Origin of the sequence: Myroides sp. 1354, assembly GCF_030324495.1 — a bacterium.
Taxonomy (GTDB): Bacteria; Bacteroidota; Bacteroidia; order Flavobacteriales; family Flavobacteriaceae; genus Flavobacterium.
On the sequence record NZ_JACAGN010000005.1, the window covers coordinates 1 to 115,343 of the forward strand.

General features: G+C 35.4%; 108 protein-coding genes, 1 tRNA gene and 1 pseudogene (1 of these 110 running past the window's edge). 67 read left to right on the top strand and 43 right to left on the bottom strand.

Going from position 1 to position 115,343, the window contains the following annotated elements; all coding sequences use genetic code 11:
- Positions 1 to 389 precede the first annotated feature (389 nt).
- The 8 genes from HX004_RS06830 to nagB all read left to right on the top strand — a co-directional run bounded on the left by HX004_RS06830 (position 390) and on the right by nagB (position 15,033).
- Positions 390 to 3,413: a tetratricopeptide repeat protein gene (locus HX004_RS06830; RefSeq protein ID WP_286441597.1), complete on the top strand. Its 3,024-nt coding sequence runs from the start codon at positions 390 to 392 to the stop codon at positions 3,411 to 3,413.
- Between the two features lie 25 nt (positions 3,414 to 3,438).
- Entirely contained in the window at positions 3,439 to 5,241 is a 1,803-nt protein-coding gene (locus HX004_RS06835) for a TonB-dependent receptor (RefSeq protein WP_286441598.1), read from the top strand.
- Positions 5,242 to 5,393: 152 nt separating this feature from the next.
- The gene (locus tag HX004_RS06840) at positions 5,394 to 5,843 is read left to right on the top strand and encodes a hypothetical protein (RefSeq protein WP_286441599.1); all 450 of its coding nucleotides are present in this window, start codon (positions 5,394 to 5,396) and stop codon (positions 5,841 to 5,843) included.
- 244 nt (positions 5,844 to 6,087) lie between these two features.
- Positions 6,088 to 8,028: a DNA topoisomerase (ATP-hydrolyzing) subunit B gene (gene gyrB / locus HX004_RS06845; protein WP_286441600.1), complete on the top strand. Its 1,941-nt coding sequence runs from the start codon at positions 6,088 to 6,090 to the stop codon at positions 8,026 to 8,028.
- 80 nt (positions 8,029 to 8,108) lie between these two features.
- Positions 8,109 to 9,044, top strand: a complete 936-nt coding sequence (locus HX004_RS06850) for a malate dehydrogenase (RefSeq protein WP_286441601.1) — start codon at positions 8,109 to 8,111, stop codon at positions 9,042 to 9,044.
- 140 nt (positions 9,045 to 9,184) lie between these two features.
- Positions 9,185 to 12,181, top strand: a complete 2,997-nt coding sequence (secDF, locus tag HX004_RS06855) for a protein translocase subunit SecDF (protein ID WP_286441602.1) — start codon at positions 9,185 to 9,187, stop codon at positions 12,179 to 12,181.
- Positions 12,182 to 12,319: 138 nt separating this feature from the next.
- Positions 12,320 to 13,996 (top strand): gamma-glutamyltransferase, encoded by a 1,677-nt coding sequence (gene ggt, locus HX004_RS06860; protein ID WP_286441603.1) that lies wholly within the window; start codon positions 12,320 to 12,322, stop codon positions 13,994 to 13,996.
- Between the two features lie 272 nt (positions 13,997 to 14,268).
- Positions 14,269 to 15,033 (top strand): glucosamine-6-phosphate deaminase, encoded by a 765-nt coding sequence (gene nagB, locus HX004_RS06865; RefSeq protein WP_286441605.1) that lies wholly within the window; start codon positions 14,269 to 14,271, stop codon positions 15,031 to 15,033.
- Positions 15,034 to 15,133: 100 nt separating this feature from the next.
- On the opposite strand, the gene HX004_RS06870 is transcribed toward nagB, so the two are convergent.
- Positions 15,134 to 15,859 carry a hypothetical protein gene (locus HX004_RS06870; RefSeq protein WP_286441606.1) on the bottom strand — a complete coding sequence of 242 codons (726 nt, stop codon included), beginning with the start codon at positions 15,857 to 15,859 and terminating at the stop codon, positions 15,134 to 15,136.
- 161 nt (positions 15,860 to 16,020) lie between these two features.
- Positions 16,021 to 16,830 carry a tetratricopeptide repeat protein gene (locus tag HX004_RS06875; RefSeq protein WP_286441607.1) on the bottom strand — a complete coding sequence of 270 codons (810 nt, stop codon included), beginning with the start codon at positions 16,828 to 16,830 and terminating at the stop codon, positions 16,021 to 16,023.
- A gap of 182 nt (positions 16,831 to 17,012) precedes the next feature.
- On the opposite strand from HX004_RS06875, the gene HX004_RS06880 reads away from it, so the two are divergent.
- From HX004_RS06880 to HX004_RS06905, 6 genes are all read left to right on the top strand, one after another.
- Positions 17,013 to 17,474, top strand: a complete 462-nt coding sequence (locus HX004_RS06880) for a hypothetical protein (protein ID WP_286441608.1) — start codon at positions 17,013 to 17,015, stop codon at positions 17,472 to 17,474.
- A 46-nt stretch (positions 17,475 to 17,520) separates the two neighbouring features.
- Positions 17,521 to 18,096: a hypothetical protein gene (locus HX004_RS06885; protein ID WP_286441610.1), complete on the top strand. Its 576-nt coding sequence runs from the start codon at positions 17,521 to 17,523 to the stop codon at positions 18,094 to 18,096.
- A 166-nt stretch (positions 18,097 to 18,262) separates the two neighbouring features.
- Positions 18,263 to 19,441, top strand: a complete 1,179-nt coding sequence (locus tag HX004_RS06890) for a calcium:cation antiporter (protein WP_286441611.1) — start codon at positions 18,263 to 18,265, stop codon at positions 19,439 to 19,441.
- A 14-nt stretch (positions 19,442 to 19,455) separates the two neighbouring features.
- Complete coding sequence (locus HX004_RS06895; protein ID WP_286441613.1) at positions 19,456 to 20,436, top strand: deoxyhypusine synthase family protein; 981 nt, start codon at positions 19,456 to 19,458, stop codon at positions 20,434 to 20,436.
- A gap of 134 nt (positions 20,437 to 20,570) precedes the next feature.
- A complete protein-coding gene (locus HX004_RS06900) occupies positions 20,571 to 22,319 on the top strand; it encodes a nuclease-related domain-containing DEAD/DEAH box helicase (RefSeq protein WP_286441614.1) in 1,749 nt (582 codons plus the stop codon).
- 50 nt (positions 22,320 to 22,369) lie between these two features.
- Positions 22,370 to 22,807, top strand: coding sequence for an FKBP-type peptidyl-prolyl cis-trans isomerase (locus HX004_RS06905; protein WP_286441617.1), 438 nt, complete (start codon positions 22,370 to 22,372; stop codon positions 22,805 to 22,807).
- Positions 22,808 to 22,826: 19 nt separating this feature from the next.
- On the opposite strand, the gene HX004_RS06910 is transcribed toward HX004_RS06905, so the two are convergent.
- On the bottom strand, positions 22,827 to 23,066 hold the full coding sequence (locus HX004_RS06910) for a VF530 family protein (protein WP_286441619.1): 240 nt from the start codon (positions 23,064 to 23,066) through the stop codon (positions 22,827 to 22,829).
- A gap of 221 nt (positions 23,067 to 23,287) precedes the next feature.
- On the opposite strand from HX004_RS06910, the gene HX004_RS06915 reads away from it, so the two are divergent.
- The 5 genes from HX004_RS06915 to HX004_RS06935 all read left to right on the top strand — a co-directional run bounded on the left by HX004_RS06915 (position 23,288) and on the right by HX004_RS06935 (position 27,093).
- Entirely contained in the window at positions 23,288 to 24,400 is a 1,113-nt protein-coding gene (locus tag HX004_RS06915; protein ID WP_286441622.1) for an MBL fold metallo-hydrolase, read from the top strand.
- Positions 24,401 to 24,410: 10 nt separating this feature from the next.
- Positions 24,411 to 25,202, top strand: a complete 792-nt coding sequence (locus HX004_RS06920) for a helix-turn-helix domain-containing protein (RefSeq protein ID WP_286441623.1) — start codon at positions 24,411 to 24,413, stop codon at positions 25,200 to 25,202.
- Positions 25,203 to 25,343: 141 nt separating this feature from the next.
- Positions 25,344 to 25,760 carry a CBS domain-containing protein gene (locus HX004_RS06925; RefSeq protein WP_286441624.1) on the top strand — a complete coding sequence of 139 codons (417 nt, stop codon included), beginning with the start codon at positions 25,344 to 25,346 and terminating at the stop codon, positions 25,758 to 25,760.
- A gap of 166 nt (positions 25,761 to 25,926) precedes the next feature.
- A complete protein-coding gene (locus HX004_RS06930) occupies positions 25,927 to 26,418 on the top strand; it encodes a 3'-5' exonuclease (protein WP_286441625.1) in 492 nt (163 codons plus the stop codon).
- A gap of 15 nt (positions 26,419 to 26,433) precedes the next feature.
- Positions 26,434 to 27,093: a metallophosphoesterase gene (locus HX004_RS06935; protein ID WP_286441627.1), complete on the top strand. Its 660-nt coding sequence runs from the start codon at positions 26,434 to 26,436 to the stop codon at positions 27,091 to 27,093.
- Here HX004_RS06935 and HX004_RS06940 read toward each other — a convergent pair.
- The 5 genes from HX004_RS06940 to HX004_RS06960 all read right to left on the bottom strand — a co-directional run bounded on the left by HX004_RS06940 (position 27,079) and on the right by HX004_RS06960 (position 33,422).
- A complete protein-coding gene (locus tag HX004_RS06940; protein WP_286441629.1) occupies positions 27,079 to 29,064 on the bottom strand; it encodes a sensor histidine kinase in 1,986 nt (661 codons plus the stop codon). The two genes, HX004_RS06935 and HX004_RS06940, sit on opposite strands and share 15 nt — an antisense overlap.
- Before the next feature lie 67 nt (positions 29,065 to 29,131).
- Positions 29,132 to 30,487: a sensor histidine kinase gene (locus HX004_RS06945; protein ID WP_286441630.1), complete on the bottom strand. Its 1,356-nt coding sequence runs from the start codon at positions 30,485 to 30,487 to the stop codon at positions 29,132 to 29,134.
- A 396-nt stretch (positions 30,488 to 30,883) separates the two neighbouring features.
- Positions 30,884 to 31,363 carry an ecotin gene (locus tag HX004_RS06950; RefSeq protein WP_286441632.1) on the bottom strand — a complete coding sequence of 160 codons (480 nt, stop codon included), beginning with the start codon at positions 31,361 to 31,363 and terminating at the stop codon, positions 30,884 to 30,886.
- 101 nt (positions 31,364 to 31,464) lie between these two features.
- The gene (gene porY / locus HX004_RS06955; protein ID WP_286441634.1) at positions 31,465 to 32,751 is read right to left on the bottom strand and encodes a sensor histidine kinase; all 1,287 of its coding nucleotides are present in this window, start codon (positions 32,749 to 32,751) and stop codon (positions 31,465 to 31,467) included.
- Positions 32,748 to 33,422, bottom strand: a complete 675-nt coding sequence (locus HX004_RS06960) for a response regulator transcription factor (RefSeq protein WP_286441635.1) — start codon at positions 33,420 to 33,422, stop codon at positions 32,748 to 32,750. The genes porY and HX004_RS06960 overlap by 4 nt, the downstream gene beginning before the upstream one ends.
- A 196-nt stretch (positions 33,423 to 33,618) precedes the next feature.
- Between HX004_RS06960 and HX004_RS06965 the strand changes: the two genes are divergently transcribed.
- Positions 33,619 to 35,697: an LTA synthase family protein gene (locus tag HX004_RS06965; RefSeq protein WP_286441637.1), complete on the top strand. Its 2,079-nt coding sequence runs from the start codon at positions 33,619 to 33,621 to the stop codon at positions 35,695 to 35,697.
- 246 nt (positions 35,698 to 35,943) lie between these two features.
- Here the strand turns inward: HX004_RS06965 and recG are convergent, their stop codons facing one another.
- On the bottom strand, positions 35,944 to 38,046 hold the full coding sequence (recG, locus tag HX004_RS06970; RefSeq protein WP_286441639.1) for an ATP-dependent DNA helicase RecG: 2,103 nt from the start codon (positions 38,044 to 38,046) through the stop codon (positions 35,944 to 35,946).
- Between the two features lie 150 nt (positions 38,047 to 38,196).
- On the opposite strand from recG, the gene HX004_RS06975 reads away from it, so the two are divergent.
- The 8 genes from HX004_RS06975 to HX004_RS07010 all read left to right on the top strand — a co-directional run bounded on the left by HX004_RS06975 (position 38,197) and on the right by HX004_RS07010 (position 45,400).
- A complete protein-coding gene (locus tag HX004_RS06975) occupies positions 38,197 to 39,171 on the top strand; it encodes a hypothetical protein (RefSeq protein WP_286441640.1) in 975 nt (324 codons plus the stop codon).
- Positions 39,172 to 39,335: 164 nt separating this feature from the next.
- Positions 39,336 to 40,253 carry a pirin family protein gene (locus HX004_RS06980; RefSeq protein ID WP_286441642.1) on the top strand — a complete coding sequence of 306 codons (918 nt, stop codon included), beginning with the start codon at positions 39,336 to 39,338 and terminating at the stop codon, positions 40,251 to 40,253.
- Positions 40,254 to 40,269: 16 nt separating this feature from the next.
- Positions 40,270 to 40,671, top strand: coding sequence for an OsmC family protein (locus tag HX004_RS06985; protein WP_286441643.1), 402 nt, complete (start codon positions 40,270 to 40,272; stop codon positions 40,669 to 40,671).
- Positions 40,672 to 40,677: 6 nt separating this feature from the next.
- Positions 40,678 to 40,962 carry a GNAT family N-acetyltransferase gene (locus HX004_RS06990; protein ID WP_286441645.1) on the top strand — a complete coding sequence of 95 codons (285 nt, stop codon included), beginning with the start codon at positions 40,678 to 40,680 and terminating at the stop codon, positions 40,960 to 40,962.
- Positions 40,963 to 41,088: 126 nt separating this feature from the next.
- Positions 41,089 to 42,153: a hypothetical protein gene (locus HX004_RS06995; RefSeq protein ID WP_286441647.1), complete on the top strand. Its 1,065-nt coding sequence runs from the start codon at positions 41,089 to 41,091 to the stop codon at positions 42,151 to 42,153.
- 508 nt (positions 42,154 to 42,661) lie between these two features.
- Positions 42,662 to 43,591, top strand: a complete 930-nt coding sequence (gene lgt, locus HX004_RS07000) for a prolipoprotein diacylglyceryl transferase (RefSeq protein ID WP_286441648.1) — start codon at positions 42,662 to 42,664, stop codon at positions 43,589 to 43,591.
- Between the two features lie 138 nt (positions 43,592 to 43,729).
- Positions 43,730 to 44,764 carry an LLM class flavin-dependent oxidoreductase gene (locus tag HX004_RS07005; RefSeq protein WP_286441649.1) on the top strand — a complete coding sequence of 345 codons (1,035 nt, stop codon included), beginning with the start codon at positions 43,730 to 43,732 and terminating at the stop codon, positions 44,762 to 44,764.
- A 105-nt stretch (positions 44,765 to 44,869) separates the two neighbouring features.
- Positions 44,870 to 45,400, top strand: coding sequence for a GNAT family N-acetyltransferase (locus tag HX004_RS07010; protein ID WP_286441651.1), 531 nt, complete (start codon positions 44,870 to 44,872; stop codon positions 45,398 to 45,400).
- A gap of 53 nt (positions 45,401 to 45,453) precedes the next feature.
- Here HX004_RS07010 and HX004_RS07015 read toward each other — a convergent pair whose 3' ends face one another.
- Positions 45,454 to 45,855 carry a DUF4377 domain-containing protein gene (locus tag HX004_RS07015; RefSeq protein WP_286441652.1) on the bottom strand — a complete coding sequence of 134 codons (402 nt, stop codon included), beginning with the start codon at positions 45,853 to 45,855 and terminating at the stop codon, positions 45,454 to 45,456.
- Between the two features lie 275 nt (positions 45,856 to 46,130).
- Here HX004_RS07015 and folE point away from each other — a divergent pair, with 275 nt between their 5' ends.
- From folE to HX004_RS07045, 6 genes are all read left to right on the top strand, one after another.
- Positions 46,131 to 46,802 carry a GTP cyclohydrolase I FolE gene (gene folE / locus HX004_RS07020; RefSeq protein ID WP_002985547.1) on the top strand — a complete coding sequence of 224 codons (672 nt, stop codon included), beginning with the start codon at positions 46,131 to 46,133 and terminating at the stop codon, positions 46,800 to 46,802.
- A 24-nt stretch (positions 46,803 to 46,826) separates the two neighbouring features.
- Complete coding sequence (gene cysS / locus HX004_RS07025; protein ID WP_286441654.1) at positions 46,827 to 48,305, top strand: cysteine--tRNA ligase; 1,479 nt, start codon at positions 46,827 to 46,829, stop codon at positions 48,303 to 48,305.
- A 52-nt stretch (positions 48,306 to 48,357) separates the two neighbouring features.
- Positions 48,358 to 48,582 carry a membrane protein insertion efficiency factor YidD gene (gene yidD / locus HX004_RS07030; protein ID WP_286441655.1) on the top strand — a complete coding sequence of 75 codons (225 nt, stop codon included), beginning with the start codon at positions 48,358 to 48,360 and terminating at the stop codon, positions 48,580 to 48,582.
- A 94-nt stretch (positions 48,583 to 48,676) separates the two neighbouring features.
- Entirely contained in the window at positions 48,677 to 49,585 is a 909-nt protein-coding gene (gene lgt, locus HX004_RS07035; protein WP_286441656.1) for a prolipoprotein diacylglyceryl transferase, read from the top strand.
- 194 nt (positions 49,586 to 49,779) lie between these two features.
- Positions 49,780 to 49,864 (top strand) — tRNA-Ser (locus HX004_RS07040).
- 787 nt (positions 49,865 to 50,651) lie between these two features.
- On the top strand, positions 50,652 to 50,984 hold the full coding sequence (locus HX004_RS07045; protein ID WP_286441657.1) for a gamma-glutamylcyclotransferase family protein: 333 nt from the start codon (positions 50,652 to 50,654) through the stop codon (positions 50,982 to 50,984).
- 179 nt (positions 50,985 to 51,163) lie between these two features.
- On the opposite strand, the gene HX004_RS07050 is transcribed toward HX004_RS07045, so the two are convergent.
- A complete protein-coding gene (locus HX004_RS07050) occupies positions 51,164 to 51,793 on the bottom strand; it encodes a hypothetical protein (protein WP_286441658.1) in 630 nt (209 codons plus the stop codon).
- Positions 51,794 to 52,041: 248 nt separating this feature from the next.
- Between HX004_RS07050 and HX004_RS07055 the strand changes: the two genes are divergently transcribed.
- The 5 genes from HX004_RS07055 (at position 52,042) to HX004_RS07070 (ending at position 54,826) form a co-directional block, all read left to right on the top strand.
- Positions 52,042 to 52,272, top strand: coding sequence for a hypothetical protein (locus tag HX004_RS07055; RefSeq protein ID WP_286441659.1), 231 nt, complete (start codon positions 52,042 to 52,044; stop codon positions 52,270 to 52,272).
- The gene (locus HX004_RS07060) at positions 52,242 to 52,487 is read left to right on the top strand and encodes a 2-phosphosulfolactate phosphatase (RefSeq protein ID WP_286441660.1); all 246 of its coding nucleotides are present in this window, start codon (positions 52,242 to 52,244) and stop codon (positions 52,485 to 52,487) included. The genes HX004_RS07055 and HX004_RS07060 overlap by 31 nt, the downstream gene beginning before the upstream one ends.
- A 942-nt stretch (positions 52,488 to 53,429) precedes the next feature.
- Positions 53,430 to 53,624, top strand: a complete 195-nt coding sequence (locus tag HX004_RS17705) for a MutS2/Smr-associated SH3 domain-containing protein (protein ID WP_353620008.1) — start codon at positions 53,430 to 53,432, stop codon at positions 53,622 to 53,624.
- A 228-nt stretch (positions 53,625 to 53,852) separates the two neighbouring features.
- Positions 53,853 to 54,248 carry a RidA family protein gene (locus HX004_RS07065; RefSeq protein ID WP_502888465.1) on the top strand — a complete coding sequence of 132 codons (396 nt, stop codon included), beginning with the start codon at positions 53,853 to 53,855 and terminating at the stop codon, positions 54,246 to 54,248.
- A gap of 2 nt (positions 54,249 to 54,250) precedes the next feature.
- Complete coding sequence (locus HX004_RS07070) at positions 54,251 to 54,826, top strand: YdeI/OmpD-associated family protein (RefSeq protein ID WP_286441662.1); 576 nt, start codon at positions 54,251 to 54,253, stop codon at positions 54,824 to 54,826.
- Between the two features lie 102 nt (positions 54,827 to 54,928).
- On the opposite strand, the gene HX004_RS07075 is transcribed toward HX004_RS07070, so the two are convergent.
- Positions 54,929 to 55,444 (bottom strand): dihydrofolate reductase family protein, encoded by a 516-nt coding sequence (locus HX004_RS07075; protein WP_286441663.1) that lies wholly within the window; start codon positions 55,442 to 55,444, stop codon positions 54,929 to 54,931.
- 85 nt (positions 55,445 to 55,529) lie between these two features.
- On the opposite strand from HX004_RS07075, the gene HX004_RS07080 reads away from it, so the two are divergent.
- Entirely contained in the window at positions 55,530 to 55,880 is a 351-nt protein-coding gene (locus HX004_RS07080; RefSeq protein ID WP_286441664.1) for a winged helix-turn-helix transcriptional regulator, read from the top strand.
- 4 nt (positions 55,881 to 55,884) lie between these two features.
- Here the strand turns inward: HX004_RS07080 and HX004_RS07085 are convergent, their stop codons facing one another.
- Positions 55,885 to 56,265 (bottom strand): Fur family transcriptional regulator, encoded by a 381-nt coding sequence (locus HX004_RS07085; protein ID WP_286441665.1) that lies wholly within the window; start codon positions 56,263 to 56,265, stop codon positions 55,885 to 55,887.
- Positions 56,266 to 56,350: 85 nt separating this feature from the next.
- Here HX004_RS07085 and HX004_RS07090 point away from each other — a divergent pair, with 85 nt between their 5' ends.
- A complete protein-coding gene (locus HX004_RS07090) occupies positions 56,351 to 57,289 on the top strand; it encodes an NAD(P)/FAD-dependent oxidoreductase (RefSeq protein WP_286441667.1) in 939 nt (312 codons plus the stop codon).
- 153 nt (positions 57,290 to 57,442) lie between these two features.
- Here the strand turns inward: HX004_RS07090 and HX004_RS07095 are convergent, their stop codons facing one another.
- Entirely contained in the window at positions 57,443 to 58,624 is a 1,182-nt protein-coding gene (locus tag HX004_RS07095) for an MFS transporter (RefSeq protein ID WP_286441668.1), read from the bottom strand.
- Between the two features lie 137 nt (positions 58,625 to 58,761).
- Here HX004_RS07095 and HX004_RS07100 point away from each other — a divergent pair, with 137 nt between their 5' ends.
- Positions 58,762 to 59,706 carry a helix-turn-helix domain-containing protein gene (locus HX004_RS07100; RefSeq protein WP_286441669.1) on the top strand — a complete coding sequence of 315 codons (945 nt, stop codon included), beginning with the start codon at positions 58,762 to 58,764 and terminating at the stop codon, positions 59,704 to 59,706.
- A gap of 73 nt (positions 59,707 to 59,779) precedes the next feature.
- Here the strand turns inward: HX004_RS07100 and map are convergent, their stop codons facing one another.
- The gene (gene map / locus HX004_RS07105) at positions 59,780 to 60,559 is read right to left on the bottom strand and encodes a type I methionyl aminopeptidase (protein ID WP_286441670.1); all 780 of its coding nucleotides are present in this window, start codon (positions 60,557 to 60,559) and stop codon (positions 59,780 to 59,782) included.
- A gap of 101 nt (positions 60,560 to 60,660) precedes the next feature.
- Between map and HX004_RS07110 the strand changes: the two genes are divergently transcribed.
- Complete coding sequence (locus HX004_RS07110; RefSeq protein WP_286441910.1) at positions 60,661 to 61,482, top strand: helix-turn-helix domain-containing protein; 822 nt, start codon at positions 60,661 to 60,663, stop codon at positions 61,480 to 61,482.
- 6 nt (positions 61,483 to 61,488) lie between these two features.
- Here HX004_RS07110 and HX004_RS07115 read toward each other — a convergent pair.
- The 5 genes and pseudogenes from HX004_RS07115 to HX004_RS07135 form a co-directional block, all read right to left on the bottom strand.
- Positions 61,489 to 61,891 (bottom strand): annotated as a pseudogene (locus tag HX004_RS07115) (conjugal transfer protein TraG); the annotation flags it as partial.
- A gap of 9 nt (positions 61,892 to 61,900) precedes the next feature.
- On the bottom strand, positions 61,901 to 63,043 hold the full coding sequence (gene hxsC / locus HX004_RS07120) for a His-Xaa-Ser system radical SAM maturase HxsC (RefSeq protein WP_286441673.1): 1,143 nt from the start codon (positions 63,041 to 63,043) through the stop codon (positions 61,901 to 61,903).
- A complete protein-coding gene (hxsB, locus tag HX004_RS07125; RefSeq protein WP_286441675.1) occupies positions 63,040 to 64,536 on the bottom strand; it encodes a His-Xaa-Ser system radical SAM maturase HxsB in 1,497 nt (498 codons plus the stop codon). Before hxsB ends, hxsC begins: the two co-directional genes overlap by 4 nt.
- A complete protein-coding gene (hxsD, locus tag HX004_RS07130) occupies positions 64,529 to 64,909 on the bottom strand; it encodes a His-Xaa-Ser system protein HxsD (protein WP_286441677.1) in 381 nt (126 codons plus the stop codon). The genes hxsB and hxsD overlap by 8 nt, the downstream gene beginning before the upstream one ends.
- Positions 64,906 to 65,586 (bottom strand): peptidoglycan-binding domain-containing protein, encoded by a 681-nt coding sequence (locus tag HX004_RS07135; protein WP_286441678.1) that lies wholly within the window; start codon positions 65,584 to 65,586, stop codon positions 64,906 to 64,908. Before HX004_RS07135 ends, hxsD begins: the two co-directional genes overlap by 4 nt.
- Positions 65,587 to 66,161: 575 nt before the next feature.
- On the opposite strand from HX004_RS07135, the gene HX004_RS07140 reads away from it, so the two are divergent.
- Positions 66,162 to 67,601, top strand: coding sequence for a hypothetical protein (locus tag HX004_RS07140; RefSeq protein ID WP_286441680.1), 1,440 nt, complete (start codon positions 66,162 to 66,164; stop codon positions 67,599 to 67,601).
- Between the two features lie 249 nt (positions 67,602 to 67,850).
- Here HX004_RS07140 and HX004_RS07145 read toward each other — a convergent pair whose 3' ends face one another.
- Positions 67,851 to 68,678, bottom strand: a complete 828-nt coding sequence (locus HX004_RS07145) for a hypothetical protein (protein ID WP_286441681.1) — start codon at positions 68,676 to 68,678, stop codon at positions 67,851 to 67,853.
- A gap of 256 nt (positions 68,679 to 68,934) precedes the next feature.
- Between HX004_RS07145 and HX004_RS07150 the strand changes: the two genes are divergently transcribed.
- Both HX004_RS07150 and HX004_RS07155 read left to right on the top strand, forming a co-directional pair.
- Positions 68,935 to 69,801, top strand: a complete 867-nt coding sequence (locus HX004_RS07150) for a DUF4303 domain-containing protein (protein ID WP_286441683.1) — start codon at positions 68,935 to 68,937, stop codon at positions 69,799 to 69,801.
- A gap of 21 nt (positions 69,802 to 69,822) precedes the next feature.
- Positions 69,823 to 70,791 (top strand): leucine-rich repeat domain-containing protein, encoded by a 969-nt coding sequence (locus tag HX004_RS07155; protein WP_286441686.1) that lies wholly within the window; start codon positions 69,823 to 69,825, stop codon positions 70,789 to 70,791.
- A gap of 316 nt (positions 70,792 to 71,107) precedes the next feature.
- Here HX004_RS07155 and srmL read toward each other — a convergent pair whose 3' ends face one another.
- Complete coding sequence (srmL, locus tag HX004_RS07160; protein WP_286441687.1) at positions 71,108 to 72,142, bottom strand: PheS-related mystery ligase SrmL; 1,035 nt, start codon at positions 72,140 to 72,142, stop codon at positions 71,108 to 71,110.
- Positions 72,143 to 72,322: 180 nt separating this feature from the next.
- Here srmL and HX004_RS07165 point away from each other — a divergent pair, with 180 nt between their 5' ends.
- Positions 72,323 to 73,198 (top strand): AraC family transcriptional regulator, encoded by an 876-nt coding sequence (locus HX004_RS07165; RefSeq protein ID WP_286441689.1) that lies wholly within the window; start codon positions 72,323 to 72,325, stop codon positions 73,196 to 73,198.
- A gap of 3 nt (positions 73,199 to 73,201) precedes the next feature.
- Here the strand turns inward: HX004_RS07165 and HX004_RS07170 are convergent, their stop codons facing one another.
- The 3 genes from HX004_RS07170 to HX004_RS07180 are packed head-to-tail and all read right to left on the bottom strand — an operon-like array spanning position 73,202 to position 75,175.
- Complete coding sequence (locus tag HX004_RS07170; protein WP_286441691.1) at positions 73,202 to 73,894, bottom strand: aspartate/glutamate racemase family protein; 693 nt, start codon at positions 73,892 to 73,894, stop codon at positions 73,202 to 73,204.
- Positions 73,881 to 74,660, bottom strand: a complete 780-nt coding sequence (locus tag HX004_RS07175) for an aminoglycoside adenylyltransferase family protein (protein WP_286441693.1) — start codon at positions 74,658 to 74,660, stop codon at positions 73,881 to 73,883. The genes HX004_RS07170 and HX004_RS07175 overlap by 14 nt, the downstream gene beginning before the upstream one ends.
- Positions 74,661 to 74,704: 44 nt before the next feature.
- Positions 74,705 to 75,175 carry a hypothetical protein gene (locus tag HX004_RS07180; protein WP_286441694.1) on the bottom strand — a complete coding sequence of 157 codons (471 nt, stop codon included), beginning with the start codon at positions 75,173 to 75,175 and terminating at the stop codon, positions 74,705 to 74,707.
- 137 nt (positions 75,176 to 75,312) lie between these two features.
- Between HX004_RS07180 and HX004_RS07185 the strand changes: the two genes are divergently transcribed.
- Entirely contained in the window at positions 75,313 to 75,795 is a 483-nt protein-coding gene (locus HX004_RS07185; RefSeq protein ID WP_286441696.1) for a hypothetical protein, read from the top strand.
- A 284-nt stretch (positions 75,796 to 76,079) separates the two neighbouring features.
- On the opposite strand, the gene HX004_RS07190 is transcribed toward HX004_RS07185, so the two are convergent.
- From HX004_RS07190 to HX004_RS07205, 4 genes are all read right to left on the bottom strand, one after another.
- Positions 76,080 to 76,991, bottom strand: coding sequence for a helix-turn-helix domain-containing protein (locus HX004_RS07190; protein ID WP_286441698.1), 912 nt, complete (start codon positions 76,989 to 76,991; stop codon positions 76,080 to 76,082).
- 66 nt (positions 76,992 to 77,057) lie between these two features.
- On the bottom strand, positions 77,058 to 77,852 hold the full coding sequence (locus HX004_RS07195; RefSeq protein WP_286441700.1) for an SDR family oxidoreductase: 795 nt from the start codon (positions 77,850 to 77,852) through the stop codon (positions 77,058 to 77,060).
- A 16-nt stretch (positions 77,853 to 77,868) separates the two neighbouring features.
- Positions 77,869 to 78,687 (bottom strand): SDR family oxidoreductase, encoded by an 819-nt coding sequence (locus HX004_RS07200; RefSeq protein ID WP_286441702.1) that lies wholly within the window; start codon positions 78,685 to 78,687, stop codon positions 77,869 to 77,871.
- A 6-nt stretch (positions 78,688 to 78,693) separates the two neighbouring features.
- The gene (locus tag HX004_RS07205) at positions 78,694 to 79,545 is read right to left on the bottom strand and encodes an SDR family oxidoreductase (protein WP_286441704.1); all 852 of its coding nucleotides are present in this window, start codon (positions 79,543 to 79,545) and stop codon (positions 78,694 to 78,696) included.
- 420 nt (positions 79,546 to 79,965) lie between these two features.
- Between HX004_RS07205 and HX004_RS07210 the strand changes: the two genes are divergently transcribed.
- Together HX004_RS07210 and HX004_RS07215 are read left to right on the top strand one after the other, a co-directional pair.
- Positions 79,966 to 81,573, top strand: coding sequence for an FMN-binding glutamate synthase family protein (locus HX004_RS07210; protein WP_286441706.1), 1,608 nt, complete (start codon positions 79,966 to 79,968; stop codon positions 81,571 to 81,573).
- 177 nt (positions 81,574 to 81,750) lie between these two features.
- On the top strand, positions 81,751 to 82,572 hold the full coding sequence (locus HX004_RS07215; protein WP_286441708.1) for an alpha/beta hydrolase: 822 nt from the start codon (positions 81,751 to 81,753) through the stop codon (positions 82,570 to 82,572).
- A gap of 44 nt (positions 82,573 to 82,616) precedes the next feature.
- Here the strand turns inward: HX004_RS07215 and HX004_RS07220 are convergent, their stop codons facing one another.
- From HX004_RS07220 to HX004_RS07230, 3 genes are all read right to left on the bottom strand, one after another.
- Positions 82,617 to 83,633, bottom strand: a complete 1,017-nt coding sequence (locus HX004_RS07220) for a PTS sugar transporter subunit IIC (RefSeq protein ID WP_286441710.1) — start codon at positions 83,631 to 83,633, stop codon at positions 82,617 to 82,619.
- A 255-nt stretch (positions 83,634 to 83,888) separates the two neighbouring features.
- The gene (locus HX004_RS07225) at positions 83,889 to 84,548 is read right to left on the bottom strand and encodes a cysteine hydrolase family protein (RefSeq protein ID WP_286441712.1); all 660 of its coding nucleotides are present in this window, start codon (positions 84,546 to 84,548) and stop codon (positions 83,889 to 83,891) included.
- On the bottom strand, positions 84,548 to 84,979 hold the full coding sequence (locus HX004_RS07230; RefSeq protein WP_286441713.1) for a nuclear transport factor 2 family protein: 432 nt from the start codon (positions 84,977 to 84,979) through the stop codon (positions 84,548 to 84,550). Before HX004_RS07230 ends, HX004_RS07225 begins: the two co-directional genes overlap by 1 nt.
- A gap of 159 nt (positions 84,980 to 85,138) precedes the next feature.
- Between HX004_RS07230 and HX004_RS07235 the strand changes: the two genes are divergently transcribed.
- Complete coding sequence (locus tag HX004_RS07235; RefSeq protein WP_286441716.1) at positions 85,139 to 85,459, top strand: MerR family transcriptional regulator; 321 nt, start codon at positions 85,139 to 85,141, stop codon at positions 85,457 to 85,459.
- 35 nt (positions 85,460 to 85,494) lie between these two features.
- Here HX004_RS07235 and HX004_RS07240 read toward each other — a convergent pair whose 3' ends face one another.
- Together HX004_RS07240 and HX004_RS07245 are read right to left on the bottom strand one after the other, a co-directional pair.
- Positions 85,495 to 85,629 carry a hypothetical protein gene (locus HX004_RS07240; RefSeq protein ID WP_286441717.1) on the bottom strand — a complete coding sequence of 45 codons (135 nt, stop codon included), beginning with the start codon at positions 85,627 to 85,629 and terminating at the stop codon, positions 85,495 to 85,497.
- A 23-nt stretch (positions 85,630 to 85,652) separates the two neighbouring features.
- Positions 85,653 to 86,066: a hypothetical protein gene (locus HX004_RS07245; RefSeq protein WP_286441719.1), complete on the bottom strand. Its 414-nt coding sequence runs from the start codon at positions 86,064 to 86,066 to the stop codon at positions 85,653 to 85,655.
- A 256-nt stretch (positions 86,067 to 86,322) separates the two neighbouring features.
- On the opposite strand from HX004_RS07245, the gene HX004_RS07250 reads away from it, so the two are divergent.
- Positions 86,323 to 87,039 (top strand): hypothetical protein, encoded by a 717-nt coding sequence (locus tag HX004_RS07250; RefSeq protein WP_286441721.1) that lies wholly within the window; start codon positions 86,323 to 86,325, stop codon positions 87,037 to 87,039.
- A 45-nt stretch (positions 87,040 to 87,084) separates the two neighbouring features.
- A complete protein-coding gene (locus tag HX004_RS07255; protein ID WP_286441722.1) occupies positions 87,085 to 88,056 on the top strand; it encodes a hypothetical protein in 972 nt (323 codons plus the stop codon).
- Between the two features lie 101 nt (positions 88,057 to 88,157).
- On the opposite strand, the gene HX004_RS07260 is transcribed toward HX004_RS07255, so the two are convergent.
- The 3 genes from HX004_RS07260 to HX004_RS07270 are packed head-to-tail and all read right to left on the bottom strand — an operon-like array spanning position 88,158 to position 91,711.
- On the bottom strand, positions 88,158 to 89,528 hold the full coding sequence (locus HX004_RS07260; RefSeq protein ID WP_286441724.1) for an NAD(P)/FAD-dependent oxidoreductase: 1,371 nt from the start codon (positions 89,526 to 89,528) through the stop codon (positions 88,158 to 88,160).
- 23 nt (positions 89,529 to 89,551) lie between these two features.
- Positions 89,552 to 90,607, bottom strand: a complete 1,056-nt coding sequence (locus HX004_RS07265) for a YncE family protein (RefSeq protein WP_286441725.1) — start codon at positions 90,605 to 90,607, stop codon at positions 89,552 to 89,554.
- A 51-nt stretch (positions 90,608 to 90,658) separates the two neighbouring features.
- Positions 90,659 to 91,711, bottom strand: coding sequence for a terpene synthase family protein (locus HX004_RS07270; RefSeq protein ID WP_286441726.1), 1,053 nt, complete (start codon positions 91,709 to 91,711; stop codon positions 90,659 to 90,661).
- Between the two features lie 773 nt (positions 91,712 to 92,484).
- On the opposite strand from HX004_RS07270, the gene HX004_RS07275 reads away from it, so the two are divergent.
- The 5 genes from HX004_RS07275 to HX004_RS07295 are packed head-to-tail and all read left to right on the top strand — an operon-like array spanning position 92,485 to position 99,955.
- The gene (locus tag HX004_RS07275; protein ID WP_286441728.1) at positions 92,485 to 93,471 is read left to right on the top strand and encodes a FecR family protein; all 987 of its coding nucleotides are present in this window, start codon (positions 92,485 to 92,487) and stop codon (positions 93,469 to 93,471) included.
- On the top strand, positions 93,437 to 94,033 hold the full coding sequence (locus tag HX004_RS07280; protein WP_286441730.1) for an RNA polymerase sigma factor: 597 nt from the start codon (positions 93,437 to 93,439) through the stop codon (positions 94,031 to 94,033). Before HX004_RS07275 ends, HX004_RS07280 begins: the two co-directional genes overlap by 35 nt.
- A 7-nt stretch (positions 94,034 to 94,040) precedes the next feature.
- The gene (locus HX004_RS07285; protein ID WP_286441731.1) at positions 94,041 to 97,193 is read left to right on the top strand and encodes a TonB-dependent receptor domain-containing protein; all 3,153 of its coding nucleotides are present in this window, start codon (positions 94,041 to 94,043) and stop codon (positions 97,191 to 97,193) included.
- 10 nt (positions 97,194 to 97,203) lie between these two features.
- Positions 97,204 to 98,622 (top strand): RagB/SusD family nutrient uptake outer membrane protein, encoded by a 1,419-nt coding sequence (locus tag HX004_RS07290; protein ID WP_286441733.1) that lies wholly within the window; start codon positions 97,204 to 97,206, stop codon positions 98,620 to 98,622.
- Positions 98,623 to 98,632: 10 nt separating this feature from the next.
- A complete protein-coding gene (locus HX004_RS07295; RefSeq protein WP_286441735.1) occupies positions 98,633 to 99,955 on the top strand; it encodes an alkaline phosphatase family protein in 1,323 nt (440 codons plus the stop codon).
- Positions 99,956 to 100,157: 202 nt separating this feature from the next.
- Here HX004_RS07295 and HX004_RS07300 read toward each other — a convergent pair whose 3' ends face one another.
- Positions 100,158 to 100,658, bottom strand: a complete 501-nt coding sequence (locus tag HX004_RS07300) for a GNAT family N-acetyltransferase (RefSeq protein ID WP_286441736.1) — start codon at positions 100,656 to 100,658, stop codon at positions 100,158 to 100,160.
- Positions 100,659 to 100,861: 203 nt separating this feature from the next.
- Between HX004_RS07300 and HX004_RS07305 the strand changes: the two genes are divergently transcribed.
- From HX004_RS07305 to HX004_RS07320, 4 genes are read left to right on the top strand one after another with little or no spacing between them, the layout of a single operon-like run.
- On the top strand, positions 100,862 to 101,287 hold the full coding sequence (locus HX004_RS07305; protein WP_286441738.1) for a MarR family winged helix-turn-helix transcriptional regulator: 426 nt from the start codon (positions 100,862 to 100,864) through the stop codon (positions 101,285 to 101,287).
- Positions 101,284 to 101,706, top strand: coding sequence for an organic hydroperoxide resistance protein (locus HX004_RS07310; protein WP_286441739.1), 423 nt, complete (start codon positions 101,284 to 101,286; stop codon positions 101,704 to 101,706). The genes HX004_RS07305 and HX004_RS07310 overlap by 4 nt, the downstream gene beginning before the upstream one ends.
- Positions 101,707 to 101,713: 7 nt before the next feature.
- Complete coding sequence (locus tag HX004_RS07315) at positions 101,714 to 102,082, top strand: DUF1304 domain-containing protein (protein WP_286441911.1); 369 nt, start codon at positions 101,714 to 101,716, stop codon at positions 102,080 to 102,082.
- 7 nt (positions 102,083 to 102,089) lie between these two features.
- Positions 102,090 to 102,722, top strand: coding sequence for a nitroreductase family protein (locus HX004_RS07320; protein ID WP_286441740.1), 633 nt, complete (start codon positions 102,090 to 102,092; stop codon positions 102,720 to 102,722).
- Positions 102,723 to 102,809: 87 nt separating this feature from the next.
- Here the strand turns inward: HX004_RS07320 and HX004_RS07325 are convergent, their stop codons facing one another.
- Both HX004_RS07325 and HX004_RS07330 read right to left on the bottom strand, forming a co-directional pair.
- Positions 102,810 to 103,973: a PepSY-associated TM helix domain-containing protein gene (locus HX004_RS07325; RefSeq protein ID WP_286441742.1), complete on the bottom strand. Its 1,164-nt coding sequence runs from the start codon at positions 103,971 to 103,973 to the stop codon at positions 102,810 to 102,812.
- A 3-nt stretch (positions 103,974 to 103,976) separates the two neighbouring features.
- Positions 103,977 to 106,316 (bottom strand): TonB-dependent receptor, encoded by a 2,340-nt coding sequence (locus HX004_RS07330; RefSeq protein WP_286441744.1) that lies wholly within the window; start codon positions 106,314 to 106,316, stop codon positions 103,977 to 103,979.
- 407 nt (positions 106,317 to 106,723) lie between these two features.
- On the opposite strand from HX004_RS07330, the gene HX004_RS07335 reads away from it, so the two are divergent.
- Entirely contained in the window at positions 106,724 to 107,605 is an 882-nt protein-coding gene (locus HX004_RS07335; protein ID WP_286441746.1) for a hypothetical protein, read from the top strand.
- 100 nt (positions 107,606 to 107,705) lie between these two features.
- Here HX004_RS07335 and HX004_RS07340 read toward each other — a convergent pair whose 3' ends face one another.
- Positions 107,706 to 108,701 (bottom strand): TlpA disulfide reductase family protein, encoded by a 996-nt coding sequence (locus HX004_RS07340; protein ID WP_286441747.1) that lies wholly within the window; start codon positions 108,699 to 108,701, stop codon positions 107,706 to 107,708.
- A gap of 226 nt (positions 108,702 to 108,927) precedes the next feature.
- On the opposite strand from HX004_RS07340, the gene HX004_RS07345 reads away from it, so the two are divergent.
- Complete coding sequence (locus HX004_RS07345) at positions 108,928 to 111,138, top strand: phage tail-like protein (RefSeq protein WP_286441748.1); 2,211 nt, start codon at positions 108,928 to 108,930, stop codon at positions 111,136 to 111,138.
- 148 nt (positions 111,139 to 111,286) lie between these two features.
- On the opposite strand, the gene HX004_RS07350 is transcribed toward HX004_RS07345, so the two are convergent.
- Entirely contained in the window at positions 111,287 to 112,432 is a 1,146-nt protein-coding gene (locus tag HX004_RS07350) for a serine hydrolase domain-containing protein (protein WP_286441750.1), read from the bottom strand.
- Between the two features lie 179 nt (positions 112,433 to 112,611).
- Between HX004_RS07350 and HX004_RS07355 the strand changes: the two genes are divergently transcribed.
- The 3 genes from HX004_RS07355 (at position 112,612) to HX004_RS07365 (ending at position 114,997) form a co-directional block, all read left to right on the top strand.
- A complete protein-coding gene (locus tag HX004_RS07355; RefSeq protein ID WP_286441751.1) occupies positions 112,612 to 112,749 on the top strand; it encodes a hypothetical protein in 138 nt (45 codons plus the stop codon).
- On the top strand, positions 112,746 to 113,549 hold the full coding sequence (locus tag HX004_RS07360; RefSeq protein WP_286441753.1) for a hypothetical protein: 804 nt from the start codon (positions 112,746 to 112,748) through the stop codon (positions 113,547 to 113,549). The genes HX004_RS07355 and HX004_RS07360 overlap by 4 nt, the downstream gene beginning before the upstream one ends.
- Before the next feature lie 1,226 nt (positions 113,550 to 114,775).
- Positions 114,776 to 114,997, top strand: coding sequence for a helix-turn-helix domain-containing protein (locus HX004_RS07365; RefSeq protein WP_286441754.1), 222 nt, complete (start codon positions 114,776 to 114,778; stop codon positions 114,995 to 114,997).
- 54 nt (positions 114,998 to 115,051) lie between these two features.
- Here the strand turns inward: HX004_RS07365 and HX004_RS07370 are convergent, their stop codons facing one another.
- On the bottom strand, positions 115,052 to 115,343 hold the 3' portion of the coding sequence (locus tag HX004_RS07370) for a hypothetical protein (protein WP_286441755.1). It continues 161 nt past the right edge of the window; the window shows 292 of its 453 coding nt (coding positions 162–453); its start codon lies beyond the right edge, outside the window — the gene reads right to left on this strand; its stop codon occupies positions 115,052 to 115,054.

Genomic DNA, 115,343 nt, shown 5'->3' on the forward strand with positions numbered 1-115,343 from the left:
ACTTTTTTGGATAGTTTTGACATTAGCTTTCATATAAAAATTGACTTTTTATGGTCAACCTATATCAGGGACGTACAGAAGATAGTCATAAATAAGAAAAACCATTCCTTTTGTAGGGAGTGGTTTTTTTTGTGTTGATGAGGTGGTGGTGTGGTGTAGTGTGGTGTGTTGGTGTGGTGAGGGGGTGAGGGGCTGGTGAGAATTCATTTAGAATTTGCACAAAAAAACAAAAAAGCAAAAAAACAAAAAAACAAAAAAGCAAAAATCAACCGCTAGCTGCTAACCAATCTTGGATAACTTTTTCGTTTTTTGCACAATAAATTATAGGGATAGGCTGTTTAAAAAGGGTATAAATCGTTATATTTGACACTAAAATAAATAGAAAATCAATGCGTAGAATTAATAGGTTGGCTTGTATAGCTGCACTAGTGGGTAGTATGAGCCTTTATGCACAGCAAACGGCTGTATATACGGGTCCTTATGCAACGTTTAATCATGCAGTGGCGCTGTATAATGAACAAGAGTATTTAGCGGCCCAACTATTGTTTGATAAAATAAAAAAAGAAAATAGTTCAGAGAACAGAGAAATAGAAGCGGATTGTGCATATTATATCGCCAATTGTGCAATTCGATTGGATCAAAGTGGAGCGGAAAACAAAATTGATGATTTTGTAGCCAATTATCCAACGAGCTCGAAGCAGAATATTGCATATATAGAAGCAACGGATTATTATTTCACTAGAGGTCAATTTGCAAAAGCAGCACATTATGCTGCAAAAGTGAAGGATCACGTCATTGAAACAGAAAAAGTAGCTGATCGATTCTTTTTTGAAAAAGGATATAGTTCGTTCTATATGAAAAATAGAAAAGAGGCAAAAAAATACTTAGAAAAAGTAAGTCAAAAAGGAGAATGGGGGGAACAGGCAACCTATTATTTAGGGTATATTGCTTATGATACAGACAATTTTGACGATGCTAAAAAACTGTTTGAAAAGGTGGAAAGCAAGGAAAAGTACAAAGAGAAAATGGGGTACTTCCAAGCGGATATGAATTTCAAAACAGGAAACTTCGAACAGGCGATTGCAGATGGTTTATCGCAAATCAATAAATCGAATCCTCAAGAAAAATCAGAGCTTGCAAAAATCATAGGGGAAAGTTATTTCAACCTCAAGCAATATGATAAGGCTCTTCCTTATCTTTTAGAGTATAAAGGAAAAAATGGCAAGTGGAACAATACGGATTACTATCAATTAGGTTATGCGTATTACAAGTCAAAAGACTATGAGAAAGCCATTGAACAATTCAATAAAATTATTGATGGAGATAACGCTATTGCGCAAAATGCATATTATCATTTAGGAGAGAGTTATTTGCATACCCATAAAAAAACACAAGCGTTGAATGCATTTAAAAATGCATCAGAGATGCGTTTTGATGCGAGTATTCAAGAAGATGCTTTTTTGAATTATGGGAAATTGAGTTATGATATCGGAAATGCTTACCAAAGTGCGCCAAAAGTAATTAGCGGATTCATGGAAAAATACCCGAGTTCTCCGTATAGAGAGGAAATGGAGGGATTGTTGATTGACTCTTATATTACTTCTAAAAACTTTACTGAAGCTTTAGCTCTTTTAGAGAAAAACAAAACGACTGCAAATAAAGAGGCTTATCAAAAAGTGACTTTTTATCGCGGTTTGGAGTTGTTTGCTGAAGGGAAGTATAACGAGGCTTTGTCGATGTTTACTAAATCGTTAGTAGAACGTCAAGATGGGGTATTTACGGCTCGTGCATATTACTGGCAAGCGGAATCAAATTATGCGTTGAATAATTTTTCTGAGGCAATTTCTTCCTATGTAAGTTTTTTAGGTAGCCCACAGGCTAAGAACACCAATGAGTATAAAAATGTAAACTACGGATTAGGTTATACGTATTTTAAGCAGAAAGATTACGGTAATGCGGCGAAGCAATTTCAGAGTTTTATCGCAACAGCACCCAAAGATGAAGCAAGGCGTATTGACGCTTACCTTCGATTGGGGGATAGTCAATTTGTAGAAGGGGGGTATTGGCCAGCAATGGAGGCTTATAATAAAGTAATTGACGCCAATAAAGTAGATGTAGAGTATGCGCGTTTTCAAAAAGCATTAGCTTATGGATTTGTCGATCGACTACAGAAAAAAGCAGACGATTTAATTGCCTTTACCAAAGATTATCCTAAATCAAGCTTAGCAGATAATGCGTTGTATGAATTGGGGATGACCTATGTTGTGATGCAACAGCCGCAAAAGGCTACGCCTATTTTTGATCAATTACTGAAAAATTATCCGAAGAGCTCTTATGCTTCTAAGGCTTTATTGCGTCAGGGATTAATTCAGTATAACGCCAATAGAGCAGATGATGCTTTGGTGAAATTTAAAGAAGTAGTAGCGAAGTATCCTAGCAGTGCAGAAGCCATCGAAGCGGTTCAAAATGCTAGATTAGTTTATGTAGATCAAGGAAAGGTGGATGAATATGGTGCTTGGGTAAAAGGACTGTCATTTGTTAGTGTGAGTGATTTAGAATTGGATAAGGATACCTATGAGTCTGCAGAAAAGCAGTATATGCAAAACAATACACAAGCGGCAATTACCGGTTTCGAGAAATATTTGGCTGCATATCCAAAAGGACTAAAGGCTTTGCATGCTCATTTCTATTTGGGGCAAATGTATTTTGCTTCCAACAATCTGAAGAAAGCACAACCTCATTATTTAGCTGTTGTTGAAGGAAACAAAAATGAATATGTAGAGGTAAGTTTATCGCGTTTATCAGAAATCTACTTGAAAGACAAAGATACTGATCAGGCGTTATTGATGTTGAGTCGATTGGAAAATGAGGCTGCACAAGAACAAAATAAAGTGTTTGCGAAATCGAATTTAATGAAGTTGTATTATCAAGAAGAAGATTATACGAATGCTTTAAATTACGCTGAACAAGTGTTGAAATTAGCGAAAATTGACGATAAGGTTAAAAGTGATGCGCAGATTATTATTGCGAGAACCGCTTTTGCAAATAAACAATATGACAAAGCGAAAAAAGGGTATGCAGATGTAGCAAAAATTGCCAAAGGAGAATTGGCTGCTGAAGCTTTGTACTACGATGCATTCTTTAAGCGCATGGACAATAAGTTTGACGCTTCTAATGAAAGTGTTCAGAAATTGGCAAAAGACTATTCAACCTATAAGTATTATGGAGCAAAAGGATTGGTGATAATGGCTAAAAATTTCTATAGTTTAAAAGATGCATACCAAGCAACGTACATCTTGGATAGCGTTATTAAGAATTTTGGAGAATTTGCGGATGTTGTTGCGGAAGCACAGCAAGAATTGAACACCATTAAGAGCCAAGAGGCGAAAAGCAATTCATCTGTTGTACAGTAAGGTTTAATCGAATTAGAAAGTAATTATGAAGCAGATAAAAATATTAACCTTTGTATCAAGTGTTTTGTTCGTTGGTACAGCGGTTGCTCAAGATAAAAATAAAAGTGATTTAGGAACAGAGGTTGTTGATGTGGTAAGACGTTATGACGCTACTGTTTCGGAAGCATTTAAAGTAAGAGAAGTTCCTAATTTAGACGAAGATGTTAAGAGTAAAAAGAAAGAAGTGATTTATACCATTACTTCTTTTCCCGTAGCATCTACCTTCGTGCCCACGAAAGGAGAGGCTGCAAAAGTGGAGGCAAAGCGCAATTTAGAGCGTTTTGACAATTATGCATTATTCGCTATCGGTAATTATACGAATATTAATGGAGAGTTATTTTTGAGTAGTCAAATTGATCCAGATAGTTATATAGCGGGATTTGTGAATCACTTCTCTTCTCAAGGGGGAATTAAGAACTTGCTTTTAGATGATGATTTTTCTAAGACAAAAGCGGGAATTAATTTTTCAGGTCAGAAAAAGAAAATTGGATGGAATACAGAAGTAGGAGGATCTTACCAAACCTTGAATTGGTATGGTTTACCTCAGGAGGAAATGGGAGATTCGATTCCGCAGAGTACAGTGGTGAGTATTAATCCAAAACAAAAATATAAATCGTTCTATTTTGATGGATCAGTATCTTTTGAAGATTTGCCAATCAAAGGGATTGATGTGTATTACAATAATTTTAGTGACGATTTTGATCGTGCCGAAAATCACTTTGTATTTAAGCCAAGAGTAGAAACGGCTATTGATGAAAATATCATAGGGAAGTTGAATGTAGTTGTGGATTATGTGAGTTCGGATTATAAAAAACAAAATTTCTTTGATGCAGATGGAACGGTCAATTTTGCAAACAACAGTATTCAAACTGTTAAGTTGAAAGATCAGCATTTTACATTTGGAGCAGAGCCTAGTGTTGTTTTTAAAGGAGATGATTACTTCGTGCAATTAGGGGTAGGTTTGTATTACAACAATGGAAAAGTAGGAGGGAACTCAGATAATGTATTTAAATTCTATCCACAAGTTAAGGCGTCTTATAACTTAGTGCCGAATATTGTAATTGCTTATGCTGGAATTGATGGGAATTTAACGCAAAATACATTCAAAGATTTTGTAGATCAAAATCCATTTGTTTCACCAGAAGCGGGATTGTTGCCAACAGATAAAACCTATGATTTTTATGCAGGGATGAAAGGAAAGTTAGATCATACCGTTTCTTATAATGTAAAGGCATCTTACCGCAAGGAAAATGACAAAGCATTATTTATTTCTACTCCGTATTCTTCTAATGTCAATCGAATGAATTATTTGTACGGGAATGCTATGGATGTAGTTTATGCTGAAGTAGAAACGTTTAACCTTTTTGGAGAGTTGCGTTTTGATTTGGATAATACTGTGATTATGGGCATTAGAGGAGAGTACAATCACTACAAATCAAATGCGGGAGAAGCGTGGGGATTACCTGATTTTAAAGTAGGAGCCGATGTGTTGATTAATTTTACGGATCAATGGTTTGCTGGTGTTGATTTACAATATGTAGGAGAGCGAAAAGATTGGTTCGTTGATCAAGGGTATGGAACCGATGCTGCTGTTATGCCAAAAAGCATGGAGAGAAAAGTGGATGGATATGCGGATTTAAGTTTAAAGGTAGGGTATCGACCTACGAAAAACTGGACCGTATTCTTAAAGGGAAATAATCTATTGAATGAAAACTATAATCAATGGGGAAGTTTCAAGTCACAAGGGATACAAGTGATGGGAGGAGCTATTTATAAATTCGACTTTTGAGAACAATTACGATTTAAATATTGTTAAAAATCATATTTTTTTAGTTTAAAACCGTTTTATTCTCATTTTTTAATTTTTTTTAATACTTTATTGAAGTACTTTTGTCGCTCAAACAGCAATACAGAACCTATCAGGTATTTAAGAAATTAGAAATGACACTAAAACAAGAATTAAAAGCTACATTTATACAGCGATTAGATGATAAGATTGATGCCCTTCGAGGCATTGTCGAGGATTTAGCGGTGGATGCTCAAACAGATGCGAAAAGCTCTGCGGGAGATAAACACGAAACGGCTTTATCCATGATGCATCTAGAGCAAGAAAATATAGCGAAAAAAATCAGAGAAAGCCTCGATTTACGAGAGGTTGTCAAACGCATAGATGAGAATAAAAACTCAGATGTCGTGGAGTTTGGAAGCATTGTAAAAGTCAATACAGTTTATCTATTTTTGGCTGCTGCCTTGCCGAAAGTAACCGTAGACGAAGTATCGGTTTTAGGTGTTTCTATGGATGCACCCATTGCAAAGGCGCTTTTGGGACGTAAATTACATGATTCGTTTTCATTTAATAATTGTGATTTTACGGTTAACTTTTTAGAATAAAAAAATAAAACAATAACAACATAGGTGTAAGCGAGAGTTTACACCTTTTTTTGTTGGGATAAGGGGTGAAAATTAAGTTAAACTTTATTGTGAAAAGATGGAATATTATTGTAATTTGAGACCTTCTGTTTTTTGTTGGAAATGTTTAGATTAAAGATGAAAAACCTTGAGATAAGAAGTAGAGAAGTTGATAAATTGTTATAAAAAAGCTATATTTGTACGTTACTTATTTTAGAAAATTATTATGAGCCAAGAAGTAAATAAGGGAAATTATTCAGCCGATAGTATTCAGGCACTAGAAGGAATGGAGCACGTAAGAATGCGTCCTTCCATGTATATTGGAGATGTAGGAGTGCGCGGATTACACCACCTTGTATATGAAGTAGTAGATAACTCTATTGATGAGGCATTAGCAGGTCACTGTGATACCATTAATGTAATTATTAACGAGGATAATTCCATCTCTGTTGAAGATAACGGTCGTGGTATTCCTGTTGATATACACAAAAAAGAAGGTGTATCCGCTTTAGAGGTAGTAATGACCAAAATTGGTGCAGGAGGTAAGTTTGATAAAGACTCATACAAAGTATCAGGAGGTTTACACGGGGTAGGAGTATCGTGTGTGAATGCTTTATCTGATTTATTGAGAGCTACGGTTTACCGCGATGGAAAAATCTACGAACAAGAGTATTCAAAAGGTAAAGCTTTATTTCCAGTAAAAGTAGTTGGTGAAACGGATAAGAGAGGGACAACAGTTATGTTTAAACCCGATCCAACCATCTTTACACAAACCTTAGAATATTCATACGATACTTTAGCTTCTCGTTTACGTGAACTAGCGTTCTTAAACAAAGGATTGACAATCACGTTGACAGATGCACGTGAGGTAAATGAAAAAGGTGAAGTTAAAAATGAAGTCTTCTTTTCTAAAGAAGGATTAAAAGAATTTATTAAATTCTTAGATGGTAATCGCACGCCAATTATCAACGAAGTAATCTGGATGGAATCAGATAAAGGAGATGTGCCCGTTGAGGTTGCGTTAGTCTATAATGATACCTATTCAGAGAATATCTATTCTTATGTAAATAACATTAATACACACGAAGGAGGAACGCATTTACAAGGTTTCCGTATGGGATTAACACGTACGTTGAAAAAATATGCTGATGCTTCGGGGTTGTTAGATAAATTGAAATTTGAAATTAGTGGGGATGATTTCCGCGAGGGGTTAACAGCTATTATTTCTGTTAAAGTAATGGAACCACAGTTCGAAGGTCAAACAAAGACGAAATTGGGGAATAGAGAAGTTGTTTCTCCTGTAAGTCAGGCAGTAGCAGAAATGTTGGAGAATTACTTAGAAGAGAATCCAAACGACGCTAAAATTATCGTTCAAAAAGTAATTTTGGCTGCACAAGCTAGACATGCTGCGAAAAAAGCACGCGAAATGGTTCAGCGTAAAACCGTAATGACAGGAGGAGGTCTTCCTGGGAAATTATCGGATTGTTCGGAACAAGATCCAACGAAATGTGAGGTATTCCTTGTCGAGGGTGACTCGGCGGGTGGAACTGCCAAACAAGGACGCGACCGTAATTTCCAAGCGATTTTACCGTTGCGTGGTAAGATTTTGAACGTGGAAAAAGCCATGGGACACAAAGTGTTCGAAAGTGAAGAGATTAAAAATATCTTTACTGCTTTGGGTGTTACGATTGGAACAGAAGAAGATAGTAAAGCTCTGAATCTTGAAAAATTGCGTTACCATAAAGTAGTAATCATGTGTGATGCCGACGTGGACGGTAGCCACATTGCAACGCTTATTTTGACATTCTTCTTCCGCTATATGAGAGGATTGATTGAAAATGGACACGTATTTATCGCAACTCCACCTTTGTATATGGTGAAGAAAGGACAACGCAAAGTTTATGCGTGGAGCGATGAAGAACGCATCGATTTAATGGAAGAAATGGGTAATGGATCAAGTGTACAACGATACAAAGGTCTTGGAGAGATGAATGCAGAACAATTGTGGGAGACTACAATGAATCCAGAGCACCGTATTTTAAGACAAGTTAGAATTGACGATTTAAAAGAAGCCGATTTAGTTTTCTCAATGTTGATGGGGGATGAAGTTCCACCACGTAGAGATTTTATTGAGAAAAATGCAACGTACGCGAAAATCGATGCTTAATTAAAAATATCTAAAATAAAAGGTCAAGCATATTGCATTGACCTTTTTTTGTTTAACGAAAACTTTAAAGCCATTTAATTATGAAAGTATCTGTAATTGGAGCAGGTAACGTTGGTGCTACATGCGCTGAAGTTATCGCATTTAGGCAAATAGCAAGCGAGGTAGTCCTTGTGGATATTGCCGAAGGATTAGCTGAAGGTAAAGCGATGGATATCATGCAATGCGCTGCTAACTCAGGTTTTGACACCGTTGTCAAAGGGGTAACTAAACAATATGCCCGTACAGTAAACAGTGATGTTGTTGTGATTACTTCCGGAATTCCTAGAAAACCAGGAATGACACGTGAAGAATTAATTGGAACAAATACTGCTATTGTAAAAAGTGTGATGGAGAATGCATTGACAGTTTCTCCCAATGCTATTTTTGTTATTGTGACTAATCCAATGGATACAATGGCTTTAGCTGCTTTGAAAATATCGGGTTTGCCTAAGAATAGAATTATCGGAATGGGAGGGGCATTAGACTCTGCGCGTTTCAAGTATTTTCTAAGTCAAAAATTAGATAAACCAGTAGCGGATATCGAAGGAATGGTTATTGGAGGTCATGGTGATACAACGATGATTCCGCTTATCCGTTTAGCAACGTATAAGGGAATTCCAGTTACTCAATTATTATCAGAGGCAGATCAGCAAGAAGTAGTGAAACAAACGATGGTTGGTGGAGCTACCTTGACTAAACTATTGGGGACTTCCGCTTGGTATGCACCAGGTGCAGCAGTAGCACAATTGGTGGATAGTATCTTGCACGATAGAAAAAAATTAATACCTTGTTCAACTTTATTGGAAGGAGAATATGGGGAACAAAATATTTTTATTGGTGTTCCTTGTATTATCGGAAGAAACGGCATCGAGAAAATCGTAGATGTGGCTTTAAATAAAGAAGAAAAAGAAGAATTTAGTAAGAGTGCGGAAGCTATTAAAGAGGTAAATAAAGAACTTCATAACATACTTTCATAAAATAATTATAACAGCTCGAGCAAATAGAAGTGAAATTCCTTGTTTTTTTAGCGATAAACTTGCCAAAAGAATTGGTTAATCTAGCATCATATTTTATATTTGCTCGTTTTAAAAAAATAATTAATTAATTTTTAGTAATAATGCAAAACAAGGGACTTGTTAAATTTTTTGCAATAATTTTTGCTCTGGTAAGTATTTATCAGTTGTCTTTCACCTTTGTTACAGGCCATTATGAGGACAAAGCGAAAGCTTTTGCTAACGGGGATTCTGAGAAAGAATTACACTATTTAGACTCTATTGGTAACCAAACAGTTTTTTTAGGACAGACATTTAATGAAGTAAGAGCTAAACAAATCAACAAAGGATTAGATTTAGAGGGAGGTATTAACGTTACGTTACAAATCTCAATCAAAGATATCCTTAAAGGATTAGCGAATAATTCGAAAAATGCTGTTTTTAATAAAGCATTGGCAGAGGCTGAGACAATGAGACAAGGTAATCAAAGTTACCTTGATGCGTTTTATGCTGCTTTTGAAAAAGAATCAAAAGGAAGTGTAAAATTAGCTTCTGGAGATATTTTTGCAAACAGAAATTTAAGTGAGATTACAGTAGGAATGTCAGATAACCAAGTAAAGGCTATCTTAGACAGAAAAGTAAAAGAATCTATTGAGAGTGCGTATCGCGTATTCAGAGAGCGTATTGACAAATTTGGTGTTTCACAACCCAATATTCAAATGCTTGGTGATACTGGACGTATTTTAGTTGAATTGCCAGGTGCAAAAGATGTAGATCGTATCAAGAATCTTTTACAGAGTACTGCTCAATTAGAGTTCTGGGAAACGTATAAGGTTGAGGAAATTGGAAACTACTTAGCTTCTGCTAATGAGTATTTAAAGTCAACTGAAAAAGCGGCTAAACCTGAAACAAAAACAACAGAACAAGTTCAAGATTCAACAAAAACAGATGTTGATGCATTATTAGGTGGAATCAAAGCTGATTCGACTGAAACGGATCAATTGCAAGAATTGGGTCCTTTATTCAGCTTATTCGTTGGAGGTGGACAACAAGGAAGCCCAATTTTAGGCTATGTTCAAACAAAAGATACAGTAAAGGTAAATGGTTTATTAAAACGTCAAGACGTTAGAAACTTGTTGCCAGCTGATCAAAAATACGCTCGTTTTGTTTGGGGTAAACCAAGTAAAAAAGCACCAGATATCGTTGAGTTATATGCATTAAAAACAAACCGTGAAGGAGTTCCTCCTTTAAGCGGAAGTGTAGTAACAGGTGCACAAGACGAATATGATAACTTCGGTCGTCCAGTTGTTGGAATGACAATGAGTCCAAAAGGAGCTAAGATCTGGGAAGAATTAACTGGAAAAGCATATGCTGAACGCTCGAATATCGCTATCGTTTTAGATAACGTAGTTTATTCGGCTCCAGGGGTTACAAACGGAGCTATCTCTGGTGGTAGATCATCTATTTCAGGTGATTTTACTGTGGCTGATGCAAAAGACTTAGCAAATATCTTACGTGCTGGTAAATTACCTGCAGGTGCTGATATCGTACAATCTGAAATCGTAGGACCATCATTAGGACAACAAGCAATTGATGCAGGTATGTTATCTGCGATTGCTGGTTTAATCGTTGTTTGGTTATGGATGGCTTTCTACTACGGTAGAGCGGGTTGGTATGCAAATATTGCGTTATTAGCCAACTTATTATTCATGTTCGGTATCTTAGCTAGCTTAGGTGCTGTATTGACATTACCAGGTATTGCCGGTATCGTATTAACCATGGGTACTGCGGTAGATGCGAATATTATTATCTCTGAACGCGCGAAAGAATGTCTGCGAAAGGGTATGAATTTGGCGGATACAATTAAAGAATCTTACAGCTGGCATGGTGCAATGCGTCCAATCGTAGATGCAAACGTAACGCACATCCTTACTGGGGTTATTTTATTCGCTTTCGGATCAGGACCTATCAAAGGATTCGCTACTACTTTATTAATTGGTATTGCTACTTCATTGTTTACTTCAATCTTCATCGCTCGTATCTTTATGGATAGAGACGTGAAAGCAGGAAGAACTTTAATGTTTGCAACGAATATCACGAAAAACTGGTTTACAAACTTCAATTTCGATTTCTTGAAAATGAAGAAAACAACGTATGGTATTTCTGCTTTAATCGTTGTAGTTTCTTTTGCTTCATTCTTTATCAATGGATTTGATGAAGGAACGGATTTCGTTGGAGGTAGAACATTCCAAGTGAAATTTGATAAAGCCGTTTCTGCTAATGAGGTAAGTGAAAAATTAGGAGAAGTATTCGGTGTAAACGTTGAAGCAAAAGTTTTTGGTAACAAAGAGCAATTGAAAATCACTACTAAATATAAAGTAGAAGAAGAAGGTGCTGCTGTTGACCAAGAAGTGAATGAGAAATTGTACAACGGATTAAAATCATACTACGCGAAAGATATTACGTACGAAGAATTCGTTAATGCTACGGAAGGTAAAGTTTATGGAGTTATTCAAGCTTCTAAAATCGGACCAAGTGTTGCAAAAGACGTAAAACAAAATGCTTATTGGGCTGTTTTAGGTTCAATGGCTGCTATCTTCGTTTACTTAGTAATTTCATTCCGTAAATGGCAATATTCTTTAGGAGCTATTGTATCAGTTGCGCACGACGTAATCTTTGTATTAGGAGTTTACTCTTTGACATACAAATTTATGCCATGGCACATGGAAATCGATCAACACTTTATCGCGGCTATCTTGACTGTAATTGGTTATTCGATGAACGATACTGTAATTGTATTTGACCGTGTGCGTGAGTTTATCGCTGGTAAAACAAAAGGTGATTTCAATAAGATTGTAAATGATTCAGTAAATACAACATTATCGAGAACAATTAATACATCATTGACGTTAATCTTTGTATTATTGATTATGTTCATCTTTGGTGGAGATTCTATCCGTGGATTTATTTTTGCTATGTTAATTGGTATTGTTGTTGGTACTTATTCATCTTTCTTCTTAGCTACGCCTGTATTAGTTGATACAATGCCTAGAAAAGATAAAGAAGAAATCGAAAGATTACACCAAGAAGCTCAAGAAGAATTAGCTGCAGAACAAGCATAATTTTTCAAGAACTGAAACAAAATAGGAAAGAGGAAGTAGTGGTAACTACTTCCTCTTTTTGTTTTAAATGAGGTTTTGTTTTTCTACTAAAAAAGTGTTTTTTAGATTTGTAGTAGAAGAAAATAAAAGATAGTCACAATGAAAAAAATAGGAATCGTTGTTTTTCTACTCTTTGGATTTTTTGGAGCAGGGATAGCTCAAAATCCAGTTACCTACAGAAATGGGATGGTGGTGTCCGCCCATCCAGAAAGTAGCCAAGTAGGAGTAGATATATTAAAAAAAGGGGGAAATGCAATTGACGCAGCCGTTGCTGTTGAATTAGCATTGGCTGTTGTTTATCCCAATGCAGGAAATATTGGAGGTGGTGGATTTATGATTTATCGCAGCGCAGATGGAAAAACAGATGCGTTGGATTATCGGGAAAAAGCTCCTTCACAAGCAAGAGAAAATATGTATTGGGCAGGAGACGGTACGCCTATTGCAGCGTTGAGTATGAAAGGAGGATTGGCAAGTGGCGTACCTGGAACTATTGCTGGAATGGTGAAAGCGCATGAGAAATACGGTTCATTGCCTTGGAGAGAGGTGGTTCAACCTGCTATAGATTTGGCAGAGAAAGGGTTTCGACTTACTGAAAAACAAGCCAAAGAATTTACTAAATATCACGATGTATTTGTACAGTATAGCACACAGCAAACAGCTTTGACGAGTCAAGTGACTTGGAATAAAGGAGATTTATTTGTTCAATCCGATTTAGCCCAAACGTTAAAGCGCATACAGCAAGAGGGAAGAAAAGGGTTTTATGAAGGTGAAGTAGCGAAGCTTATTGTAGAAGAAATGAAACGCGGTAACGGGATGATTACTTTGGCGGATTTAAAACAATATGAAGCCGTTTGGCGAACACCGATTGTTTCAGAATACAAGGGCTTGAAAGTTATTTCGATGCCTCCTCCAAGTAGTGGAGGTATTGCGTTAATCGCTCTTTTGCAGTCGGTAGAACGATTTCCATTAAAACAATGGGGGTTTCAATCTGAAAAGACAATCCAAGTGATGGTTGAGGCCGAAAGACGCGTTTATGCGGATCGAGCAAAACACTTAGGTGATCCCGATTTTTGGAAGGTTCCTCAAGAGGAATTAACAAATAAAGCCTATAATGTTGGGCGAATGTCCGATTTAAACTTTAAAGAGGCAACGCCGAGTAGTCAAATAAAAGCAGGTGTTTTTGAAGGCTATGAAAGCGAAGAAACGACGCATTATGCTATTGTGGATCAAAAGGGAAATGCCGTTTCGGCCACGACAACATTAAATGATTCTTATGGATCAAAAGTAATTGTTGGTGGAGCGGGGTTCTTATTAAACAATGAGATGGATGATTTTTCGGTTAAACCTGGGACACCTAATATGTATGGATTAGTTGGAGGAAAAGCCAATGCAATTGAAGGAAATAAACGAATGTTGAGTTCCATGACTCCAACGATTTTGGAAAAAAACGGCAAATTGTATATGGTGGTGGGAACGCCCGGAGGTTCAACGATTATTACTTCTGTATTTCAAACAATCTTAAATGTTGTAGAATTTGGAATGAATATGCAAGAAGCTGTCGCAGCTCCTCGTTTTCATCATCAATGGTTGCCAGATCAAATTGATTACGAGCCTAAGGCAATCGAGGTAAAAACAAGAAAAGCGCTGGAAGATAAAAAGTATGTGCTAAAAGAACGCAATCCATATGGGAAGGTGGAAGGAATTTTAGTTAATGATGATGGTAGTTATCAGGGAGGTGCAGATCCGAGAGGTGACGATATTGCCAAAGGATACTAAAAATGTATAGCAAATAAGGAGGTTAGAATTAGACGACGCTACTATTTACGTGGGATTGACCAAAAAAAATGTGTTAATTATTTTTATTTTTTGTATTTTTGATACACGAAAAAGAAAGTCGGTTAAATAAGGGGAAAGATTCTTCTTAACCTATGAATGGAATTATTATTAATAGTGTAAATCAAATTAGAATAACAACAATAAAACAGCTGAAATGAGTATTTTATTGTGTATTCTTTAAAGGTTATACCATAAATGAATCAATAAACAAAGTGCTAGAACATTCTTTACAACAAGCCATTAAAGTCTACTCAAATGCAAATGACGCATCTGTTTATGTAGCTGATAAAATTGCGCAATTAATTAAAGCAAAGCAAGAGAAGGGCGATCTTGCTATTTTGGGATTAGCAACAGGATCTACACCTAAGGGTGTGTATAGAGAATTGGTGCGCTTGCATCAAAGTGAAGGATTAAGTTTTCAGAATGTAGTAACTTTCAATTTGGATGAATATTATCCTATGCATCCAGTAGAAGAACAGAGTTATGTAACCTTCATGAAGCAAAATCTGTTTAATCATATTGATATTCCTACAAACCATATTCACATTCCAGACGGAACATTAGCTTTGGATGCTATACAAGCCTATTGTGATTTGTATGAAAAAAAGATTGCTGACTTTGGTGGATTAGATATGCAATTGTTGGGTATAGGACGCAGCGGACATATTGGATTTAATGAACCGGGATCTTTGCAAGGTTCCTTAACGCGTTTGGTGCAATTAGATGCAATAACCCGTGAAGATGCAGCTGATGACTTTGGAGGAATGGAAAAAGTTCCAACCCAAGCCATTACAATGGGAATTCAAACGATTGTTCAAGCGAAGCAGATCTTTTTGCTAGCGTTGAGTGAACGCAAGGCAGAGATTATTCAAAAAGCATTAAAAGGAGAAATATCCTCAGCTATTCCTGCTACTTTTTTACAACAATTAGAACAAGTAGAGTATGTTTTAGATCATAAAGCTGCAGCATTGTTATAGTATACTGTATACAGGTTAAAGATATTGATAAGGTAAAAGAAGCCCAAATATAGGACCCTCTTTTACCTTATTTTTTTGGGGATTGGTAAATGAATCTTTTTTATCCTTGTCTATAGTTGTCCATGATGGAACGAAAAAGTTCAGCATTGGATGGGGGAGTTAATATTACTGCACTAATTTTCTTATCGACGATATTGTACAAGGAGTCAAAGGTTTTACCCCCTGTTGAAATAATAGGAAAATTGGGATAGTGACGTTGTATATGTTCAACAAGGGCAACTGTGTTTGGTCCTCCCGTAACATTAAAGCAAGACACTCCTGCTTGTATGCGTTGATCAAAATCAAAATTTAAAGTTGAAACACTAGAAATAATGGGGATAGATAGCTGTTGTTTCAAACGAGCAATATCTTCATTTTTGAAAGGTTGATTGACAATGACTGCTGCTGCACCATATTTTTGTGCTTGTATCGCGATTTCAATGGCGTAATCTCCTTGTGTCATTCCACCACCAATACCGCAAATAACAGGTCTATTGGAAAACGCAATGAGTGTTTTAATAATTTGAATAGATGGAGGAAAGGGATAAACGGCTAAAAGCGCATCCGCATCATTATTCTCAATCAGCGCTAAATCAGTAGAATAAAGGATGGTTTTAATCTTATTTCCTTTTAATTCTAATCCTTTGCAGGATTTTGTGATATGTTTAGGCGTTGGAATTTTCGCTTGATTCTTTGACTGCGATTTCCAAAATAAAAATAAGTTCCAAAAACGCCTTTTAGGTGTTTTGAAATTCCATATAGAGTTTAAATTTGCTGTAGTTGACATGGTTTGCGTGTTTAAGGATGTAACGCAAAGATTCAAAAATCAACAATTTTACAAGGTTTACTGTCGTCAATTAACGTAAAATTGTAATGAGACTCTATTTTTGTGTAATGTAATTTCCTCAAAAAGGAGAATATTTTCCCGTTGCAGATAAACCGTTTGGTTTACGGGATATCTTGAGGAATGGTCCATTGGGCCATATGCCAATTTACTTGATAAGGATAAGGCTCATAAAAAGCATCATCTTCGTTAATCGTATATCCTTGTTTCGCGTTGATTTGCGCTTCTAACATAATCGTTCTCGCCTTGTTTTTTTCGTTCTGAGCGAGAAAACACATACCTTTATAATATTGAGCATCAGAGAATTTAGAATATTCAGCAAGTGCTTTGTCTAAGTAATGATGCGCCTGATTATAGTCTCTCAATTCATAGTAAATAACTCCCATATAAAATAGGTCGAGGTAATGAAGCCAAGATTCACCCTGCTTTTGAATGGTGCGATTTAAGTCTTTTTCTAAGGTGATTTTAGCTTGTTCAAAGTTGTTGAGCTGTAAGTAACACAACGCAATATAAAAGGCATAGGAATGATCATTTTGGTAATCGTAACCATATTCTTTTTCTGCTATTTGCATATCTTCAATTGCAGCTTTATAATCGCGTTGAAAAATACACTTTAAATACCCTCTTCTTCCTAAATAGGCCTTTCTGTCATATCGTACGGCTTGATCATAACAAGCAACAGCAAGATCGTATTTTTTCATTTTCCAATAAGGTAAAGCTTTGTTTTGCCATAATACAGCAATTGTGGAATCCTGAGCAAGCGCTAAATCTATCTGGTCATTCCATCCTTGTTGGGTATAATGATAGTGATAAGCCCCTTGGGTAAGGTATTGGTCGATGATATCTTCTTGTTTGGACTGTCCCAAACTAGCTAAGGATCCCCATAGAAAAAACAGCAGTATACGTGTTCTCATTAGTTGATGTTAGTGAATCGTTTGATGTGACGTCTAATATAGTAAGAAAGAGAATGTAAATGTTAGCGAATTGATAGATTATACTTTTTTTTAATAGTAGAGTGTATCTTGTTTAGTTTTACTATTCCTTTTTTACATAAGAAACTGATTTTTACTGTATCTTGTTGAAAATATTCATTCGTATGAAAAAGAAAAAGATTTTTATTAGTTTACTTCTAGTAGGATTTATTTTCAGTTGTGCAACAAATAGAAAGATAGATGAATATGAGGAAATACCTGATTATATTAAGTATGAGTCATTACAATTAACCTATTTAAATAAGATAAAAAGAAATAAGTATTACTTGATTCAAACTATAAATAGTAAGAATGAAATTAGTTACATTATTTCTTATAATAGAAATAAAAACAGTTTTACAAACCCGAGGAATAGGCAAAAAATAATACTGCGTAAAGGAGAAACTTTTGATTTCATAACAACATCTGTATTTGAAAATGTAGTTCAAAATTTTAGTTATCTACGACATATTATTATTTTGAATGATACAATTTGGAGCAATGTCGCTAATGAAAATAGATTATTCCATACAAAACCAAAAATATATCACGGCATCAATACTGTTGGATTAACCATTTATCAATAAAGGTTATGCATAAATTAAAAGAATAAATTAATTAAAAATAAAAAACATGAGAATATTTAAGTTTCTGTTAATCAGATTTTTAATTTTGTTTTTTTCTTTCTGTATGGGGTGTCAACGCAGTGAAGGGACTTATGATTTGCAATTAGATCATATGATGTTGATGTATGGGAAGGATATAGAAAAAGACATAAAGTGGTTGAGCGAAAGTGTTGCACTTAAGAAAGATAGTTTTGAAAAACGCGAAATTGAGTTGAAATACGCTGCTGTAATTCGAGATATGGAATCCTATTTTTTTTATTTAGAACAGCTGGATTCTAGTAGTTTAGCTCAAGAAAAGAATCTTTTTTATACAGATAAGGATGAAATAACGCTAGAAGGTAAAGTTTTTATCCAAAAGAGTAAGCAATTAATGGAGCAATTAGATCAGCTCGTACATGAGCCATTTCTAAAAAAACGGATAGCTATATTGCTAGGAGTTTCAGATGTGAAAAATGAAGAGAATATTTATTTTAATTATATGGATTATTATTTTTTAGGACTTCCTCCAAAGACATTTAACTACCTCATTAAAATGCGCAAAAGAGATGTATTATTGATAGCACATGAACTAGTGAAATACTGACCAAAATTTACAGTTTATGACCTAATATCACTATACTATCATGATTGAATAATTTTACACTTTTACGATAAAGAACTCCTTGCATTATTTATCCTATGATAATTTTAATGTAGGATGCAGACTGTAATTTTGTGCTGTTATTTTAAACTTAAACGATTAAAAAACAATGACGACTACAAAACTATTATTATCCGAGATTTTTCCAACGAAGACTAGAATTCGACTAGTTGCTGTTTGGTTAATTGTGATTTTATTTCTGCTATTTGGCCAGAGTATCTTAGGGGATACGATTACGGGTACGATTGCGTTAGGAACATTTTTAGTTTTACTCTTCACGATTATTGGAGCGGCATTTGGCGTAGTGAAAGAAGCGGATGAGCTTGCCCATAAACTAGGAGAGCCCTACGGAACGTTGATTTTAACCTTGTCGATTGTATCCATTGAGGTGATTTTGATCGCAGCAGTGATGCTAGGGCCAGGGGAAAATCCAACTATTGGAAAAGACTCTATTTTCTCTGTAATGATGATTATCATGAACTTGGTTATTGGTTTGTGTATTCTATTAGGTGGCTTAAAGTTTGGTGAACAAGAATATAACGCTCAAGGAACCTTATCCTATATGGGGATGATTATTATGCTTGGTGGAATAGGGTTGTTATTGCCCAATTTCATCCAAGGAGCAGGTGGAGGTCAATTTACCACAATACAAGCCGTTGTATTAGCTGGTTTAGTGATTTTGCTCTATGGCTTTTTCTTGCTGTTGCAGATGAAGCGCTACAAGCATTTGTACATTCAGCCGAAGGCAGGGAATATGGAAATTTTATTTGTAGAACGTCATGAAGTAGGAGGACAAGAAGAGGAAGGTGTAACAGAATCAGTACCGGTAGATAAAAGGGAAATCTGGATACGTACCTTGATTTTACTAGGTATGATTTTACCCATTGTATTGCTTTCTCACAATATGGCTGTAGTAGTAGATTACGGAATTAAAGCGGCTAATTTACCTCCTTTATTGGGTGGAGTTTTGATTGCTATTATCGTATTTACACCTGAGTCGATGACGGCGGTTAAAGCAGCTTTAAACAATGAATTTCAACGTGCAATTAACTTGTGTCATGGTGCTTTTGTATCTACTGTGGGACTGACGATTCCAGCGGTTTTAATCGTGGGACTGATTACCGGGAAAACAGTTTTATTTGGTATGACACCTACAGAGACCATTCTCTTTGTCATTACTTTATTGTTGAGTTTGATGACTTTTATTGGCAAGCGAACAACGCCAATTATGGGAATGATGCACTTGGTACTCTTTGTAGTGTTTATGCTTTTAATTTTTAATCCTTAATATAAAAACGTAAAATGGAACAGAACAAAGGACCCGTTTCACAATTTTTAGCTAGTAATTTTTTACATTTTAATGCTGCTTCAACTATAGATGCAGCCAAAGGGTATGAGGCACATCTTGCAGCCGGAGGAAAGATGCTTATTTCTTTGGCAGGTGCTATGAGTACGGCTGAACTAGGTATTTCTTTAGCCGAGATGATTCGCCAAGGAAAAGTAGATATTATCAGTTGTACAGGGGCCAATTTAGAGGAGGATATCATGAATTTGGTGGCTCATTCACAATATAAGCGAATACCCAATTATCGCGATTTAACGCCACAGGATGAATTGGATTTGTTGGAAAATAAATACAACCGCGTAACAGATACTTGTATTCCAGAAGAAGAGGCTTTTCGCAAGATTCAACATCACATTGAAAAAATATGGAAAGATGCTCAAGCGCAAGGAGAGCGCTATTTTCCACATGAATATATGTATAAGTTGTTGTTGAGCGGTGTGTTGGAACAAGATTATGAAATTGATCCAAAGAACTCGTGGATGTTGGCTGCTGCAGAACGCAATTTGCCTATTGTTGTTCCGGGATGGGAAGATTCAACGATGGGAAATATTTTCGCTTCTTATATAATCAAAGGAGAATTACAAGCGTCAACGGTAAAAAGCGGTATTGAATACATGGTTTGGTTGGCTGATTTCTACGAAAAAAATGCAGTAGACCAAGGAATCGGATTCTTCCAAATCGGAGGGGGAATTGCAGGAGATTTTTCTATGTGTGTTGCGCCAATGCTCGTACAAGATTTAGAGAAAAACGAAGTACTGAAATGGAGATATTACTGTCAAATTACGGATTCTACTACTTCGTATGGTTCGTATTCTGGATGTATTCCAAATGAGAAAATAACATGGGGAAAACTCGATGTAGATACACCAAGTTATGTTATTGAATCAGATGCTACTATTGTAGCCCCACTTATATTTGCTTGGATCTTAGGTAAATAGTTTAATTCTTTGCCAGTAGTTTGCTCGTGTTGTCGAACTACTGGTTTTTTATATCGGTTTATTTTTAATGGGCGATGTAGTAGGATTGATGAAAAAAGCCTAAATTAGTTTTGTACGCTAAAGGATACACCAACATGGCATTAAAAATTTATCCCGAATACCCACTTGATGAACTCGAACAACTAATCATCAATGGCAATAAAGTACCCTATGGGGAATTTTTAATTTATGGAGACTTGGTAGAATCACTCAGTCAAAGTGAACATGATTGGTATGTGTGGTATAGCCTAAGATTACCCTTTCACGATAATACGAGAATTCAACGAGCCAAGGCCGATGCTGAACTCGACTTTATCATTGTCTCTCGTTTTGGGATTATTGTATTAGAAGTTAAAGGAGGAAACGTTTTTATTGATCAAGGACGTTTTTGTTTTAAAGACGGAGACCATACCAAATGGCTCCCTCAGAATCCATTTGAACAAGTTAAAGGTTACAAATACACTTTGATGAATAAAGTTTTTCCAAACTTTAAACAGGTGCAATTTTGTGAAGCCGTAGCTTTTCCAACGACCAAAATAGCCATTGATAGCACCATCTATGATAAGAATTTGATTTACAGTGATTATACACGCAAAAATGACTATGAGAATATAGAGCATTTTCTCTTGCATATTTACAAGTATACCAAAGAAAAGCTAGAAAGTGTTCACCCGATTACCTTTAAGAAACTGAAGAAAAGTGATTTGAATTATATCGTGAACACCTTCAGTCCCAAAGTGCAAGATACAAATGTATTCGCTTCTAGAAACTCTTTTCAATGGCTCAAAGAGCGAAACTTAGATTATTTATACTCTTTAGCTGAAAACCCTCGTTTGATGATTGAAGGATCACCAGGAACAGGAAAAACAACGATGGCTATGGCGTATGCGGAAATGCAAGTAGAACGAGAGGGAATCTACCTCTGTTGGAATGCTTTGCTTTGTGCATATAATCAACAGCGATTTGAAGAAAGAAACGTGCGTATTGATTGTATTACGTTTAAGCAATTTATTGCAAAATATCACCCTCAATGTAGTGAAAAGGAAGTGTACTATTTGAAACCTAGAACATGTGCTAAATTAGTACAAGAAACGTTGACCTATTTGGAAGAAAACGACCAATTACCTGATTACGATTATATGATTGTGGATGAAGCTCAAGATTTATTTGATCGAAATTTGGCACTGTTACTTGATAAACTCTGTGGCGATGGACAAGGATTAACGCAAGGAAATGTCATGTTATTATACGATTTGGATCAGAGTTTTTCGCTTTTTGGTCGCGATGTAACCGAATATGCTTATTTTCTCAAAGATTATTTTACGCATTTCAAATTACATAAAATAAGGCGAAGTGCTCAAAAATCACAAATTCGTCAGATTGCGGAGCATATTCAGGAATCTCCTGAAGAATGGGAAGAAATAACGAATCATCAAGCGGAATACGATGAGATTGAACTGCGTTCTTTTGATGAAGTAGAAGTGCTAAAGCAAGCGATGAAAGCAGTAATTGACAGTATTAATGACCCTCAATCTTCTTTAGAGGCGGAAGATGTAATTGTCTTGGTACAAAGTAAAGTTTGGCAAAGACGAAATAATGTGGCAGATTTGATTGAAGAATTGCAGATGGAGGAATTAACTCCAGCCAATCTAACGTTAGCACCCACGAAGTTACAGTTTACAACTGCATTGAAATATAAAGGATTAGAACGTAAAAATGTTATTCTTATCGTAGATAAACCCGATCAGTTTACTCCTTTTGAATGGTACGTTGGATGTACGAGAGCTATTGATAATTTAAATATTTGGCAATTGCACACCTATCAAGAGCGCGAAGAGGAATAGTTTTTCCACAGAAATAAGTATTTTTGTATTCAACTGTAATGCCGTTATGTATGAGTGTAGCTGAACTTTTAAAAAAGAAACGAGAACTATTAGAACAAACTAATAAAGAAGAGGGAGCTATTTTTTTAGCGCAATTTTCTCAAAGAGCAAATGTTGTGGTATTGCCTTCGGGTATAAGTTATGAAATTCTCACCTTAGGAGAAGGGGAGAGAGCTACAGTAGAAGATGCTATTGTTTGTCATTATACAGGAACAAATGTAAAAGGCGAAGTGTTCGATAGCTCAATACAACGGGGTACTCCGAGTACATTCAAAATCAAAAAGTTAATCAAAGCGTATCAAGAGGTCGTGCCTTTACTGCCAATGGGCACCAAATTTATTATGGTTACACCGCCTGAATATGCCTATAAAGAAGAGCATATTAGTAAGGAAATTGGACCTTATAGTACGTTGCAATTTGAAGTTGAATTAATGGCGATTGCACCATAATTCAACGGAGCAACCTGTTTTATTCCTTGTCTTTTTTTGCTTTTTGACGAAGTACATAAAGATATAAACTTTCCGTTTTTTCTCTTGCCCATGGTGTTTTTCTCAAAAATTTTAGGGAAGAGTTGATACTTGGATCATGCGTAAAACAGCGTATATTGATTTGCTTTCCAAGGCCTTCAAAGCCTTGGTAATAGTCGACTAATTCTTCTACTATTTCTGCTAATTTTTTACCGTGTAATGGATCTTTAGACGTTTGCATTGATCTTGTTTTGAGCAAAGATATGTTTTTTGTTGGGACGATGAGGTATTGTGAACGTTCTTTAATAGAATAAATGCTCTTTCTCTAGAAAAATAAACTGCTAACGGATACCCGCTATCCATTAACAGATTCATTAATGAGCTTTACACGTAACTAATTTTGAGCTTTTTACGAAAATAGATTATTGTGGTTTCTTTTATTTTTGATTAAATTTAATTCAGATGAAAACCAGAACAAAAAAGAGAAAATACAGTAGAATAATCGGAGGTATTTTCATAGGTTTAATCGCAATGACCACAGTGTATATGATGCATCCAAAATTTGGTAAACGTCCATCAGGAGAGCGTTTAGAAAGAATCAAGAAATCGCCCAATTACAGAGATGGCAAATTTCAAAATCAGAATCATACCCCGCAACTCACCCAGTCTTTTACAACAGCGTTGTACGATTATCTATTTGCGAAATCTAACAAGAGTAAACCACCAGGAAAAGTTGCTTCAAAGGCTATTAATTGGCAGGAAGTACAAGAAAATCAATCGCAATTGATTTGGTTTGGACATTCTTCGTATTTGCTGAAAATAGAGGGGAAATACATTTTAGTAGATCCCGTTTTTAGCGGTAGTGCCTCTCCTATACCTGGAGGAACGAAATCTTTTGCAGGGACAGATATTGTGGTTGTGGAGGATTTACCTCCTATTGATTTACTCCTTATCTCTCACGATCACTATGATCACATGGATTATCAAACGTTAAAGGCATTACAACCCAAGGTAAAACAAGTAATTTGCGGACTAGGAGTAGGAGAACATTTAGCTTATTGGGGCTATGCGGCTGAACAGATTGCAGAAGGGGATTGGTGGGATGAATTTCCCTTAGCAGATGGGTTTCGATTAACTTTAACACCTGCTCGTCATTTCTCTGGAAGAAGCATTTTTTCAGCTAATACACTATGGACCTCATTTGTCTTGGAAACGCCAAGTAAAAAACTATATTTAGGGGGAGATAGTGGATATGATACACATTTCAAAGCAATAGGAGATCGTTTTGGACCTTTTGATTTAGCTATCTTAGAAAATGGTCAATACGACCTGAGTTGGAAATACATTCACATGATGCCAGAGGAAGTGGTGCAAGCAGCAAAAGACTTACAAACACGTGTTTTATTTCCGGTGCATTCGGCTAAGTTTGTTTTGGCTAATCACGCTTGGAATGAACCTTTAGAGCGAATTGCACAAGAGAGCATACAACAAAATATGCCTATCATTACGCCTCTAATTGGAGAATGTGTAAATTTAGATCAGATGCAAACTTTACCTACGTATTGGTGGAAATAATAATGTACATATGATAGAATCGGTGGATTTATTTGGTATTCATCTTGCTTGTTATACCAAGAGTAAAAAAGCAGGAGAACAAGTAATGAAAGAATATGGTGTTTCTTTTATTATATCTGGTGAATTAGAGGCTTTTGATGGAAAAACCAAGTACTTCTATAGAAAAGGGGATATGATTGTGTATCGCAAAAATGCCTTGATTCGATTTGTTAAATATCCTTATAAAGAAGAGGCTTTTCAGGCAATTTCTGTTGTGTTAGATGAGGTATTATTACAAGAATTTGCCCGTACGGTCGACCTAAAGCTTGAAAAGAAAAGTATGCCCAATCTCTTGCGATTAGAACCAGATGAGTTACTGACAGATTACTTTACAACAGTTCGCAATTGGTTTCACTATCAGGTGGATAATCAACAGCTTATTACGCTCAAAAAGAAAGAATTGATTCACTTACTTTATCGTCATAATGCAAGTTTACTACCTATTTTTTTTGATTTTGCTCAGCCGGGAAAAGTAGATTTAGAAAGCTATATGAATACGCATTTTCGATTCAATATTCCGCTGGCCGATTTTGCTTTTTTGACAGGAAGAAGTCTGGCCTCATTTAAACGAGATTTTGAAAAAATATTCCATAATTCGCCAAGCAAGTGGTTGGTGAGTAAAAGGCTAGATGAAGCGTATTACTTACTCGAACAAAAAAATATGAAGGTAAAAGAGGTCTATTTGGAAGTGGGATTTGAAACATTAGCTCATTTTTCTCATGCATTCAAACAGAAATTTGGTATCAATCCATCTACTTTATAACAAAGACTTCTAAATAGTAAGAGGTTGATTTTTAGAAGTAAATCATAGTAAGATACGAAGAAAAAAGAAGAAAAAGGCTGTGAAAAATCAGTTTTTTGAAGTTAAAAAAGGGAGAACTTTATGTTAGAAAATAAAAACACTATGAAACAAAGAGTACCCATTTCGCAAATTATGACTAAGGTATTAATCGCAGTACCAACTACAAAGAAAATCAGTGAAGTCAATCAATTATTTACCGATTATAACATCAGGCATATTCCCGTAGTGGAAGGGGAGCAATTGGTGGGCATTATCTCGAGTAATGATATTTTAAAAATAGGATATAGCACTGCAAATATGGACGTAGAGGCAATTCATGCAATCTATGACTCCTATAAATTAGAGGATATTATGACGGTTGATCCCGTTGTAGTACAAGAGGATATAACGATAAAAGAAGTAGCCGAATTATTGGTTGAACAACAATTCCACTCATTACCCGTGGTAGGCAAAAATAAGGCCTTGGTGGGAATTGTTACAACCACAGACCTCATTAATTATTTAATCGCTCAGTATTAAAAAATACATGAGATTTGCTTTTTAACCTTCTATTCTTTGGAGTAGAAGGTTTTTTGTATTGTAAATTGTGCTTTTATGCCTCAAAACCCATAATCACATCCCCCAAAAAAGCAAAAAAGTAAAAAACAAAAGTCCTACCTTTGTAGCTAACCCAAGTGAATTGAAAATGAATTCTTTTGTTGCTTTAGATTTTGAGACAGCCAATCAACATAGAAGTAGTGTATGTAGTATTGGATTGGTATTTGTTGAAAACAGACAAATTGTCGATAAGTATTATGAATTAATTAAACCAGTTCCCAACTTTTATAGTTATTGGAATACGCAAGTTCACGGATTGACGCAACGGGATACGGCTCAAGCTGAGGAATTTCCCGAAATATGGGAATATTTGCTAACGCGCATCAAAGACTTGCCTTTAGTGGCACATAATAGTGCTTTTGACCAAAGTTGTTTGAAGGCGGTATTGGCGAGCTATAATCTACCCATTCATCAAAATCCATTTTACTGTACGTTTCGAAAATCGAAAAGTGTATTTCCTACATTACCGAATCACAAGCTCAATACGGTATCTGAATATTTGGGGTTTAAACTAGATAATCACCATCATGCTTTGGCCGATGCAGAAGCTTGTGCACATATTGCCTTACACGTATTTTAGAAGCATAAAAGAGAAATGAATTATTTTATTATAGGTGATATTCACGGCTGTTACTATACCTTTTGTCAATTGTTAACGCATTGGAATAGGGAAGAAGAAACGCTAATCCTCGTTGGAGATTTGATTGATCGTGGAAATTACAGTGCCCGTGTTTTGAAAATATGCATGGAATTAACTGCAACCCACGACAATGTAGTTGTACTCAAAGGGAATCACGAAGCTGAACTTATTCAATATGTTATAGAAGGTCACAACGATAATTGGACCAGCCAAGGAGGTGATTTAACGCTGCTAAATTTTGAGGAAAATCAACTGCAAACGAAAGATTACATCAAGTGGTTACAAGCGTTGCCCCTAAAGTTTGAAACCCCTCATTTTATTGTTACCCATGCTGGAATTACGGAAACAGAAAACCCTTTTCTGGAAGAACATGACGATAGTGTATTGTGGAATAGAAAACCTCTAGCGAATATTGGTCTACTGCAAATCCATGGGCATACACCTTTGCGTATGAATCAAGCCCAATATACCCCTATATCTAATTCTTGGAATATTGATACAGGGGCCTATTATGGTTTTGGCTTGACGGGATTGCGTATTGAAGCAGAAGCTCAAGTACAAAATCCTATTACAATAAAAACGGATCAAAGAGATTGTAATCTAGACATTCGTTAGGTATAGAAAAACGGAGGTTCCTTTGCCAGAATCGGATTTTATTTTTAATTGTGCTCCGATGAGCTGCGCTCTTTCTTTCATATTCTCCAATCCGATCCCGCGTTGGGTACTATATTTAATTCCCTTTCCATTGTCCTTGATACTCAGTACAATTGTATGGTCTTCCATTGCAATTTTAAGTTGGCATGCCGCTGCATTGGCGTGTTTATTTACGTTTTGGAAAGCTTCTTGAATAATCTGATAAATGTTGACTTTTTGTACCGTGCTCAAATGTTCTAAGCAAAGGTTAGGTTCGTAAACAATAGAAAATACTGTTTTGATTTTGTTGGTTTGTTTTTGAACTAATTCTGTCAATAAATTCTCAAATGACTTGTTCTGAAAGATATTTTGCTGGGAAAATGAGTGCGAAATATCGCGTACTTTATTTTCTAGATGAACTAATTCGTCTACCAACATATTTTTCAAAGTTTTGTTGGGAATTTCTAACAACTGTGTGTTGAATCTCAACGTAAAAATACTATTGATAATCCCATCGTGTAAATCTTTGGCAATGCGATTGCGCTCTTTTAGGATGGTTACATTTTCTATGGTATTATTTTCAATTAACAAATTCATAATTTGTTCATTCTTTGATTTTTGGCTGTTGACGTGTTTTAAATCCTTGTTCTTATTTCTCATTCGAATGATAATCAAAATAAAAATCAATGTACCAATAACAATAAATGCCCCTAAATAGACAAAATAGATGCGCTGTTTGAGGGTTTCGTTTTCTTGTTCAAGAATTAATGTATTATACTCAATTTTAGCAAAACTCTCTAAGGTCTCTTTTTGTTTTGATTCGATTAGGTAGTTAACATCAATGAGTTCTTTGACTAAATATGAGGTTTGTGCATCTTTGTGTTGGGTTAAAATCTCTTCGATAATTTCCTTTTTATACCTGTAAAAGTTATGGGTATCTGCTGCAATATAAGCCTTCTCCAACCAAGCCAGAGATTGCTCTTTTTTGTTTTGCTCTAAATAAAAATTGGAAATTAACATTGACATATCAACTGCATAAAATGGATGATTGAGTTTCTCGTAGATTTCATAAGACTCCGTCAAACGTTTAATGATATCACTATCTTGTTTTTGCGAATACAACGCCATGTGATACGTACTATTTAAATGGGCATAAACTTGTATGGATGTCGGCGCCTTTTGATAATAAGCTAAGGCATTTAATGCGTATTTTTCGGCTTGTTTATATTCTTTTGACTCTTGATAATTCATGGCAATATTTCCTAATAGATTAGCCATAGCTAAATTGTAGGTATCAACAGGTAAAATTTGATAAACACCTTCATCTTCTTTGAGCATGTTATAGGTCTCTAACAAGATTTGTGTCGCGTTATCAAGTTCGTAATAGTAGAGGTAGTAAAATGACTTTAATTGATTGGCTTCAATGAGAATCGGACTATTTGGATACTTTTGAAGGATTTTAAGTGCTTTGTACAATCTAGCTTCGGATTCTTTTTCAAAACCAACTTCATACAATAGACGGGCTTGATAGAATGTATTCTCAGCTAAGGCTAAACTATCTGCTGTTTTTTTGTATAACGACTCTGCTTTTAAATAGTATTGATAAACACTATCTAATTGTTGGTTATCGTGATAAAAAGCAGCTTTTTTCTCATAAATTTGAGCCAATCGATTATAGTCGTGCTGTTTTTTTGCATCGCGTTCAGCGATGGCTGTAAGCGCAAAAAAAGCCTCTTTATGACCAGAATAACGCAAACTATTAAGTACACTGTCAATATAGGGTTGTTGTTCAATGGTGTTGGCTAGACTTTTGATTTTAATTACATCAACTTCATATTTTTTGAAGATACTGTCTTTCTCTGCTGGAGTTCGTTTAATCGCATATAAGTTGTCTAGATCTACTTGGTGTTTGGATTGTTTGTAATTACAGCTTGACAATAAAAGTAAAGCCATAAAAACAAATGCAATAGATTTAAAAGATTGGGAAAGGGGAAGAAACATGAAAAGTGTTTGTTGTTGGTTAGTTTTTAGGTAATTGTATCGTGACTATGGTGTATTTATCTAGTTGAGAGTCGATGGTTAATTGACCGTTGTGTATCTTAATGATTTTAAATGCTAGAGATAAACCTAATCCTGTTCCTTGGATAGGAAGTGCGTTCGATGAACGATAAAAAGGTAAGGTTAATTTTTCCATATCATCCGTTTTAATGCCAATTCCATAATCCTTAATTTGAATAATGATTGCTGTATCTGTACTATCTATAATTAAGTCAACGGTCTGATTGAAGGAGAATTTATCCGCATTTAAAATAATATTAGATAGGGCAAGACTCAAAAGTTGTTGGTTGCCTTTGAGGTGTAACTTGTGAAGTTCTTCTGTTGTCTGCACCACAAAATTCAATTTTAACTCTTTGTGATGCAACATTAAATTGTCAATTGTTTGCCACCAGAAGGTTTCAAAATCCAATGGAGATAAATCACAGTTAACCTGATCTAATTTTGCTAAGGTCAATAAGTTATTAATAATTTGATCGGTGTAAATTGTATCTTGTATAATAGACTGTAAAGCTTGTTGATAGGCTTGTGGTGCTCTTTCTTGAGTCAAGGTAATTTCAGCCGTTCCCAATACTGCAGCAATAGGTGTTTTTAGTTCATGAGAAGCATGAGCCACAAAAGCTTTTTGACTCTCAAAGGACTCATGTAAACGCTCAAATAAGGTATTAATCGCTTCACTCAACGTTCGGATCTCATCTTTAGACATCTCAGTAGTAGAAATGGGTTCTGCTAACGTATCTACGTTTCTCGATTGTACGTGTTGAATGATTTTTTTTATCGGTTTTAGAAAAGATTCCGCAAACAAACGAGAGAGCAGCAATGTAATTAACAAGGCAATTAACAAGCTGATGAACATAATAGAACGCAGTTGTTTTAAGGCATCTAATCCTGTTTGATCCACGGCTTTCGCCATAATGATATAATCTCCTGAATTGTCTTTGTATAAAACACCAAATACGTAGTTATCTCCTTGTTTAAACCACACTCTATTTTCGTCTACAACGGCTTGTAGGATTTCTTTGTCCCATTTTAATTCATTTTCCTCAATAAAGATTGGATTAAAATCAAGGGTGTAAATGCGAATTTGTTCTTTGGGAAGTGTACGAGGAAATTTGCGTAAGACTTCTTGAAACTCCGCATAGGTGAAATTGTCTTCTGCCAAATAATTATGACCAACAATATAGGCTCGATCCTCTAGTTGTTTGAAAAAGTTCTTCTGCCAATGATTCGCTACTACAAAATAGATAGCGATTAGCACAATAGAAAGTAATATGGTAAATAGACCTAAAAATTGGAGCGATAGTCGAGTGCGAATTTTCATAAAAAAGTCTTTTGCGTATACAGTATATTTAGGCTATGAGTTGCAATCAATCTTTCCATTAAAAGATGAATTGCTTTTTGTTGTTGGTTATGGCTATGTCAAAAACAGTGCGTACTAACGTATGGTTCATTCCCAAATATAAATGCCACGTAAATATAGGTAGCTTTGGTTTACTTTGCGATGATTCACCCCTAAAGTAAGGAATTATACTTAAATTACAATTGTGTCCCACAGGGTTTATGTTAATTCGTTACATGGCGTAAATCTACTATTTATTTTTAGTACTGTTGTCATGGCTTGTCAAAGCTGTTAAAAAAATAATCGCAAAATAGTATAAAAAAACGGAGTAAAAGATGTCTTTTACTCCGTTTGCAAGGACTATTTTTGAAGATAGTCTTATTTTTTTACGCGAATTTCTTGTGCTTCGTATTCGTCTTGATCTGCTGTAAAGATTTTAAATTTCACTTCAAAACCTTCTGGTACGTAAATTACAATTGGCATTCTTCCATTGTAACGTGTCGTTTCAGGTTGTCCTGATACAAAAAGATGTCTTTTTGGAGCGTCAGGACATGCCATTTGCGTTGAAAATGCATCTCCTTTGCTTTGGAATACATAGTAGTCATATCCCCAACCTTGTAGATCTTTTTTCTCTAAAGTTCCCATTAAACCATAGTTGTTACAACCATCTACTTCCATCATTTTTCCTACTCTAAATTCAATTTTTTTATTATTGTCTTGAGCAGAATGAGGAACTTCAATGACCATTTGTTTGTATCCCTTTTCTGGTTTTGGAAAAACAGATACATCTACTTTTTGCGCCATACTTGCTGTAGTTAAACTTAAAAAAACAATGAATAATCCGATTACTTTTATCATACTAAACTTTTTGTTATTAAGAATTAATGTGATAAAAGTAGTGAATTATCGGTTATCATTTGATTTTTTAATAAAAGATTATCGTTTCAATCGCAGTGTTTTTAGTGAGGTATATGAGGCGATTGTTTAAATAAAATGGTAAAACAATGACCGTTAGCTGTATGAGAGTATTGTATGGTCCATTGGTGTAATTTAACAATTTCATGTACAATGGAAAGACCTAAGCCTGTTCCATTTTTCTCTTCTGTTGCTCGATTAAAGCGCAAGAAAATGCGTTCAGGATCCAAAGCATCTTCTCCTGTATTAGACAATTGAATGCCCTGAGTATCGAGTTTGAGGTGAATAGTTCCCCCTGCAGTAGAATATTTGATGGCATTAGATAACAAATTGCTGAAAAGTGATTCAATAAGCGTATAAATCCCTTTTACATTGACTGTTGCATCTAGTGTTTGTGTCAGTTGGATTTCTTTTTCAGCTGCTAATTCTTCAAAAAAGCTCCATTGAGTTGACACTAACTCTGCGAGGTTAATGCACTGAAATTGCTGAAATTGATTGTTTTCAATTTTAGCTAAAAGCAATAGATTTTTGTTTAATCGATTGAAACGCGAGGAAACATTATAGAGGGATTGTACCAAGTGCATCTGTTTTTGAGTGAGATCTGTATCTTGTAAGAGCAAATCCAATTGAGAACGAAAAACGGCTAAAGGTGTTTGCAACTCATGAGAAGCATTGTCAATAAAAACGCGTTGCTGCTTGTATACGGTTAGGTTATTTTCAATCAAATGTTGCAGATTGTTGTTTAATCGGCTAAACTCTAGTGTATGAGTGGGTTCAAAAGTAGGAATATTGCCTTTCTCTAGGTTGTAGTGCTCTATTTGATTTAAGGTTTTATAAAAGGGAGACCACAGTTTCTTAGCTAGGAATTTTTGAATTAATACAATAGATAAGAAAAAAATCAACACAACTAACCCATATTCATAAATCAAGGTATTGAGTAAATCGCCAGGTTCAACCATGGCGATTCTCGAAAGTAGGAGATAAGGTTGCTCTTCTATGCGAATAGGGGTGTATAGCGTGCGGTATCCCACTTCATAACCTTCGGCAGGATTGAAAAAAGAAATGAGCTGAGGTTTGTTTATCACGATAGAAGCATCATCAGGTACAATCATCAAATCGTAATTGTATCGATTCCAAAGGTCTATTTCTTGGGTGGTGAGTTCTTGTAGCTGATTTTGGGTGAAATCATGGGTGCGATATTCGATTAATTCATCTAAATCTTCTGCATAGCAAAATTCCATCACCCAGTAAAATAAAGGAGCACAGGCAATCAATAAGATTCCTGTGTATAATATAAAATAACGCTGATAGGTACTTAATAAACTTTTCATTCTTCCATCCATTGATAACCAATTCCGTAAATTGTTTTTATTGTACAGTCACATTGATGATCTTGTAGCTTTGCTTTTACATTTTTGATGTGAGCGTAAACAAAGTTTTGATTGTCTAACATATCTGCCATATCTCCAGATAAGTGTTCGGCAATTGCATTTTTTGAAACTACTCTTTTTTTATTGCCAATCAGAAATAAAAGTAAGGCATATTCCGATTTGGTTAACAATACTGGAATATTATTTATGGTTACTTGTTTGCTTAATAAGTTAATCGTCACATTACCTGAGGTTAACTCATTAGTGGGTGTTGACAATCGACGTCTTAATTGAGCGTGAATGCGGATGCTCAATTCAGGTAGTGCAAAAGGTTTAGCTAAATAATCGTCCGCACCTAATTCAAGCCCTTGAATTTTATCCTCTAAAGCATTGCGTGCAGAAATAATTAGAATCGAACTGTCAATCTTGAGTTTTTTAATTTCCTCCAACAATAATAGCCCATCTCCACCAGGTAAACCTAAGTCCAATAAAATACAATCGTAGGTGTATAATTTTAGTTTTTCCATGGCTTCATGGAAAGTAAAGGCCTGCTCACAGAGGTAGTTGGCTTCTAAAAACTGAACGATGTTGTGAGATAATTCACGCTCATCTTCAACGAGTAATAGCTTCATAAGAAATGAATTTGATACAAAAGTAGCCAGCAAATCTATAGAAATTTTGAATTTTAATAGACGCTTCTTTTTTTACTTAAAAAGTGAATTTTTTTTAAAATTCAAATTTTCTACAAAAAGAGTTCTTCCTTTTGTGTATACATTCTAACGAATAGAATGAATTAAATGTACAACTAAATTTAAAAGTAATTGTCGCATGAATAAAGTAAAACACATCAAAAAAACAACAACCTCTTGTTTTGATTTACTTGGTCTTACTGTCAAACGCCTTCTTGGACTTGCAGTTGGAATTGGTTTTTTACTTCGTATGGTTTTGGCTTTTCAGGTACGGGAAGATCTGAATTTACTTTATTTATTTAAATTGAGTGTATTGGGAATGATTAACGATATCAGCCTTACCTTAATTCTTTGTTTGTTTATTGGTTTACAAGTTTTAGGGGTTTCTCATATCAAATATAAAAAACCTTGGGGCTATTTTATTTTTGGCTGTTATGTAGCTCTACTTCTTTATGTGTTATTCTTTAATACTATATTTCACGAGTATGGTAACGTTGTACCAACAATTGCCCAAGGTTTTTTCTTCTATAAGGCCTTGAGTTTTGGTTTACGCCTTTTTATCCCTACAATTCGAAGCACATGGAGTTATGTGATTTATGTTGGGATTGTTTTTATTTACGCCGTTGTCCTAGTGCAGTTTGTTGCCCTTGGAGAGTATTTGTTCTGGGATGAATTCGGCGTGCGCTATAATTTTATTGCCGTTGATTATCTCATTTATACCAATGAAGTAGTTGGAAATATTGCTGAATCCTATCCTATAAAAACGATTCTTATCAGTGTGGTAGTCTTGGCAACACTCCTAACGTATTGGGTGGTACGAGGTACTAAATCTGCCTTTGCACAACCTATGGAGTCGAAACAAAGAATTAGTGCTTTATTAGGTTATAGTATAGCTGTAGTAGTTTCTATTGGAATTTTGAATTATACCACTAAGTTTCAAACGACAGATAATGTGTATTATAATGAATTACAAGCCAACGGAGGTTATAAGTTTTATCAAGCGTTTAAGAGTAGCCGATTAGACTACAATCACTTTTACGAAAAACTAGACGAAAAACAAGCACAAGCTATTGTAAATGAGATGTATAGTAGCAAAGGGATGGAGAATATACAAACGATTGTTGATACTGTATCAACAAGTAAAAAGAACATTGTATTGATTACAGTAGAAAGTTTAAGTGCTTCGTTTATGGAACGCTATGGAAATACGGATCAAATTACGCCTAATTTAGATCAATTGGCAAAAGAAAGCTTAGTGTTTGACAATCTGTTTGCTGTAGGAAATCGCACCGTAAGAGGGTTGGAAGCGGTAACGTTATCTAGACCACCTAGTGCAGGAGAAAGTTTGGTGAAACAAGACAATAATGCCGATTTGTTTTCTTTGGGTAAAGTATTGAAAAATCAGGGGTATCAAGTGCAATATTTATATGGTGGTGACAGCTATTTTGACAATATGAAAACCTTTTTTGGAGGAAATCACTATGAAATCATTGACAAAAGTGCTTTAAATCCAAGTGAGATTAGCTTTAGTAACATTTGGGGGGTATGTGATGAAGATATGTTTGCGAAAGCTTTAAAAACCTTTGATGCGAATAGTGCTAAAGGGCAACCTTTTTTTAGTCATATTATGACGGTAAGTAACCACAGACCTTATACCTATCCTGAAGGAAAAATTAATATTGCAGGAGACTCACAATCGAGAGATGGGGGGGTAAAATATACGGATTACGCTATCGGAAAATTCATCGAACAGGCCAAAACAAAATCGTGGTTTAAAGATACAGTCTTTGTTATTTTGGCAGATCACTGTGCTTCAAGTGCCGGAAAAGCTAGTTTGCCATTGGAGCGCTACCGCATTCCAGCTCTGATTTATGCACCAGGATTTATTCAACCAAAAGCAGAAAAACGCCTGGTTTCTCAAATCGACGTAATGCCGACTTTGTTGGGATTATTGCATTTCACTTATGAATCTCGTTTTTTTGGACAAGATATTTACAACAAAACATATCAGGAACGAGCTTTTTTGGCCACATATCAGAATCTCGGTTATTTAGAAAACGATATTTTAACGGTCTTATCACCCAATCGAAAAGTGGAACAGTTTAAGGTAACACTCAAAGAAGATGGGGAATACCGCATGGAAAAACAAACGCAATTGGATGAATATTTGATGAAAAGAGCGGTAGCTAATTATCAGGTAGCTAGTTATGATAAATAGAGAGAGGAAAGAGGAAAGAGGAAAGAGGAAAGAGGAAAGAGGAGAGAGGAAAGAGGAGAGAGGAGAGAGGAAAGAGGAGAGAGGTGAACGTTGTATGTTGTATGTTGAACATCCCCTAAATAAGGTTGACCGTTTTTAAACGAAAATTTACAAAAAAGCAAAAAAGCAAAAAAACGAAAAAGCAAAAGAAGAAATATTTATAAATCTTGAAAATTTACTCCTCTCCTCTCTCTTCTTTCTTCTTTCTTAACTAATATAATTCCAAATACTTGTGCTTTGATTCAAGCGATTTAATTTTTCTTTAATCTTACTGTGATTGGGTTGGTCTAAAGTAGGATCTGTTTTGAGCAATTGAATGGCTTGATGTCTAGCATAATGTAAAATTTCCTGATCTTGTACGATATCCGCAATTTTGAGAGGGAGTGTACCACTTTGTTGGGTTCCCATGATATTTCCAGGACCGCGGAGTTTTAAATCTACTTCCGAAATTTCAAAACCGTCATTGGTGCGACACATGGTTTCCATGCGTATTTTACTGTCGTTGCTCAACTTATCACCTGTCATCAAAATGCAGAAACTCTGTTCAGCACCACGGCCTACGCGACCTCTAAGCTGGTGTAACTGAGATAGACCAAAGCGTTCGGCACTTTCAATAATCATCACGGAAGCATTGGGAACATTTACCCCAACTTCAATCACTGTTGTGGCTACCATGATATTGGTTTCCCCTTTGGCAAAACGATCCATCTCTTTGTCTTTTTCAGCAGGTGTCATTTGTCCGTGAACAATACTCACGCTGTATTGAGGCAGAGGAAAATCTCGTGAAATGCCCTCGTATCCTTCCATTAAGTTCTTGTAATCTAGGGTTTCACTTTCCTCAATAAGTGGATAAACAATATAAACCTGTCTGCCTTTGGCTATTTCCTGTTTGATAAAATGCCACACGGCCAAGCGTTTTCCTTCAAAATAATGCATGGTTTGAATGGGTTTACGACCTGGAGGTAATTCATCAATTACCGAAATATCCAAATCGCCGTACAAACTCATGGCTAGAGTACGGGGAATGGGGGTCGCTGTCATCACTAAAATATGAGGAGGAATGGTGTTTTTCTTCCAAAGTTTAGAGCGTTGTTCCACTCCAAAGCGATGCTGTTCATCAATAATGGCTAATCCCAAATTTTTAAAGATAACTTTGTCTTCAAATAGGGCATGGGTACCAATGAGAATGTGTAAACTTCCATCTTCTAAATCCTGGTGAATGACTCTTCTTTCCGCTGTTTTCGTTGATCCGGTGAGTAATTTAACTTGAATGCCTAGAGGGGCTGCCAATTCAGAAATTCCGATAAAATGTTGCGTAGCTAGGATTTCTGTTGGCGCCACAATACACGCTTGAAAGCCATTGTCCAGAGCAAAGAGCGTACTGATAAAGGCGACAATCGTTTTTCCCGACCCTACATCTCCTTGTAAGAGGCGATTCATCTGAGCGGGAGCCCCTACGTCATTGCGGATTTCTTTGATCACTCTTTTTTGCGCATTCGTTAAAGGAAAGGGCAAATGATGGTTGTAAAACGCATTAAAATAGTCGCCAACTTGGGTAAAGGGAAAACCTTGAATTTTGCCTTTACGCGCAATATTCTTGATTAAAAGCTGCATTTGAATGTAAAACAACTCTTCAAATTTTAATCGAAATTGCGCTTTGTTTAACTCTTCTGGATTTTTGGGAAAATGAATGTTTATCATCGCTTGATTCATCGGCATTAAACCCAATTTAGCGCGAAAATCTTCGGGCAAGGAATCGTTAAATAAAGGATAGGTTTCTTGCACCAATTGATGCATTAACTTATTCATGGCCTTATTCGATATTCTAGCCCCAAGTTTTTCCGTAGAGGGATAGACAGCTTGCATGGTAGAAGCAATATTGTTTTTGTGCTCTTCTACGGTTTCCATCTCTGGATGCGGCATAGAATAGGTGTAGTTAAAGTGGTTTAACTTGCCGAAAATAACATAAGGCGTATTGAGTTTTAAATTTTCCTTAATCCATTTGAATCCCTGAAACCAAATAATTTCTAATTGACCCGTACCATCTGTAAAGGTAGCTACTAGTCGCTTGCCTCTTTTTTGTTCTACGGTTTTCAGGTGGATAATCTTACCCACCAATTGAACTTCAGCTAGCGTTGTTGTAAGTTCATTAATTTTGTAATAGCGCGTGCGATCAATATATCGATTGGGATATAGATGCAACAAATCACTGTATTTAAAAATACTTAACTCTTTTTTGAGTAAATCACCGCGTTGAGGTCCAACGCCTTTCAAGTATTCAATAGGGGTGTCAAGTAGATTATTATACATTTTAAATGAAAGTCAAATTAAAACCCCTAAGATACGTGTTTTTCACAGAAAAGATAAAGGAGTTTATGGGAGAAACTATAGCAATTTATCCCTTTGTTTTTTATTTTGTTTGTGTTTTTATTTTGTTAGATTTAACAAAAAATACCAAAGATGAAATACCTCTGTTTACTTGTGTTCTTATTGATGTTAACTTCTTGTGCCACCGTGCTCAATGAAAACCATCAATCGGTTTATTTTTATACGAGTAAAAATGTTGAGCACATTAAACTCAAAGATTCTGTTTACGAATTACCCGTCCGAATTAATGTACCCCGAGCTAAAGAAGAGTTGAAAGTCGTTGTAGTTACAGATTCGACAGATTTAAACTATACAATTCAATCGGAATTAAGCGATCGGTTTCGCTACTTAAATCTAATAGGTGTCTTTTTTGCACCTGTAAATTACGCTGTAGATTTAACAAATAATAGACGTTTTGAGTATCCTAAAATGGTGTATTTAGATCCCATGAAGGCGGATGGAGTGCTACAAGATAGTAGCATCAAAATTGCGGACTTTAGTAGAAATCGCAAGTATTCTAGTTATGAACCCGATACGCAAAAGGGTGATATTTACTTTTATTTGACTATTTCACCTTTTAGTTATCTCAATGTGGAATTGCCTGAGGCCAATAGAAAGAACGAGGGAGTAGGTACGGGATTTGGAGAGGTAGGATTTTCGTATTATTACACCAATAGAAACTATCTAAGTGTTGGTGCTGGGGCGAATACAACGATGATTATTTTTCCGCTTTATGAAAATAATGTATATGCTTATACGATCAAACTAGCGAATTTTCATCAGTTTAATCGCTTAAATGTTGGTTATGGGGTGTTTTGGGGACGCAATGAAAATAAAGAATACGATTATGATAAAAATGAAATTGTAGAGGATCCAACAATAGAAAGCAGTCACAGTACAGTAGGGTTAGTCGCTGCTGTTCATTTTGAAGTGGCAAGGAATTTTCACGTCGGATTTAGTTATAAACCCTCTTTATATCGCATCAGTTCACCTAAAAAAAGCATAAATAATCACTTGCTTAGCGTAGAATTAACGTATAAGTTGCGTTTGCGCAATAAAAAAAACTAAGGGTTCTGTATTTTAACTTCACATGAAGTTAACGGTTCCGTTTGGCATATTTGGGTTATTTTGCGTATTTTAGAAGGATACTTAACGTAGGTTAAGCGAAGAGGTGAAAAAAGGGATGTACTTTTACCTTATAGAAAAATAAACGTATAAAAACCAAGTAGATTATGTCAAATGTAGATTTAGTTATTGAAGAAAGAGCGGCGAGTATTGGTAATTTCCTCGTAGGAAGATTGCTGCCTTTCCGCCAAAAGAGAACCGTAGGTCCTTTTGCTTTTATTGATCATATGGGACCAGCAGCGGTAAAAGATCACGATAATTTAGATGTTGATCCCCATCCTCATATTGGTTTATCCACGTTGACTTATTTGTTTGAAGGTTCTATTATGCACCGCGATAGTTTGGGCAGTCATGTTGAAATTACACCAGGTGCGGTAAATTGGATGACTGCAGGACGTGGAGTAGTTCACTCGGAACGCATGCCTGTCAATATCCGCCAAGAGAAACCAGATACAGTCTTGCATGGTTTGCAAATATGGATTGCATTGCCCAAAGAATTAGAAGAAACTGAACCGTCATTTGTGCATATTGAAGCAAGTGAATTGCCAAGTTGGCAAGAAAACGGGGTGGAATATAAATTAATTGCAGGAAAGGCACTAGGTCACGAATCTCCTGTTCCTGTTCACAGTCCCTTATACTATATCGAAATTAAATCCAAAGAAGCAGCGAAAATCAATATCGGTGCAGGTTTATTTGGAGAAGCTGCGATGTATATTCTCGAAGGAGAAGTAAAAAGCGGAGAACATACGTATGGAAATAAGAATATCTTGATTTCAAACGATAGTACACTTTGTGAATTTGAGATGGCTCCTAATACAACCGTTTATATTTTTGGAGGAGATGCTCTACCAGAAGAGCGTTACATTCTTTGGAACTTTGTTTCTCATGATGTAGAGCGCCTAGAAAAAGCAAAACAAGATTGGATTGATCAAAATTATGAGGCATTTCCCCTAATTGAAGGAGATGATACAAGTTATGTACCTTTTCCAGAAGGAATGAAGAATTTTAGAAATAAGACGAGTTAAATCACCAGTAAAAAGCATGGAAGTAAAAGTAACAGCCACTTTAGGCAATACCTTATATCAAACAGAAGTAAAAGCAGGGAAAAACAGCATCATCAGCGATGAGCCAACTGATTTAGGTGGAGGAGATACGGGATTAAATCCGTTTGAATTATTGGCTTCGGCCTTGGCGACTTGTACGGCTGCCACGTTGCGTATGTACTTAAATATGAAGAAATGGGAGGTGGATGAAATTGTGGTACAGGTAGAAATGGAAGACGATAAGCCCAATCAAGTAGCAAACTTCAAACGAGAAGTACAATTTGTTGGCGGTACACTAGATGAAGCTCAAAAGAAGCGATTGCTAACAATTGCTGAAAAGTGCCCAGTACACCGAATTATTACAGGAAATGTAAACATTGAAACAACCATACAAAACTAAAATAGAATGGAAATAAAACACGAACAAACCGAAAGTAAAGGTGCTTTTTCTGCTTGGATTGACGGAGTAAAAGCAGGAGAGATGACATATAGTGTGGCGGGAACCTCCATGATTATTGTCGATTCTACGCACGTAGATGAAGCGTTTAAAGGACAGGGCATTGGAGTGAAACTCTTAAATAGAGGAGTGGTGCCTTTTGCGAAAGAAAAAAAGGTGAAGATTATGCCTTTGTGTCCTTTTGTAAAAGCTCAGTTTGACCGTCATCCAGAATTGGCGGATATGAGAGCGTAAAGAAAGAAATAGTATAGTAATAATTGAAAGAAAAGCTTAGTGGGCAAAAAAGGAGGTAAGGCCTTCCTTTGTCTGCTAAGTTTTTTTACCTTTGTGCCTACGTTTAACTGCTAATAATATTGCTTTATGAATGAACAAACATCATTTGGATTAATCTCAACAGTAGAAGTACCCTTTGCTATTCAAGCGATGGGAAGTTGTTGGGCTAAAAAGGGATTATTAGTAGCAAATTACGTCTTTACAGATGCAGAAGATCCAACCGCTTTTGAATTGGTCTATACGCTGATTGATGAAGAAGGAGGAAAAAGAGAGATTGTAGAGTCAGAAGGGATTTTACCTACCTTGTTTCTTAATCCCTTAGCGACAAATTTTGTCGCTGTTGTGGGAGATAAGGATGAGAGTGAATCTCGACAAATCCTGCCTGTTTTCAAACGCAACATAGGAGAACAGTTTACCTTTGACAAGGATTTAGCTGGGCGTTTTGTCGGTTGTACAAAGGCATCTACCATTTTTTATGAAGTGGATATTTGGAAAGAAAGCAAACAGGATATTATGACTTGTTTGGCCTTTCACGAAAATGATATTTTAGGCTGTAAGCAAATCACCGTACCCATGCCAAAAGGCAATAAGGTATGTGTGCAAAATGGAGAAATTCACCTCATTACAGAAGTAGAATCTGGGTGGTTACACCGTCAAATTAACGAAAGTGGCCAAGAAATCCGAAGCCGAGTGTTGGATTTCGATTTTCCTTTTGTACATGAAGCATTGAGTCTTTCTTTTGATAAGAAATCGTATTTATTATGTGAGGAAAATGGAGAAATTGGCTTAGTAGAAATCGATGAAGAAGGCAATTGTTTATACGCAGAATTGTACAATCTAGGCGATGAATTTTTTGGAACTTGGCATCCTCAACATTTGAATGAGGAAACTAGTGCTGTTCAATTTACCACAGAACACGGCAATGGCTGGTTAGTGGTTCGCCATGATAGTTTGGTAGAATTGGTGTACAATAAAAATAAAAGTGGGTACAAAAACTTGCTTTCTCAAGAGGTGTTAAACCTCGATACGAATGATTTGGCTGTTTCTTCTATTAGCCCAATCTCAGATACTAAAATTGGAATTGTATTTCATCCTCGTAAACCACGCAAAGAAAAGTACCAAAAGGTGTACGTGTTGCAACATGGGATTTAGTTAACGGTGAACAGTTGACGGTTTGTGCTTTGTGAGGTTGGTTGTTGTTCGTTGTTGGTTGATTGTTGTTAGTTGATTGTTGTTAGTTGTTTGTTGTTTGTTGTTTGTTGATTGTTGATTGTTGAAATCTGAACATCCCTAAATATGGTTGACTGTTTTTTAAATAATAACTTCATTAGTAAAGAAAGTAATAAAGGGTAAAAGGGAGACTTTTTGCCCTTGTTTTTTGTATTAGTAGAGGATAAGTCTATAGTGATTCCATTAATAGAGTTGTTTTCAATAGACGCACTATGGTTATAGTATGAAAGGATTATAGAGGCAAAGCCTTGATGGGTTGTGTTTGTACTGCGATAGGTAGGAGAGAGACACCACCTTATCGTCTCATCGTCTCATTTCCTCATCAACCCCCAACAATCAACTCCCTCATAAAAAACAGTTAACTTTTCTGTTTTTCTTCTCAATTCCGCTACTTTTGGGAATTCGAGTAAAAAGAAAGACAAAATAAAGTATGAGTATAAGTTTAGCTACGTGGAACGTAGATCCAGAGATTTTTAGAATAGGGGATTTTGCTGTTCGCTATTACGGTGTATTATTTGCTGTTGGCATGATTTTGAGTTATCAATTCATGAAGCAAATTTTTAAGCGAGAGCAAATTGCTATTCAATATTTGGATAAACTGTTAATCTATATTGTTGTAGGAACAGTTGTAGGTGCTCGATTAGGGCACTGTTTATTCTACGATTTTGCTTATTATTCTCAACATCCCTTAGAAATCATCTTGCCTATTGCAAAAGTAGACGGTAGTTACCACTTCGTTGGCTTTATGGGCTTGGCGAGTCACGGCGGGGCTATTGGAGTGTTGTTGAGTTTAGCTTTATTTTGCAAGCGATATAAAACCAATTTATTGCAACTCTTAGATCGCTTGGTTATTGCGATTCCAATTACGGGAGCATTCATCCGTTTTGGAAACTTCATGAATTCAGAAATTTACGGAAAACCAACAGATTCTATCTTTGGTATCATCTTCCAACGCGATGATTTGATTCCAAGACATCCTACTCAATTGTATGAAGCATTTGCTTATTTAGCAGTAACGGTTATTCTATATGTTTTATATCAAAAGAAATACAGCGGTTACAAAGGTTTGCTCTTCGGACTTTTCTTGATTTTTATGTTTACGGCTCGATTTATCTTGGAGTATTTCAAAGAAAATCAAGTTGCTTTTGAAAATGAGATGGTCTTGAATATGGGACAAATTTTGAGTATTCCCTTTATGATTGTTGGATTGCTCTTGGTTATCTGGAGTCTGAAAAGACCTAAAGTAGATACTCCTTTGCGTATTGTTGACGCTAAAGCAGTACAGAATAACGAGAAAGATTCAATTGAAGAACCAAAAGATGCTGAATCAAGCAATGAAAGCGATAAAATAAACGACTAACTGAAAATATAGTCAAATATAAATCAAACCTTCTAAACAAAATTTAGAAGGTTTTTTGTTTTGTTGAACTTAATGTAGGTTAAGCCTTGGATCCGTTTAGAAGTTGTAATTTTATAGTGTACTAAAAAGCAAGAAGTTATGGAAATAGGAATCAGTATGTTTGGAGATTTGCGTTTGAATAAACAGACGAATACCTATCAATCTCCCCAACAACGTTTAGGAGAATTGATGGAAGAAATCAAACTAATGGATCAAGTTGGATTAGATGTGTTTGGAATAGGAGAGCATCACCGTCCTGATTATGCAGTGTCAACGCCAGATATTATTTTGGCTGCTGCAGCAAGTGTAACAGAAAAAATCAAATTGACAAGTGCTGTTACGGTTTTGAGTTCCAATGATCCTGTTCGCGTATATCAGTCATTTTCAACGATTGATTTACTGTCTAAAGGAAGAGCAGAGATTACGGTTGGACGCGGTAGTTTTATCGAATCATTTCCTTTATTTGGTTATAATTTAGAGGATTATAGTGAGTTATTTACAGAGAAATTAAATCTCTTATTGAATATTAATGCGACGGAAGAACCTTTAACTTGGACGGGAAAACACCGTGCTTCTTTAAAAGCACAGCAAGTGTTTCCGCGTGCAGAAAAGCCGTTGGATGTTTGGATTGCAGCAGGAGGAACGCCAGAATCGGTGTTGCGTGCCGCTAAATTGGGATTGCCTTTGGTTTTTGCCATCATAGGGGGTATGCCAGAGCAGTACAAACCTTTCTTTGATTATTATAAGGCAGAGTATTTAGCAGCGGGACATGATCCGAAGTTGATGCAAATTGCTACGCATTCACATGGTTTACTTGGAGTTGATGGTGCTCAATTGTCTAAAGAATACTTTGATTTATACAAAGGGCAAATGGATCGTATCGGTGCATCAAGAGGATGGCAGCCCTATACGTATGAGCAATATGAAGGAGGAAGAAGTAGAGATGGCGCTTTGTTTATTGGAGATGCCAACCAAGTAATAGATAAAATTTTGTACCACCAAGAAATGTTTGGGTTAACCCGTTGGTTAATGCATATGGATTTAGGTGCACCTGATCATCAAACGATGATGAAATCCATTGAATTGTTAGGTACGAAAGTAGCTCCTGCCGTAAAAAAAGCATTACAGCAATAAGAAATCCCCACGAAATAGTTACATTTGTTTTTTATAGATTTTTGGTTTAAAGAGATTGGTTAATTCCAATCTCTTTTTTCTTTTTGTCATTTAAATTAGGATGTAATGGTATATATAGAAACAGATCGTTTACTGTTAAGACAGTATAAACAAACAGATTTAGATGATTTTATTCGCTTGAATAGCGATCCAGAAGTCATGCGTTATTTTTTGAATACAAAAACGGCAGCAGAATCGGAGGAAATGATGCTCAAACTACAAGATAATCTTGAAGCAAATGGATATGGAGTCTTTGCGGTAGAAGAGAAGGCAACGCAAAAGTTTATTGGATTTATTGGGTTCAACCGATTTGAGTTTGATGTTGATTTTGCTCCAGCAATGGAAATCCTTTGGCGTTTATTACCTGAATTTTGGAATAAAGGGTATGCTTCAGAAGGGGCAAAGGCTTGTTTGCACTTTGCTGAAGACAGGTTGAACTTAGAACGAGTGTATGCTTTTACCACATTACCCAATAAAGCGTCGGAGCAAGTGATGATTAAGAATGGGATGACCTATGTAAAAAATTTCAATCATCCACTCGTTCCTTTGGATCATCCACTTTTAGAACATAAACTCTATGTAAAAGAATACAGATAATACCATAAAAAAAAGAGCACGTTAAGTGCTCTTTTTTAGTATTAAAATTGAAATTAAGCTTTCGTTTTTGAAATTTCTTTCACCAAGATGTAGCGAACAGAAGGCGCATCAGCAGGAGGGTTTGGAACATCTTCTCTGCGTACTTCTAACTTGTAATTGTATCCTTCTTCGTATTCAAAACCTTGGATAGAGCTGTATAATAACGTCCATTCTCCATCTTCTGTTTCTTTTACCTGTAGACATTTCATTGGTCCAACGCCTGTACAATCTACTTTTTTAGGTCCAATAAACATCGTTACAATGTCTTGTGTTTCTGCAGTTTCTGGAGTAGCTGTTTTGTCTAGTGTTTCTTCTACACTAACTTCTTCTACCGTTCCTTCTTTTTGATTTTTGTTTCCGCAACTTGCAAAAGCAAACATACCTACTAAACTAGCAATTAAAAGTGTTTTTTTCATGAGAATAAATTTTGATAGTAAAATTACGGATAATAATTAAGAAAAATTAGATTTTTTGGTTAATTGTATGGTAAAAGTGTTTGTTTTTATTTTTATGTAGTGATGTTTTTTTGTTTGAAGGTTTGTCTTATTTCGAGGTGTTTAGGTTGTAAATCGCGAACGGTCAACGGTCAACAACTATCCATTGTCAAAAAGTATTTTACCTACTAAAATGTTAGTTTTATTGCTTATATTTGCGTTTATTTTAAAACTAAAACCGTATTAAAATCTAGATAATGAGTTTAGACGAAAAATTTCATGACGATATGGGAGATAACCACATTGCTTCTAGCGATGCGACTCCATTAAGAAGTGATGCGTTTGATCGCACAGACGAAGAAAAGATAGAATTGATTAAGAAAGACGTTGAGAATATTTTAAACACACTGGGGTTAGATTTAACTGATGACAGCTTAAAGGGAACGCCAAATCGTGTAGCTAAAATGTTTGTAAAGGAAATTTTTGGAGGATTAAATCCTGCGAAAAAACCAAGTTCTTCAACTTTTGACAATAAATACAAGTACAACGAAATGTTAGTAGAAAAAAACATCGTGGTTTATTCTACTTGTGAGCATCACTTATTGCCAATCGTCGGACGTGCACACGTGGCTTATATCTCAAATGGTACGGTAGTGGGATTATCTAAAATGAACCGTATTGTTGATTTTTACGCAAAAAGACCGCAAGTACAAGAGCGTTTAACAATTCAAATTGTCAATGAATTAAAACGCGTATTGAATACTGAAGATGTAGCTTGTGTTATGGATGCAAAGCATTTATGTGTAAACTCACGCGGAATTAAAGACATCGAAAGTAGTACAGTTACGGCTGAATTCGGTGGGCGTTTTAAAGAAGAAAGCGTAAGAAAAGAATTTTTAGATTATATTAAATTGGATACACAATTCTAATTTACAATTTATTAAAATAGAACTATGGCATTATATCAAGAACAACAATTAAAAGTTTACAATTCTCTTTCGGGAGAAAAAGAAGTTTTCGTACCTATTCACACGGGTAAAGTAGGAATGTATGTTTGTGGACCTACGGTTTACAACTATGTGCATTTGGGAAACTGTAGAACTTTTATTTCTTTTGACTTGGTATTCCGCTATTTGAAACACTTGGGGTATCAAGTGCGCTATGTGCGTAATATTACTGACGTAGGGCATATCGTTGACGATGCGGATGAAGGAGAGGACAAAATTGCCAAACGCGCGCGTATGGAGCAAATTGAACCGATGGAAATCGTGCAAAAATACACGGTTAACTTCCACAATATCCTGAAACAATTCAACAACCTACCTCCGAGTATTGAACCTACAGCCACAGGGCATATCATTGAACAAATTGCTATTATTCAAGGAATTATTGACAATGGTTTTGCTTATGAGGTAAATGGATCGGTTTACTTTGATGTAGAAAAATACAACCAGGAGCATCACTACGGAATTTTAAGTGGACGCAAAATTGAGGACTTACTGTCGAATACTAGAGATTTAGACGGTCAGTCGGATAAGCGCAATCCATTGGACTTTGCTCTTTGGAAAAATGCTGAACCACAACATATTATGCGTTGGCCTTCACCATGGGGAGATGGATTCCCAGGATGGCATTTGGAGTGTACAGCCATGAGTACGAAATACTTGGGAAATCACTTCGACATTCACGGAGGAGGAATGGATTTAAAATTCCCTCACCACGAATGTGAAATTGCACAAAACGAAGCTTGTACAGGAAATACACCTGTAAACTTCTGGATGCACGCGAATATGTTGACCTTAAACGGCAAGAAAATGGCCAAATCAACAGGGAATAATATCTTACCTAGTGAGTTGTTCTCGGGAGAGAATGCGGTTTTGAGTAAGGCATTTGCTCCTGCAGTGGTTCGTTTCTTTATGTTGCAAGCACACTACAGAAGTGTGTTGGATTTCTCTGATGAGGCTATTTTAGCTTCTGAACGCGGATTCAATCGCTTGATGGAGGCGATTAAACACATGGGAGAATTGCCAACTGCGGCTCAATCTACTGTAGATATCCAAAACTGGAGAAAACAGTGTTATGATGCAATGAATGACGACTTCAACAGTCCAATTCTAATTTCTCACTTATTTGAAGGGGTTCGATTAGTCAACGTTATCAAAGAAGGAAAAGAAAAAATCACAGCAGAAGATTTAACTTTGTTTATTTCGTTAATGCACGCGTTTGTATTTGATGTGCTAGGATTGGAATCAACGAATATGATGGCAGCAAACAACGACAAATTAGAAGGCGTTGTAAGCATGTTAATTCAAATGAGAAATGAAGCTCGTGCAAATAAAGATTTTGCTATGTCCGATCACATTCGCGATGAACTAGCGAAGTTAGATATTCAATTAAAAGACGGCAAAGAAGGTACATCCTTTTCTTTATAACCACATAAAAGCTATAGGATTTATTCTATAGCTTTTTTTAATTTTACTACTTATGTTGCGAAAGATACTCATTGCTCCATTTATTGTATTGATGCGCTTTTATCAGGGGGGGATTTCTCCTTTTTTTCCGCCTACTTGTCGATATAGTCCCACTTGTTCGCATTATACCATTGAAGCACTTAAGAAGCATGGCTTATTTAAAGGGGGTTGGTTGGCGATTAAGCGAATCAGTAGTTGTGGTCCCTGGGGAGGGAAAGGGTATGATCCGGTACCTTAGTGTATTTTTACCCTTGATTGTTAAATAATTTTTCTATTTTTACGTATTGACAAAAGCGGGAGACCGCAGTAATAACATAACAAATTCGAATACTATGATTTGGAATCCTTCGGAAGGTTTTGATTTAGGTTTTATGCAATTGCGTTACTACAGCTTGATGTTTGTAGTGGCCTTTGGTTTAGGTTGGTTCGTCATGAAAAAAATATACGACCGCGAAGGATTAAGCGTTGATAAATTGGATAAGTTGTTCATTTATACGGTATTGGCTACCTTGATTGGTGCGCGTTTGGGACATGTTTTTTTCTATGATTGGGATTATTTTAAAAATCACTTGTTAGAGATTATTTTACCGGTTCGCTTTTCGCCAAAATTTGAAATTGTGGGATTCAGCGGTTTAGCAAGTCACGGTGCAGCCATTGGTATTATCGTAACGATGTATTACTACAGCAAAAATGTGATTCAAAAACCGATTTTATGGATTTTAGATCGCGTGGTGATTCCTGTAACTTTAGGAGGAATCTTCGTGCGTTTAGGAAACTTTTTCAATTCGGAAATCGTTGGACATGAAACAACAAGTGCCTTGGGAATTCGCTTTATTCGCGATCGTTTTACGTCACGTGAAGCGATGGAAATTACAGGTATGAATGATCACAATGCTGCTTATGATGCGATTCAACACAATCCTCAATTTGCACAAGCCTTGGCTGAAGTATTGCCAAAACATCCAACGCAATTATACGAGGCTTTTGGCTATGTATTTGTGTTCTTAATTCTGTACTTTATGTATTGGAAAACAGATGCTCGCAAGTATGGAGGATACATCTTCGGAGTGTTCTTAGTATTGCTGTGGATGGTGCGTTTCATCGTAGAGTTTGTAAAGGGAAGTCAAGGTGGATTTGAAGAAACCTTAGGACTTTTATCAACAGGGCAGTGGTTGAGTATTCCATTTATCCTCGCAGGGGTGTATTTATGGGCAACTGCTAAAAAGAGAATTTACGCGTAATCATTGAGCGCAAATCGATAGTACTAGCACTTCTTACCTAAAGAAGTGCTATTTTTTTTTGGATGTAATTTATTTGTTCTAAAAGACTTAGGTTTTTTAGATTAAAAAAGAGTAAAATTTATTGGTCTATTGTTTGTCAAAGTCAGTAAATGCGCTATATTTGCACTCGCAATACAGAAGTAAAGCAGACTACTGGAGAAATGGCAGAGTGGTCGATTGCGGCAGTCTTGAAAACTGTTGACTGTAACAGGTCCGGGGGTTCGAATCCCTCTTTCTCCGCAAAGAAAACCGATAACGAGAGTTATCGGTTTTTTTATTTTTAGGCCATGCCGAAAGTTTTACTTTCGAGCATGGACGAAAATAAAAAAATACAATACCGAATGCAGCGAGGTATTGGTTTTCTTTGTGTTTATTTACCTCCTTTGGGATATGTAATTCCTTGTCTTTTGAAATAAAATTTTCAGGTTATAGGGCGAATTGCCATTCGCCCCTACGTTTTCTTTGGGATATGCAATCCCTTGTCTTTTGAAATAAATTTTTCAGGTTATAGGGCGAATGGCAATTCGCCCCTACGTTTTCATTGGGATATGTAATCCCTTGTCCTTTTGAAATAAAATTTTCAGGTTATTGGGCGAATGGCAATTCGCCCCTACGTTTTCTTTGGGATATGTAATCCCTTGTCCTTTTGAAATAAAATTTTCAGGTTATAGGGCGAATTGCCATTCGCCCCTACGTTTTCATTGGGATCTGCAATCCCTTGTCTTTTGAAATAAATCTTCAGGTTATAGGGCGAATTGCAATTCACCCCTACACTTTCTTTGGGATATGTAATCCCTTGTCCTTTTGAAATAAAATTTTCAGGTTATTGGGCGAATGGCAATTCGCCCCTACGTTTTTCTAAAAATATACACATACAATACTGAATGCAATAAGGGATTGGTCTTCTCTGTTTTACTATTCGTACTAATATAGTTTGTTATAAAAACTAACTATATTAGTAGCAGGGTAAACGAAATAAGCATATAGGCTTTATGAATATAGCGCTACCCTTTTTAAAACCATATTTATGAATTTATTATTCTCATACGGCACTTTACAGTACGAAAAAGTTCAATTGGAAACTTTTGGTAGAATCTTACAAAGTGAAAAAGAGGTTCTACTGGGATACAAATTAGATTATATCGAAATTTTTGATGAAGAAGTATTAAAAAAATCAGGGCAACAATTCCATCCTATTCTTTCACCTAGTGGAAATCCCAACGATAGGGTAGAAGGGGTACTCTTAACGCTGACGGACGAAGAATTGGCTCATGCAGATGCCTATGAAGTGGATAGCTATAAACGCATAAAAACATCGTTTTTGTCGGGTAAAGAAGGGTTTATCTATATTGAGAAATAAGGATGAGGAAGTGAGATGATTAGAGGATTTGTACGTCCCTGATATAGGTGACACTAGTTCAAAAGCTTCTTTAGCATGAGGCGTTATGCGGGTAAATAGCAATCTATGGGTACATTTCCTTAATCCCCTTGTTATTCTGAACAAAGGGAATAATTGCTTCGGTTCACTATTGGTATATTTTATTCGATCACGTAAATCAATTGAGGTTCCCCTGCATCGTGTTCACCTACCGCAAGATAAAAAGGTTTTTGGATCGGAAGGGATTGGAAAAGCTGCTCCTGATGGGCGAGTAATAAGGTGTGATGGGTGTCAATATAAGCCGTAACTTCAAAGAGCGCATACATATCCATGACATCGTCCCAATCTTCAAAATCATATTCTTTTCCTTGAATTTCTTGTGTTAAAACATCTAGTAGAGGAATCACACAAGTAGGTAAATTACTCCTGTTTTCTATGTAATGAAAGCGATCATCCAGGATTTCAAATTGAGGTAATTTCTTAGATGGATAGCGAAAGTCGATGGCAAAAGAAGTAAACTCACCCCCGTAGAGACCATCCTGTTCTAAATATAATAAGTTGAATGCTGTTGTTGAACCTTTGGTGTATTTTTCGTTTAACCAATAGTCCACAACATTTTGCCTCAAATCATAAAACATAGTTTCTATTGATTCATTTCGATTGTGGTCTTTCCATCGTTGGTAAAACTCCTTTTGTATGCTATTTCCTGTTTGTTCAATACGATCACAAACAAGCTGTTCCATTTGTTTTTCTTTGGCGCGTAATTGGTCGAGGATGATTTTGTTTCTCATGATTAGTCTATTCTTCGCGAAAGTACAAAAAAGGGGATAAGAACTCCAAAAAGGACGTTCATATTACCCCGTTTTCTTGTTGTAGCAAGCGTTTATATTGCGTGACTTTGTTTATTTTCGCACCAACAAATAATCCTGCTTTTTATTTCTTCCAACGACAAGGAAAAATACTCCTCTTAGATTAAGAGGTAGGAGGATTGCGCTCGATACTAAACGAACGTACTAAAAACGAACCTTTAATTTGACTCATGATTTACAACCAAGAAGCCTTTGATATTCGAATGGATTGGGGATATGGTGGAGTAAGAGAATTAGCTCCCATATCGGATGTTATTATTATTGTTGATGTTCTTTCCTTTTCTACTTGTGTAGATATTGCAACGGCTCGAGGGGCTCTTATTTATCCTTCCGTTGGAAAGATGAATCGGCGATTTCCTATGCTCAAGAAATGGAAGCAGGAGCAATTATTTCGTATTTAACAGGAACATTATCTCCTGAAAGTAAAGCTAGTTTAGCCATTTTTGAAAGTGCTAAATCCTCTTTATTAGCTGATATTAAAAACTGTAGTTCAGGTAAAGAATTAATCGAACGAGGATTTGAACAAGATATTGACTTAGCTTGCGATTTTAATGTTAGTCCGCATGTTCCTCTTTTGAAAGAGGGACGTTTTTATGTTGGCGCTCATTCGTACTAATGTAGGGTAAAACGGAGTAAAACAAGTTATTCAAAAAATAGGTTGCCCAATTATTCCATTTTTTAAGTCCTGCACAAATGGTCTTTTGTAAATGTTTTATTCGTGATTATATACTTGGATTAGCTAGCGATCCATTTATTTTTGTCTGTATAGAATGGCACATAAATTGTATTTCATTTAAAATAAATCTAAATCATATATAGAAGTAAAAGCGAAGTAAAAGGATTAAAGATGCATGGATTAGACCCGAATGCCTGTTGCTTTTAAGCTTCGTACAATAGTGAAATTTTTTTCGATAATCCTGCTGTAGGATTTTAAACCCAACAGATAATTTTAGCCCAGAAGCACTCTTATACAAGAGTGCTTCTTTATTTTGATTCAACCCGTTGAAGGTGCATGAAAAGGTTGAATGGAGGCAAAAAAAGCATCAGATTCTCTTACTGCCGATTTCTAGCTAGGCTATTTATTGTGGGAATTATTTTATATCCTCAATTGCTATCTAGGTGTCTGCTCTTCACTGCCAAAAGCTGAGTGAATTTACAATAGGTGATTGGTATTAAGTGCTTTGATCAACTTGTTTTTTTAAAAGTTGATCCATTAAGAAGGGGAAACATAAAAACAAAGCATGAAATTTCTTACTTTAAAACTAAAAGATTCAAACATGAAAGCAAAAATGACTAGCGTATGCTGTGTACTAATTGTGGTGTTAATCACAAGTTGTACCAATAAATCTACAATGAACTTATGTTTTCAAACAACATTAAAGTACTTGGTGTATTAGAAGTTTCCTTAGGAGGGATAATAGGTTGAACTTGGCACTTTAGTGTCAAATAGTGGGTGATTTATTACTATGAAATCACTATAGATTTTACTTTGTAAAATTGGTGGATTTAGTAATCGAAAGATCACAGCAAGTTATGTTTTGAGGCACTCGAAATTGAGATTCGAGTTTTCAAAACGACTTACTCTTGCAGAGGGCTAGAAAACTACTCCGAAGTCGTTGGAGATTTTGTCAAGCGAAATGGAAAAGGCAAAGCGGGAGAAATAATCGAAATAAGAGGAAAGAAAGTGACTGTGGTGATAGAAAGTATGAAGCTTACGATTGCAGTAGAAGAGTTGGTTCGAAGTAAAGTGTAAAAGATATTTAAAAAAGAAGGTACCTATGTGGTACCTTTTTTTTACGCATACTTTAGTTGATACTATTTCTTAAAGTGTGTAAATTCAAAAAATGCAGTTTGGGATACGTTTTTACAAGATGACATTCCAAGAATATCTTGATAAATATGATTAAGGATTTTTAACCTCCTGACATAGGGGTGTCATAACACAGATTTAGATTTGTCCCATCATAAACAAATCACTAAAATGATGGAAAAAAGAATAATTAATCCTTGGAAATGGGGAGAACTCACCAATTCAGCACAAGCCGTAGAGGTAACTAATGTAACAGGTACTTTATACTGTTCAGGGCAAGTCGCTATTGATCAAAATGGGGTTCCAAGTAGTGAGGATATGAATTCACAATTAAAACAAGCCATTGAGAACTTAGAACAGTTAATTATCGAGTCGGGTTATGAATGTAAGAACATAGTAAGACTTACTGTTTATACTACATCAACACAGGATTTCTTTACAAGCTGCATGGGGGTTTATGTCCCTTTCCTTGAAAAGTATGGGATAGAACAAGCTACAACATTACTTGAAGTAAAGGGACTTTTTGCTACCTTAACGATTGAATTAGAAGCTACCGTAGTAAAATAAAGATGAACAATATAGAAATTTTTTATCCGACAAGTCAAACACAGTGGAGAGAATGGCTGGAAAACAACCATGTTTTAAAACAGTCTGTTTGGCTTGTTTTTCATACCAAAGAATCCAATAAGGAAACAATTTCTTGGAGTGAAGCTGTTGATGTAGCGCTTTGTTTTGGCTGGATTGACAGTAAGAAAGTAAAAATTGATAAGTATACCTCGCATCAGTTTTTCAGTAAGCGAAAAGTAAATAGTACTTGGTCTAAAATAAATAAAGAAAAAGTAAAGCGGTTTATTGAGGAGGGACTTATAACGAAAGCTGGTTTAGATAGTATTAAAGTAGCTAAAGAAAACGGTTCTTGGTTTATTTTAGATACAGTTGAAGAGTTAATTATTCCCACTGACTTAGAAATAGAATTCACAAAGTACATAGGAGCAAAGGACTACTTTCTTCGTTTAAGTAAAAGCAATAAAAAAATACTACTTTCTTGGATAGTACTAGCTAAACGCTCAGAAACAAGGCAAAAACGAATAGAAGAAATAGCGAAAGAGGCAAGTCAAAATAAGATGCCTAAACCGTTTAAATAGACAAGTGGCTATAGAAATACTACTTAAAAGAAAACCTAAAAAGGGCGGTAGTTTAACTAATGCCCTTTTATCATAAATACATAGAAAAAATCGAACTTATTTTTAATTCTTAGATTTAGTTAAATGCAACTCAAGAAACCCATGGTGCTCTTTATGCGTTACAATATCAAATTTTGTATTTAAGTTATTTTGCATTCCTAAAATGTCATTACCACCAATAAACAAGGGATTAATATTCAAATAAAGATCCGTTACCAGTTCTTTGTCGATAAAAGCGTTGAAGGTACCTGTTCCACCACCAATAGCTAGTTCCGTATTTCCTTTTGCCGCCATATAGGCTATTGCTTCCTCAGGGCTACGAACAACAGTATACCCTTCTACAATATGATTTGGATTCGTTGACAATACTATAATTTCTATTCCTTTAAAGAGATCTTTCACTTTTGGAGGAGAATTTTGAAAGTGTTGAAAGGTGTTGAAGCCGACGACTAAATTTCCAACTTGATGGGCTAAACCAAGATAGAAGGTGAAGGCTTCTTCAGGTAATTGATACAAGGGATTATCTGATACTAATACTTTACCATTGATGGAGATGTTGGCAATTAAAGCTATTTTCATGTTATAGTTTTTAAAATAACTACAAATCTAGCACACGGTTATTTTATATTTGCTATGACTTACCTCTAGGATAGTAACGAATACAATGGCAACAACAAACAACGATAAAGTACCCAAAGAAACAATTTTAGCATTAAGAGATGCTATTGAATTACTAAGTGGAAAGTGGAAATTCTGCATTCTTCATCATCTTCGTACTCGCGAAGTAATGCGATTTAAAGATTTACAAGAGCAAGCGAGAGGGATTTCTCCTAAGGTATTAACTAAAGAGTTGCAGGAATTGGAAGATAATCTATTAATTACGAGAACGGTTAATTCCACTAAACCCATTACGGTATCTTATCGTTTAACAGCACATGCCTTAGAGAGTTATCCCGTTTTAGAATCTTTACTTGCGTTTGGTGTAAAGCACAGAAACTTAATTAAAGGTAAATAGAATCTTAACTACACTCCGGACAAATACCAGATACTGTAAAATTGACAGCTCTCATTTTATAGTTTTTTGGCAATGAAAAAGAAGGTTCTATATCAATCATACAAGTGGTGGTTTGACAGCGTTCACAGGTAAAGTGAAGGTGATTGTGATGGTGTTTTTCTACGGAACAATTCTGGCAAATAGCATATTTGATTGTACCTTCTACCGTGGCTATTTTATGAATAATCCCTTCTTCTAGTAAGCGATCAAGTACTCTGTAGATCGTTACTCTATCACAGACTCCATGTAATGAAGCAAGTAGCTCTGCATGGGATAGGGCTACTGTTGAGTTTTCAATGAGTTTTATTATTTCGGTTTTCGCTTGTGTAGTTCTAGTTTGTTTCATGATGTTAAATAATAATGCAACATAGTTGCAATTACAAATTTAATCATTATTATTGCAACTTAGTTGCATTAAATAAAAATAGATTATGACTGATACAAATCAATATGACGTAATTATTGTAGGAGGAAGTTATGCCGGACTTTCTGCTGCTATGGCATTGGGCCGTTTATTAAAATCCGTTTTAATTATCGATAGCGGTTTGCCTTCTAATAGACAAACGCCGCATTCCCATAACTTTATTACCCAAGACGGGCAAACGCCTGCTGAAATAGCAAGAAAAGCGAGGGAGCAGGTTTTAGCCTATCAAACGGTGAATTTCTACCAAGGATTAGCAATATCAGGTAAAAAGACCTCAAACGGCTTTGAAATCACAACAGCTTCACATGATACGTTTAGCGGTAAGAAATTAATTTTTGCCACAGGTATAAAAGATATTATGCCCGATGTGAATGAGATAGAAGCTTGTTGGGGAAAATCAGTGATTCACTGCCCTTTTTGTCATGGGTATGAATTTAAAGATAAGAAAACAGCTATTTTAGCAAATTCTGATAAGGCTGTTCACCTGGCTTCTTTAGTGGGTAATTTAACGAAGGATATTACGGTATTAACGAATGCTCCCGCGAACTTTACTTTAGAACAGCGAGAGCAGTTAGCGCGCAATCATATTGCAATTATCGAAACTCCAATTACAGCAATTAAACATCAAAATGGCTATCTTGAATCGGTTCGATTTCAAGATGATGCTACATTAGATGTTCAAGTGATGTACGCAGCTGTAGCTTTTGAGCAACACTGTTCGATTCCAAAAGACTTAGGTTGTGAACTAACGGAAACAGGTTACATCAAGGTTGATGCTTTTCAAAAAACAAGTATTGATGGGGTCTATGCCTGTGGTGATAATACCAATATGTTTAGATCGGTATCAGCTGCGGTGGCTACTGGCTCTATGGCAGGGGCCATGGTGGTTAAAGCGCTTACCGAAGAACTATTTTTGACTAGTCCTGAAAAATCGATACAGGATTAATAATTTAAAACTATACTATTTAAAGTAGTCAAGTAAAAGAGAGTGCCTTACTAGGTCACTCTCTTTTGCTTTTTTTCTAGATTTCATACACTTGGAATACAGCAAATCAGTATCATACAAACAAGGGGCTTGGGAAAGTATAAAGTGGATTGATTAACGAATGAGTTTATAAAATAGGAGTAATGCTATACCTAAAATGAGTATGGTACTTAGATAAAGAAGGCTTGCACTTTGAAAATAAACAGCACTAGCTATAATTGGAATTATTATCGTAATAAGAGCCTGTAAGCTTTGATTAATACCTTGTATTTTACCTTGATCATCCGCTGACGTTTGTTCTGATAATTTACTGAGGTAAGTAGGTTCAAAAAGACCTTCTCCAAGTATGATAAAGATTAGTGCGAGGCTAATTAAGGCAAGAGAATTTATGTAAATACTACTAACAATACAGCTAAAACCAACGATAAGCGTTAGTAAGCCTATTGTAGTTACTGTTCGTTGACTGTATATTTTTAATAAAAAAGGAAGAAGAAAGCCCCGCGATACAATTTCAACTATCCCAACTATCGTTAAAAGTATTCCGATGTGTAAGGTGTTTAAAGAGTAAATATCTTTTAAGAAAAGGGTCATATTAAATTGAAACACTGTAAGGACGATATAGAAAAGTACACCAATTAAAAGCAAATGTTTAAGGGGTTTTATTGAGAAGGTATTTAGTAGTAGTTTAAAAGGATTGAGATTGTTCAGCTCTATTTTTTTATCTTTTAGTTTTACAGCTAACGATTCAGGAAGGAAAAAATAAACGGCTAAGGTTGAAATAAATAGCAGAAAGGCAGTGAGGTAAAAAGGTAGTGCTAAGGATATCGTACTTAGCAAGGCACCTAAAGTGGGACCTCCGATTTTACCAATACCCATAGCAGCTCCAATATATCCATACCATTTAGAGCGTTCTTCTTGTTTGCTATTGTCTGCTATATAAGCAAAGAGTACACTGATGTTTCCTGCAGTTAAACCATCTATAATACGCCCGAGAAAGAGTACCCAGAGCGCCCCTCCAATTCCCAAGAATACATATCCAAGAACAGATCCTAAAAGGCTAATAATAAGAATGGGTTTTCTGCCATATTTATCACTTAATGCGCCAAGAATTGGAGCGGTGATAAAGGAACATATCGCATAAATAGAGAATAATAGCCCCATCCCAAAAACAATTTGATTGGAGGGTAGGTAATCCTCTAAAAGAAAAGGTAAAAGAGGAATAACAATGGAAAAACCAATGGAGTTTAAGGCTACAATTAGGATAACAATCCACAGTTTATTTAGTTTTAAGTTCATGTCGAATCATAATTTTTAGAATGAATAAATTGGTTTGATTCATCTAGGTGATCAAACGTCAGGACAAAACTAAATGTTGATTTTGAGGTAAAATAGTCGTATTATAGCATAAAATAGCTATATAATTTCAAATTAAAATGGAGCAAAGAATAAACGTGCCTAGAATTTTTACTGCGTTAGCGAAATATTTAGATACTAAAATAAAACAGGGCCGTATTGATATTCCTTTAGATAAAGGAGTAGGGTATTGTATTGGGTATCATTTAAACGAAAATATCAGAATACTCATCACGGATTATCAATTAAACGAAGAAGTATCCATCAGCAATCCTGAGTTGTTATCTGACAAGAAAATTATACTATTTAAGTTTCAAGGAGTTCTTAGTGATAAAACGTTAGGGGGAAAAATAAAAGATATTCCACGCGTATTAATTGCTACAAGTAGAATTAATACAGAAAATACAATTGTCATTGATTGTGATCACTCCATTACGATTGAAATAGATGCCAATTATTTACAAAACCAATTAGGCACAAAAGAACATTCACCTAGTATTAAAGGGCTACTTGAACATAACCAACCTTTACTTTTTGAAGAATTAGTCTCTCCTGATTTAATTAGTATGCTTAAAGCGTTGATGGAATCAAGGGATTATGGAACTTTTGAGTTGTTTTATTTGAAAATAAAGGCCGAGCAAATTATATGTAGTTTGTTGTATCAACTTGAAAAGCGAAAGGATAGCTCTTTATATGCATTAAATAATCAAGATATTCAAACAATATATAAAATAAGAGCCTTGATTCTTAGTGATCTAGCTCATCCTCCTCAGTTAGCAGCATTAGTCAATGAATCGAATATGAGCTTATCGAAGTTACAGCGTTTGTTCAAACAAGTTTTTGGTCGTACTGTGTTTAATTATTACCAAGAGTTTCGAATGAAAGAAGCTGCTCGTTTATTAAAAGAGGAAAGGCTTTCCGTGTCGGAGGTTGGTTATTCTTTAGGCTTTACTAATCTGAGTCATTTTTCAAAAACCTTTGAAACACACATTGGAGTAAAGCCCAAAAAATACACGAGACTATAATTAGATATAGGTGTCAAATAATGGTTTGTTCGATTGCGCCATTATTTGACAATAATATGATCAGCGTTATTTACTATTTCTCGAAAACATAGTCCTTAAAAATACCATTGTTTGCTGTTAAAATAATAGGTTTATCCTCTGTTACAAGTATTGTATGTTCATGCTGTGCACAATATCCTCCATGATTAGCAAGAAATGTCCAGCCATCTTTAGCGGTATAAATAGATGTTGAGTTTGTTGAGATAAACGTTTCTATAGCTACAACACTACCTTTTCTAAAACGCCTGTTTTCATATCTATCATAGTAGTTTAAAATACAATCAGGCTCTTCATGTAGGCTTTTACCAATACCATGACCACCTAGATTATGGATTACCTTGAATCCATTAGATTTAGCGACTTTTTCAATCATGCGTCCTACTTCATTTATTTTAACGCCTCCTTTGATGATTGAGATGGCTTTGTACAAGGCTTCTATTGAAGTATTTACTAATTTTTGATTGGAGTAAATATCTTCTCCAATAACAATAGATGCTCCATTATCTGCAAAGTACCCATTTAATTCGGCAGATACATCAATATTGACAACATCTCCTTTTTGTAGAACTCTATCAGAAGGAATACCATGAGCCATCTCATTATTTACACTAATACAAGTACATCCAGGAAAATTATACGTGACAAAAGGAGCTGAGTTAGCACCATAGGATTGAAGTATTTTCTCCCCAAAAAGATCAATTTCTTTTGTCGTCATTCCCTCTTTGGTGTAAGTAATCATTTGTTGTAGGGTAGTGGCTACAATATTACTTATTTGCTGCATATGCTCAAGTTCTTGAGCGGTCTGTATAATCATTTTTAGTAGCAAAAGTAATTGCGGTAGAATAACTTACATAGTAAAAATTAGACAGACTAAAATGGAGAGCGAGAATTATAATCGCAGTATATTTGCCCAGTATGCCCATTCATTTATTAAAACATATTCTTGATAATCAAAGCAGTATCGAAAGTGCTAGCCCAGTAATACGCTATGCCTCAGCGCAAAATAGCAAAGTTATTGAGGGGTATTATGTATATACACGAGGTGATTTAGTAGAACAAGAGTGGATGTTTAATGATGGTATTCCCAGCGTTATCTTATTGGCCAACAGGCAAGATCATGTAAAGATGAGTACGGAGTTAAAAGAAATGATAGTTAAGTCTGGTTGGGTAGATAAAGGACTCCAAAAGAAAGTGTTTATTCATTATCCTACAGCATTAGACTATTTACTTGTCATTCGATTTAAGCCTCAGGCTTTTACTCAGATTACAAGTGCTGGCTTAAACAAAGCTACAAGTCAAGGATTACTTCCTATAGATCATTTTTTTACGAATGAAATTATAGATCATTTTTTTTCAATAGCGTCAGTAGAAGAGAGGATTAAATACCTTGATTCTTATTTGAATAATTGCATAATTAGCGATACCAGCATCCATTCTTTAGATCAAGCGATTCAAATCATAAGAGCGTCTAAAGGACAAATTACAGTTGGGGAGTTAGCTGAAAAATTAGGTGTAAATTACAAATGGTTAGCGCGTAAGTTTGTTAAACATCTACATTTTACACCTAAAGAATATATCAGTATGCATCGTTTTATACGGGCTTACTTGAATTTACAAAAGGATTCTTCTGATCTATTGGCTTTAGCTATTAATCATGGCTTTTACGATTATAATCACTTTTTAAAAGAGTTTAAATCGTATACAGGTCAAACTCCATTAGCGTATCTAGCTAAATAGATAAAACTACTGCTTCTTATTAATCAAATGAACCAATTCAGGGTTTTTCTCAATTCGTTTTAACTCTGATTCAAAATTGTTCAACATCGAGATTAACTTGTCTGTAATTCGCTTGAATCGTTTCATCTAAGGTATTATTACCCCTAGCATCTAAGAAAGAAGTTATTCGAGGTATCTTTTGATAGGCTTTCATTTCTTGATCTACCTTTTCATTATCAACTACTACTTCTGAGTGAAATATCTTTAGCTCTATTCGCTCATCAAAATTATCAGAGTCAGCTCCCACAAACATTTCTTTTGTGAGTGTGGATATTTTAGAAGCGGGAATAAGCGTATCAAGCTGGGTAGAGAAGGAGGTAGAATGAGCATTTCTATTAAAGGATATGCTTTGACGTTCTTGAAGAATTTTTGTCTAGTGTTAATCAAATGCTTTAATAAACTTACTACTTTTTTTACTACTTGATTTAAACATTCCTCCACATTCATTTAACTTTACACAATTAACACAATCATCAAAGTAAATATTTTTCCAATCTGAAATAGATTTTACACTAAATCTCCAAAGGTCTCCTGGTAATAAACACAATGGAATATTATAAATAGAAACATTCATACCAAAATCATTTAGAAAATGAACAACCTCTTTTAAAACCTCTTGATAATCATAAGGATCAATCCATAGCTTGTCAATATTGTAAGGTGTATATCCTTCTATTTCCAACCCCATTAAAGCAATATGTTCAACAAAAGGCATATTCTTATAAATGAACTGTCCTAACTCTTTTAATCTAATAACGCTAATTTTGTGTAAAACAATCCGAATCTCAATTCTTTGATTATATCTAGCTAAATTGTATATACCTTTTACAGTTTGTTCAAAAGCTCCTTTAGCTTGAACAACATAATCATGAATTTCAGGAATATCAGAATATAATGGAATAGCTAATAAAAAATTATCATGATTAATATGATTAAGTCTGTGAGCTAGATTAGACCATGCAAAAGAACGTCCATTAGTTAAACATTGTACAAAAGTATTTGGAAGATTTTCTTTCAATTTTTGAATTAAAAGAAAAAAATGTTCTCCTAATAAAGTAGGTTCTCCTCCGGTAATACCAATAGTTTGACAACTTTCACCTGGTATTAATTTAATAAGCATAGAGTTAATTTCATAGAAATATGCTGTGTCATCTCTGTCCTTAGGGGGTTGAGAGCACATTAAACAATTACTATTGCATCTTTCTGTTAGGAAAAGAAAATTGTGATTTGATCTTTCTCTATATAAAGTGTTTATCACCCCGTTAACATTAAGAACTATAATATCATTTTGATTTAAGTGTTCTAGTGTTTTAACAGAATAAACAATAGGTAGATTTAAATCAGTAAATGAGTCTAATGTAAAAGTGGTTAGAATTGCTTTTGTTTGATAAAGATGATTAAAATCTACTTGGTTTAAATCATTAATGATAACAATAGCATCCTTTTCTACTTTATTAATACTTATTTTTCCTACTATGAAATGTTCTAAATTTGCTACTTTTCCTCTTGTTTGTAATATCATGATTGAAATCCTGTAATCCAGCTTTTAAATATTATTTCATTTTCTTTATCCTTTGCTATTAATTCAAATATAAAGCGAATTATTTCCATATTTTTTTTACAAAAAATGCTAGTAGGTCTAAAACCATATAAATCCCCTTGTGTTGCATAATTAAGAATAGGATCTGCTCCACAATAAGGTTGAAAAGCACAATCACTACAGCCAGCTAAACCTTCATTACACCAAGATTCTGAAATTTCTAGAGCCTTACTTCCATAAAAAATATTATCGTAATTATCTTTTCCTAGTTCGCCTAATTGAAACATAAAATCTTTGGATTCAGCAATCATTCTTGCTTCATCTGATGCGTACACTTTTCCATCATAATTAAATACAATTACGCTATTTAAAACACCAGAAGGAGATTGTAAATCAACATAACCCACTGGAAAAGGGGTAAATATCTTTTTGAGTAAAATAGATGCGTAATCTTCAGCTATAAAAACCCCTTTTTTATTATATTCTAACAAATGAAGTAATCCCTCTTTGTAAAAGGATAAGAATTCTTCTATAAAATAATGGTTTTTATTAGGATTATATTTTGCAAAACCATAAGGACTAATTGGTCTTAAGAAAATATTTGAAAACCCTAATTTCACATATTCATCTATTATTTCTTTAGGATATTGAAGAGATAAATTTGAAGTAGTCATTAAAGCAGAAACCTTATCATCTCCAAGCACTTTACGACATTGATTAATACCACTAATAGTCAGTTCATAACTGTTATTACCTGGGCGTTTTCTATTTGCATTGTGAATCATTTGTGGGCCATCCAATGAAGTAGAAATTAGTATATCATGTTCTTTAACAAATGCTAAAATATCATCATTAATCAAAGCTAAATTTGTACAAATAACAAAAGATATATTCTTGTTTCTTTCTTCGGCTTCAAATTTAGCTTTGTGCACTGCATATACAATTTTATCGAAGGCCAATAATGCTTCTCCTCCTTGGAACTCCATAGTTAAATTAGGGTTAGGGCTTTGCATCATTAGTTTTATTCCTTCATCAATATAAAACAAAGACATATCATATCGTTCTTTATCCTGTATAACTCTAGATACTTGGCAGTAATGACAGGTATGTTCACATCTTAATGAGATTACAAAAATGTGTAACGCTGTAAAATGATCTAAAAATGATTTTTTTGTCCTATAACGAGCAACTAACACCTCTAATAATTCTGGAACTGGAGTTTCAGAAATTATAAAATTTGAAATAAGATTATAATATAAATCTATATTGTCATTTTTTTGAAAACGTTTATTAATTAATTCTGATATAAAATTCTTTGGAACTAAAACAAAGTCACCAATATCGTTAGTGATAATATCAACAGAACTGTTAAGGGATTTGAATTTAAAAGGTAAGAGATAATATGTTTCAGATGTATTATAGTAATCAGAATCATTAAATTTTCTACTCTCTTTTTTATATGCTACATCACTCATGTTTTATTTCATTTGGATCAAAACCAACAGGGTCGCTTATTGATTTATCATTTTTTTCAAAAATATCAAAATCATAATTTGCAAAAGCCTTAGCTGTAATTAGTTCTCTTAAATTTGAAGTCTCAGTATTTACAATTTCTCTTAGTTTAAAATCAATTAAATCGTTTTTAATTCTGACAATTAGTTCTTCTTCATCAAATTCTTCTTTATTTTTGAGAGAGAGAGAAACAAGATGATAATCATTCTCATGAATAATACTAACATTAAATTCACCTAGATACCAATACATGCATTTAAATATTACTGCTTCAGAATAGCTTAAAACATTAAGTTTGAAAGAAAGTAAGCCACTAGTATAATTTATGTTTCTCATAACTTGTTTTGCATTGATTCTAAGGTTTTACTACCTACTTTACCATCTGGTTTTAATTCATTATCATCTTGAAATTTCTTGACAGCGTCTTCTGTTTTACCACCAAAATATTCAGATATTAAGACATCATAACCTAATAACTTTAAAATTGTTTGTAATTTTTCCACATCTTTTCCTTCACAACCTTTATAGAGTATTCTTTCTCCTAATTCATAAACCTTAGTTGTTTCATCTACCTTACTAGTAGATTCTTGATAAGTTCCTGTTTGAGGCGACTTAGTCGGAGAGCTAAAACTACTAGTCGTTGTCGAACTAGAAGAAGTAGTAGGATAGCTATAGGTTGACGAAGAACTTGTAGTAGTTCTACGACTACTAGTTGAACCAGAACTATAACTCGATGAATAATGAGATGAATGAGAACGATGAGATGAATGAGAGCGATGAGACGAATGAGAACGATGCATCATCGCATTAAAGCTAGTTCCAGTGGAATTTAATTTTAGAACGAGGGTTGGTTTTAAACTGCTACTACCTACTTCATCAGTAAAATCATTAGAATCAAGAAAGAAGAGGTCTTTGTTTTCCTTAGCGAATATGTTAGAAAATGTTGCTAATGTCGCTAATAAGACTGCCCAAGAATTAGCTTTTAGATCTTTTATTTTTTTTATATTTTTCATTATAATATAATTCTGGTAATCATGTAAATAATTGATCTTTTTATAAGATAAAAATCACAATATTTGGATTTACAAAGTAACAATATATATATTATAAAACAATCTAAGATTATTTAGAATTATAACAATAATCACTTTTTTTAACTATAATAGAATATAGATTGGTATTTGACAAAAAATACAAGATATTAGAACAGAGTAGTATTATGTGAAATATGTAATAAAAGAATCATAAATGTAAAAGGATATTTGAAGATAAAGTATATACTAATATTTGATTTAGTGTAATCAAAGCAATCAAGAGTTATTGTTTTTTATTTAAATAGACGGATTGTATTCGAGGCTTTAGCCAAATTGAATGAAGTAAAACCTGATTGTGCGGAATTGTAGGCTGTGTATATAAATAAAGTCACGGATTGCCGCGCCATCGGATAGTTGCAATATTCGTATTTTTTGTAAGTTTACAAATAATGGAACAGCTGTGGCTTCGTTTGGAGCTGAATTGAACATTCGCTCAATCCAATCCCGCAATTTGCCAAGTCCAGTTATCTTACATTGTATCAAAAATTCTGCTAATGAAACAATTTACTCTATTCGTGTTTTTAATAATTTCAAATTGCTTGTTTGGACAAATATCTAAAGAACTATTAACAACAATAAAATCTTTAGAAAAGTACCCATCATTTTATGCATTAGATAAGGAAATAAATGGCATCGAAAACAAAGTAGATAAAATTGCAAAATCAGATGAATTAGAATATTTAGCATTAAATGGGAATAATGTTTATATAAAAGGTGTAGCAATTAAAATTCTAATTAACAGAAATGATGAAAAAATTAAAGATGTTTTCAAAAGACTGATTAATTCAAAAGATTCAATACTATATAATAGAGAACACCTATCAAGTTCGGTTTCACTTCCTGCTTTTTTCTTCGAAAACCTTTCTTTTAATAATAAATTAGACAAAGAAACCCAGAATAAAATAAAATCCGATTTGACTGAAATTATTTTAAACAATCAACCTGTTAATATAAGTTTACTTAACGAAATTCATTATCAAATTCCTGTCAATAAAAAGTATTACGAAAAAATTAGAAATATTGTTATTAAATCAAATTCCCCTTCACTACTTGTTGCTTTGGCTAAATATCAAAACGAAAATGACATTGAACTAATCAAAAGTTTTAAAGAAAATTCTTTTTCTGCTATCGGAGAATTCCCAAATGATGACTTTTTACCTTTTCTTGAAAAATATACAAATCATTACGATGAGTTTCCTTATCTGTTTGCTGTTTCAAAATTTTGCAATCCAAAAGGAACAGAATTGATTTCGAAAATTGTCGATTTAAAAACAACAAATCTTAAAAATAGCGAGTGTAATAAAAACTATTGTTTAAAAGTATTTTACAATCAAATCTATATGAATGATTGCAAATTATTTTATCCAATACTCGAAAAAATGTGGTTAAGCCACAAAATTCTTTCATTTGATATTTTAGATTTTTATGAAGAAAATCACACGAAAGAAGAAACTGTAGACTTCATACTTTCTGGACTTTTTCTAAACGGTAAAGCTGAATTAATCAGTCATAATATGTACGATATTGAAAAAATGCTTAGTCAAAATCGTGAAGAAGATTTAACTTTTGGTGAAACAGGTAAATTGGTTAAACTTTTAAATAGACTGAAAACTTTGTCAGAAGAAAAATATCAATTCACACTTAATAGTGTAATTTCTAATATTGATGATTTAGAAACTGATGATTTCATTTACCAACTAAACGATAATAGCAACCTTTTGAAAGCAAAGAATAGTTTTATTCAAAAAATGAAATCGAATGAAAGTGCTTACGGTCTTTTAATAATAATTAATGGTGTCAAAAAACTAGGAGATGAAAAGCTATTCAATGATTGTTTTGAAATTATTAAAGAAAGGCGAAATGAATTCCAAGAAAAAGAAGTTTGGGAAAAATCACTACAAGAATTCTTAAGAAACAATAAATTGAAATTATAAAATACAATATCAGATAACATCGACTTACCTAAATGCGGAGTTTTAGTTTGATTAAACGCTATTGTTTTCTAATACGCCAAAAGCTGTATCTATTCGTGTTTTTCGTAAATTTACAAATTGTGCAATAGCTTTGTCTTCGTTTCGGTCTGAATTGAACATTCGCTCAATTCAATCCCGCACTTTGCCAAGCCAAGCATAGCGTAGGAGCGTGGCCTACATTTGATATTCCCTTTGTTATGATCCTGTAGATTAAAACATATACTTACCAAAATACTGCTGTAAAGCTTCCTTATTGTACTTATCCTCCCCACGCCAGTAGGTAACAAAAGTCCAATCATGTTTTCCTCTTGTTGGTCTGTCATAGGAGGTAGGTTTTAGGATGTCGATGCAAGCTAATATTTCGATTAGTACCTGACGTTCCTCTTTGGTTGATTTAATAACGGTTGCGAGGTTTTTCTCTAATGCACCAGGATAGTCATCTGGTAGAGAATTTTCGATAACGGTTAGTATGTTGTTGAAAATCTCGATGTCTTCTGTTGTGGGGTCTGGAATAACTGCGGCCTGTAGTTGTTCCAAGTCAAATAAGGTGTAAATCAAATCTCCATGTCTGACACCTCCCCATTTTATTCGTTCAAAGTTTAATACATTTAGATCTACTTTATCGTAGCATTCATTTCCTATAATTCCATATTTCGAATCTCTACATACACCACAGGTGTAGCTGATGTGTGTTACATTGCCGTGTGGATCCAAACTTTGTCCACTTTCCACTTTGGTGTATTGGTGTGGCGTTAGTTGCTTGGCAATGAAATAAGAAGATAAACCAGAGCGCCAATCTAATCGTCGGGTAGACAAGCTACTCAGGAAAGCTTTGGCAACGTGTTGTGTTGAGATCTTGGGAAGTATATCGAATATAAGAGTTAAGCATGCGTCATGCGAAATTGTTCGGGGATCAAACATGACCCCTTTTTCCTTAGCATAGGCAAGGTCAGCAGGAGGCGTATGTCTATCTTTTTTGTTAATCCATCCGCTTTTCCAATACGTTTTGAAAAGTATATTTTTGGCTTTTTTGTCCATCTGTATCCTTGTTTTCTTTACGAAAATAAGGATTTGTTCGTTATGGAGAACTGTGTTACACCTTTTAAGGCTTATTTCGGTTTTTACAAGTGATGCAAAAGAGAGGGATTATTGATGAGTTGTACGAAATAGGCGAAGCGTTGTTTTACCATACTACTACCAAAAATCCATAAAATTAGGGAGATACACCTATCCGTTTTTATACTTACTTTACGTTTTCTAAACCACCTGGATGAGGAATTAAAAAAGATAAAAGATGAATTCAAAGAATGAGGAAATCAAATTAACGGGAGCAGAAGTTTTGCAGATGATTGCTACTCTAGATCAATTTGTACGATCAATAGAAAAAATAAAAGTCTATCACGAGGATCCAAGGAAAAACAAAACACAAGAAGAACAACAAAAAGCACTAGCAACTTATATCAGTGAACAAAAAGTAGGAGCGGAGTTCGCATTACTTCACGGTCTTCTTTGTGCTAAATTGGATCTTTCTTTGGGAGAAGATGGACTGAATGATGTTGAGCGAGCCTGTCAAGCTAATACGTATTGGTCACCTAAGAAACAAACAGTCGTCCAAAATCCCGTTCTTGATGCATGGTATGATGTGCATTGGGTAGATTTAAAAACAGCTATTATCAATGAATTCGACTACCTCTATCATTTTTTACAAAAGAAAAAACAACAATTGTACGGGTTTGCTCTTATTTTAGATGCTGATTGTTTAACGGCTTATGCTGCGGTTTCAACCGAACAAAGTTTAAAAAAGTTGCACAAAAATTGTGAGTGGGACGCAGAAGAATGGTGTTATGTTTCTGATGAAGAGGAGATTGTCTATGGTTTATCCACTTTTATCGATACGCTGATTGATTTTTACGATGCGCAGATTGTACCCCTGTTTCAAGAAGGTTTTGACTATGAACCCATCCAACAAAAAAATGTAGCTTTGTTTACCAAAGCAATGAAAGAGGCAAAAAGTGAATTAGTGAATAAATATGGTTCTGAAGTAGAGGCTATGGCTTTCTTTTTAACTATTCCAGGAGAACCAAAAGTAACGTACAATTCAGCGCTTGCTATCAATAATTCCAATACACAAAAGGTAAAGGAGTTGCTAGCATCTATTTAATTTAAAAAAAGAGCATAAGACATGAAAAAACATACGTATACTTATACAGCACGTTGTAAAGCACTAGTTATATTTAGCAAACCAACGGCAGATTTGTACGATGAGCCTTATTTGAATGAAATAGAAGATTTGTCTATTGATAATGCTTTTGCTTTTCAGGTTGATTTAACAAAATTTCCTCAAGTAAAAAGGCTTTTTATTGCTTCAAAAGATCCTTATACCATTGAGGATCTAGTTCATTTACAACAGTTAGAAGAAGTAAATACCAATTGTTTCTTACCTGAAAACACAAAGAAAATCAAGCGGTTAAAGAAGTTGACACTAAGTGATCAAGCCCTATTACGAGTGCCAAAAGACCTTAAAGATTCATCTGTTACCTGCTTGACACTTCACTATTATCAAAAAGGAGATTCTCCTATTCCAATGCCTGCTTTTGTGTATCAAATGACGAAGTTAGAGCAGTTGGAATTGACGTTGTGTAATTTTTCAGTACTAAGTGAAGAAATTAATAACCTAACCGAATTGAGCGTATTGAAATTGAAATGTTCCATGACTTATTTGGAAAATTTTCCTTCCTTATCGGGTTTAATTAACCTGCGCCATCTTGTAGTGAATGGTGAAACAGTACAAGGACAATTGAGACCAAAGTTTGCACTTTTTTCAAAAATTTTAGAGCAGGTGTGTCAACTTGGAGAACTGGAAACGTTAGATATCGGAAATTGGTATCCAAAGAACCAAAAGGAGCGAATTGCTTTCGACGGAAAGAAAAATTCCCTGCCCGATATTTTTGCGAGCTTTCCCAAGCTCAAAAAACTGTATATCACGTGGATGAAGTTAGATTATTTACCGCCTACTATTTTTAAAATGTATACGTTAGAGGAATTGAATCTTATCTCAAATTACTTAACAGAAGAGGAACTCAACAGTCTACAACAGGAACTTCCTCAACTTAAAATCGTCGGTAAAGGGCACAATACGAGCCGTTTTTAATTCCAATAAAATTGGAAGGTTTATTGAAATTGAAACTGTAAGAATAGGAATAAGTGTGCTTTAAAAAGGAAAGCCTTCAATTATTGGTAGCAACAAGGGAGAAGAAGGATTTTTGAGAATAGTTTGTAATTCATTTTCTAGAAATGAATAGGATGAAAAAACACTAGTTTTAGTCATGCTAGCGTTAAATAGTTTAGCATTCAGTCAAGAAAAAATAAAAGCCTATCACACTGATTCAAGGAAAAATAAAAAAAGCTATAATCCTTTACTTAGATTATAGCTTTTTAAAATTACAGATTAGTGCATTTGTTGTTACTTATCTTAATATAATGCTGAATTTTTCAGCTAAATTCCTACGGATGGAATCCTGTATAGCGTTGATTTCTGCATTCAGCAAGGTTCTTTCATTCGATCTATAGGCAATGCGGTAGGCCAAAGAAGTTTTATCTGCTTTTGTATATTGATCCACTAAGGTGATACTTTCTATTAAATCATGGCCTTTATCCCTTATCATTTCACAAAGATTATGGTATTCGATCCAATTTTTCTCTCTATTTTCAACATAGTTGTTTACCCAGAACGAGATATCCTTATAAACAGGTGGAAACTTAGAATAGGCTTTAAACTCCACTAATCCGTTTTTGAATTGAGAAATAAATCGCTCATCCTCACTCCAGAAATAACGAATGTCAGGAATATTACAGAACGACATCACTAAGCGATCAAGACCTAAGCCAAAAGCCCAACCTGTGGCTTGAATCTTACAGTTCTTTAAGATGTCACGATGTATAACTCCTGCACCTAAAACCTCCATCCATTCTCCATTTTGCATCACTTCTATTTGCAAAGAAGATGCTGTAAAGGGGAAGTAATCATCTAAGAATCGATATTCCTTACCAGGGTATAAATACTCAATTAACCCTTGTAAAGTCTTTTTTAAATCTTCTAAAGCATCCACCCCATCGGGTACTAATTTAACCACTTCCATTTGGTGAAAGACGGGATAATGTGTTTTGTCAATGGTATCCTTTCGGTATACATCTCCCGTAACGATAAATTGGTGATATCCTTGAACTAATACTTGATTTTGATGCGCAGAGGTTTGTGTTCGAAGTACAAAATCATCATTTAGATAATAGGTGTCATTTGCAGAACGAGCAGGATGATCTAAAGGAACTAAAAGCTTATCAAAGTTATCTTGTATAGAGACAACTTCGTCAAGATCGTCAAACATTGTAAAATCGCTAAAAAAAGATTGAATTCTTTTTTTCAATAAGTAAATAGGGTGCGATGGATGATTGTGAAGCTTTTTACTTCTTTTTTCATTGATACTAGTTGAGATGTTGTTCATATACATTGAATTTTAATATTATTACCCTTTGAATGTAGTAGGAAATACAAAGGACAAAAATAGGAGCATTGCGGTTATTCCTATTTTCATTTATTTGGAGGTTATGTTCAATTTTTTAGATTTAGATGTGATTCTTTGCATTGAAAAGTTTATTTTGTTCTTTTATTTAGATATTTGCCTATGACTTCATTTTTAGATTTAAATCAATTATACGAACTACATCAGTTGGATTCTTCCTTAAAAGGAGAAGGGGTGTTTATCGTGGATCATAAGGATGTTCCGACCAGACAATATGCGTATAGTAGACATCAATTTGAAGGATTATTATTGGGTTTTGTTTTAAGAGGAACAATGAAAACACAAGTGCACTTCTCTGAATATGAAGTACATCAGGGGGATGTAATCTTGGCTTTACCTCATCTTATGATAGATGTGATAGCTGAAAGTGAGGATATTGAGATCATTACTATAGGGCTATCGCTTGATTTTATTAGTTCGATTCCCCATGTATGGGAATTCGTAAATAGTGATAAGGTGCGTTTGAATCCTTTAATTCACTTTCATTCCGACAAACAAGATTTACAGAGAGAATTTATAGTATATCTTCAGAAATTTTATCATTCTAATCTAAGTGATAAGAAAAATGAAATATTGCGACATCATATTCTAGCTTTGATTCATATGGTGGTAGAAGCACATAGAGAAGAGGAAAATCAGGAGTATTTATTGAAGGATCGAAGCGCAACAATTATAGACAAATTTTATACATTAGTATCTAAGTATGCGGTTGTACAAAGAGATATTGGTTTTTATGCAGATAAATTAAATTTGACTGCTCCTTATCTGACCACGTTACTCGCCCAGAAAACAGGTAAATCGGCTCTGAAATGGATTGATCACGTGGTGATATTACAGGCTAAATCGCTGCTAAAAACAACAGACTTATCTGTTAAGGAGATAAGTAATCGCTTAAATTTTAATGATGCAAGTCTGTTCTGTAGGTATTTTAAAAGACATACGACGCTGTCTCCCAATGGTTTTAGGAGACAGCTGTAATATTTATTTTAGATAATCTTTAATAAAGGCCTTAGCTAAGCTTTTCGATGAATCAATGAGGATGATTTCATTTGGAACACTTTGTATCACTGCGTTTAAATCTGTACAAGCAATAAGGATAGCCTCAACTTTTGGTTTTACTTTGTGGATTAACTGTTCCCAAAGTAGTTGATTTTGAGGATTTGTTTTATCTTTTTTTATACCCGCTATGATTGTATTGAGTTCAAGTTGCCATGCTGGTTCGAAGATAAATACATGTCCTTTTTCTTCTAGGCCCTTTTGATAGATTTGCGCATCATAAGTAGTAGAAGTAGCAAATAGCGTCGTTCTGGTTTGCTTCATTGGCAATTCATTTAAAGTTTCTTCTACCATATTAAACAGTTTAGTATCTATTGAATTCTGCAAGCTATCAATATAAATATGCGCAGAATTACAAGGCATGGCTATACTATGAACCCCATTCGCTTCTAATTTTTGTAATCCTTTTACAATGGTTTTCTGCATCAATTGATGATCAATATCCCTATCTAAATAAAAGGGCGTCGGTAGAGAATAGAGGATAATTTCAGGAAACTCCTCATCTAGAACTGCATTATATTGGCTTTGGCATTCATCTAAGACAAGTTCTAAAAAGGGCGTGGTAGAGCGAGGTTCCATACCATCGAGTATGCCAAGTATTTTGTTAATGGGGTTCATGATTAAGTGTAATGAATTGAGTTATAAAGGAAGCAAATTCTTTTAAAAGTAAAGGATTAAGCTTTTCCATAGCGTTAGTTTCTCCCAAGTACTGATTTTTGCTATCTAGGAGTAGTAAATGGAATTTTTCGGGCACATAGCGTAAGGCGTAATCAACGGCCTTGTCTTTTGATGTAATCTTTGCTGTTTCAAGGGAATAAAACATTCGACAAAGTGTCAATATAACATTGGTTGTATCATCTTCTAACTCCTCTAGAAGTATTGGCAATAAAGATAGGATTGCTAATTTAAAATCCTTATCTGAAATCACAGGTAACAACGCATCAGCAGATATTCCATGAAGTGTTATACTATTTTGCCTGATTTGTCTAAGTAATAGGGTAAGATCGGGGTCTAAGGTTTTCTCTGGGATGTAACCATTTAAAAAGCTATTTCTTAACCATTCGCCATATTGAAATTCGCTTTGAATAGGTAAACGTAAAGGAGAGAACTCCGCTTGATTAACAATTGTAATCTCTAAGTAACGCTTATTTTCTTTATTATCAATAGCTCCTGATAAGAGGAGAAGCTCTTGAATAAGTAGCTGTTTCGTTTCTTGTGTAAGTTCAGCGTCTAGTACAACAAAAAAATCAATATCACTTTTGTGTTTGAGTCCACCGTCTACATAAGAACCATAGAGGTATATTGCTTTTAGGGAAGGACCTAACGTATGGGTAAGAAACGCTGTTGTCTGTGTAACTTGAAGAGGTAGGGATTGGTTATTCATTTTTTTTGATTAATTGGTGTAATAGGATGTCCTCTTTTCCTATATTAATTGTGTTGTATGCTATCCCTATTTTTGTTAATGGAAAATAGTAATAGACTGTAATTTCCAAATTTATCAGGTGATACAATAAAAGAGCTTTTATCTGATAAAATAATCTCACTGAGATGGAACCCATCACTTATTTGCCCTGTTCTTCCTTGTAAGAAACTTTTATGTCGGTTAATTCTTGTAATTTCGTGATACTGTATTACTTTTCTTTTCAGTCCTAAAAAATATTGAATTTCTATCGCATTTTTTCTTACAATTATTTTTGTGATTTTTAAAAAATCATACGTTCCAAGGAGTACAAATAAAAGAATGAGAAAGATAATAAAGAGGGCCATTTTTTCTTTTGTTGGGTAGTAGTTTCCATTCAAAAATTTAAGGCAGATCCCAATGCAAACAATAGCAGCGAAATAACCAAAAATTAGTTTTAAAATGTACAGCGTTCTAAATTTAGAAGTAATAGTCTCCATATAATTCTTTCGTGATTTATTTTCTAAATGTAAGACTTAAGTTAAGAATCTTATTCTTTATTCTAATTTAAATTTTGTTTTTTTGTGTTGTGAATAGGAGAGTGTAGCAACGTGAACTGTTATTTCGTCAAAATGTTATGAATACGTACTTATATCTAAAAAAGATTTCGTTTGTAAAGCAAACAATGGGAGCTTTATTCCTTATTTTTAGTGCTGTATTACTGCTAATTTCAGTTACTGCATTGACTTTTGTGCTTAGTTTTTTTTCTTTTTTTGTGGGGCTTTATTTCGCTACAACGGAAGGAATAGAGATTAGATTTGATACCAAACAGTTTAGAATCATCTTTTCTCTATTTGGTTTGAATATTGGTATTTGGGAATCTTATCCAACCATCGCATATATTGTTGTAGTTAGAACAAAAGTTAGACATATAATTGGGAATAGATATCGGCAAGAAGCGGCTTCAACCACTATAAAGGATGAGCGAATATGCATAAACGTGTTTAGCGAAACGAACAATAATAAAACATTGTTTAGGACAATCGATGTAAATGAAGCGTTGGAAATTGCTGAAGTTGTTGCTTCTTTTTATAAAGTTGAGATTAAGAAAAAGTTGTAATACAATGGTTACCAATAGTTTTTCGCTTGTATTCCATCATAATCGTTCACTAATAAGCGATACCTCCTTTCCCCGATTAAGGGAGATTCAAAACCCGAAAACTATAAAAGAGATTAATTTACGATTTTTGCTCAAGAAAAAGGGTTGAAAGGAAGTATGGCTCATTATAGTGAACCAGAATTCAGTATTTCACATCATGTACTAACATTTAGTGTGATGGATACACAAAAAGGTGTTATGGAAAATTTGAATCAGTGGTTGATTGATGGAATATTTACTACTGATCAGTTGAAATTAGCTCGAAAGGCTAAAGGCGACATATCCGTTTTCTTTTTAAATAATTTGTTGAAAGATTGGGGGTATTCAAAACCCAATAGATAGGCTATTTCAGCTACAGATAAGGTTGTTGTAGACAAATATTCTTTTGCTTTGTTTATGAGTGTGTTGTGTATATGTTGCTTTGCACTTTGACCTGTTAAGGAACGCAGCATATCACTTAAATAGGACGGAGACAAATGGAGTTGACTGGCTAAGAATTCCACCGTAGGAACGCCTTGTACAAGTTTTTCTTCTCCGTTAAAATAATCTGTCAACACTTGTTCCGTTTTGGACAGCAAATCGTTATTCACTGCTTTACGCGTGATAAATTGGCGCTCGTAAAAACGATTGCTGTAATTGAGCAATAAATCCAATTGCGATAGGATAATATCTTGGGTATGTCGATCAATAAACTGATATTCATGTTCAATTTTCTGAAAGATTTCAATAATATTCCCTTCTTCCTTTTCTGAAAGATGCAAAGCTTCATTCAAGGAATAGGAAAAGAAACCATACGTTTTAATTTGGGAACCCAAAGGGTGATTATACAAGAAATCGGGATGGATCATTAGCATATAGCCCAAACCACAGTTTTGCGAGATTTCATTCACTTCATCAACTTCCAACGATTGAATTTGTTTAGGCGCTAAAAAATTCATCGTTCCCTTGTCAAAATCATAGTACTGCTGGCCATATTTTACCTTAGCCGTTACATTGCGCTTGAGCGAAATACTGTAGAAATCTAGGGTAAACTTCTTCCAAATATCATTTTCGGTAATGTGCATTTGCGTTACATCCACCAAGCTAATTAAAGGATGAAGAGGAGCCGGTAAATCTAATAATTTGTGAAATTCGGATATAGCACTTATATGTTTCATCTTTTGTGTCTTCTTGTATAAAGGTATTAAAAATCAAGGAAGGAGGCAGTCATCCTTTGTTTAATCTTACCCAAAAATAGTTTTTTTAAATTCTTGATGCAGGGCATCTTGTCCAATTTCTAAGCGTCTATTGTATAGCGCTTGAGCATCTGCACCGGCCACATAACGCAATTGTTTTTTATCATCGGTAGCAGCTTCATATACGATATCTGCTATTTGCTCTGCAGTAGAGAAGTTGTCCGTATTGAACAAGCGCATTAACTGATCTATAGCCCCTGCGTAGCTTGGGTGTTCCACTACTTCGATAGAACGCCCACCAAAATCAGTAATAATCCCTCCAGGGGCTATGGTTTTGATTTGAATGTTGTGCAATCCTAACTCAAAGGACATGCTTTCAGACCAACCTTCTAAGGCCCATTTTGTCGCGTGATAAATAGAATCCAAAGGCATCGATACAAGTCCGCCTATAGAAGTTGTTGTAATAAATAACCCTGCTTTTTTTGCTCTAAAGTGGGGAATAAAAGCTTGAGTTACGCGTACTACCCCTAAAAAATTGGTATAGAGTTGACGTTCTATTTGAGCATCACTATACCCCTCTAATGCACCAATTAAGCCATAGCCTGCATTGTTAAACACAACATCAATATCGTGGAATTCAAGGGTTTTTTGGATGGTCGATTTGATTTGTTCTCCTTGAGCTACATCCAAAGGTAGTAGGGTGATATTATCTAGATGTACTAATTCTGTTTCTCTTTCGGGGTTTCGCATCGTGGCAATTACTTTCCATCCTTTAGAGGCAAATAATTTTGCTGTCGCTTTTCCCAATCCAGAAGAAGCGCCTGTAATAAAAATTGTTTTCATTGATTTAGAGGGGGGTTTAGAAGTTAAAAAGGGCTCTCATCTTGGCAATGTAATCGGCATCTGAATGACTTGTTCTCAAGTCAACCCATCCCTTTACATCATTTCCAACTAAGTATCTCAATTGGTTTGTTCCATCCGTTGCTGCCGTATAGATTTCATCTGCCACTTGTTGTGCCGTTGCTATACCGCCATGCATGCTTTCAAATTGCTTGGTAAAGGCAGTAGTAAATGCATCGTAAGACGATAGCGTAGGATCATTGGCAAAGTTATTGGCTGCTGTAACATGGAAAGGAGTTTCAACACCTCCAGGTTCAATTAATTTGATGATGATGTTCTGAGAAGCTAATTCATACGATACTGATTCTGTCCAACCTTCTAAAGCAAATTTAGAAGCTCCATAAGAAGAAATCATCGGAATGCCCACGCGTCCACCACCTGAACTTATATTGATAATCATACCGCCTTTATGCTCTCGAAAATGAGGGAGTATCGCACGAGTTACCTGTAGTGTCCCGAAAAAGTTTACTTCAAATTGTTCTGCTATTTGTTGAGGTGTTTGTGCTTCAAATAACCCATATTGTCCATAAGCCGCATTGTTTACTAATACATCAATCTTTCCAAAGCGCGCGATTCCTTGACTGATAGTGTTAGCAATACTCTCTACATCGCGTAGTTCTAGCTGTGTAACTAGTACATTTTCAAGGGACGTTAATCCTGTTTCTTCTTTGGGGTTTCGCATTGCGGCAATTACGTTCCACCCTTTAGCTGCGAATAAATGAGCGGTTGTATTTCCAATTCCTTTTGAGGCTCCTGTAATTAATATTGTCTTAGTCATACTTATTTATTTTAATTTTTTGTTTTCAAATCCTTGTGGAGCGAACATTCCACGTAAAAAAGTCACGTATTCTTGTTCTGTTTTCTCTTTTCTATAGGCTATCATTTGTTCAATATCACGGCCTGCAACATAGCGCAACTGATGTGTTCCATCGGTTACGGATGTGAAGATTGTTGCAGCTACATCCTCAGGGGTAAACACCTCGACAGAAGATAGGCTGCCCAATAATTCCGTCGTTTGTGTTAGAAAATCTTGATAATCCGATAAGGTAGTATCTGTAGCAAATTCAGTTGCGGCTCTTTCGTGGAAATTCGTTTGCACATACCCTGGTTCAATAATCTTCACTTTGATCTGTTGTGAATCTAACTCATAAGCCAAGGCTTCTACAAACCCCTCAATGGCAAATTTAGAAGCTGTATATACACTGGTCATCGGAAAGGGAATTTTACCAACCCCAGACGTGATGTTTACCAGTACACTTTCTGTCTTTTGCTTTCTTAAATAAGGTAAAATAGCTCTCGTTACATTCATGAGTCCAAAAACATTGACATCGAATTGCTGTTGAACCTGTTCAGCGGTGATTGCTTCAAACAACCCTTGTTGACCATATCCTGCATTATTTAATACCGCATCGATTTGACCAAATTTGTCAATCCCTTTTTCTATGGCTGTTACGATGGAATCTGGATGGGTAACTTCTAATGAAGTCACCAAAATAGTAGGATATTGAATAAGTTCTGTTTCTTTTTCAGGATGGCGCATGGTAGCGATTACATTCCATCCTCGTTGAGCAAAATAGAGAGCAGTGGCTTTTCCTATTCCGGATGATGCTCCTGTGATTAAGATTGTTTTTTGCATGAATTAAAGCATTTCATTAATACAGTACAAAGGTTGGATTAGTTTGAAACTTAAATGTTTCCAAATCACGGAATCGTGTATCCAAAAGGCAGAAGGGAAATTTTTTGATGTGATTAATCTGTTAGTTTGGTCAATCTATTCCATAATTGCTTCGACTTTCAGGTCAGTACTACTCTTAAATTTCTAGTACAGTTTTGGGTAAGGGGATTCACCTTGTTCAACTTTTCTTCAAGAATAAGTAGGGGAGGAACGATACAGTAGGAACAAAAGCATTAGAAATAGCAATTAAAATTTTATTATTTATTTTTAATCTGTAATTTTAGGGTTAAATAATTGATTTTTTTATATTAGATACGTTTCATGATAAATGAGATTTTCTATTTTTACAGTGGAAAAAAGATTTAAAAAACCTGATAAATTATGCGCAAACAATTCGTTATTTTTTCAACGTTACTTTTGGTTGTAATGCTTCTACTTTCTATATTTTTAAATAAAAATTGGAGCATTTTTTTTGTAATTGTTCTCCTCTTTGTGATTATGGGGTATCAGGATATGTATCAAAAGAAACATACGCTGAGGCGCATTTATCCGATTTTTGGTCGACTTCGTTATGTGATGGAAGAACTTCGACCTAAAATGTATCAATATTTTATAGAATCCGATACGGACGGTAAGCCGATTAGTCGTATTGACCGCGCTACTATTTATCAACGTGCGAAGAAAGAATTGGAGACAATCCCCTTTGGAACGCAGCTAGATGTTTATGCAGAAGGCTATGAATGGATGTGTCATTCGATTGCGCCCAAAGCATTTGATAAGTTAGATCACAATCCTCGTGTCCTATTTGGAAATAAGGACTGTAAACAACCGTATTCAGCTAGTATTCTTAATATCTCAGCCATGAGTTTTGGTTCGTTAAGTGCACAAGCTGTAGAAGCAATGAATGGCGGTGCAAAATTGGGGAATTTTGCTCATAATACAGGAGAAGGGGGAATAAGCCCGTATCACTTAAAAGGCGGTGGGGACTTAATTTGGCAAATTGGTACAGGATACTTCGGATGTAGAGATGAAAAGGGGAACTTTGACGGGAAGTTGTTTGCTGAAAAGGCAAAATTACCCAACGTTAAAATGATTGAATTGAAGATTTCTCAAGGAGCTAAACCAGGCCACGGAGGTATATTACCAGCCTCTAAAAATACAGAGGAAATTGCTCAAATCCGACACGTGAAACCGCATACGATTGTCGCTTCTCCACCGTATCACTCGGCTTTCAATTCTCCTTTGGAATTGGTGGAGTTTATTAAAGAGTTACGTGATTTATCGGAAGGAAAACCTGTTGGGTTTAAATTGTGTATCGGACATAAAGCAGAATTTATATCGATTTGTAAGGCGATGGTTCATTTAGATACCTATCCCGATTTTATTACGGTAGACGGTGGTGAGGGAGGAACAGGAGCAGCTCCACAAGAGTTTTCTAATTATATAGGAGCTCCGATGCTTGACGGATTGGCGTTTGTGCACAATATCTTAACTGGAATGGGAATTCGCAAACACATTAAAATTATCGCTTCCGGAAAAGTAACCTCTTCGTTTCATCTAGCACGTGCCATGGCTTTGGGGGCAGATACTTGTAATGCCGCTCGAGCGATGATGATTGCCATTGGTTGTATTCAAGCACTTTTGTGTAATACGAACCGATGTCCGACCGGAATTGCTACTCAGGATCCTAAACTGACCATAGGCTTGGATGTTGCTGACAAAAAAACGCGAATGGCTAATTATCACAAAGGTACGATTGAGAGTTTTGTAGAATTATTAGGCGCTTCGGGATTGGATGATATGAAAAACATCACTCGTTCTCATATTTATAGACGTGTTTCCTTAAATGATATGTTGACCTATGAAGAGATTTTTCCTTCTGTAGAAGTTGGAGCTTTGCTTTTAGGGAATATTCCCGATCGATACAAACAAGATTTTGAATATGCCAATATGAATCAATGGGGAATTTTAAGTAAAAAGCAAGAATAAAGGGTTGGAAAAACACCATTGATTTTTTAGCGGTTTAATACAGGTTTCTTGCAAACTACTTTAAAAAAAAATAAGTGATTTAGTATGAGGTGAGTAAGAAGAACAATTCAACTAGTTCGGGTGTTTTCACATTGCTTTACTGCTAGAGCTCCCATTAAAATTAAAAAAGATACTAAAATGAAAGGAACAATGGCTATTGCATTCAGTCTACTGAGTGCCCTTTTGATTACGAGTTGTGTGAATAAATCGACCATTAAGGATGTAGTACCTAAACACGATACGTTTAAGTTGCAATCGATTCAATTAAAAGAAGAGAGAGTAATCAATGTATGGACACCTAAAGAATATGCCAAGGGGCAAGATTCCTTACCCGTAATTTATATGGCTGATGGGGGAATAGAGGAGGATTTCTCTCATATTGCCAATACATTAGAAGAGTTAATCAACGAACAAAAAATTCCTACTGTTATGCTAGTTGGAATTGAAAATACACAGAGAAGACGAGATTTAACAGGAGTTACAACGGTAGCAAAAGACAAAGAAATTGCACCAGAGGTAGGAGGAGCAGAAAAGTTTAGAGCTTTTATTAAAGAAGAATTGTTTAAGGAAATTGAGCAACGATATAGAACCAAAGGTGAAAGAACTATTTTAGGAGAGTCAGCTTCTGGATTATTCGTAATGGAGACCTTTTTTTTAGAACCAGCGCTGTTTGCGAATTATATTGCATTTGATCCTTCTTTGTGGTGGAACGATCATTTTTTGGTTCGCACTGCAAGAGCTAATCTTGAAAAAAACAAAGCCATAAAAAGAAAACTGTGGTTTGCGGGATCTAATGCGGCGGATATCTTTCCTTATACGAGGGAATTAGCAACAATCTTGGCAGAACGTAAAGATCAATCACTGGAGTGGACCTATGCGGATGAACCAAATGAATTGCATACAACCATCTTTAGAGCCACCAAAAACAAAGCTTTAATTTGGACCTTGAATAATAAATAACAGCTTTTTGGATAGGAAGAAGTTAGCAGTGATGTTTTTGACTTTTAAAATAATTTCATATCCCCATCTTGAATCCACTGTTTCTTTTTCATAAAATAGTAAATCAGATAAGATAAAACTGCTGGACATATAAACTGTAGACTTACAATTGCCAAGAGAATATAAGAAGTGGAGTGCGAGGCCTTCATGGCGTTAAACGTTCCTATTTGTCCGACTAACCCACAGCTTCCCATTCCTGATTCTAAGGCTGTATTTTGCATGTCAAAAAACAGAATGGCAATGGGACCTAATAGGGCTGATGCGAGGGTTGGTGGAATCCAAATTTTCCAATTTTTGTAAATATTGGGCACTTGTAGCATACTTGTACCGATGCCTTGTGCGAGTAATCCTTTGATGCCGTTATCTTTATAACTGATGGTGGCAAATCCAATCATTTGAGCACAACACCCTATGGTAGCGGCACCAGCAGCTAAGCCATCGAGTTGCAACATCAAACACAAGGCCGCGGATGAGATAGGCAAGGTTAATACCATGCCAACGACAACAGCGAGTACCATGCCCATGATCAGGGGGTTCGCTGCTGTGGCCAGTATAATCACTTGACCAATCCATTGCATCAATTGATTGACACTCGGCCCAATTAATTGGGCTAATGCTACTCCAATCACAACTGTGACAATGGGTGTAATTACAATATCTATCCTCGTTTCACCCGCCACTGCTTTTCCAATTTCTACGGCAACGATACTCGCAATGAAAACGCCGAGCGGACCACCCAATTGATAGGCAGCTACTCCCACAACAGCAGAAGAAAATAAAACCAATTGAGGCGCTCGTAAACTATACGCAATCGCTAACGCTAGTACAGGACCAGTCGCTTGATTCGCAAAAGGCCAAACCACCTCTTTCAAAAAGGAAAGATTAAATTCCTCCCCTATTGTTTTTAGGATGGTTCCCACGAGTAAGGTGGCAAATAATCCGTAGGCCATAGCTCCCATAGCATCAATAAAGTAACGCTTACTCGAAATTTGAATGTCTTTTTTTTGAAGGAATTTTCGCATGAATGGTTTGATTTAATGAAAGATAAGGCATCAATTGTCATTGAACGGATACTCTGATTAAAAGAAATAAAAGTAGGAATAAAGATAAAGGTAATCTAGTAGATAACAATGTCAATGTCCTATGGAAAATAGATGTTTTACCAGTGAATTTTAAACGAATGATGAAGCCATCACCGCTGTAACGAAACAATAAATAAAAACACACATCTTAAAAGATGTGTGTTTTGGATTTCAATCGTGAAGTAGGGGACGCTATTAGAAGTTAGAATGTATAAATTCATCAGTAGTTAGTTTCTGACCAAAATGATGTACTATTTCCGATAAGAAGTAATCCTGTTGCATTTGATTAAAAGCAGAGGTAGCATCTGATATGACTAGCGTATGATATCCTTTCTCATGCGCATCCCTAAAAGTACTTTCAATACATACATGTGTGGCATATCCTACCAGATATAGCGTGTCGATTTTATTGTTTCGCAGGTAGACATCCAAATTAGAACCAGTAAATCCGCTAGCCCCTGTACGTCCGCTGATTACAAATTCATTTGCTATAGGTTGAACTGTTTCAAAAAAAGCAGCGCCAAATTCATTTTCTTGAAAGGTCCCTGCATTGGGAATCGCTTTTCGAAGTCCTGCTTTGGCTTCGCCCATTTCCAGATATCCCTTTTTAAAACGAAGTCCTACGTGAATTACCTCCATGTTCTGCTCTCTCGCAAATTGAAGTGCTTTTTCAATATTAGCAATCGAGTTTTGCATCATTTGAGGATCTTGAATTAAAGCTTTATTCAGCTTTCCTTTGGGATGCATCCATTCATTTTGAGTTTCAATTAAGATTAAAGCAGATTTTGAGGTAGTTTGAGCCAAAAGAGCATTCATAAAAATGAGATTGAGAATTAGTAAAACAGTATTTTTCATTATAAATCAAGATGTAAAGGGTTAGTACTGTATTCTTTAGATATTTTAGATACTGCCTTCCACGTATCATCAAATTTGCTATACAATAGATAATCCGTTATAATTAATTCCTGGTTTCGGAAAAATTCAGTTTTGACAACAGCTGTACAATCAGTACGGTCTAATACTGCGATCGTATAGTGAAGATTTCGAATTCCCGAGTTTAGCTTTTCAGGTGAATCTTTATAGGCTTGAACAATCTTAATCCAAGCATCTAAGGGGAGTTTAAGTACCTCGTTTCCCTTGGGGATAAGAATAGCAAATGCAGGGTGAAACCCTTTTCTCATTTGCTCAATTTCCATTTTGTTTAAAGCACCTTGTGCAAAGGTTTGTTCTACTAAACTTATGAGCTCACTATTTGCATCTTGTGAAGGAGGGTTTTGTGCTGACATGTTGATTGTTTTTAGCGTAGTTGCCAGTAGTACTAAAATAAAAAATGTTCGTATCATACATTGAATGTTTATAATTGACTATTATTGTAAATAAATTACAATTGCAAATGAAAGGCTAATATTTTATATTTACAACATAAATTGTAAATAAGTTACAAAATGAAAGAAAGCAACAAGAATGATTTGTCTTTTGATTTTGATTTTTTAGATAAGCTGGTAGTTGGAATAGGGGAAGTTTCTCAAATTACAGGTATTCCAACGCGTCAAATTAGATATTGGGAAGAGAAAGGTATCGTGACAAGTTTAACCGAGGAGGAAGGAAAAAACAGAAAATATAATTACGAGAATATCAAAAAAATGCTGTTGATTAAGGAACTAATGGAGGAGGGGTATACGTTAGATGCTTCTGCAGATAAAGTTAAGAAGCGCATGGAGATGATAGAAGATACTTTAACCAAGCTTAAAAATCACAAGTCATAGAAGAATGATATAGTGTGTTATTACATGATAAGAGTTTAATCAACGGAACCAAAGCTAAAATATACAGCAGTTACTAAGATTGCTACGGCAATAAGGCTTACCACAAAAACTCCAAGTGGATTACCCAATTGATACATGGCTACTCCCACAGCAGCTGTCGCTATAACCATGATTGCGGTAAATGCGCCTTGTTTTACTTAATCTTCTTTTTGGAAAAATAACCACCAAGTACAAAAGTAGGTAAAACAAGTTGGATGCCAAATAAACTAAAAGTTACGGCTTTAGCTCCAGTTTGATAGGAGTTTATTATAATGTGTTTAGAAAATCCTTTTTCTGTAAAATCCTCCAGAAATGTTAGAATAACAAACAAGAAAAACACAAATGCATGGGCGAGTAAATAATGGGCAATTCCCAATAGCCAAGGTTCTTTAATTTTATTGAAAAGGTAGAGGCCCGCTAAAAAAGTACTCAATAGTGGAATGGAGTACATTACATTTGATAGGGTATGTGGCAGTTTAACCCCATAAATAAAATACAAGAACAAGAAAATAGCTATCCAAGCATAGAAGGTGGAATAAAGCGCATATTTTAGTGATTGTTTAGTCATAATTGCAAAAAGAGATTATTTTTTGGTTGTAGTAAAATTAGAGATAATTAGTTTAAACGAGCTAAAAACAATTTATAGATAACTATCTGAAATTTTATATGGAATTCTACTGCCACTCAATCTTCGATTAAGCTTTGTAATTGTGCATGATCAAATCCATAAACATACGAAAACAAATGGTTTGTTTTTCTTGTAAAGCTTTACTTTTGTTTAAGAATACAAACCATAAAGTAATGGAATCTAATGCAGCTTAACAATGAGAACAATAAAATTTATAGATAGCGCTTATCCGAAAGAACATCAAATCGAAGAGTTTATTTGGTCCGGTAGATTGGATGAATCGGGAAAATTGTGGTTTGACCTTCATCTTAAAACACAAGATTATTATCGAAGTGAGGGAGAGGAATATAGTGAGGAAGAGGAGGAGGAACTAGAGGAAGATACCCCTTATACGAGTATGGTGGAATGGCAATCAAAAAGTGTTTGGGATAACTACCATCAATGTATCTTATCGTCTGTATATTGGTCAGATGAAAAAGGAATTTTACTTTGTGATAAAGGGGCGTTTTTTAGTTTTGATACGCTACAAAAGAAAGCATTTCTACTGGATGCACTTCCCTTGTCAGACGATACAATAGAAAGTGATTTAGCCTTTGGAATTTATTTGTTAGGACACGATTTATCTGCCAATCATCGACTTGTATTTACTGCTCATGATCAGGGGAATTGGGAGATAAAGTGGGAAGGAAATATCGCGTTAGCTTATGGAGGGTTTTATGAGTATATACACGAGTTTCAAGCTCATATTTCAGATGCTACTTTTGATGGTTTTTACTTTCCGACTTCTTGGAGTATAGAAGAAGCAACAACTAGATTCAAAGAAGTATTAGCGGACTTTGAAAACTACGAATTCGTAGATCGAAATCCAAAGAGTAATAAACGCGAATATAAGTTGATGGTGTTAAAAAATTAAAGATTTTTCTTAACTTAGATGATGACAATCAAAAAATAAGTAGGTATGGGAATATTCGACTTCTTTAAGAAAAAAAGCAAAATTGTTCAGGTAGAAACGGAGAAGGAGGTAATGACCAATCCTTCAATTGAAGAAATAGAGGTTCATACACCTCCAAATGAAATCACGGCAGTTGAAGAATCAATAGAGCCTTATGTAAATGAAGCAACACAAATGGAGACAGCGTCAATGAAAGAGGAATCTATTGTTGTAGTGTCTGATGATCACGGTGTTCATGGAGATAATTTCGGAGGGCTAATAGGCTTTAGTAATTTAGAGCAAGAGGAAGGCCGTGAATGGATTAATGAAGGAGTAGGATTAGCGTATGACCAAATATCAAGGATAGAGAACGATGAATTTAGGATAGCAGAAGCTAGTTTTGAAGAAGGAGGTAAGGTGAAAATGCGTGCGGTTATTTTTAAAGATGGACCTTATAAAGGAGAAATTCTATCTGCATTTCCTTATGTTGAAACGGATTATAGTTTACCATTTAAGACAAAACGTATTACGGAATGGTCGCATGCAGACTTTAAAGAGGCAGAAATTGAAGGCGGGGGAAGGGATACTTTTGAACTTTCTTTTTATGCTACGGATTATGCGGTAAATGAAGAAAGATACAAATCAGAGCAACAGCTGAATATTAAACTTTCAGCTGTGGGACTTGTGCTAGACAAAAGTGATTTGACAGCCATTGAAGGTGTTCCATTTAGTCCTGATTTCTGTAGTTTTATGCCTAATAAAGAGGTGCCAAGTCCATCTTATTACGATTTTATAGGGGTGCTCAACTCATTTAAAAAATGTAAGATTAAAGAGGGAAATTATGGATATCTCATGCAGGTGAAATTGATAAATAAAGAAGATGATCCTAATTTCTTTACTATTGATTTGTTTATCAATGAAGCCAATATGCGATTCACAGATGTAAAACCTGGAATGAAGATTACAGGAGCCTTTTGGCTACAAGGAGAAATTGCTTAGTAAGAATTTCGCATGTTGAAGTATACTTATAAAAAGGGTTCGGTTTTTAATTAAAAACCGAACCCTTTTTATTTAAGAAACAGTATAAAAGAAAGGGAGGCTTATTTAATTCTTTTAAAATAAAATAGAATCATTTGGATGATGATTAGAGGATGAAATGCCCAATACGTTGGTTTAATCATGTGAATAATATCGAGTTGCATTTTTCTCGCGAATGGAGTTAAAGCGGCAATACGTGCAAATTTTTTACTATACCATTGTTTAAAAGTTATAAAAGGGGTGCGTCTTCCGATAATTTCAGGAAAACGCAGGTCTTCTGTTTTGGCCATATCCCATGAAAACTGTACGATTTTGGTAAAAGAGGACTGAATATAATGCGTGGGATAGCGACCTTTTATCCAACCGGAAATCGTCGATTGGATAAGTTCTGCTTGTATGGCGCAAAGTGTCATTCCTTGTCCATAAAATGGATTGGTTGTACATAAGGCAGCTCCTATAACAAGTAAACCGTCCGGAAATTTAGCTAACTTTTCGAAATGCCTCCATTCAGCATAGGGTAGTCGATAGCGAACAATATCATCAAGAGGTTCGAGGTCTTTGATTCGATCATAAATATTCGAAACAGGTAATATGGTACGCGTATAATTCAAAAAATCCTCTGATTCTGGTTTTGGAAATTGATTAAACCATCCGCCAACTGACACCATCCAACGGTCATTTTCGATGGGAAGCATTAAACCTAAAGCTTTTTCTTTTGGCGGTGTGGACCACACAACGATGGTGCGTTCTGTGCTTTGTGGATCTCGTTTGTATAAGCGGGTAACATACCCCAGATTCGTCTTTATTTTTTCTTTATACACTTCTCCTAACCCAGCCGATTTTAATAAATTAGGCGTTTGTGAACCCAAACCACGGGCATCAACAACTAAGTTTCCATGGAGACAAGTTATACCTGTAAGCGTGTGTATCTTCACTCCAACCACTGTGGTTTCCTCTTTCTCATTGACTGAAAATATAAAATCCTCAACGGAAGATTGAGACTGGATCCTGATTTTTGTATTTTGTCGAATGCGTCTTCGAATACAATTATCCAACAAGCGACGACTAAAAAAATGAGATTCAAAATTCATGTCACACCGTTTTTTCCACAATCCATATTGAAACCATTCAATATCTTGACCTAAATTGACGTTTACTGCTCCTTCCGCTTTTAAATCATGCATTAAATTAGGGAAAATACGCTCCATAATTTTTTCTCCCTTTTGTAAAAGTACGTGAATGTGTCTTTCTTGGGGAACACTTTTTCTAGGATGTACTTCATCTTCAAAGTCTCCTTTTTCCAATAGGGTAACCTTGTCAAAGTAGGGGGATAAAACTTCAGCCGCTAAACAGCCTGCAATACTTCCTCCAATGATAATGGCATGATTGTTTTTCTTTTTATGCCCCTTCGTTTTTTCTTTACTATCTTCCATAATAATGCGATACTAAGTGAATGCTATTGGATTGAAGGAACCCATACCGGAATACCAGGAGTAGGGCCAACGGTGAGCGGTGTGCCAATAATTTCATCTGTACTAGGATCAAAAGTGATGATTTGTCCATTTCCCGTAATGCCAAAACCAACCCAAGCCGTTCCTAAAATTGCTCCTCCAATAGGTGTTTTTAAAAAGGAAAGACTGGCTCCCATATCACTGATATACCCTCTCTTTCCATCTCCACTAAAGGTGATACCCGTGGCTGATCCTGCTGTTTCAATTGTCTTACTAATTTGATCTGTATCTACATCAAGAACTAAAATACCTGAATCCCCTAATAAGGAAACATACAGTTTTTTACCATCTGGCGAAAGGATTGAGGTAAAGGCCCAAGGGTCGTCCGTTTTATGAGAGAGTTCTCCACTAGTTGGAATGGTTTTCAACAGTTTCCATTGATCAACATCAATGACTCCAATCGCATTTACTGCGTCTACGTAGAGTTTTTTGTTATCCTGAGTAAAAGTAAACCAGGCCGGTAAAGTACCTCCAACGTATATAGGTTCTTTAATGACCTCTCCTGTCAGCTTGTCGTAAACACCTAAGTAACCCGTGCCAAAACCAATGTATAAATGATCTCCTGGACCACTCATACAAGCTACTGGTACGTCGTGAAAGGTTAAAGAACGGACAATTTCGTCTGTTTGAGTATTAATTACCTCCACCGTGTAATTTCCTTCAGAGACATAGATCTCTTCTCCGTCATTGGAAATGAATATACCCAAGGGAACATGACTTACTAAAATAGAGCGAACGGTGTTTTCTACTCGATTGATAACAGAAACAGTAGGGGGAATTAACCCAAAATTATCACTGTAAATTTTAGAACCATCAGGAGTGGCAATTAATACAGAAGGCCGACTCCCTAAGGGCAAGATTGGAATATCATCCAAGGGAATATGTCTTGTGATTGTTGACGTAGTCGTGTCAATCACAACAACGCGGTTTAAATGAGCTTCTGGTACATACAATTCTCCTATTGGACCAAGTGCCTCAAGATTGTTTTTGTTGTTCTTCATATTTGAAATTTTTATTTGAATTTTTAATTAAATAAGCGTAGCGGAGGAGCATTATTTTAAAAAGGACCACCACCAAAGAATAGAAGGAATAGAGGTTGGAGGAGTAATCGGCGTTTCTATTGTAGTTGAAAATGAAATAGCAAGATTGTCTTCACCTGGTAATTTATATCGGTCATTTGTATAACCGAAAATTAAATTTCCTGAAATAATATCTTCAAGTCCTTGGAAGTATAAAGCCATTTTATCGCCCGTATGTGGATATTTTTTGCGCAAGCCCTGATAACACAATAAACACTGATTTCTCAATTCGATGGTGTTTTTTATAGCTTCTTCTTCAGACTGATCAGGATTGATTAGTTTAAACACACTAATAATATTCGTAAAAGGTAAATTAGATAACAATTCTTTTTTGTAGGAATAAATATCGTTGTCCAATACTAAGACGAATAGGATGCATTTGGTCATGGCTTGCAGTATCGGATTGGCTTGTTCCTCTATAGTTAGGTATGTATTGTTTACACATTGAGCCATTGCATTGGCCATGTACATCCCACCATTGGCTGTTCGCATAGCACAAAAAAGATTGAGGTCCGGTGTATGTCCACTGTTTCTCAATGTGCTTTCCCAGCATAATCCTGAGATAAAATGCCCCAAAGTAGTCATAAGATGATGAATTTGAGCGGGAGTAGCCCAATGATGCATTCTGGTTTTTAAATCAACCAATGCTTGGGTCATAGGAGAATTGGGTAACAATTCAAAATCAACGGGATTGGTACAGATGGATTCCTCACAGGTGTATTTTAGTGCATACAAGAAGGCTGTTAATTGAGAAAGATCACTACTAACCGTTCCCTTTTCAATAAAATCGTCCAAAATACAATTCCAAGAAGCAAAATCAATTAAATCCTGAATTTGATTTGGCTGAATATTGGGATAACAATTTACGATATACATAGCTCCAACGCTTGCTATGCCTTTTGCGTAGGTAGGATGTTCTACGAGTTTGTATTTTGCTAACCAATTGATATTTTGTTCAATGTAGTTTGAAAGATTTAGAACAGGCGTTTTTGCTCTAACAAAAGGATTAAAAATGGGTGGATACATAAGGTTTATTTTAAATTATACGTTTTTTTAATAATGAAAAAGGAGTGTTCTTATTTTTAAAATAAATGAAACAAATACATCTATTTGCCTAGAAAAATAGGGTATTTAATAACTAATATTGAGGGGAGAAATTTGTTCTTTTCACAACGATTGGTAGTTGAAAACAATCGTCTTTGTAGAACTAGTATATTGAAAAAGTCCAATCCAAGTTTGTAGATGGATTATACTTCTTGAGTTATCTATTGATTTGAGAAGCAAATGTCAAATCACAAGAAATAGAGGTATGTCATTTACCACTTTTTGAAAATATAGTGATGAAAGCTATTTCTCAATACAAACTAATCTTTTGTTTAGCTTACAATTAGTTCGAGCAAGTATTTATTACTCCATGAGGATATTGTGACATTTTTTTGAATACCTATTTCAAAAGGAGAAATAAAATATAATTGCTAATATATTGAATAATATTGTTTTTGACAATGTTATTTTTGATTATTTTTAATTTAATTGTAGGTATTTGTGTTAAATTGGTGTATCATTTTATTTTTTTCGAGATGTAAAATCGTAAAACGTGGATTTTGTAAAGGGATCGGTTATCATTTATCAGTTATGATAGATTTTACTGAAATAAAGAATTACCTCCTTTAATTGAAACTTGACCACGCTCAACAACCAAAAAAATCGTAATAATTCCCTAACAATTCAATAACCTTAAATTCTAGGTGTAAAATCAATTATTTCACTCCTTTACTAAACCAAACGCCTGATTAGTTTTGAGTGAACAAGAAATAAATAAACACCGATGTATTCAGTATCTCACGAAAGAATATACTGAAGAAGAACGAATCACTTTTGAAATAGATTTGCTTTTTGATGAAGAGTTAAAAAGCATGTATGACACCTACTGTTTGTTGTGGAAGTCCTATCCTACCAATGGCGAAATTTGGCAAAAGGCCAAAGGTCAATCTCAACAACACATGCAAAAGAAAAGACTTTTTAGCACGCGATATTTCCAAATAGCTTGTACAATTTTGGTGTTGATTAGCAGTTTTATGGCAACCTATGTATTATTTCAATCTGCTGTAGATCCACTTCACGCTGAATATCGCATATATACCAATTTACCAGGTGTGCGCAAAAAAATCACTTTAGAAGATGGTAGTATGGTCGTATTCAATGGAAAAGCGCGTTTGCAATATACCCAAAATGATTCTATCCGCTTGGCTTGGTTAGAAGGGGAAGCTTTTTTTGATGTTGTAAAAAATGTACACAAGAAATTCGTGGTGAGACACGAAGATTTAGAGATTGAAGTAGTAGGTACACAATTTAGTGTAAATACTCTGGGACAAGAGAAAAAAGTAGCTCTATTATCAGGAAAAGTACTCGCTAAATTGGGTAATGGTGAACAGCTCTATCTTAAACCCAATGAACAATTGCTGTGGAATACCAGCTTGGGAGAAGTCCAGCGATTCAAAACCAATGTTGAACAACAAATGAGTTGGCGCAATGAAAGGTTGGTATTTGACAATATTCCTTTAGGCCAAGCTTTAGTGCAAATCAATCAATTTTACGGAGTCACTTTTGTCATTCAGGATTCTCTTTTAGCTCAAAAGCGAATCACAGGTGTATTTGATCAAACAACCCTAGACGAATTCATTCAGGCTTTAGCTTTTATAGCAAATTGTACCATCACCTTAAACAATACCAATTATTTAATCGAACCTTATGCCCAATATCCTCTATCAAAAAAGCAGCCCTAAACCAGAAGATGATCTGGTGTTGTTTCAAGAAATAGCTCAGGGAAATAGACTCGCTTTTGAACAGTTTTATGTCAAGTATTACCAGTATTTATGCCGTTTTGCATTGAGTTATGAAAAAGACGTATACCTCGTTGAAGAAAAAATATCGGACGTTTTTTACTATATCTGGCAAAAGAAAGAAGCATTAAGCAAGATTGAAAATCCCAAGGTTTATGTCTTTACCATGACAAAGAATATGCTGTTTCAACAGAAAAAAATCACGCGAAAAACCATGTTGGATTTAGAGTTTGAAACGGTCGAGCACAAGCATTATGTGACGACGATCGAAGATGATATTATTCAATCAGAACAAGAAGCAGATCTACGACAAGCTCTTTTGAAGATTATCGATAAGATACCACCTAAATCAAGGCGCATTTTTGAGATGAGTCGTATCGATGGACTGAAATACCAACAGATTGCCGACATCTTAGATTTATCTGTGAAAACTATTGAAAGTCATATGCACATTGCATTAAAGACAATAGCCCTGACATTAACCCAAACAAATAAAACTAAATAACAACACCATGATGAAAAAAAGCGTTTTACTAGCTACCTTAACCTTTGCTAGTATTGCCACACAAGCCTCCGCCTTATCTGCCGTCCCAAACGAGCAAATACAGGGGCAAGTAAAGAAAACGACGAAACTAAAACTAACCCAAAATCAAGCCACGTTAAAACAAGTATTCGAACAAGTAGAGGCACAAACTCAACAACATTTTGTTTATATGACGGGGGATATTCCTGTAAGTAAGACGTATGAATTTGTTGCAGAATACGATTCACTGGATAGTTTACTACGCCATATTGCTACTAAGGCGGATGTGTCTTTTCAAACTCAAGGCAATCAGATATTGGTCAAATCCAATGCAACAGTGCAAGAGCGAATCTTAGAATTTAAAGGAAAAGTCGTAGATCAAGATGGACTTCCTATTATTGGAGCAAATGTGCGTGATAAAGACAATGAGTTTATTGCAGTAACTGATATAGAGGGGCAATTTACACTTACAGTAACCAAAGCGCCTATTACGCTTTCGTTTTCCTTTATGGGCTATAAGACCAAAGACCTGAGTTTTACAAAAAATAACCTCAATCTTTTGGTGAAATTAGAAGAAGACAATCAAATGTTGAGTGAGATTGTCGTTACAGGACAAGGAGCTGATGTACAGAAAAAACGTTTAGCGAACAATGTAACTGTAATCAAAGCCAGTGAATTAGAGAAAATTCCCGCTCAACGCGTAGATCAATTACTGGCAACGAAGTTACCCAATGCTCAGATTAATTTGACGGGAGGTCAAGCGGGATCTACTTCTTTGATTCGCTCTCGAGGGGTGAATTCAGCTTTTTTGAGTAGTACACCAATTATCTATATTGATGGGGTGCGCTTAGATAACAATAATACACGTGCAGCTCTAGGTGGAAGTGCACAAGGAGCTTCAATGAGTTCGATCGCCGATATTCCCATGGATAATATTGAAAAAATTGAATTCATCAATGGAGGTGCTGCGACTACTTTATATGGATCAGATGCCGCTAATGGGGTGATTCAAATCTTTACAAAAAAGAGAGGAATGCCAGGAACCTACGTTAATGTATATACCGAAATGGGAGTGGAAACACCTACTACGGATTTCTTGTATTTTGATCGTACGAAAGACCTATTGTTTGAAAATGGATTCTATCAAAAATATCGCTTAAACCTCAATGGAGAATCAGACAGTGGTTTTGGTTATAATTTCTCAACGAGTTATCAAAATTCATCTGGTGTACAAATTCACAAACAAAACGAAAATCAAAAGTTTGATTTAAGTTCTGGTTTTCACGCCAAACTCTCGGAAAAAATTACTTATGAAAGTTCCTTTCTCTATGTGCACAATGCCTATAAGCGCAATAGAAACGGAAATCAAGGGGGATATACAGGCTTGTGGTTTGCAGAAGATGGAGCATCTAAAATTACTGGACCCGGTTTTAAAAATCGCCTAGATGAACTTACAGCTGATGAATTTGCAGCGATGAAAGCTTTTGTCGATAATGCAGAGCGCTTACAAGACAATAATATTACAGTAAACCGCTTTACTACTTCTCAACAATTCAAATACAATCCCTTGGATAATCTATCGTTTAAATTGGTAGGAGGATTGGATTATCGCATTCAAGATCAGGAAAATATAGAAACAAATGAGTATTTAACTGCCACCAAAGGACAGTTGATTAAAGATCAAGGAAGTATTCAAAAGATACAGCGTAAGTATTTGGGGCTAACCGTAGAGTTCAACGGACAACACAACATCAACCTAGGTGATTTCTCCTTTATTACTACTGTTGGAGGTCAATTGTTTAGAAACTCAGATAATCAAACGATGATTGAAGGACGCAACATCCGAGATGGAGCATATTCTATTTCCGAAGCGGCAATTCGCACCAGTGATGAATACATCAGTGAAGTCCTGAATTATGGATTTTACCTTTCTGAAAATGTAGGCTATAAGGACAAATTGTTTTTGGATTTAGGAGTGCGTGGAGATCGAAATCCCTCATTTGGAAAGAATATTGGAGTACAATATTATCCTAAAGTAGGGGTATCCTATATGATGTCGCAAGAAAGTTGGTTTGCCAATCAAGTAGTTAATGCTTTGCGATTGCGTGGAAGTTATGGTGTTGCAGGTAATTTACCTCCTGCTTATGCCAACGAAAAAACGGTTTCTTTTGATGGTTACTTAGGTGAACAAGCGACGCGTTTTAGTCAACCAGGAAATGATGATTTACGCCCTGAGAAAACGCATACCTGGGAAACAGGAGTAGATGCTTCCTTTTGGAACAATCGCTTAACACTTTCTGTAGGATACTATTATTCAAAAACGAAAGATGCCTTGTTTTATGTACCACCAGCACCATCTAGTGGATATACGAAAAGTCAACTTTACAATATTGGAGAAATTGAGAATAAAGGATTTGAGATGAATTTTGCGTTGGAAGTTGTGTCTGCACAAGATTGGAATGTAACCTTAACAGGATCGGTAAATACCTTAAAAAACAAAGTGCTGAGCACAGGTGGAGCACCAGCGTTTAATATTAATGGATTCAGTTCGAGAACGTTGCAAACCGTAGTAGAAGAAGGAAAACCTGTTGGATTTATTCGCGGAAACTACGGAGTAATAGGAGAGGATGGAACCCTGAAAGAAACAATTCCACAAGCTTACTTAGGAAGCACAATTCCAGAAGTATTTGGTAATATTGGATTGAATCTCCGCTATAAAAACTGGAGTCTATTTGCCAATGCTAACTATCAAACAGGAGGATATGCAGCGAATTGGGATGCTCAGTTTAGATATAATTACGGAGCATCGGATGATTTTGTGCCCAAAGAAGAAATTGAGAAAAATGGTAGAACTAACTGGTTGAACCTCACCAATCGCTTTGTGGAAAAAACCGATTACCTCAAAATTAGAACGATTGGTTTATCGTATTATCTAAGACCATCAAACCCTAGTTTATATCAATCGATCACCTTTGGATTTACCGTGGCTAATCCATTCAATTTTACTGCTTCTTCTTTTGATCCTGAAGCAACAATTAGTGGAGCAGCTCAAGGACAAGGAGGGGCTTCAACAGGGGGGATTGCATATGCAACTTACTCTGCACCAAGACAATTTTTAGGATCTATTAAAATTAATTTCTAAGTCGACCATCATGAAAAAAATAAGTATTGCTTTAAGTTTCGTTTTTACCTTAGCCTTAACAACGGTGAGTTGTGTGGATAATCCATATGTAACAGAAGACAGTTATTTAAATAAACCCAATGCAGGTCATAGTTGGGTGATTGGCTTACAAAAACAGTTGGCATTGACCACTAACATTATCGTAATTAATGCAGAAATTACTTCAGACAATTATTTCAATAATTACACCCAATACTCCAAAGTATTTGATCAACCGCAAATTGATTATTTTGATCCAGATGTCAATAACCTACAAGCGAGTATTCAAGCCCTACGTGAAATGGCTACTTACGGTTTAGAAGTGGTGTTACCCAAAGATCCAACCTTGACGGAAGCAGACATTGCTTTTATGAATTTCTGTAAAGGATATGCTCATTTGTTAGGAGGAGAGCTGTTTATTGGTTTACCTGAATCAAATTTAGGAAAAGTCATTACAGCAGAAGAAATGTTAAAAAGAGCAGTAGATCACTTTGCAAAAGCGTATGCCTTGGAAACCAAAGCAGAAATAAAAAATGCATATGCCTTGTTTATTGCTCGGGCTTATTACCGTTTGGGAAACAAAACGGAGGCACAACAATATGCGACAAAGGCTATTACTACACCCAATTTGTTGTATAATATTCAGTTTGACGGGAAAAATAGTGTACCCAATGAAATGCAAAATGCAACCTATGACGCTTTGCCAAATCGCTTGGCTCCCTTACCGCGTTTAGATTACCTCGACCCAAAGTTTTTCTCTGTAGGAACACCTCAAAATGATCAGAAATCACTGGCATTAGCCAAAGGAGAAGAAGCTTATTTAATATTGGCTGAAATTGCTTTAGCTACACAAGATCTTGCAGGAAGTAAACACTACCTCAATCAATTGTTGGATGTGGTAGCTGCTAGACCTACAGAATTAGTTGACGATAAAAGAGAAACGCGAAATGGAGGTATTCGTTCAGATTATCCACTAAGAGAAGTGAAGGTGCGCTTTGATGCTTCTTCGCCAGAAAGAGAAGGGTATGTTGTAGATCGCCAAAAAGGAAAAGTATTGGTGAGTAAGATATCAGGAACAAAGGTGACAAAAGCAGATATTGAAGGGATCACTTCCGCTGATGAATTGTTGTATACGATTTACTTATTGCGTCAGGAAATCTTTATTAGCGAAGGGCGTCGTTTGAGCGATTTGGGAATTAAATACCCTATTTCTCAAATTGAAGCAGGGAATAATTCAAACGTTTCTGCTGCTTACACTAAGGCGTTGATTCCCGATTTTATTCCCACTAAGGCAGGGATGGATGATTTTACAACCAATCCAACAACGGGAACAGTAACCATGAAATACGATATGAATAAGGTGTTAGTAACGCATAAGAATAGCCCTTATATTATGCCTTTATTTAAATAAGAAAATGGATATGAAAAGAATAATTTTAACATTAAGTCTTAGCTGTATCGTGGGATGTACAAGTTGGGCACAACAAATAAAACACGTTATCTTGGTGAGTATTGATGGTTTTCGTCCAGAATTCTATCAAGAAGAACAATGGGGAACGCCTAACTTAAAACAAATGGCTAAGGAAGGAGTCTCAGCCAATGGAGTACGCACAATCTTCCCTTCCGTAACTTACCCTTCTCATACTACGTTGTCTACCGCTACCTTACCGCACAAACATGGGGTGTATTATAATACAACCGTAGGCGAAAATGGACAACCTGGCGAGTGGATTTACGATAGCAAAGACATTCAAGTGCCGACGATATGGGAAAAAGCAAAAGAAAAAGGTTTAACAACCGCTTCGGTTTCTTGGCCCATTACCTTACACAATGCGTTTATTGATTATAATTTACCCGAAATATGGGATTTTGATCGCCCAATGGATCGCATTACCCCAACCAAATTGTATGCGAATCCAAAGGGATTATTTGATGAGGTTATGGCGCAAGCTTTGGGGCAAATTCACTACAATCAGCTAAATTTAAGTAGCCTAGCAATGGATGAGAATTTAGGACGCAGTGCGGCTTACCTCATCAAAACGTATAAGCCCAATTTGTTGACCCTCCATTTGCCCAATACAGATGGCGCTCAACATAGCGAGGGAAGAGAAGGAAAGGAAGTAGCCCGTGCAATTGCAGGAGCAGATAAAGCCCTTGGAAATATATGGGATGCTGTAACTCAAGCAGGATTGGCAGAGCAAACCTTGTTAATTGTAACGGGAGATCACGGCTTTGTCTCGACGGATTTTAGTATTGCACCCAATATTTGGTTAAAAGAAGCCGGACTATTAGACCGTGCTTTTTTCTTCTCTACAGGAGGAAGTACGGTATTACAAGTCAAGAATCCAAAAGATCAAAAGATTGTAGAGGAAGTAACAAAAGTAATTCGCCAACTACCGGAGCGCTATCAAGCAATGTTTGAACTGATTGACCAATCCATGATTCGAGCTAGAGGGGGAGAAACCAAAGCGAAACTAGCCCTATCAGGAAAACTGGGGTATGCTTTTTCCAATCAAACTACTGGTGAAGTAATCACCACTAGTAAAGGAGGGAAGCATGGATATTATCCCAATTTCCACGAGATTTATACTGGATTTGTTGCTTATGGTAAAGGACTAAAAGCAGGATTAGTTGTAGATCAATTAAACCTAGAAGATATTCCCGTAATCATCAGTACAGTGTTGGGCTTTAATATGGAAGAAGCAGAGGGCGTTTACCTTCCTCTTTTTGACTCAAAAAAATAAAGTAATCATTTATATTTAACGGAAAAGGAGTGAAGGGATAATCTTCACTCTTTTTTTTTGACATAAGCTACTTCGTTTTATTTTAAATAAGCTTTGATAAAAACTCTTGTGGGAAATAGGTAGAGGAATCATGAAAATGATGGTTATGATTTATTGTATAAGTTAGTAATTTTGAGTGATTTATGTTTTGGATGTGTAAGCATTAAATAGCTTTTTCATAGCAGTTAAACACTCCTTTTCGAAACTGAACAGTTCCCACATGAATATATCCTTTTTTGAGGTATACGGCATTGGCTGTATTGTTTAAAGCATAGGCATCAAAGCGAATGGAAGCATAGGCTTTGGCTTTGGCATACGTTTCTGCGAATTGTATCATTTGACTGGAGATGCCTTTTCCCTGAGCAGCGGGTTGAACAAAAAGCCGATGGATTACAAGGAAGGGAGTAGAAGTACTCCATTTTAAAGCTTCGTATTCGATGTCATAAGCTTCGTTTAATACCATATAGGCCAATATCGCTTCGTTTTCAGTATAGACATAGGCTTGTTGATTCTGTAAGTCCATTTGGATCGTTTCTGCATTGGGATAATGTTCATCCCATTGGTCAATTCCATTAGAGAACATCATTTGTTTAACCTGATTCAATACAGTTATCACTTGATCAATATCAGAAGAAACTAAAGGACGTATTGTAGATTTTTCCATTTTTTAGAGTGACAGCATTTAAAAGGCAAAGATAGGGAAATGGAAAAAGAAGGGTTTTTATTTATGACGTATGGCTGTAAAAGAAGTTGGAAATAAAGAAAAACTAATGTAAATAGAGTAGAACATTATTAATGTTTTGTAAAATTATATTGTGCACAATATAATTAATTTACCTTTGTATAACGATTTTATATTTTAATCAAATGAAAGACTCACTAGAACTTGAAAATCAGATTTGTTTTCCCATCTATGCACTTGCTAAGGAAATAATCAGTCAGTATCGACCTCATTTAGACCTTTTGGATATTACTTATCCCCAATATTTAGTATTAATGGTACTGTGGAAGGAAAAGGAGCAGACAGTTGGTCAATTAGGTGAGAAGGTATTTTTAGATAGTGGTACACTGACCCCTTTATTAAAGCGAATGGAGCAAAAGGGGATGATCATGAGAATCAGAGGAACGGAAGATGAGCGTGTGGTCAAATTGTCATTGACAGAAAAGGGAAAGGCTTTAAAAGAAAGGGCAAAAGATATTCCTCAAAAACTAATGGAATCTATGCAAGTTTCGGAAGCTGAATTGCTAGAGTTAAAAGCGGTTGTAACAAAAATTTTAAATAAACAAAAATGAAAAAATTGTATGAAATAGGGGCTACAGCTACTGGAGGTAGAAGTGGTCGAGTAAAAAGTGAGAATGACGTTCTAGATCTTGAAGTTCGTATGCCTAAAGCATTAGGAGGAAGTAATGATAACTATGCCAATCCAGAAATGCTTTTTGCAGCTGGATATTCGGCTTGTTTTGATAGTGCCTTAAATTTAGTGATCAAAAAAAAGAAGATTCAAACTGGAGTAACAACAGTTCGTGCGAATGTAAGTATAGGTCAGTTAGATAATGAAGGGTTTGGACTTGCGGTACAGTTACATGCAAATATACCTGGAGTTACAATCGAACAAGCGAAAGAATTGATAGAAAGCGCACACCAAGTTTGCCCTTATTCTAACGCAACTCGTGGTAACATAGAAGTAGAGTTAACGGTGTCAACCAATTAGGCAGGTGATACAATTAATAGCCATCGTTCTAACTATCTTGGTGATTATAGAACATAGTTATATTGTGTGGATGGAGATTTTCGCATGGGAAACAGCAGGCAAAAAAGTATTTGGAAAATCTCTGCCTCACGAGCTTTTTAAACCAACAAAGGGCCTTGCCGCAAATCAAGGATTATATAATAGTTTTTTAGTTGCGGGTTTACTTTGGTCCTTTGTCATTACAGATCCGATTTGGAGTTTTAATATTCGCATATTCTTTTTGAGCTGTGTTGCAGCTGCTGGGATTTTTGCTGGAATAACGGCCTCTAAAAAGATATTTTTTATTCAGGGACTACCTGCTGTTTTAGCCCTATTGTGTTTACTAATTTCAAAATAATAAATTCATGTCATTAATAGAAAATTTGAACTGGAGACATGCCGTAAAGGCCTATGACTCGAACAAAAAAGTAAGTGAAGAACAGTTAAATAAAATTATTGAAGCGGCCAGATTGGCACCAACTTCTTCTGGACTTCAACCTTTTAAATTATTGGTTGTAAAAGATCAAGCAATAAAAGAGAAATTAGCAGAAGGGGCTTTAAACCCCGAATGTATGAGAGATTGTTCTCATGTCTTGATTTTTGCAGCATGGGATAAATACACCGCAGAGAGAATTGATTCGGTTTACGATTTTACAACCGATCAAAGAGAATTGCCAAGAGGGCGATTTGATAGTTATACCACCAAGTTAAAAGAAATTTATTTAAATCAACCAAGTGAAATGAATTTTGCGCATGCAGCTCGTCAGACTTATATTGCGTTGGGACTAGCTTTAGCACAAGCAGCAGAATTAAGAGTAGATTCAACTCCTGCGGAAGGATTTAGTAATGAAGTGGTAGATCGAGTATTAAATTTACAGCAATATGGTTTGAAAAGTGTCTCTCTCATGTATATTGGTTATGCAGATGCTGAAAACGACTGGATTGCACCGATGAAAAAGGTGAGAGTACCAAAAGAAGAGTTTGTATTGGAATTTTAAAAATGATAATGCAAATTAATAAAACAGGCCATAGGATTAGATCGCATGGCCTGTTTTTTTTTGTGAATATAAATTCATCCGCTTGAATTATTTTTTCTTTTTTCTCTTTCTTGATTTATTGTACCAAATAACAAATCCAGTGAGCGGTAAAGAAGCACAAATTAGGGAGCCTATAAAGGCTGTGATTTTAGTAGGATAACCCCAGATTGTTCCTACATGCAAGTCGTATTTTAACGAATTAACTTTACTTCCTAAAGCAAGGGTTTGATAGGTATGATCTTTTAAGGAAGTGATTTGTCCTGTAACTTTATCAAAAAAGAGCCATTGGAATTTACTTGTTTTGTCTTGTTCGAGTCTTACTTGTAAATTGTGTGCTGTACTCTCTTTATCTCCAATTCTCAAAGATATCATATCGGCTGACGGATAGGTTTGAAGGACGTAGTATAAAGCATTATCTAATGTACTTGGAAGTATTTGATGAACAGTATCATAAACAACGGGTTCCATAAGTTGAAATTTCTTTTCATCTACCTTATTTAAAGTTTTTTCTAACTGTGTACTAAACGCTGGAAACGCAAAGAGAATACCTGTGAAACCAATGATAAGAGCGAGTAAAAAACTATACATCCCCAGTAGATTGTGTAAGTCATAATTTAATCGCTTCCAATGAACTGAAAAATCAAATGCAAAGCTGCGTTTAAGTGTTTTTCCCTTCCATTTTTTGGGCCACCATAAATAGATTCCCGTTAGGCAAATGATTAGGAATAAAACCGTGCTACCTCCAACAAACCAACCCCCATATTTACTACCTAACCAAAGGTTGCGATGGAGCTGTAATACCTGATAAAAGAATTCGTATTGGGTATCTTCTACCTGTTGTACTTCCCCCGTATAAGGATTTATAAAGACTCTCTTGTAGTATAGGATTTCCTGATGAATGCCAAAAGCTTCTTTGGTGGTTTTTAAAGAGCGAAATACCCAAGTTCTATTTTTAGCAGGATAAATATCCACGCGATTAATAGGATATTCCATTCCTACTGCTTGTTGGGCTAGGTATTCAATTTCTGAATAAGGTAAGGGAGACTGACGGTATTCTACCTCCTTTGTATTGAGATAATAATGATTGGGGTAAATGATTTTTTTTAGATCATCGTGAAAAACATAGATAGCCCCTGTTAAACTGACAATAATCACTATAATCCCCGTAAGTAATCCCAGCCATTTATGTAACCCTAAAAGAAATTTCTTCATGGATTAAAAGTTATACTGAATACTTAGGTTGGCTTGCATTCCATTTCCTCTAACATAATCTGCATCTAGAGCACGGTATTGACTGACAACTGGATAGTATGTCTTATTGAATAAATTTTCTATACCAATATTCGCTTTCCAAGCTTTGTTAATTGTATAGGTAGTCGCTAAGTTAAATAGATGGACATCTTTTACTGCTCCTTCGCTGTTTTTGTATTTCCCCTTTTCATTTGCATCAAAGCGATCTCTACTTCCTGAAAACAACCAATAAAGTTGAATACTCCACTTGTCTGTTGGGGTATAGTAAACGAACCCCGTTGCTTTTGGAGGTGAAATACGCCCGCCATTTAGGTACACTTTACTTCCGTCGTCAAATGTGGCTTTTCCTTCTACATAGGCATAAGAACCTCCAACTGTCCATTGGGGAGATAGGGTCGCTTCTCCTGTAATTTCAAAACCTTGCACACGTTCAGGTTCGCGTTGAGCAACTAAATACCCATTGACATCAACTAAATTAGCACCTAGTTTAGATGTGCTGATGTAATAGGCTCCTGTAAAGTTGAAAATAGAGAATCGACTCGAAAAACCTATTTCATAATTATTTGTAATAATTGGTTCTGTTTCCAGTTGATCTAATGTACTCTCAGTAGCTCTTCTTAAAATTCGACCTAATTCATTGATTGCAAATCCTTGTGAAAAACTAACAAAAGGATTAAAGGAGTTGTACTTATTATAGCGAATCCCTACATTAAATAAAGTAGTTTTATATGGGATTTTTCCGCCTTGTACAAAAATACTTCCTTGGTTATCAGGACCTGATGCGATGGTGTGAAAATCATTCACTTTAACCGAAGCATTTTCATATCTAACACCTGTTTTAAGGATAAGATAATCTAGTATGTCTATCTTAAATTGTGCATAAGGGGCTATGTTAACCATATTCATAGTTGGAATATACACCCTTCCATCTGTTAAATCTTGATCTGTTTTGTCGTTTAATACATCAATTCCATACGTAACTTCCACAGGTCTATTCATTACAATAAAAGGGGTATTTAAATTAAAGCGAATTCCCTTTTTATTAGAGTTGATTCTAGTTTGGCCAGGACCATACCAAGCAGTTCCATTTTCCACATAGCGATTCATGGAACGAAAAGAATTTAGATAGAGAGATACATCCAACTGAGAATCTGAAAATAGATTATTGTGACTATATCCAAGCATGATGTTGTGATTATAAGGAGTTCCTGCGTCTTCTCCAGGATCCACTCCAGCGATGCCTATCGTTGGCTCACTGTTATATTTTCCCACCTTGCTAATATATCGAGCGTGTTGTGTACTAGAATATCCATTGTAAAAGGCGCGAATCGCAGAATTTTCATTGAGGTTATACGTGATTTGGGCGAACAGATTCTTTTGATAAGTATTGGATAAACCATCTGTTTGTCCGAGAATTAATCCTTCACCATCGCGTTGAACACCTGTATAATCTAATGAAGCACCTGCTATATAATTCCAGTTTTTATACGTTCCTCCAAAAGATTGTGATGCTTTATATCCCAATGTACCACTGCTGTTAGCTGGATTAAAAGAAGTTCCTAAAACGGTTGTTCCACCCAATCGTTTTTCGCCTTTATTTTTTTTGGTGATATAATTGATGATGCCTCCTGTAGAACCATTACCATAAATAGCCGTAGCTCCTTTGATGACTTCAACTCTTTCAATGGCAAAGGGTGCTATGGATCGAATATCTCTCGCTCCATTCATTAGTGGGGTAGATTGTGGTATACCGTCAATGAGAACAAGTAAAGGCCTTCCTCTTAAGGTCTGACCCGAGGAAGTCCCTTTGTTGGTGGCACTTCCTAAACCAGGAACGAGATTACTTAAGATCATGGATACATCGGTGGTTAGTCCCATTTGTTTTTCCATTTCTACTTGATTGATAATCGTCACAGAAGATGGAATTGTCGCAATATTTTCCGCACGTCGGCCCGCAGTGATGACAATTTCATTTAAAGCATGTTCAGCTGCTTGCAATTGTACGGGTAAAATGGACTTTACTTCTGATTTTAACACTGTTAGAATTTGCTCTTGGTAGCCATTTGCCGTAACTAATAAAGTAGCATCTTGATAGGAAGTCCAGTCCAAAACCAATTCCCCACTAGCATTAGTTGCCCCTTTATTTTCTCCGTTAATCGAAATTGACGCTTGATAAACAGCTTGTAAGTCTTGATTTGTAACTTTAATAACTACGTGTTGAGCCAACAAAGTAGTTGTTGAAAAAATAAAAATAAGCCCCAAAAAAAGGGCTCTTAACTTCACACTTTTTATTGATGATAGCATAAAAATACAGTGTTTTTATTTAGAATAAATCTGTTTTAATTCACGCAAATGTAAATATATTTTAGAATTATTCTAATTAAGGAATTGTGTTTTTTTATAAAAATTTAGCTAGATCAGATCAACTGTTAGTCCTGACTCATTGAATGTATGAATTAGGGAGGAATTTTATTTTTTTTGTAAAGATAAACCAACCAAGCATTCCTACTTGTCTTAAAGCTTATTGTGTTTTTAATCTGATTTTTTCAATGTACTTAAATTATTTAGAACTGTATTGAAACGGGATAAGGCTATTACTCTACAAGGCAAAGGACAAAAAAAGGACGAACGTCATTGATGGAATAATCTGTTCAAACCTTGGATGGCGCGATTCAATTCGATAATTTTGCATCCTTTTAAAATGAAGTACTATGAAATTGAGATTTTTGGCATTTTTGCTAACAATAATGACGTTCATCAGTTGTGATGATGCATTTAAACGACAAGATTTTTATTTATCTAACCCAACAACAAAGGAAATAAAAGTGGGTATTGATGACAAAACCTATGTAGTAGCTCCTAATAGCTATGAAATCCTTAAACTAGATACAGGTGAGCACAAATTGACGTATAACGATCAGCAAACAGCTTTTAATGTATTCTATAGTAATTCGGGAGGTATTATTAATCCAACTTTAGAGCCACATTATATTTATTCTATGGTATATGCCACAGAAGGCAATTTTGACAAATTTGGGGCTACGATGAGAGAAGTGTGGATTGACGGCGTTAGTTATGAAGATAACATCAAATCAACCAATGCGCTTTTCATCGATAACAATTTCTACAGATGTACGTATTTTCTTGGAGAAGAATACCCCGAAGAGCAAATTACGTATGACAAAAAAGCCGTTGGAAATTTCTTTAATAAATTCTTTACAAAGGCAGAATTTATTGCCTTTTACGATGCTATTTTGGTGGAAGAAGAAAAGGGATTTCACCAAGCAAACCAAATGGCTGATGGAGAAAACACAATTACAGAATCTAATGTGGTTGAATTAGTGTTGCCCGATGTAGATCAGGCGGATGTAATTGCCTCGTACAAAAAAGAAATGGAGTTGGTGGAAGAGTACAAAAACTCAACTGATGCAGCAAGACAAAAAGCAATTCACAAAGAATTGTTTGATTTAGCGATGAGTCGATCAAAATTAGATATTAATTACAGCAAATTGTCAACGGCACAAAATCAATCCATGAACGATTTCGTTCACGCAAGTGGAAGAATTTCTGGAGCAGGAATTATTCAGCTGTAAACCTTACCTCAACCAGTTGGTTGAAGGAGATTCAATTAAAAATAACAAAAAGAGCATGCTGGTTAAACAGCATGCTCTTTTTTGTAAATATGAAGAAGAATCATTCGTTTAGTTTTCCCTCTATTAATTCGTCAATGTGCGCAGTAAACCCTTCAATTTTATCTATTAACCTTCCTTGTGTATCAAATAAGTAAAAAGTGGGAGTAGCATATACGTTATACTGCATATAATTGCTAAATGTTCGAGTAGGATCCCATATAGAAATCCAAGGACTCGCCGCTTTGTTAGAGAAATTTACAACATCATCTACTTCATCATCCATATAGAAAACTACAATATTGAGTTGATTTCCTAGTTTTTTGTGCATCTTTTCCAGAAGAGGAATTGTGTTTTCACACCAATGGCAATACAAACTAGAGAAGATTAACAGTACGGGTTTACCGTTAAAGGTCTTTGCAAATTCAAATTCGCGTTTGTCAACGTCAAAAGCATTGAAATTAATAAAAGCATTTCCTGGTTCTAAATCAAGCGTTTGAAGATAATTTTGAATAGAAAGTACTGCAGGAGTAAATTTTAAATTAGGTTTAATTTGATTGAATAAAACTTCAATTTCTTCTTTTTTAAAGCTTTTTTTAGCCATATCAAAGAGTTTTATCCCAAAAGGGGTGTTAATATGCGTAGTAATAAACTGTTGCATAAGTTCATTAATAGCGTCTTTTGGTTTGTTTTTTATACTTTGCATATAGTGATATCGATCGGTATCATAACTAGATCCAACAGCTTGAATATCATAGGGAAAGTCGTCCTTTGAGGCGTGAATGGTCAATTTTTCATTGCCGATATATAAGGGGGCTTGGAGAATTAAATCGCCGTCTTTCACGCGTAAAAGCACATCATTAGGCCCTGGAGGAAGTTGACCACGTAAGGAAAATACCTGGTTTTTTACTGCACAACTGTCAAGTACTTGATCTTGATAGTATATGAATACCCTAGCTTTTTTAGATAGTTGGGTGAATTGACCTGTTATTTCAAATCCTTCTTGTGCTTGTAAAAGATTGCATAAGAGGAATACAAGAAAGAAAAAATAGCTTTTCATTTTAACATCAGGGAGTTATAATTATTAAAGTACAATTTTAGATGGGCTAATTGCTGTTAAATATTTTCATATTGTGTGAATTTACTGTTTTTTATTCATTTTGTTATTGTTTAAAATAAAGTATATTGTTTTTTGATTAAAAATAACATTAATATGATATTTAACATAAATAAAAGCTTAATTTTAATACGATATTTTAAAATTAACACACAAAAAATAATAATTTATGAAACTAAAAGAATTTTTCGCTGTTTCCTTGTACTTTATTAGTTTTACTATATTCGCTCAAGTGGGAGTCTATACTAAAAATCCTAAAGTAACAATGGAAATACAAACTACAAATTCCGGACCTCCCAACGGATTTCTATTGCCTCGGGTAACTGTGGCTCAATTGGATGCAGATGCGGATAAATACGGAGAAGACCAACATGGAACCATGGTCTATGTGTTGGATTATGATTCGGAAAGTGGACCTACAACAGCTTTTATCTATAATCCGGGTATTTATGTATACAATGCTTATACAAGTTTGTGGCAACTCCAAGATTCTGAACCTTGGATGTCAATGGAAACAGGACTTCCGGCTTCGATGAATCATGAAGATATTTATCAAAATGGAAGGGTGGGAATTGGTACAAATAGGATTGACGAAACAGCTCAATTGGAGGTAACCTTTAATAATAAGGGAGTTTTAATTCCTCGACTTACAACAATTGAACGCAATTATATCGATAATCCAGCAAATGGATTACTGATTTTTAATACAACAACGAATTGTTTGAATTATTATGATGGACAAGTGAAACGTTGGTTGAGTATGTGTGGTACTTATGACCCTGCTGTATTTACCTTTTTGAACTGCGATCCTCCCGTTGGACCATTGGGAATTTATACGCAAGGTACCGCATTAAATAGTTCAAATACCTATACTTTATCTTTAAATATATCGGAACCGGGAACGTATCAAATCCTCGTGAGTACAGGAAATGGTTATTCTTTTTCTGGCTCTGGTGTTTTCACAGAAACGGGTAATCAGATTGTAGTGTTAGAAGGTCAAGGATCTCCTGTAAACGGACCAATTGAAAATGCAATAACCGTTAGATTTAATGGAATTGATGTTGTTGCAAATTGTAATTTACCTAAAATTACTGTACTAGGTGCTTCTACTCAATTCAACTTAAAATGTGGAGAAGCTGTGGTGCATGGAGATTATTTTGCTGATTTAGCTGTTACAGGCAATCACTATATAGATATTCCTATAGCCAATGTTATTACTCCTGGTGCAATTTTACTTGAAACACCGACAATTAATGGTGTTAAGTTTTCTACTGGATCTGTAAATATAACACATGCAACAACTTCTATTCGACTATATGCACAAGGTACACCTGCCGCACTTGGATCGAATAGCTATACTTTTGCAATTCCTACTACGCCAGCTGCAAACTGTTCATTTACTGTATTGACCAAGAGTGGAAGAGGAACCTTTGTACTACCTGCCAATCGCTGTACGGAAGTGTTAGATGATAATCCTGCTGCAACAGATGGCTACTATTGGGTGAAAGATAATTCCAATAACAAGTTTAAAACGTATTGTGATATGAGTAATGGGGGATGGACTTTAGTCAAATCAATGTCAGAGAAATTTATTTTTGTTGATTTCAAGAGTCAGACGGAATCCATAGGATCTCAACCTGGTAGAGGGATGGTAACGACTCAGAATGGCAAGTTTAACGAATATAATTTCTCTTTACCTGCTGCCGTAGTGAATAACGTAGGAAGTAGTCTAGGTGCAACGAAAAATTTTAGATTTACTATTAAAGAAAAAGGACATACCACAGATCCAAATGCAACTTATCAACAGGTGGAAAGCACAACAGTTGCTCCTATCAACGATCGTTGGACACAAGACAACTATTGGAATGTAACGACTTTATCAGGAAACCCAGCAACAAGTAATTTTAGTGGTAACTATACAAATAACACAACGGAAGGGAAAATTTTTGGAAAAACACTTGTAAAATCAGGAACATCGGGATCAAGTCAATATTATTACTTTGATGGGGTTCAGTTTGCAGTTAATCCTCCTGGAATGACAAGTAGTTCTGGTTTCTTTACGGGATTTTATGGTGCTTTAGGTTATGTTGCTAATACAAACGCAGCAAATAATGTAGCCTATGTTTATCCAGTAGGAACAGCTGGAGCTGGAAACTCCTTTATTTTCCGTAAATACGATATCAATGATTTATTTGGTCTTTATATGGGGACAGAGGCTCAGCTGAATCATCATATTGGAACGTGTAGTGATAGTACTGATGATTTTGGAGGAGCAAGTAGTTGTAGAGGAGGTTGGTCGAATTGGAGACAACACAAATTCAACAGAATTGGTACATCTAGTGTTTATGAAGGGCGAATTGTTCAATATTGGGTGAAATAACCCATAGGCTTTGATGAAAATTAGATTGTACACCTACATCAAAGCTACAATTACTATACAATTGAAGCGCTAAGCTTTATAGAAACAAAAAGAAACGACCTCCATTTTGGAGGTCGTTTTTGTTATGCATCGAAAGAAATGCACTTTGTTATTGTTTCAATGCTTCATTGACACTAGAAGGAGAAGAAAATAGTTGTTCTTGCTTAAACAAGAGGGTAAGAAACTCCTTGCCGATATAAGGATTGATTGTGTGTTGAAATTCTTTTTGTAGCGTAAAAACTGTAACTGTAGCATTTGAGGTGGGAGAATAAATAACATCTGTTCCCCACCAACCTCCGTGATAATAGGCCGGAAACCCCAAATCAAAATTAAAAATTCCAAGACAATATTTGGATTGGTCAGGAGGAAGTACATAGGTGTACATCTTTTGTAAAAGCGACTTATCTTCAATGATTTTTCCCTCAAATAAGTACTGAAAGAATAGAGCCGCATCTTTAGCTGTCGCCGCAATTCCACCACCACCATATAAATCCCAAGAAGAGTTAAGTTGATAAGAATTCCATTGTAATTTCGCTGCATATTGATGAGCCAAGGGTAAGGTATGTACGGGATAATCTTCTAATTGAAAAAACCAAGTATGATTTAGCCCTAATGCTTGGTATTTTAATAAAGTTCTAATAGCGATGTAAAAAGGCTGTTGCATTTGTTGCTCAATAATCTCTGTTAAGAGGAGATAGTTGATATCGCCATAACTGAAATGCGTTCCCACTTCCTGAGGTTTGCCAATTGCAAGAGAACGTTCAATTTGTTCATTTCTAGTCCATTGATATTGAGGATGTTCGTTAATATGCTGAAAATAAGATTCATCAACATAATCTTGAATTCCTGAAGTATGAGATAAGAGATGTCGTGGAGTAATAAGTTGTAAATTATAACCACTTTTTTTTAATTGACTTGTTGTTTGTGTACTTAGTAAAGTAGCAATCGATTGATCAAGTGTAAATTTCTTTTTTTCTACTAATCTCAGTATAGCAGCGGCAACATAGGGTTTGGTATTACTTGCAATCAAAACAGGTTGTTGGGCTGTTAATGGAGTTGTGGATAATTTTTCTGAAATACCTTTGGCATAACTCCAAGAAATGCTTTGATTGGGCGCCTCTACATGAACAAGAATACCTATTGCTTCAGGATGTTGATTGTAAATAGAATCAACAATTTTCTTAAACTGAGTTTGTAATTGTGCCCAACTTTCTAAGGAAACAAGCAAAATCAGAAATAAAAAAAAATGCTTCATATGATTGTTTAAATGCGTTTAGGGATGAAATGTACTAAAAAGTTAGAGTATGAAAGGGAAAATGCAAATTTAATTCAGGTGAGGTAGTGGAAAAGGAGGCTTTGGAGAAGGGAATAGATGCAATTGTCTTACTTTTGTAGGGTGTACGATTGATTAGGAACACTATAATAAGATTAATTATGGGCAGAAATACACCCGCAAATCGCAAAATTGTCAAAGATAAAATTGCAAAAAAGAAACAAAAAGAGCAAGAAGCTGCAGTAAAACGCAAAGCACTCTTGAAGGAAATTGTCAATCAAGTAACGAAAAAGGCATGAATTTTTTGTATTTAGTTGTATTTTTATTTGTTGGGTTTATTGGGTATGGTCAAAATACCATTGAAATATTCCAAGATAGAAAAACGGAGTTATTCTACGATAATTTAGGTGCTACATTAAAACGAAATCAATTGGATTCCATCCAACAGTCACCAACCAAAATAGTGCGTATCTGGGGCGGAGGAGGAATATACACTTGGAAAGACACCTTTGAATTTCAACGATTGTTTATTAATTCCGAAACACAGGAAATACAGCTGTTTAAAATGGAGGCAAAAAGACCAGATGAAATAGTAACACTTAAGGAAGTGCAAGCATTGAAATCTAAGATGGTCATTGATTGCCCTTCTTTAGAGGTGGAGTGGGTAGAACACCAACAGTATGTTGTGAAATCACTGGGATGTAATCGAGAAATACGATCAAAACTGGTTCAGATTTACGACGCTCTTATTTCTGATAAAATGGATGTTTTTATTCAGCAACTCCCTTCAGGATCCTATTATAATGGTATGCGTAATCTCTTGGTTAACCAACCGATAAGAGAAGAGACTCAAAAATCAAACTTGTATAAAAAGATAGAGGAGGAGTTTCACAAAAACGAAATTGATATAAGTAATCCTTTACAACAACCGTTGATTTATGTGGACAATAAAATGATTTACTTTGAAGATCTCAATCGACTGAAGGAGGAGGATATTTTATCTTCTTTCCTCTTAAAAGGAGTTGAAGCTACTGCGATGTATGGATCGATAGCGATGTATGGGGTGATTGTACTTAAGACCTCTTCTCATTTAAATTAGTTAGGATGGGCTGCTAAAAGAAGAAGTACAGTGGTCGTAATCGATATTTTTCTAAAAAAAAAAAGCCTATAACTCAGTGTTTTCTAGCTATTGCGTCTCCCAAAACAAAAACTATTGGCACGGAGAAATAGGCGTAAAATCTGTACGCTTGCTGTGTCTAACAACAATGGCGTAGGTTGAAAAAAAATCTGTTTCTACTGGCTCAAGTATATCATCATATTGTAAATAGACGAGGCTTATTTTTAAGATTACCATCGTTTGTATAGCTAAGAAAACAGTAAGTTATCTGAAATTGAGACAGTGTATTAAGGGGGATTTTAGAAAATTTACATAAAGGGGAAATTATTAGGGGTTAAACTTATTTTTGCATTTATTTTTGTTGTACCCGCTCAAAATAAAAGATTTTGAGCAGGGTTAAACAAACAAAAAACGAGATATTTAATCTCTAACATCAATGTCAGCTTATACTCGTAGGTATAAATATGGAGAGATTTTCTTCATTTACAGGCGTGTAATGAAATCCCTTTTGCTATTGTGAGAATAAGCAACAAAAACGTATTAAAAAAAAATTACATTGAAAAAGGTGAAGAGATGTTTACTCCTTAAAAGGGGTCTATTCGCTTCTTTTCTTATTGACTTAGCCGTTTGGGAGAGTTGAACCAAGCTATTTCGTAAGCGCAATAGGTGTACTACTGCGACTTTTTGGTGCGTGGATAGTTCAGTTTTTAAACTAAACTATCGCAATACGTGCCTCTTTAACAAATTCCCCTAGTATTTTTGGTTTTCTTTTGGAAAAAAATGAGAAATTTTTTACTTTTAGAGTGCAAAATCATGTAAAATAAAATATCAATTCCAAAAGCCCTTTGGGGTTTTGTTGTAAGAAGAAATGCAGAAGGGTATTCTAACCCTCTTGCAATACAAAGTAGCGTCAACTACTTGTGCGTAATCAATAAGTTTGGATGTATACAACGAACCTATAGCCCATAGGAAGTTTACTGTATATTTTGAACTTTGAACAACGGAGTTATAACCATAGGGGTTTATTTTATCTTTCCTAAAAAAGTGCTCTTTGTATGCGTGTAACTAAAACAAGAGAGGTTTAGGTGTGATTTAATAAATCACCGCAAAGGATAATAAACTTGGCTGTATTGATTATCGTTTGGCTAAGATACGAAAAAAAACATAACTCGGAAGTATTTCCGAAAAAAAATGAATAAAAATTTAGTATGCACAATAAAAATAGAAAAATCGTTGAATTTATTAGAGACGAATGGTTAATTAAACATTCTAACAATAGTCAGTTTGCAAGGGATCATGGCATAGATGAAAAAATCGTACGCCTGATTAAAGATGACAAGACCTATACCATTAGTTTAAATACATTAATCAAGATTTGTAATGCTAGAGAATTGTCTCTACATGAATTTTGTGGCCTAGCTCAAGTTTAAGAAATTCTATTATTTAACCATAAAAAAAGCCTTCTTAATTGAAGGCTTTGTATTTTATTTTAATTCACTTTTTTTGTACGTTACTGTAACGGGAAGTTTGTCTCCTCGCATACTGATATCATATACAACCGTTAATTTTATTTCTGTAACTGCTTGTATTTTTCTAGGGGTGTGTGCAGGATCATTACTAGTAAAGGTAATTACTTGATCCTTGATACTACCTTGAACAGCTGCTTTCACTTCTCCTTTTCTCGTTGTTTCAACAAGTGTTGCTTTGTCCTCAGTTAGTGTCATTACGTCTTGAATAACTGCATTTTCACCACCAGGCATATCAGAGAATTTATGT

Coding starts and splice junctions, on each gene's coding strand:
- HX004_RS06830 (WP_286441597.1), top strand. CDS start 390: ATGCGTAGAATTAATAGGTTGGCTTGTATAGCTGCACTAGTGGGTAGT.
- HX004_RS06835 (WP_286441598.1), top strand. CDS start 3,439: ATGAAGCAGATAAAAATATTAACCTTTGTATCAAGTGTTTTGTTCGTT.
- HX004_RS06840 (WP_286441599.1), top strand. CDS start 5,394: ATGACACTAAAACAAGAATTAAAAGCTACATTTATACAGCGATTAGAT.
- gyrB (WP_286441600.1), top strand. CDS start 6,088: ATGAGCCAAGAAGTAAATAAGGGAAATTATTCAGCCGATAGTATTCAG.
- HX004_RS06850 (WP_286441601.1), top strand. CDS start 8,109: ATGAAAGTATCTGTAATTGGAGCAGGTAACGTTGGTGCTACATGCGCT.
- secDF (WP_286441602.1), top strand. CDS start 9,185: ATGCAAAACAAGGGACTTGTTAAATTTTTTGCAATAATTTTTGCTCTG.
- ggt (WP_286441603.1), top strand. CDS start 12,320: ATGAAAAAAATAGGAATCGTTGTTTTTCTACTCTTTGGATTTTTTGGA.
- HX004_RS06870 (WP_286441606.1), bottom strand. CDS start 15,859: ATGTCAACTACAGCAAATTTAAACTCTATATGGAATTTCAAAACACCT.
- HX004_RS06875 (WP_286441607.1), bottom strand. CDS start 16,830: ATGAGAACACGTATACTGCTGTTTTTTCTATGGGGATCCTTAGCTAGT.
- HX004_RS06880 (WP_286441608.1), top strand. CDS start 17,013: ATGAAAAAGAAAAAGATTTTTATTAGTTTACTTCTAGTAGGATTTATT.
- HX004_RS06885 (WP_286441610.1), top strand. CDS start 17,521: ATGAGAATATTTAAGTTTCTGTTAATCAGATTTTTAATTTTGTTTTTT.
- HX004_RS06890 (WP_286441611.1), top strand. CDS start 18,263: ATGACGACTACAAAACTATTATTATCCGAGATTTTTCCAACGAAGACT.
- HX004_RS06895 (WP_286441613.1), top strand. CDS start 19,456: ATGGAACAGAACAAAGGACCCGTTTCACAATTTTTAGCTAGTAATTTT.
- HX004_RS06900 (WP_286441614.1), top strand. CDS start 20,571: ATGGCATTAAAAATTTATCCCGAATACCCACTTGATGAACTCGAACAA.
- HX004_RS06905 (WP_286441617.1), top strand. CDS start 22,370: ATGAGTGTAGCTGAACTTTTAAAAAAGAAACGAGAACTATTAGAACAA.
- HX004_RS06910 (WP_286441619.1), bottom strand. CDS start 23,066: ATGCAAACGTCTAAAGATCCATTACACGGTAAAAAATTAGCAGAAATA.
- HX004_RS06915 (WP_286441622.1), top strand. CDS start 23,288: ATGAAAACCAGAACAAAAAAGAGAAAATACAGTAGAATAATCGGAGGT.
- HX004_RS06920 (WP_286441623.1), top strand. CDS start 24,411: ATGATAGAATCGGTGGATTTATTTGGTATTCATCTTGCTTGTTATACC.
- HX004_RS06925 (WP_286441624.1), top strand. CDS start 25,344: ATGAAACAAAGAGTACCCATTTCGCAAATTATGACTAAGGTATTAATC.
- HX004_RS06930 (WP_286441625.1), top strand. CDS start 25,927: ATGAATTCTTTTGTTGCTTTAGATTTTGAGACAGCCAATCAACATAGA.
- HX004_RS06935 (WP_286441627.1), top strand. CDS start 26,434: ATGAATTATTTTATTATAGGTGATATTCACGGCTGTTACTATACCTTT.
- HX004_RS06940 (WP_286441629.1), bottom strand. CDS start 29,064: ATGGCTTTACTTTTATTGTCAAGCTGTAATTACAAACAATCCAAACAC.
- HX004_RS06945 (WP_286441630.1), bottom strand. CDS start 30,487: ATGAAAATTCGCACTCGACTATCGCTCCAATTTTTAGGTCTATTTACC.
- HX004_RS06950 (WP_286441632.1), bottom strand. CDS start 31,363: ATGATAAAAGTAATCGGATTATTCATTGTTTTTTTAAGTTTAACTACA.
- porY (WP_286441634.1), bottom strand. CDS start 32,751: ATGAAAAGTTTATTAAGTACCTATCAGCGTTATTTTATATTATACACA.
- HX004_RS06960 (WP_286441635.1), bottom strand. CDS start 33,422: ATGAAGCTATTACTCGTTGAAGATGAGCGTGAATTATCTCACAACATC.
- HX004_RS06965 (WP_286441637.1), top strand. CDS start 33,619: ATGAATAAAGTAAAACACATCAAAAAAACAACAACCTCTTGTTTTGAT.
- recG (WP_286441639.1), bottom strand. CDS start 38,046: ATGTATAATAATCTACTTGACACCCCTATTGAATACTTGAAAGGCGTT.
- HX004_RS06975 (WP_286441640.1), top strand. CDS start 38,197: ATGAAATACCTCTGTTTACTTGTGTTCTTATTGATGTTAACTTCTTGT.
- HX004_RS06980 (WP_286441642.1), top strand. CDS start 39,336: ATGTCAAATGTAGATTTAGTTATTGAAGAAAGAGCGGCGAGTATTGGT.
- HX004_RS06985 (WP_286441643.1), top strand. CDS start 40,270: ATGGAAGTAAAAGTAACAGCCACTTTAGGCAATACCTTATATCAAACA.
- HX004_RS06990 (WP_286441645.1), top strand. CDS start 40,678: ATGGAAATAAAACACGAACAAACCGAAAGTAAAGGTGCTTTTTCTGCT.
- HX004_RS06995 (WP_286441647.1), top strand. CDS start 41,089: ATGAATGAACAAACATCATTTGGATTAATCTCAACAGTAGAAGTACCC.
- lgt (WP_286441648.1), top strand. CDS start 42,662: ATGAGTATAAGTTTAGCTACGTGGAACGTAGATCCAGAGATTTTTAGA.
- HX004_RS07005 (WP_286441649.1), top strand. CDS start 43,730: ATGGAAATAGGAATCAGTATGTTTGGAGATTTGCGTTTGAATAAACAG.
- HX004_RS07010 (WP_286441651.1), top strand. CDS start 44,870: ATGGTATATATAGAAACAGATCGTTTACTGTTAAGACAGTATAAACAA.
- HX004_RS07015 (WP_286441652.1), bottom strand. CDS start 45,855: ATGAAAAAAACACTTTTAATTGCTAGTTTAGTAGGTATGTTTGCTTTT.
- folE (WP_002985547.1), top strand. CDS start 46,131: ATGAGTTTAGACGAAAAATTTCATGACGATATGGGAGATAACCACATT.
- cysS (WP_286441654.1), top strand. CDS start 46,827: ATGGCATTATATCAAGAACAACAATTAAAAGTTTACAATTCTCTTTCG.
- yidD (WP_286441655.1), top strand. CDS start 48,358: ATGTTGCGAAAGATACTCATTGCTCCATTTATTGTATTGATGCGCTTT.
- lgt (WP_286441656.1), top strand. CDS start 48,677: ATGATTTGGAATCCTTCGGAAGGTTTTGATTTAGGTTTTATGCAATTG.
- HX004_RS07045 (WP_286441657.1), top strand. CDS start 50,652: ATGAATTTATTATTCTCATACGGCACTTTACAGTACGAAAAAGTTCAA.
- HX004_RS07050 (WP_286441658.1), bottom strand. CDS start 51,793: ATGAGAAACAAAATCATCCTCGACCAATTACGCGCCAAAGAAAAACAA.
- HX004_RS07055 (WP_286441659.1), top strand. CDS start 52,042: ATGATTTACAACCAAGAAGCCTTTGATATTCGAATGGATTGGGGATAT.
- HX004_RS07060 (WP_286441660.1), top strand. CDS start 52,242: ATGGAAGCAGGAGCAATTATTTCGTATTTAACAGGAACATTATCTCCT.
- HX004_RS07065 (WP_502888465.1), top strand. CDS start 53,853: ATGATGGAAAAAAGAATAATTAATCCTTGGAAATGGGGAGAACTCACC.
- HX004_RS07070 (WP_286441662.1), top strand. CDS start 54,251: ATGAACAATATAGAAATTTTTTATCCGACAAGTCAAACACAGTGGAGA.
- HX004_RS07075 (WP_286441663.1), bottom strand. CDS start 55,444: ATGAAAATAGCTTTAATTGCCAACATCTCCATCAATGGTAAAGTATTA.
- HX004_RS07080 (WP_286441664.1), top strand. CDS start 55,530: ATGGCAACAACAAACAACGATAAAGTACCCAAAGAAACAATTTTAGCA.
- HX004_RS07085 (WP_286441665.1), bottom strand. CDS start 56,265: ATGAAACAAACTAGAACTACACAAGCGAAAACCGAAATAATAAAACTC.
- HX004_RS07090 (WP_286441667.1), top strand. CDS start 56,351: ATGACTGATACAAATCAATATGACGTAATTATTGTAGGAGGAAGTTAT.
- HX004_RS07095 (WP_286441668.1), bottom strand. CDS start 58,624: ATGAACTTAAAACTAAATAAACTGTGGATTGTTATCCTAATTGTAGCC.
- HX004_RS07100 (WP_286441669.1), top strand. CDS start 58,762: ATGGAGCAAAGAATAAACGTGCCTAGAATTTTTACTGCGTTAGCGAAA.
- map (WP_286441670.1), bottom strand. CDS start 60,559: ATGATTATACAGACCGCTCAAGAACTTGAGCATATGCAGCAAATAAGT.
- HX004_RS07110 (WP_286441910.1), top strand. CDS start 60,661: ATGCCCATTCATTTATTAAAACATATTCTTGATAATCAAAGCAGTATC.
- hxsC (WP_286441673.1), bottom strand. CDS start 63,043: ATGATATTACAAACAAGAGGAAAAGTAGCAAATTTAGAACATTTCATA.
- hxsB (WP_286441675.1), bottom strand. CDS start 64,536: ATGAGTGATGTAGCATATAAAAAAGAGAGTAGAAAATTTAATGATTCT.
- hxsD (WP_286441677.1), bottom strand. CDS start 64,909: ATGAGAAACATAAATTATACTAGTGGCTTACTTTCTTTCAAACTTAAT.
- HX004_RS07135 (WP_286441678.1), bottom strand. CDS start 65,586: ATGAAAAATATAAAAAAAATAAAAGATCTAAAAGCTAATTCTTGGGCA.
- HX004_RS07140 (WP_286441680.1), top strand. CDS start 66,162: ATGAAACAATTTACTCTATTCGTGTTTTTAATAATTTCAAATTGCTTG.
- HX004_RS07145 (WP_286441681.1), bottom strand. CDS start 68,678: ATGGACAAAAAAGCCAAAAATATACTTTTCAAAACGTATTGGAAAAGC.
- HX004_RS07150 (WP_286441683.1), top strand. CDS start 68,935: ATGAATTCAAAGAATGAGGAAATCAAATTAACGGGAGCAGAAGTTTTG.
- HX004_RS07155 (WP_286441686.1), top strand. CDS start 69,823: ATGAAAAAACATACGTATACTTATACAGCACGTTGTAAAGCACTAGTT.
- srmL (WP_286441687.1), bottom strand. CDS start 72,142: ATGAACAACATCTCAACTAGTATCAATGAAAAAAGAAGTAAAAAGCTT.
- HX004_RS07165 (WP_286441689.1), top strand. CDS start 72,323: ATGACTTCATTTTTAGATTTAAATCAATTATACGAACTACATCAGTTG.
- HX004_RS07170 (WP_286441691.1), bottom strand. CDS start 73,894: ATGAACCCCATTAACAAAATACTTGGCATACTCGATGGTATGGAACCT.
- HX004_RS07175 (WP_286441693.1), bottom strand. CDS start 74,660: ATGAATAACCAATCCCTACCTCTTCAAGTTACACAGACAACAGCGTTT.
- HX004_RS07180 (WP_286441694.1), bottom strand. CDS start 75,175: ATGGAGACTATTACTTCTAAATTTAGAACGCTGTACATTTTAAAACTA.
- HX004_RS07185 (WP_286441696.1), top strand. CDS start 75,313: ATGAATACGTACTTATATCTAAAAAAGATTTCGTTTGTAAAGCAAACA.
- HX004_RS07190 (WP_286441698.1), bottom strand. CDS start 76,991: ATGAAACATATAAGTGCTATATCCGAATTTCACAAATTATTAGATTTA.
- HX004_RS07195 (WP_286441700.1), bottom strand. CDS start 77,852: ATGAAAACAATTTTTATTACAGGCGCTTCTTCTGGATTGGGAAAAGCG.
- HX004_RS07200 (WP_286441702.1), bottom strand. CDS start 78,687: ATGACTAAGACAATATTAATTACAGGAGCCTCAAAAGGAATTGGAAAT.
- HX004_RS07205 (WP_286441704.1), bottom strand. CDS start 79,545: ATGCAAAAAACAATCTTAATCACAGGAGCATCATCCGGAATAGGAAAA.
- HX004_RS07210 (WP_286441706.1), top strand. CDS start 79,966: ATGCGCAAACAATTCGTTATTTTTTCAACGTTACTTTTGGTTGTAATG.
- HX004_RS07215 (WP_286441708.1), top strand. CDS start 81,751: ATGAAAGGAACAATGGCTATTGCATTCAGTCTACTGAGTGCCCTTTTG.
- HX004_RS07220 (WP_286441710.1), bottom strand. CDS start 83,633: ATGCGAAAATTCCTTCAAAAAAAAGACATTCAAATTTCGAGTAAGCGT.
- HX004_RS07225 (WP_286441712.1), bottom strand. CDS start 84,548: ATGAAAAATACTGTTTTACTAATTCTCAATCTCATTTTTATGAATGCT.
- HX004_RS07230 (WP_286441713.1), bottom strand. CDS start 84,979: ATGTCAGCACAAAACCCTCCTTCACAAGATGCAAATAGTGAGCTCATA.
- HX004_RS07235 (WP_286441716.1), top strand. CDS start 85,139: ATGAAAGAAAGCAACAAGAATGATTTGTCTTTTGATTTTGATTTTTTA.
- HX004_RS07240 (WP_286441717.1), bottom strand. CDS start 85,629: ATGGTTATAGCGACAGCTGCTGTGGGAGTAGCCATGTATCAATTGGGT.
- HX004_RS07245 (WP_286441719.1), bottom strand. CDS start 86,066: ATGACTAAACAATCACTAAAATATGCGCTTTATTCCACCTTCTATGCT.
- HX004_RS07250 (WP_286441721.1), top strand. CDS start 86,323: ATGAGAACAATAAAATTTATAGATAGCGCTTATCCGAAAGAACATCAA.
- HX004_RS07255 (WP_286441722.1), top strand. CDS start 87,085: ATGGGAATATTCGACTTCTTTAAGAAAAAAAGCAAAATTGTTCAGGTA.
- HX004_RS07260 (WP_286441724.1), bottom strand. CDS start 89,528: ATGGAAGATAGTAAAGAAAAAACGAAGGGGCATAAAAAGAAAAACAAT.
- HX004_RS07265 (WP_286441725.1), bottom strand. CDS start 90,607: ATGAAGAACAACAAAAACAATCTTGAGGCACTTGGTCCAATAGGAGAA.
- HX004_RS07270 (WP_286441726.1), bottom strand. CDS start 91,711: ATGTATCCACCCATTTTTAATCCTTTTGTTAGAGCAAAAACGCCTGTT.
- HX004_RS07280 (WP_286441730.1), top strand. CDS start 93,437: ATGCCCAATATCCTCTATCAAAAAAGCAGCCCTAAACCAGAAGATGAT.
- HX004_RS07285 (WP_286441731.1), top strand. CDS start 94,041: ATGATGAAAAAAAGCGTTTTACTAGCTACCTTAACCTTTGCTAGTATT.
- HX004_RS07290 (WP_286441733.1), top strand. CDS start 97,204: ATGAAAAAAATAAGTATTGCTTTAAGTTTCGTTTTTACCTTAGCCTTA.
- HX004_RS07295 (WP_286441735.1), top strand. CDS start 98,633: ATGAAAAGAATAATTTTAACATTAAGTCTTAGCTGTATCGTGGGATGT.
- HX004_RS07300 (WP_286441736.1), bottom strand. CDS start 100,658: ATGGAAAAATCTACAATACGTCCTTTAGTTTCTTCTGATATTGATCAA.
- HX004_RS07305 (WP_286441738.1), top strand. CDS start 100,862: ATGAAAGACTCACTAGAACTTGAAAATCAGATTTGTTTTCCCATCTAT.
- HX004_RS07310 (WP_286441739.1), top strand. CDS start 101,284: ATGAAAAAATTGTATGAAATAGGGGCTACAGCTACTGGAGGTAGAAGT.
- HX004_RS07320 (WP_286441740.1), top strand. CDS start 102,090: ATGTCATTAATAGAAAATTTGAACTGGAGACATGCCGTAAAGGCCTAT.
- HX004_RS07325 (WP_286441742.1), bottom strand. CDS start 103,973: ATGAAGAAATTTCTTTTAGGGTTACATAAATGGCTGGGATTACTTACG.
- HX004_RS07330 (WP_286441744.1), bottom strand. CDS start 106,316: ATGCTATCATCAATAAAAAGTGTGAAGTTAAGAGCCCTTTTTTTGGGG.
- HX004_RS07335 (WP_286441746.1), top strand. CDS start 106,724: ATGAAATTGAGATTTTTGGCATTTTTGCTAACAATAATGACGTTCATC.
- HX004_RS07340 (WP_286441747.1), bottom strand. CDS start 108,701: ATGAAAAGCTATTTTTTCTTTCTTGTATTCCTCTTATGCAATCTTTTA.
- HX004_RS07345 (WP_286441748.1), top strand. CDS start 108,928: ATGAAACTAAAAGAATTTTTCGCTGTTTCCTTGTACTTTATTAGTTTT.
- HX004_RS07350 (WP_286441750.1), bottom strand. CDS start 112,432: ATGAAGCATTTTTTTTTATTTCTGATTTTGCTTGTTTCCTTAGAAAGT.
- HX004_RS07355 (WP_286441751.1), top strand. CDS start 112,612: ATGGGCAGAAATACACCCGCAAATCGCAAAATTGTCAAAGATAAAATT.
- HX004_RS07360 (WP_286441753.1), top strand. CDS start 112,746: ATGAATTTTTTGTATTTAGTTGTATTTTTATTTGTTGGGTTTATTGGG.
- HX004_RS07365 (WP_286441754.1), top strand. CDS start 114,776: ATGCACAATAAAAATAGAAAAATCGTTGAATTTATTAGAGACGAATGG.